The organism is Pediococcus claussenii ATCC BAA-344 (assembly GCF_000237995.1).
GTDB classification, from domain to species: domain Bacteria; phylum Bacillota; class Bacilli; order Lactobacillales; family Lactobacillaceae; genus Pediococcus; species Pediococcus claussenii.
On sequence record NC_016605.1, the window covers coordinates 865,071 to 980,413 of the forward strand.

The 115,343-nt window shown below is 35.8% G+C and carries 110 protein-coding genes, 1 tRNA gene and 5 pseudogenes (2 of these 116 cut by a window edge); 66 read left to right on the forward strand and 50 right to left on the reverse strand.

The genetic code is table 11. The annotated features are described in order from the left end of the window. From rnz to PECL_RS10140, 6 genes and pseudogenes are all read left to right on the forward strand, one after another. A protein-coding gene (rnz, locus tag PECL_RS04120) for a ribonuclease Z (protein WP_014215333.1) crosses the window boundary here: on the forward strand, window positions 1-15 show its final stretch. Its footprint begins 915 nt before the window's first position; the window shows 15 of its 930 coding nt (coding positions 916-930); its start codon lies off the left edge, out of view; it ends in the stop codon at window positions 13-15. A 2-nt stretch (window positions 16-17) separates the two neighbouring features. Next, the gene (locus tag PECL_RS04125) at window positions 18-791 is read left to right on the forward strand and encodes an SDR family NAD(P)-dependent oxidoreductase (protein WP_014215334.1); all 774 of its coding nucleotides are present in this window, start codon (window positions 18-20) and stop codon (window positions 789-791) included. Window positions 792-800: 9 nt separating this feature from the next. After that, entirely contained in the window at window positions 801-3,119 is a 2,319-nt protein-coding gene (gene recJ, locus PECL_RS04130) for a single-stranded-DNA-specific exonuclease RecJ (protein WP_014215335.1), read from the forward strand. Window positions 3,120-3,134: 15 nt separating this feature from the next. Continuing rightward, window positions 3,135-3,653 carry an adenine phosphoribosyltransferase gene (locus PECL_RS04135; RefSeq protein ID WP_014215336.1) on the forward strand — a complete coding sequence of 173 codons (519 nt, stop codon included), beginning with the start codon at window positions 3,135-3,137 and terminating at the stop codon, window positions 3,651-3,653. A 485-nt stretch (window positions 3,654-4,138) separates the two neighbouring features. Next, window positions 4,139-5,698 (forward strand): annotated as a pseudogene (locus tag PECL_RS10280) (N-acetylmuramoyl-L-alanine amidase); the annotation flags it as partial. A 435-nt stretch (window positions 5,699-6,133) separates the two neighbouring features. Further along, a pseudogene (locus PECL_RS10140) lies at window positions 6,134-6,700 on the forward strand (C39 family peptidase); the annotation flags it as partial. Between the two features lie 425 nt (window positions 6,701-7,125). Here PECL_RS10140 and PECL_RS10435 read toward each other — a convergent pair. The 9 genes and pseudogenes from PECL_RS10435 to PECL_RS04195 form a co-directional block, all read right to left on the reverse strand. Then, window positions 7,126-8,163: pseudogene (locus tag PECL_RS10435) on the reverse strand (tyrosine-type recombinase/integrase). Window positions 8,164-9,512: 1,349 nt separating this feature from the next. After that, window positions 9,513-10,238: a hypothetical protein gene (locus tag PECL_RS04160; RefSeq protein ID WP_014215340.1), complete on the reverse strand. Its 726-nt coding sequence runs from the start codon at window positions 10,236-10,238 to the stop codon at window positions 9,513-9,515. Between the two features lie 82 nt (window positions 10,239-10,320). Next, a complete protein-coding gene (locus tag PECL_RS04165) occupies window positions 10,321-10,662 on the reverse strand; it encodes a hypothetical protein (RefSeq protein ID WP_014215341.1) in 342 nt (113 codons plus the stop codon). A 94-nt stretch (window positions 10,663-10,756) separates the two neighbouring features. After that, window positions 10,757-11,401 carry an O-antigen ligase family protein gene (locus PECL_RS04170; protein WP_014215342.1) on the reverse strand — a complete coding sequence of 215 codons (645 nt, stop codon included), beginning with the start codon at window positions 11,399-11,401 and terminating at the stop codon, window positions 10,757-10,759. Window positions 11,402-11,537: 136 nt separating this feature from the next. Next, entirely contained in the window at window positions 11,538-11,999 is a 462-nt protein-coding gene (locus PECL_RS04175; protein ID WP_014215343.1) for a hypothetical protein, read from the reverse strand. An 89-nt stretch (window positions 12,000-12,088) separates the two neighbouring features. Beyond that, window positions 12,089-13,363: a DNA/RNA non-specific endonuclease gene (locus tag PECL_RS04180; protein WP_014215344.1), complete on the reverse strand. Its 1,275-nt coding sequence runs from the start codon at window positions 13,361-13,363 to the stop codon at window positions 12,089-12,091. A 105-nt stretch (window positions 13,364-13,468) separates the two neighbouring features. Continuing rightward, window positions 13,469-13,816: a hypothetical protein gene (locus tag PECL_RS04185; protein WP_014215345.1), complete on the reverse strand. Its 348-nt coding sequence runs from the start codon at window positions 13,814-13,816 to the stop codon at window positions 13,469-13,471. Between the two features lie 70 nt (window positions 13,817-13,886). After that, complete coding sequence (locus PECL_RS04190) at window positions 13,887-14,327, reverse strand: Ltp family lipoprotein (RefSeq protein ID WP_014215346.1); 441 nt, start codon at window positions 14,325-14,327, stop codon at window positions 13,887-13,889. A gap of 525 nt (window positions 14,328-14,852) precedes the next feature. After that, window positions 14,853-15,212 (reverse strand): helix-turn-helix domain-containing protein, encoded by a 360-nt coding sequence (locus PECL_RS04195; protein ID WP_014215347.1) that lies wholly within the window; start codon window positions 15,210-15,212, stop codon window positions 14,853-14,855. 351 nt (window positions 15,213-15,563) lie between these two features. Here PECL_RS04195 and PECL_RS10350 point away from each other — a divergent pair, with 351 nt between their 5' ends. From PECL_RS10350 to PECL_RS04225, 7 genes and pseudogenes are all read left to right on the forward strand, one after another. Next, the gene (locus PECL_RS10350) at window positions 15,564-15,692 is read left to right on the forward strand and encodes a hypothetical protein (protein WP_014215348.1); all 129 of its coding nucleotides are present in this window, start codon (window positions 15,564-15,566) and stop codon (window positions 15,690-15,692) included. A gap of 15 nt (window positions 15,693-15,707) precedes the next feature. After that, window positions 15,708-15,901, forward strand: a pseudogene (locus PECL_RS09855) (BRO-N domain-containing protein); the annotation flags it as partial. A gap of 378 nt (window positions 15,902-16,279) precedes the next feature. Then, a pseudogene (locus PECL_RS10385) lies at window positions 16,280-16,480 on the forward strand (phage holin family protein); the annotation flags it as partial. After that, window positions 16,464-17,366, forward strand: a complete 903-nt coding sequence (locus tag PECL_RS04210) for an N-acetylmuramoyl-L-alanine amidase (RefSeq protein ID WP_041534603.1) — start codon at window positions 16,464-16,466, stop codon at window positions 17,364-17,366. The pseudogene PECL_RS10385 and the gene PECL_RS04210, both read left to right, overlap by 17 nt. 94 nt (window positions 17,367-17,460) lie before the next feature. Beyond that, window positions 17,461-18,117, forward strand: a complete 657-nt coding sequence (locus PECL_RS04215; protein WP_041534604.1) for a hypothetical protein — start codon at window positions 17,461-17,463, stop codon at window positions 18,115-18,117. Then, entirely contained in the window at window positions 18,114-19,223 is a 1,110-nt protein-coding gene (locus tag PECL_RS04220) for a hypothetical protein (protein ID WP_014215351.1), read from the forward strand. Before PECL_RS04215 ends, PECL_RS04220 begins: the two co-directional genes overlap by 4 nt. A 410-nt stretch (window positions 19,224-19,633) precedes the next feature. Continuing rightward, on the forward strand, window positions 19,634-19,861 hold the full coding sequence (locus PECL_RS04225) for a hypothetical protein (RefSeq protein ID WP_014215352.1): 228 nt from the start codon (window positions 19,634-19,636) through the stop codon (window positions 19,859-19,861). Window positions 19,862-20,070: 209 nt separating this feature from the next. Here the strand turns inward: PECL_RS04225 and PECL_RS04230 are convergent. Next, window positions 20,071-20,158, reverse strand: a tRNA-Ser gene (locus tag PECL_RS04230). A 243-nt stretch (window positions 20,159-20,401) separates the two neighbouring features. On the opposite strand from PECL_RS04230, the gene dnaG reads away from it, so the two are divergent. The 4 genes from dnaG (at window position 20,402) to PECL_RS04250 (ending at window position 24,976) form a co-directional block, all read left to right on the forward strand. Next, entirely contained in the window at window positions 20,402-22,258 is a 1,857-nt protein-coding gene (dnaG, locus tag PECL_RS04235; RefSeq protein WP_014215353.1) for a DNA primase, read from the forward strand. Between the two features lies 1 nt (window position 22,259). After that, the gene (gene rpoD / locus PECL_RS04240) at window positions 22,260-23,402 is read left to right on the forward strand and encodes an RNA polymerase sigma factor RpoD (RefSeq protein WP_014215354.1); all 1,143 of its coding nucleotides are present in this window, start codon (window positions 22,260-22,262) and stop codon (window positions 23,400-23,402) included. Window positions 23,403-23,501: 99 nt separating this feature from the next. Then, window positions 23,502-24,194: a tRNA (adenine(22)-N(1))-methyltransferase gene (locus PECL_RS04245; protein WP_014215355.1), complete on the forward strand. Its 693-nt coding sequence runs from the start codon at window positions 23,502-23,504 to the stop codon at window positions 24,192-24,194. Further along, the gene (locus PECL_RS04250; RefSeq protein ID WP_014215356.1) at window positions 24,191-24,976 is read left to right on the forward strand and encodes a Nif3-like dinuclear metal center hexameric protein; all 786 of its coding nucleotides are present in this window, start codon (window positions 24,191-24,193) and stop codon (window positions 24,974-24,976) included. The genes PECL_RS04245 and PECL_RS04250 overlap by 4 nt, the downstream gene beginning before the upstream one ends. A gap of 61 nt (window positions 24,977-25,037) precedes the next feature. Here PECL_RS04250 and PECL_RS09860 read toward each other — a convergent pair whose 3' ends face one another. Next, window positions 25,038-25,214, reverse strand: a complete 177-nt coding sequence (locus tag PECL_RS09860) for a YjzD family protein (RefSeq protein ID WP_041534606.1) — start codon at window positions 25,212-25,214, stop codon at window positions 25,038-25,040. 132 nt (window positions 25,215-25,346) lie between these two features. Here PECL_RS09860 and dnaE point away from each other — a divergent pair, with 132 nt between their 5' ends. The 20 genes from dnaE to PECL_RS04355 all read left to right on the forward strand — a co-directional run bounded on the left by dnaE (window position 25,347) and on the right by PECL_RS04355 (window position 45,578). Next, a complete protein-coding gene (dnaE, locus tag PECL_RS04260; protein ID WP_014215358.1) occupies window positions 25,347-28,676 on the forward strand; it encodes a DNA polymerase III subunit alpha in 3,330 nt (1,109 codons plus the stop codon). Between the two features lie 129 nt (window positions 28,677-28,805). Continuing rightward, window positions 28,806-29,777 (forward strand): 6-phosphofructokinase, encoded by a 972-nt coding sequence (gene pfkA / locus PECL_RS04265; protein ID WP_014215359.1) that lies wholly within the window; start codon window positions 28,806-28,808, stop codon window positions 29,775-29,777. Between the two features lie 71 nt (window positions 29,778-29,848). Further along, complete coding sequence (gene pyk, locus PECL_RS04270; RefSeq protein WP_014215360.1) at window positions 29,849-31,612, forward strand: pyruvate kinase; 1,764 nt, start codon at window positions 29,849-29,851, stop codon at window positions 31,610-31,612. Between the two features lie 119 nt (window positions 31,613-31,731). Continuing rightward, complete coding sequence (locus tag PECL_RS04275) at window positions 31,732-32,190, forward strand: DUF441 domain-containing protein (RefSeq protein WP_014215361.1); 459 nt, start codon at window positions 31,732-31,734, stop codon at window positions 32,188-32,190. Window positions 32,191-32,198: 8 nt separating this feature from the next. Further along, window positions 32,199-33,065 carry a CvfB family protein gene (locus tag PECL_RS04280; RefSeq protein WP_014215362.1) on the forward strand — a complete coding sequence of 289 codons (867 nt, stop codon included), beginning with the start codon at window positions 32,199-32,201 and terminating at the stop codon, window positions 33,063-33,065. Between the two features lie 4 nt (window positions 33,066-33,069). Beyond that, the gene (xerD, locus tag PECL_RS04285) at window positions 33,070-33,957 is read left to right on the forward strand and encodes a site-specific tyrosine recombinase XerD (protein WP_014215363.1); all 888 of its coding nucleotides are present in this window, start codon (window positions 33,070-33,072) and stop codon (window positions 33,955-33,957) included. A gap of 16 nt (window positions 33,958-33,973) precedes the next feature. Next, the gene (locus PECL_RS04290; RefSeq protein WP_014215364.1) at window positions 33,974-34,336 is read left to right on the forward strand and encodes a hypothetical protein; all 363 of its coding nucleotides are present in this window, start codon (window positions 33,974-33,976) and stop codon (window positions 34,334-34,336) included. Then, on the forward strand, window positions 34,326-35,081 hold the full coding sequence (locus tag PECL_RS04295; RefSeq protein ID WP_014215365.1) for a segregation and condensation protein A: 756 nt from the start codon (window positions 34,326-34,328) through the stop codon (window positions 35,079-35,081). Before PECL_RS04290 ends, PECL_RS04295 begins: the two co-directional genes overlap by 11 nt. After that, the gene (gene scpB, locus PECL_RS04300; RefSeq protein ID WP_014215366.1) at window positions 35,074-35,655 is read left to right on the forward strand and encodes an SMC-Scp complex subunit ScpB; all 582 of its coding nucleotides are present in this window, start codon (window positions 35,074-35,076) and stop codon (window positions 35,653-35,655) included. The genes PECL_RS04295 and scpB overlap by 8 nt, the downstream gene beginning before the upstream one ends. 1 nt (window position 35,656) lies before the next feature. Beyond that, the gene (locus tag PECL_RS04305; RefSeq protein WP_014215367.1) at window positions 35,657-36,391 is read left to right on the forward strand and encodes a pseudouridine synthase; all 735 of its coding nucleotides are present in this window, start codon (window positions 35,657-35,659) and stop codon (window positions 36,389-36,391) included. Beyond that, entirely contained in the window at window positions 36,381-37,424 is a 1,044-nt protein-coding gene (locus tag PECL_RS04310) for a YpbB family protein (protein WP_014215368.1), read from the forward strand. Before PECL_RS04305 ends, PECL_RS04310 begins: the two co-directional genes overlap by 11 nt. Further along, a complete protein-coding gene (locus PECL_RS04315) occupies window positions 37,405-38,823 on the forward strand; it encodes a RecQ family ATP-dependent DNA helicase (RefSeq protein ID WP_014215369.1) in 1,419 nt (472 codons plus the stop codon). Before PECL_RS04310 ends, PECL_RS04315 begins: the two co-directional genes overlap by 20 nt. Window positions 38,824-38,891: 68 nt before the next feature. Further along, window positions 38,892-39,542 (forward strand): LysM peptidoglycan-binding domain-containing protein, encoded by a 651-nt coding sequence (locus PECL_RS04320; protein ID WP_014215370.1) that lies wholly within the window; start codon window positions 38,892-38,894, stop codon window positions 39,540-39,542. 11 nt (window positions 39,543-39,553) lie between these two features. Next, window positions 39,554-40,225 (forward strand): (d)CMP kinase, encoded by a 672-nt coding sequence (cmk, locus tag PECL_RS04325; RefSeq protein WP_014215371.1) that lies wholly within the window; start codon window positions 39,554-39,556, stop codon window positions 40,223-40,225. Between the two features lie 76 nt (window positions 40,226-40,301). Further along, window positions 40,302-41,519 carry a 30S ribosomal protein S1 gene (rpsA, locus tag PECL_RS04330; protein WP_014215372.1) on the forward strand — a complete coding sequence of 406 codons (1,218 nt, stop codon included), beginning with the start codon at window positions 40,302-40,304 and terminating at the stop codon, window positions 41,517-41,519. A gap of 97 nt (window positions 41,520-41,616) precedes the next feature. Next, window positions 41,617-42,924 carry a ribosome biogenesis GTPase Der gene (gene der / locus PECL_RS04335; protein ID WP_014215373.1) on the forward strand — a complete coding sequence of 436 codons (1,308 nt, stop codon included), beginning with the start codon at window positions 41,617-41,619 and terminating at the stop codon, window positions 42,922-42,924. A gap of 191 nt (window positions 42,925-43,115) precedes the next feature. Next, complete coding sequence (locus PECL_RS04340) at window positions 43,116-43,391, forward strand: HU family DNA-binding protein (RefSeq protein ID WP_014215374.1); 276 nt, start codon at window positions 43,116-43,118, stop codon at window positions 43,389-43,391. Window positions 43,392-43,460: 69 nt separating this feature from the next. After that, window positions 43,461-44,729 carry a tetratricopeptide repeat protein gene (locus PECL_RS04345; protein WP_014215375.1) on the forward strand — a complete coding sequence of 423 codons (1,269 nt, stop codon included), beginning with the start codon at window positions 43,461-43,463 and terminating at the stop codon, window positions 44,727-44,729. A gap of 3 nt (window positions 44,730-44,732) precedes the next feature. Continuing rightward, the gene (locus tag PECL_RS04350) at window positions 44,733-45,050 is read left to right on the forward strand and encodes a hypothetical protein (RefSeq protein ID WP_014215376.1); all 318 of its coding nucleotides are present in this window, start codon (window positions 44,733-44,735) and stop codon (window positions 45,048-45,050) included. Between the two features lie 51 nt (window positions 45,051-45,101). Further along, window positions 45,102-45,578 (forward strand): nucleoside 2-deoxyribosyltransferase, encoded by a 477-nt coding sequence (locus PECL_RS04355; protein WP_014215377.1) that lies wholly within the window; start codon window positions 45,102-45,104, stop codon window positions 45,576-45,578. An 80-nt stretch (window positions 45,579-45,658) separates the two neighbouring features. On the opposite strand, the gene PECL_RS04360 is transcribed toward PECL_RS04355, so the two are convergent. After that, window positions 45,659-46,537 (reverse strand): YitT family protein, encoded by an 879-nt coding sequence (locus tag PECL_RS04360; protein ID WP_014215378.1) that lies wholly within the window; start codon window positions 46,535-46,537, stop codon window positions 45,659-45,661. A 111-nt stretch (window positions 46,538-46,648) separates the two neighbouring features. On the opposite strand from PECL_RS04360, the gene PECL_RS04365 reads away from it, so the two are divergent. The 17 genes from PECL_RS04365 (at window position 46,649) to PECL_RS04445 (ending at window position 64,047) form a co-directional block, all read left to right on the forward strand. Beyond that, window positions 46,649-47,851 (forward strand): CCA tRNA nucleotidyltransferase, encoded by a 1,203-nt coding sequence (locus tag PECL_RS04365; RefSeq protein ID WP_041534608.1) that lies wholly within the window; start codon window positions 46,649-46,651, stop codon window positions 47,849-47,851. 1 nt (window position 47,852) lies between these two features. Continuing rightward, window positions 47,853-49,727: an ABC-F family ATP-binding cassette domain-containing protein gene (locus PECL_RS04370; protein ID WP_014215380.1), complete on the forward strand. Its 1,875-nt coding sequence runs from the start codon at window positions 47,853-47,855 to the stop codon at window positions 49,725-49,727. A gap of 12 nt (window positions 49,728-49,739) precedes the next feature. Further along, on the forward strand, window positions 49,740-50,690 hold the full coding sequence (locus PECL_RS04375) for a thymidylate synthase (protein WP_014215381.1): 951 nt from the start codon (window positions 49,740-49,742) through the stop codon (window positions 50,688-50,690). 12 nt (window positions 50,691-50,702) lie between these two features. Beyond that, the gene (locus PECL_RS04380; RefSeq protein ID WP_014215382.1) at window positions 50,703-51,185 is read left to right on the forward strand and encodes a dihydrofolate reductase; all 483 of its coding nucleotides are present in this window, start codon (window positions 50,703-50,705) and stop codon (window positions 51,183-51,185) included. A 72-nt stretch (window positions 51,186-51,257) separates the two neighbouring features. Continuing rightward, on the forward strand, window positions 51,258-52,103 hold the full coding sequence (locus PECL_RS04385; RefSeq protein ID WP_014215383.1) for a DegV family protein: 846 nt from the start codon (window positions 51,258-51,260) through the stop codon (window positions 52,101-52,103). Between the two features lie 68 nt (window positions 52,104-52,171). Beyond that, entirely contained in the window at window positions 52,172-52,393 is a 222-nt protein-coding gene (locus PECL_RS04390) for a YozE family protein (RefSeq protein WP_014215384.1), read from the forward strand. 5 nt (window positions 52,394-52,398) lie between these two features. Beyond that, entirely contained in the window at window positions 52,399-53,811 is a 1,413-nt protein-coding gene (locus tag PECL_RS04395) for a S41 family peptidase (RefSeq protein WP_014215385.1), read from the forward strand. A 170-nt stretch (window positions 53,812-53,981) separates the two neighbouring features. Beyond that, window positions 53,982-54,884, forward strand: coding sequence for a GDSL-type esterase/lipase family protein (locus PECL_RS04400; RefSeq protein ID WP_014215386.1), 903 nt, complete (start codon window positions 53,982-53,984; stop codon window positions 54,882-54,884). Window positions 54,885-54,886: 2 nt separating this feature from the next. Then, window positions 54,887-55,498 (forward strand): YpmS family protein, encoded by a 612-nt coding sequence (locus PECL_RS04405; protein WP_014215387.1) that lies wholly within the window; start codon window positions 54,887-54,889, stop codon window positions 55,496-55,498. A gap of 42 nt (window positions 55,499-55,540) precedes the next feature. Continuing rightward, on the forward strand, window positions 55,541-56,407 hold the full coding sequence (ylqF, locus tag PECL_RS04410) for a ribosome biogenesis GTPase YlqF (RefSeq protein WP_014215388.1): 867 nt from the start codon (window positions 55,541-55,543) through the stop codon (window positions 56,405-56,407). Further along, window positions 56,388-57,146, forward strand: coding sequence for a ribonuclease HII (locus PECL_RS04415; protein ID WP_014215389.1), 759 nt, complete (start codon window positions 56,388-56,390; stop codon window positions 57,144-57,146). Before ylqF ends, PECL_RS04415 begins: the two co-directional genes overlap by 20 nt. Before the next feature lie 36 nt (window positions 57,147-57,182). Beyond that, complete coding sequence (gene dprA / locus PECL_RS04420) at window positions 57,183-58,034, forward strand: DNA-processing protein DprA (RefSeq protein WP_014215390.1); 852 nt, start codon at window positions 57,183-57,185, stop codon at window positions 58,032-58,034. A gap of 61 nt (window positions 58,035-58,095) precedes the next feature. After that, window positions 58,096-60,168 (forward strand): type I DNA topoisomerase, encoded by a 2,073-nt coding sequence (topA, locus tag PECL_RS04425; protein WP_014215391.1) that lies wholly within the window; start codon window positions 58,096-58,098, stop codon window positions 60,166-60,168. A gap of 87 nt (window positions 60,169-60,255) precedes the next feature. Continuing rightward, window positions 60,256-61,173, forward strand: coding sequence for a tyrosine recombinase XerC (gene xerC, locus PECL_RS04430; protein ID WP_014215392.1), 918 nt, complete (start codon window positions 60,256-60,258; stop codon window positions 61,171-61,173). Between the two features lie 5 nt (window positions 61,174-61,178). Beyond that, complete coding sequence (gene hslV, locus PECL_RS04435; RefSeq protein ID WP_014215393.1) at window positions 61,179-61,733, forward strand: ATP-dependent protease subunit HslV; 555 nt, start codon at window positions 61,179-61,181, stop codon at window positions 61,731-61,733. 4 nt (window positions 61,734-61,737) lie between these two features. Next, a complete protein-coding gene (gene hslU / locus PECL_RS04440; protein ID WP_014215394.1) occupies window positions 61,738-63,150 on the forward strand; it encodes an ATP-dependent protease ATPase subunit HslU in 1,413 nt (470 codons plus the stop codon). Window positions 63,151-63,171: 21 nt separating this feature from the next. Continuing rightward, on the forward strand, window positions 63,172-64,047 hold the full coding sequence (locus PECL_RS04445; protein ID WP_014215395.1) for an aldose 1-epimerase family protein: 876 nt from the start codon (window positions 63,172-63,174) through the stop codon (window positions 64,045-64,047). 71 nt (window positions 64,048-64,118) lie between these two features. Here PECL_RS04445 and plsY read toward each other — a convergent pair whose 3' ends face one another. Next, window positions 64,119-64,721, reverse strand: a complete 603-nt coding sequence (gene plsY / locus PECL_RS04450; protein ID WP_014215396.1) for a glycerol-3-phosphate 1-O-acyltransferase PlsY — start codon at window positions 64,719-64,721, stop codon at window positions 64,119-64,121. Window positions 64,722-64,892: 171 nt separating this feature from the next. Between plsY and parE the strand changes: the two genes are divergently transcribed. The 6 genes from parE (at window position 64,893) to msrA (ending at window position 72,553) form a co-directional block, all read left to right on the forward strand. Further along, a complete protein-coding gene (parE, locus tag PECL_RS04455) occupies window positions 64,893-66,920 on the forward strand; it encodes a DNA topoisomerase IV subunit B (RefSeq protein WP_014215397.1) in 2,028 nt (675 codons plus the stop codon). Between the two features lie 24 nt (window positions 66,921-66,944). After that, complete coding sequence (gene parC / locus PECL_RS04460) at window positions 66,945-69,404, forward strand: DNA topoisomerase IV subunit A (RefSeq protein ID WP_014215398.1); 2,460 nt, start codon at window positions 66,945-66,947, stop codon at window positions 69,402-69,404. An 89-nt stretch (window positions 69,405-69,493) separates the two neighbouring features. Continuing rightward, on the forward strand, window positions 69,494-70,459 hold the full coding sequence (locus PECL_RS04465; protein WP_014215399.1) for a LysR family transcriptional regulator: 966 nt from the start codon (window positions 69,494-69,496) through the stop codon (window positions 70,457-70,459). A 17-nt stretch (window positions 70,460-70,476) separates the two neighbouring features. Beyond that, window positions 70,477-71,412, forward strand: coding sequence for a manganese-dependent inorganic pyrophosphatase (locus PECL_RS04470; protein WP_014215400.1), 936 nt, complete (start codon window positions 70,477-70,479; stop codon window positions 71,410-71,412). Window positions 71,413-71,537: 125 nt separating this feature from the next. Then, window positions 71,538-71,975, forward strand: a complete 438-nt coding sequence (gene msrB, locus PECL_RS04475) for a peptide-methionine (R)-S-oxide reductase MsrB (RefSeq protein ID WP_014215401.1) — start codon at window positions 71,538-71,540, stop codon at window positions 71,973-71,975. A gap of 56 nt (window positions 71,976-72,031) precedes the next feature. Beyond that, a complete protein-coding gene (gene msrA / locus PECL_RS04480) occupies window positions 72,032-72,553 on the forward strand; it encodes a peptide-methionine (S)-S-oxide reductase MsrA (RefSeq protein ID WP_014215402.1) in 522 nt (173 codons plus the stop codon). A gap of 451 nt (window positions 72,554-73,004) precedes the next feature. Here the strand turns inward: msrA and yjeM are convergent, their stop codons facing one another. The 4 genes from yjeM to PECL_RS04500 all read right to left on the reverse strand — a co-directional run bounded on the left by yjeM (window position 73,005) and on the right by PECL_RS04500 (window position 77,552). Beyond that, window positions 73,005-74,510 (reverse strand): glutamate/gamma-aminobutyrate family transporter YjeM, encoded by a 1,506-nt coding sequence (yjeM, locus tag PECL_RS04485; protein WP_014215403.1) that lies wholly within the window; start codon window positions 74,508-74,510, stop codon window positions 73,005-73,007. 449 nt (window positions 74,511-74,959) lie between these two features. Beyond that, window positions 74,960-75,316: a YisL family protein gene (locus PECL_RS04490; protein ID WP_041534609.1), complete on the reverse strand. Its 357-nt coding sequence runs from the start codon at window positions 75,314-75,316 to the stop codon at window positions 74,960-74,962. A 213-nt stretch (window positions 75,317-75,529) separates the two neighbouring features. Next, window positions 75,530-76,267 (reverse strand): gamma-glutamyl-gamma-aminobutyrate hydrolase family protein, encoded by a 738-nt coding sequence (locus PECL_RS04495; protein WP_014215405.1) that lies wholly within the window; start codon window positions 76,265-76,267, stop codon window positions 75,530-75,532. Then, complete coding sequence (locus PECL_RS04500) at window positions 76,257-77,552, reverse strand: APC family permease (protein WP_014215406.1); 1,296 nt, start codon at window positions 77,550-77,552, stop codon at window positions 76,257-76,259. The genes PECL_RS04495 and PECL_RS04500 overlap by 11 nt, the downstream gene beginning before the upstream one ends. Before the next feature lie 178 nt (window positions 77,553-77,730). On the opposite strand from PECL_RS04500, the gene PECL_RS04505 reads away from it, so the two are divergent. Further along, entirely contained in the window at window positions 77,731-78,129 is a 399-nt protein-coding gene (locus tag PECL_RS04505) for a fluoride efflux transporter FluC (protein WP_014215407.1), read from the forward strand. 6 nt (window positions 78,130-78,135) lie between these two features. Beyond that, window positions 78,136-78,477 (forward strand): fluoride efflux transporter FluC, encoded by a 342-nt coding sequence (locus PECL_RS04510; protein ID WP_014215408.1) that lies wholly within the window; start codon window positions 78,136-78,138, stop codon window positions 78,475-78,477. Between the two features lie 61 nt (window positions 78,478-78,538). Here PECL_RS04510 and PECL_RS04515 read toward each other — a convergent pair whose 3' ends face one another. Then, entirely contained in the window at window positions 78,539-79,402 is an 864-nt protein-coding gene (locus PECL_RS04515) for a DegV family protein (protein ID WP_014215409.1), read from the reverse strand. 84 nt (window positions 79,403-79,486) lie between these two features. Continuing rightward, entirely contained in the window at window positions 79,487-79,906 is a 420-nt protein-coding gene (locus tag PECL_RS04520; protein WP_148265542.1) for a MarR family winged helix-turn-helix transcriptional regulator, read from the reverse strand. 126 nt (window positions 79,907-80,032) lie between these two features. Between PECL_RS04520 and PECL_RS04525 the strand changes: the two genes are divergently transcribed. After that, window positions 80,033-81,748 (forward strand): Rqc2 family fibronectin-binding protein, encoded by a 1,716-nt coding sequence (locus PECL_RS04525; protein ID WP_014215411.1) that lies wholly within the window; start codon window positions 80,033-80,035, stop codon window positions 81,746-81,748. A 62-nt stretch (window positions 81,749-81,810) separates the two neighbouring features. On the opposite strand, the gene glyS is transcribed toward PECL_RS04525, so the two are convergent. From glyS to rpsU, 9 genes are all read right to left on the reverse strand, one after another. Beyond that, window positions 81,811-83,883, reverse strand: a complete 2,073-nt coding sequence (glyS, locus tag PECL_RS04530; protein WP_014215412.1) for a glycine--tRNA ligase subunit beta — start codon at window positions 83,881-83,883, stop codon at window positions 81,811-81,813. Beyond that, window positions 83,883-84,779, reverse strand: a complete 897-nt coding sequence (glyQ, locus tag PECL_RS04535; RefSeq protein WP_014215413.1) for a glycine--tRNA ligase subunit alpha — start codon at window positions 84,777-84,779, stop codon at window positions 83,883-83,885. Before glyQ ends, glyS begins: the two co-directional genes overlap by 1 nt. Window positions 84,780-85,045: 266 nt before the next feature. Next, entirely contained in the window at window positions 85,046-85,801 is a 756-nt protein-coding gene (gene recO / locus PECL_RS04540) for a DNA repair protein RecO (RefSeq protein ID WP_014215414.1), read from the reverse strand. A 2-nt stretch (window positions 85,802-85,803) separates the two neighbouring features. Further along, window positions 85,804-86,712, reverse strand: coding sequence for a GTPase Era (gene era, locus PECL_RS04545; RefSeq protein ID WP_014215415.1), 909 nt, complete (start codon window positions 86,710-86,712; stop codon window positions 85,804-85,806). 12 nt (window positions 86,713-86,724) lie between these two features. After that, window positions 86,725-87,108 (reverse strand): diacylglycerol kinase family protein, encoded by a 384-nt coding sequence (locus PECL_RS04550; RefSeq protein WP_014215416.1) that lies wholly within the window; start codon window positions 87,106-87,108, stop codon window positions 86,725-86,727. Continuing rightward, window positions 87,092-87,562 (reverse strand): rRNA maturation RNase YbeY, encoded by a 471-nt coding sequence (gene ybeY / locus PECL_RS04555; RefSeq protein ID WP_014215417.1) that lies wholly within the window; start codon window positions 87,560-87,562, stop codon window positions 87,092-87,094. Before ybeY ends, PECL_RS04550 begins: the two co-directional genes overlap by 17 nt. Next, on the reverse strand, window positions 87,563-88,534 hold the full coding sequence (locus PECL_RS04560; protein WP_014215418.1) for a PhoH family protein: 972 nt from the start codon (window positions 88,532-88,534) through the stop codon (window positions 87,563-87,565). Between the two features lie 12 nt (window positions 88,535-88,546). Next, window positions 88,547-88,990, reverse strand: a complete 444-nt coding sequence (locus PECL_RS04565; RefSeq protein ID WP_014215419.1) for a GatB/YqeY domain-containing protein — start codon at window positions 88,988-88,990, stop codon at window positions 88,547-88,549. Between the two features lie 62 nt (window positions 88,991-89,052). Next, window positions 89,053-89,238: a 30S ribosomal protein S21 gene (gene rpsU / locus PECL_RS04570; RefSeq protein ID WP_014215420.1), complete on the reverse strand. Its 186-nt coding sequence runs from the start codon at window positions 89,236-89,238 to the stop codon at window positions 89,053-89,055. 447 nt (window positions 89,239-89,685) lie between these two features. Here rpsU and PECL_RS04575 point away from each other — a divergent pair, with 447 nt between their 5' ends. Next, complete coding sequence (locus PECL_RS04575; protein WP_014215421.1) at window positions 89,686-90,498, forward strand: pyruvate, water dikinase regulatory protein; 813 nt, start codon at window positions 89,686-89,688, stop codon at window positions 90,496-90,498. A gap of 98 nt (window positions 90,499-90,596) precedes the next feature. Here PECL_RS04575 and PECL_RS04580 read toward each other — a convergent pair whose 3' ends face one another. The 5 genes from PECL_RS04580 to hisS all read right to left on the reverse strand — a co-directional run bounded on the left by PECL_RS04580 (window position 90,597) and on the right by hisS (window position 96,666). Further along, window positions 90,597-91,463: a deoxyribonuclease IV gene (locus PECL_RS04580; protein WP_014215422.1), complete on the reverse strand. Its 867-nt coding sequence runs from the start codon at window positions 91,461-91,463 to the stop codon at window positions 90,597-90,599. 20 nt (window positions 91,464-91,483) lie between these two features. Next, the gene (locus PECL_RS04585) at window positions 91,484-92,614 is read right to left on the reverse strand and encodes a CDP-glycerol--poly(glycerophosphate) glycerophosphotransferase (protein ID WP_014215423.1); all 1,131 of its coding nucleotides are present in this window, start codon (window positions 92,612-92,614) and stop codon (window positions 91,484-91,486) included. A 10-nt stretch (window positions 92,615-92,624) separates the two neighbouring features. Then, complete coding sequence (locus PECL_RS04590; protein WP_014215424.1) at window positions 92,625-93,482, reverse strand: YitT family protein; 858 nt, start codon at window positions 93,480-93,482, stop codon at window positions 92,625-92,627. A 106-nt stretch (window positions 93,483-93,588) separates the two neighbouring features. Then, window positions 93,589-95,382, reverse strand: coding sequence for an aspartate--tRNA ligase (gene aspS, locus PECL_RS04595; RefSeq protein WP_014215425.1), 1,794 nt, complete (start codon window positions 95,380-95,382; stop codon window positions 93,589-93,591). A 6-nt stretch (window positions 95,383-95,388) separates the two neighbouring features. Beyond that, complete coding sequence (gene hisS, locus PECL_RS04600; protein ID WP_014215426.1) at window positions 95,389-96,666, reverse strand: histidine--tRNA ligase; 1,278 nt, start codon at window positions 96,664-96,666, stop codon at window positions 95,389-95,391. Between the two features lie 332 nt (window positions 96,667-96,998). Between hisS and PECL_RS04605 the strand changes: the two genes are divergently transcribed. Beyond that, complete coding sequence (locus tag PECL_RS04605) at window positions 96,999-97,871, forward strand: N-acetylmuramoyl-L-alanine amidase (RefSeq protein ID WP_014215427.1); 873 nt, start codon at window positions 96,999-97,001, stop codon at window positions 97,869-97,871. Here PECL_RS04605 and PECL_RS04610 read toward each other — a convergent pair. From PECL_RS04610 to PECL_RS04645, 8 genes are all read right to left on the reverse strand, one after another. After that, window positions 97,851-98,480, reverse strand: a complete 630-nt coding sequence (locus tag PECL_RS04610) for an HAD hydrolase-like protein (protein ID WP_014215428.1) — start codon at window positions 98,478-98,480, stop codon at window positions 97,851-97,853. The two genes, PECL_RS04605 and PECL_RS04610, sit on opposite strands and share 21 nt — an antisense overlap. Before the next feature lie 78 nt (window positions 98,481-98,558). Continuing rightward, window positions 98,559-99,005: a D-aminoacyl-tRNA deacylase gene (gene dtd, locus PECL_RS04615; protein WP_014215429.1), complete on the reverse strand. Its 447-nt coding sequence runs from the start codon at window positions 99,003-99,005 to the stop codon at window positions 98,559-98,561. Between the two features lie 10 nt (window positions 99,006-99,015). Continuing rightward, a complete protein-coding gene (locus tag PECL_RS04620; protein ID WP_014215430.1) occupies window positions 99,016-101,244 on the reverse strand; it encodes a RelA/SpoT family protein in 2,229 nt (742 codons plus the stop codon). A gap of 103 nt (window positions 101,245-101,347) precedes the next feature. Further along, window positions 101,348-101,677 (reverse strand): hypothetical protein, encoded by a 330-nt coding sequence (locus tag PECL_RS04625; RefSeq protein WP_041534611.1) that lies wholly within the window; start codon window positions 101,675-101,677, stop codon window positions 101,348-101,350. 2 nt (window positions 101,678-101,679) lie between these two features. Beyond that, window positions 101,680-102,429, reverse strand: coding sequence for a 16S rRNA (uracil(1498)-N(3))-methyltransferase (locus PECL_RS04630; RefSeq protein ID WP_014215431.1), 750 nt, complete (start codon window positions 102,427-102,429; stop codon window positions 101,680-101,682). A gap of 11 nt (window positions 102,430-102,440) precedes the next feature. Further along, a complete protein-coding gene (gene prmA, locus PECL_RS04635) occupies window positions 102,441-103,388 on the reverse strand; it encodes a 50S ribosomal protein L11 methyltransferase (protein WP_041534612.1) in 948 nt (315 codons plus the stop codon). A gap of 66 nt (window positions 103,389-103,454) precedes the next feature. Further along, window positions 103,455-104,747, reverse strand: a complete 1,293-nt coding sequence (locus tag PECL_RS04640; protein WP_014215433.1) for a solute carrier family 23 protein — start codon at window positions 104,745-104,747, stop codon at window positions 103,455-103,457. A 203-nt stretch (window positions 104,748-104,950) separates the two neighbouring features. Further along, the gene (locus tag PECL_RS04645; protein ID WP_041534613.1) at window positions 104,951-105,298 is read right to left on the reverse strand and encodes a hypothetical protein; all 348 of its coding nucleotides are present in this window, start codon (window positions 105,296-105,298) and stop codon (window positions 104,951-104,953) included. 258 nt (window positions 105,299-105,556) lie between these two features. On the opposite strand from PECL_RS04645, the gene PECL_RS04650 reads away from it, so the two are divergent. Further along, window positions 105,557-105,862 (forward strand): hypothetical protein, encoded by a 306-nt coding sequence (locus PECL_RS04650; protein ID WP_014215436.1) that lies wholly within the window; start codon window positions 105,557-105,559, stop codon window positions 105,860-105,862. A 214-nt stretch (window positions 105,863-106,076) separates the two neighbouring features. Here PECL_RS04650 and lepA read toward each other — a convergent pair whose 3' ends face one another. From lepA to infB, 9 genes are all read right to left on the reverse strand, one after another. Further along, window positions 106,077-107,918 carry a translation elongation factor 4 gene (gene lepA, locus PECL_RS04655; protein ID WP_014215437.1) on the reverse strand — a complete coding sequence of 614 codons (1,842 nt, stop codon included), beginning with the start codon at window positions 107,916-107,918 and terminating at the stop codon, window positions 106,077-106,079. 97 nt (window positions 107,919-108,015) lie between these two features. Next, a complete protein-coding gene (gene dnaJ / locus PECL_RS04660; protein ID WP_014215438.1) occupies window positions 108,016-109,152 on the reverse strand; it encodes a molecular chaperone DnaJ in 1,137 nt (378 codons plus the stop codon). Between the two features lie 78 nt (window positions 109,153-109,230). Beyond that, window positions 109,231-111,102 (reverse strand): molecular chaperone DnaK, encoded by a 1,872-nt coding sequence (gene dnaK, locus PECL_RS04665; protein WP_014215439.1) that lies wholly within the window; start codon window positions 111,100-111,102, stop codon window positions 109,231-109,233. Window positions 111,103-111,125: 23 nt separating this feature from the next. Further along, a complete protein-coding gene (gene grpE / locus PECL_RS04670; protein WP_014215440.1) occupies window positions 111,126-111,725 on the reverse strand; it encodes a nucleotide exchange factor GrpE in 600 nt (199 codons plus the stop codon). Further along, window positions 111,715-112,758, reverse strand: a complete 1,044-nt coding sequence (hrcA, locus tag PECL_RS04675; RefSeq protein WP_324608739.1) for a heat-inducible transcriptional repressor HrcA — start codon at window positions 112,756-112,758, stop codon at window positions 111,715-111,717. Before hrcA ends, grpE begins: the two co-directional genes overlap by 11 nt. Before the next feature lie 97 nt (window positions 112,759-112,855). After that, the gene (gene ribF, locus PECL_RS04680; protein ID WP_014215442.1) at window positions 112,856-113,806 is read right to left on the reverse strand and encodes a riboflavin biosynthesis protein RibF; all 951 of its coding nucleotides are present in this window, start codon (window positions 113,804-113,806) and stop codon (window positions 112,856-112,858) included. Window position 113,807: 1 nt separating this feature from the next. Then, window positions 113,808-114,707 (reverse strand): tRNA pseudouridine(55) synthase TruB, encoded by a 900-nt coding sequence (gene truB / locus PECL_RS04685; RefSeq protein ID WP_014215443.1) that lies wholly within the window; start codon window positions 114,705-114,707, stop codon window positions 113,808-113,810. 102 nt (window positions 114,708-114,809) lie between these two features. Next, complete coding sequence (rbfA, locus tag PECL_RS04690) at window positions 114,810-115,160, reverse strand: 30S ribosome-binding factor RbfA (protein ID WP_014215444.1); 351 nt, start codon at window positions 115,158-115,160, stop codon at window positions 114,810-114,812. A 21-nt stretch (window positions 115,161-115,181) separates the two neighbouring features. Then, window positions 115,182-115,343: the final stretch of a translation initiation factor IF-2 gene (infB, locus tag PECL_RS04695; protein ID WP_014215445.1), read on the reverse strand. Its footprint extends 2,631 nt past the window's final position; only the last 162 of its 2,793 coding nucleotides appear in the window; its start codon lies beyond the right edge, outside the window; it ends in the stop codon at window positions 115,182-115,184.

Genomic DNA, 115,343 nt, shown 5'->3' on the forward strand with positions numbered 1-115,343 from the left:
CCAATGGGAAAGTAATAATGAAAACATATGTGATAACAGGTGCTAGCAGTGGATTAGGAAAATCATTTCTAAATGTATTGAAGGATCAACCTATTAATTTAGTTTTGACTGCAAGAAATACAGAAACGCTGAGGCAATACTTAGAATCTTTAGGTAGCTTACGAGCGAAGATTTGGATCGAGCAAGTTGAGCTGACTGACGACCAATCAATCATTAAGTTTGTTTCTAAAGTGAGTCAGCGTTTTGGCAGTTTAAATGTTTTAATTAACAATGCCGGGGTTGGAATGTTTCAAAGCCTATTAGAAATAAATATGAATGAAATTGATAGTATTTTTGAGACCAATGTAATTGGCTTGATAAAGCTGACTAAACAGTTACTTCCCCTGTTGGAGCAAAACGGTGGTGATATTATTAACATTGGATCAATGGCCGGTAAACTGGCTACTTCTAAAACGAGCGTTTATGCTGCTTCGAAATTTGCAGTGCAAGGATTTAGTAATGCATTACGGCTTGAAGAAGCTCATACAGGGGTTAGGGTTCACGTTATTAATCCTGGGCCTATGAAAACCAATTTTTTTGAGCACGCCGACCCAAGTAAACAGTATTTGAAAAATGTTGGGAAGATACTGTTGGATCCAAATCAAGTTGCAATTAAATCTTTAAAAATGATAGGGACCAAGCGACGAGAAATAAATTTACCTTGGTATATGGGCGTGGGATCTAAGTTATATAGTTTTTTTCCAAGGCTTGGAGATAGATTGCTTAATAGTAAACTAATTAATAGAAAATGAGATGATATTTTGCAAGATAATAAATATTCTTGGAATAAAGTTAAAGAAAAAATGCCAACTGATTTATTAAAAAAGGTTATTGATGAAACAGATTTAAATGAAATTACAGCAAGAATTCTTTATAACCGGGGGTTACATGATGTAGAGGCTTTTAAGTCCTTTTTAAAAGATGATCCAGAATTGATCCATGATCCATACCTAATGCATGACATGGATAAAGCGGTCAATAGAATTCAAACTGCCGTTGAGAAGGGTGAACAAATTCTGGTGTATGGTGACTATGATGCAGATGGTGTGACCAGTACATCAATTATGTATGAGGCTTTGGATCAGGTTGGTGCTAATGTTGAATACTTTGTCCCAGACCGTTTTAAAGATGGGTATGGACCTAATCTTGAGGAATATAGGTCCTTTATTTCGTATGGAGTTCAGTTAATTATTACAGTTGATAATGGTGTCGCGGGCGAAGAGGCTATTAATTACGCACAGGAAAATGATGTTGATGTTATAGTTACTGATCATCATGAACTTCCAGAAAAACTTCCGAACGCTTATGCGATTGTTCATCCACGTTACCCCGGAAGTGAATATCCATTTGGGGGGCTATCAGGTGTTGGTGTGGCATTTAAAGTTGCAACGGCTCTCTTAGAAGAGATTCCAGAAGATTATCTGGATTTGTATGCTATCGGAACCGTCGCAGATTTGGTTTCAATGACTGATGAAAATCGAATGTTAGTAAAACTTGGTATCCAACAGCTCAAAGTGACCCAACGTCCAGGCTTAAGCGCCTTGATCAAGGTGGCCGGTATCAAACTTGAAGGATTAGATGAGCAAGATATTGGATTTGGTATTGCTCCCCGTTTAAACGCTCTTGGAAGATTAAGTAATGCGAATGAGGCAGTAGAATTACTAACTACGCTTGATGAAGAGCGCGCAACACAGTTAGCCGAGGATATTGATAAAATTAACCAAAAACGTCAAGGAATTGTGCAAGAAATTTACGCAGATGCTAAGGTATTAGCATTGACAGAGGAAAATCAAAATAAGCAAACATTGGTAATAGCTGGTCATGATTGGCATAAAGGTGTTCTGGGAATAGTTGCAAGTAGAATTGTTGAACTAACGAATAAACCAACGATTGTTTTGAGTGACGAAAATGGAGATGGAATCTATAAAGGATCCGGGCGTAGTATTGAAAGCTTTAATTTATTTAAGGCACTTAATACGAAAAGAGCAGATTATGAGTCATTTGGTGGTCACCATATGGCCGTAGGGATTTCCGTTAAGGCAGATAAGCTAGAAATATTAGATACTACCCTTGAGGATGCGGCGATAGATGAACAACTTGATTATCACGTGAAGCCAATTTTGAAAATAGACGAAACTTTAGGTAATGATGAAGTAAGTGAACAATTAATTAACCAAATAAAGCAACTTGGGCCATTCGGGACGGATAATCCTATACCAGTTTTTGAGTTTGAAAGAGTTATTCTTGAAAACATTAAGGAAATTGGAAAAAATGGTGGACATTTGAAGTTTAAGTTCTCACAAGACGGGCAGAAAAAAAGTATTGACGGCATAGCATTTGGAAGAGGAGAACTTGCCGAATCACTTCCTTATATATCTAATGATATTAATATAGTGGGAAAGTTGAGTCTAAATGAATGGCAGGGAAATGTTTCTGTTCAAGTCCTGATCGATGATTTAAACGTGTCTGGGCTGCAAGTTATCGATAGAAGAACTTCTAATTTAAATCCAGACATGTTTAAGGAATCTGCAGAATACATTTTCTTTAATGAAAAACTACTGAAGTTGCTTCAAAATAAAATTCCGAATAGAACAATGAATTTGTACAATGACGTAACTAATCTTTCAAAAGATGCAACAATGGTATTAGTCGATTGTCCCACAGAAGTGGCACAGTTAAAAGAAGTTATAAGTAATAATCAACCGGAGAAGATAGTCACCTACTTTTTTAGACAAGTGGATTACTTTGCAGAAGGAATGCCAAGCAGGGAGAATTTTAAACAGGTTTTTGGACTGTTAAATTCTGGTGATATCGCTAAAGATAGTGTTTCAAAGATAAGTAATAGTTTAAGAATTGAACAAAATAACGTTCGATTTATTATTAATGTGTTTTTTGAACTGGATTTTGTTAAAATAGAAAACGGACTTCTTTCCATTAACAGGAGTGCTTCACAACATTCATTGGAAGAAGCTCCACTGTATAAACAAAGAGAACAAATGATCCAAACTCAGGGGGATTTATTATATAGCTCAAGTGCGGATCTAACAAAGTTAATTAATAATTTTTTGATTAGCGAGTAAAAGGGGTTCATATTAATGGAAATTGATTTACATGATTATATTGCAAGCATTCCAGATTATCCTGAAAAAGGAGTTATTTTTAGGGACATTTCACCATTGATGGCTGATGGGGATGCCTATAAGTATGCAACTGACAAGATTGTTGATTACGCAAAGGATCGCAATGTTGACATGATTGTAGGGCCAGAGGCACGTGGTTTTATAGTTGGCTGTCCAGTTGCATACAAGTTAGGCGTTGGATTTGCACCTGCCAGAAAGAAAGGCAAGCTTCCAAGGGAAACCGTCAGTGCCTCATATGACTTAGAATACGGTACAGCCGTATTACAGCTTCAAAGAGATGCCATTAAGCCAGGACAGCGAGTGTTAGTTACTGATGACTTATTGGCAACTGGTGGAACAATTGATGCAACAATTCGAATGGTCGAAGAATTGGGTGGCATTGTTGTTGGAACTGCATTCATTATTGAACTAAAAGATTTACATGGTCGTGAAAAAATTAAAGATTATGATATTCTGACTCTGATTGAGTATTAGATATTATTAAATATACTAGTTTATAGTAGAAATGTGTTAAATGATTTTACTTCTGAAAAAGAAATCGAGCGACACATCATTAAACCATCATTCATTTGAAAACTTGACTTGGTGCGTTTAATTGGCCACTCCTTTATAGGGATCTGTAGCTTGTTATTAAATACAAAGCTGTTTAAGGTAATTTACTTGTCTGTTGGTTTTGTAGTATTTGAGGATTTGGAATATGATTGGAAAACCTGATTGAGAAAAGCGATTTTTCTCAATCTTTTTTTATATAAATATTAAAATTGGACATATGAATGCTAGTTTTAACTAATTTAAGGAGGTAAATAAGCATTAGTTTGACTTCGCATTTTTAACATTAAATTGGAAAAGGTCCAGTGCTCTAATTTATGCCACATGTTGGGTTTTAATTATAGATAATTAATGTTAAGGTAATTATGTACTTACAAGGGTAGAGTAGGATTGTTTTAACGGAGGAAGTTATGCGAGAAAGAAAAGTTCATTTTAAAATGTATAAAGTCGGATGTGGTTGGACAATTGCCGCAATTGCAACGTTTGGGGTAGGCATAGGCGCATTACAAGGGAATGCTCACGCTGACAACGTCAGTGATAAAATTGATCCAAGTATTACGACTAATCAGGTAAGTAGTAGTGCAGCCACAAATTCACAAGCAAAAATTGCTGTTCAAAGTAGCAGTACAAGCATATCAAGCGCAAGTGTTTCTGAGAAATCGAATAGTGTTGCGTCTCAGGCGCCGAACTCAAGTAATGGTGCTGTCAAAACGAGTTCAGTTGCAACGTCTAGTGTGGCTACGAAAACTCTTGGCTCTTCAACTTCAGTGGCTACAGCTACATCTAAAACTAATTCAAACGCAGTGACGAGTGTGGTTGCCAGCGGTGCAGCCATGGCTCAAGCAAGCACTCAAAACAAACAACAGGTGGTAGTAAAACAAAATAAAGTGACCCCTGTGAACGCAGTAAATACCGCTTCTACAACAACAAACAACCATCAAAAAAAGGTGGATGGATTCACAATCGATACTACTTATCAATTAAGCGATAAGCAAGGTAGTGACGAGAAAACAAAAAATAATATTATTGTAGCTCATGCAGCCGGTGAATATTTGTCTGCCAAGCAGTTTGCATTATCCGAAAAAAATAACTGGAATGTAAATGATGCTTATGTTCAATATTTTATTGGTGATGGTGGGAAAATTTATTCAATTGGTGAAGAAGGCTACGTTGCCTGGGGTGCTGGTGAATGGGCTAACGAAAATGCACCGGTTCAAATTGAATTAGCACAAACCTATTCACAATCACAATTTAACCAAGATTATAAAGTCTATGTTAACTTTTTACGAGATCGTGCTAAAGCGTGGAATATTCCGCTAACTTTAGATGATTCAACTTATCGTGGAATTAAGACTCATGTTTGGATTACTGATCATGTTTGGGGCACCCATGTTGATCCTTATGGTTATCTCGCAAGCCATGGTATTAGCGCAAACCAATTTAAATATGATATTGAGAATGGTTTTGTGACAAAACCAGTTGTACCAACTACACCAGCTACATCAGTACTAACTGGATTCACTAAAGAAAATGGTGTTTTCGTAAATGGAACGGTAGCAATTTCGATGCATGAAGCGCCTAGCACAGGTTCTAAGACCGTTGCTGTATTAAATCCTTCAAAATCGGTTACTTATGATGCTTATAAAGATGTTAATGGCTACGTTTGGGTTCACTATAAGAGTGGAGATAAAGACATATTTATTCCTACGCATCCAACAGGCACAGCTAATAATGTTTGGGGAACATTTAAAGATATTTCAGCGACGAATTCTAGTAAAACGTCTTCGGACAGCTATGTACAAAAAAAGATCGGTAACAATTGGTATCTGGTTAACCAAGCTGGCAAACATGCCACTGGTTTTCAGGTAATCGCTGATCAACATAAGACGGTTTACTATAATTTTCAGGGCCAAATGCAATATGGTCAACAGCATCTTAATAATAATTGGTATTTCTTTAAACCTGGTTCTGGTGCAATGCAAACAGGTTTTGTGAAGTTAAACACTAACCAAACTAACGATGGTCCTAAGACTGTGTATTACGCTGCAAATGGGCAAATGCAATATGGTCAACAACACCTTAATAATCACTGGTATTTCTTTAAGCCTGGTTCTGGTGCAATGCAAACAGGTTTTGTGAAGTTAAACACTAACCAAACTAACGATGGTCCTAAGACTGTGTATTACGCTGCAAATGGGCAAATGCAATATGGTCAACAACACCTTAATAATCACTGGTATTTCTTTAAGCCTGGTTCTGGTGCAATGCAAACAGGTTTTGTGAAGTTAAACACTAACCAAACTAACGATGGTCCTAAGACTGTGTACTACGCTTCAAACGGTCAAATGATTTATGGCAATCAAATTATCAATAATAAGTCCTACAGTTTTAATACAACTTCAGGTGCCATGGAGAACGAAAGCAATACAGTGTCTAAAGTTTTAGGTGTTCAATATATTAGTCAGGAAGAAGCCGGGGCACCAATGGGGTGTGAAGCAGCTAGTGCTTTAGAAGCTCTGCACTATAGTGGACATGTAACAAATTATAATCTTAGTCAGTTTATAAAGACAATGCCAATTGCAAAAAATGGTAATCCTTATGATGGCTTTGGGGGTACTCCCTTTAAAGTGACTTATGGTATCTACCAGTCGATTTTTCCTTCGGCATTAACGCCGTGGGTGAACAAGTTCGCTTCTGCAAAAAATATTAGTGGAACTAATATTGACGGGATTATTTCGGAAATAAAAGCCGGTCACCCAGTTATTTCTTGGATTACTTTAAATTACCAACCAGCTGTCTGGGATAAATATTCATGGGGGTGGGGGGTTGACAATGCCCATGTAGTAACTGTTGATGGTTATAACGGTAACTCTCTGCATATTGTTGATCCTGAAAATGGAGTTTATTGGATTAGCAAGGCTGCCTTTGAACGGTCTTATAACTATATGAAATTTGCTGTTTCAGTTCACTGAATAAAGTTAATTAATAAAAGGGCTGTTAGATACGGTCTATAATAATAGTTACCAAATTATGCATTAGTCTTTGTCAACTTGACGAGGCTAATGCATTTTGATTGATGCTTATTCGGTTTTGTTCAGTACTTATGCAAAGTTTCCTTCATATTTTCTGTTTTCCAATGTGGGACATTTTAAAATCATTGCTGTGCAAAATAGCTTTACTTCCTAGTGCAAACTTTTAAAAATAAAAAACGCGAATGCCCGTATATAGGCATTCATGTTGGTAAAAATAGCTTCTGATGTAAACTATAAAGTAGAGCATAGGCTAACATAATAGTGCGATAAAGCTTGATATATCAACGTTTCATAAAAGTCATAGTACCATGACAGCACTACAATTCCAGTTCTTCTTCTTTCAATTCATTATGGATTATGCTTGCTCATGTTTTATCTAATGATTTTTCTATATACAAATCTGACTTCTGTTGATACTCATCAATAAGGTATGAGTAAACTCTACTAGTGGTTGAAATGCCTGAATGACCAAGTCGTTTTGAAATTACATATAGATCTACACCTTCGGAAAGTAAATAAGCCACGTGAGTGTGCCGTAGAGAATGAAAATGAAAACTAGGCTTATCTATATCACATTCTGCCAAAGCTTCTCTCACCGTTTTATTAACGGCACTGGAAGAAGAAACAGTATCATGCTAGTTGGTGAAAATTTGTTCAGCTTTATTATTAGGTCGTAATTTTTTTAATACTTCGGTCAGAAAATTATTTATTTAATAATTCTGACAGATGAATCATTTTTTGTTGACTGAAATTTATGTCCTTCTTCATTCCAAGAACGCCGTATGGATATGGTGTTAAATTAAAATTAAAATTTTTCCAAGTTAGAGCCTGAATTTCGCCCAATCTTGTATCAGTATAGATTGCTGTTAGAATCATAAATTTACTAGTAAAGTTTATGGTTAACGTTTCGTATAATTTAGATGTTAAAGAAGTCATTTCATTGATATTTAGGTAGTCAATCCTGCGTGTTTTAGATTTATTGAATACCATAGATACGCCATAAACAAAAGCTTTTTCGATAGCATTGTCATATAAAGTGTCTTTTACACAGGCATGAATTAATGAATTAAATTTGGTTACTGTTGATTTAGCATGATTTTTACCAAAATCATTAATAAAGCGTTGATAGTCTTTTCTTGTGATTAATCCGACTGGTTTTTTGACAGTGTCGAAGTTTTTAAAACATTAATTAATTGCATGTACGTTGATTTAGTTCGATTTGTAATAGAAGGCGCTTTATAAGTTATATACCAATCATTGAAGTATTCTGGAAAATAAGTATTACCGTCTATTTCCTTTTTATTTAATTGGAAATCTGCGGACCAGAGTTCAGCTTCTGATTTAGTTTTGAAATTATATTTACTTTTGTAATGTCGCTTCTCATCATCATCGTACCAGGTTATCCTTGCGCTCCAACCTTTACTCTATTTTTTTATACTTGACATAATTAGAACCTCCGTTCGATTGTGTGAGGACTCTAAAATGCTAAAATAATAGTATTAAAGAGCCTACTTTTTAAGTGGGGTTACAGGCTTTGCACCCTCAAAATTTTCGACGAGGATGCGATTTTTCATTTAGTTAATTTATTCTAAACGATTGCCTGAATTGGTTATTATAGGTGCACGTTAAGGGCTGATTGGTTTGCAACCCCTTTACAATCATCGTCGTCTAGCTCAGTCACTTGTGTGGCCTTGAGTCTTTTTATTGCAAAAAAACACCGTGAATTAATAGGTCGTATCCGACAAATAATTTCCTATATGTATTTTTTTATGTGGTTTTTAAATTATATGTTATGACTGAAATAAGTCTCATTGATTTGAATGAGTTTGCTCGGATATCAGCAAAACTATTAAATTTTAGTTTGGCGTATTCTCCAATTGAATCAATGGTCGAATCCAAAGTTTGTTAACAATTTATTTTATCTTTGAGTTTTATTAAATCATCTTATGGCAGCTTGAGTGTATCTAAATTTATGTTATTCCAATATTTTGCAAATGGTATTTTTGTTTTTTTATTGTTGTTGTATGCCGTGAATGAAAGAGCCACTGCTGGAAGATAATTATTGGTATCTAATAAATAACCTTTAATATAGCTTAATAAGTCAGGATATACATAAATATATCTTGAATCACCAAGTGCAACAACGATGTGACGACCCTGATTTATTTGAACATCAATTTTATTCGGTTTTTCGGCTGATACAAGAACAGATTCTAGTTCGACTTTTTTACCAGTGTCTTCAACCAATTTTTTATAAATGAATTGTATTTTCGAACTTCCAAATGGTTTTCGCCTTGATCAATTTCATTTAGTTGCATAAACAAGTTATTATAATTATCTGTTTGAATGGAAGTACATGTGAAATTAAGTGAATAATCATTGATGATGTTTTCCTTTAGAGTGAATGTTTCATTTTTATACTCTATAACTAGTATTTTATTTGCTGATTTACGTGTACATTCTTGTGGAAGCTTTGAATATTTTTTAGAAATACCATGAAGTTTAGAATAAAACTACATATCCGAATTCAAACGTTCCCAATATGATTGTAATAGTTCTTTCCAAAATTTAAAGCTTTTGAAATAACGTTTTGACATTCCTGAACCAACAAAAACAATTGGATAACTATTATTTTCAATGATTTATTCTAAACCCATATGGATTAACCCTTCTTGGTTAATTGTGTTTTATTTAGTTTTCGCACTCCGAATTGCACGGGGTCTTGTTGGCTATGAGTGGGATTATACGGTAATTAATTTATAAAAAAGAAAATAGGTACGCCTATTGTCAAAATCCAAAATAAAAAGTGAATAAAAATATTTTTTATATTATTCACATTATACATAGTACCAGCAAGTACCATTTCACCAAATATTTTAGTTCCCAAAATGGTTATTAAGAACATTAGTAATAATATAAATATATTTGCTTTTAATGCATGGGAGAAGACAATAAAGCTGAGTATAAATGAAAAGCCAATGGATATTGGCCAAATTATTCTGGAAATAGAATGAATAAAATTTGTGATACCAGAATCTTGAACGTTTCTAAAGTGGAAAACATGCAATTTAAAGAAAAGAAATAAATTACCGGCATTTAATATTGAAAGAAGAAGAAAAGAAATTGGAATTGTTTTGGAAAGTATTAATAACATTGATGGAATAGGACTATGACTCCAAGTTACTAAGATGAAGAATGGAAACAATGTTATAACAATGATTTCTAGTGATATTACCATTTTGTACTGTTCGGATCTTTTTTTCCAAGTTTCTTCATTGTAATTTTGGGATTCACTTCTAGAGTTTGATTGGGAAATATTTATATTTCCAATAATATTATTTTTACTGATTGTTGCTGAATTAGATTGCTGCAGGATATTAATGTCTTTTTGTTTTTGTTTTATTGCTGTCATAGTGTTAGCCAGTGTGATTAATGCTGTTAAGAAACTCATGCTAGCAGTAATAAGTGATATGTTCATGTTGATATGTTCCTTTCAAAAGTTGGTTTTACTCCCACCAGCGGAATTGAACCGCTGCGAGTCACCAGAGTGGGGGATAGAACTATTTAAAATTCTTTAATTTAGTAAGGAAAAGTGAGCCACCAATAATAGCCAAAATTCGACCAATCCATCCTAAAAATGGAATTAGTGCAATAGCACCTCCAACGATAAGCAAAACATCAGGAGCGGTACCAATTCTTAAATCACCTTTATAATAAACAACGCCAATAATACCTAAAGTCAAAATAGCAATTTTTAAAATTGCTAAAAATATAATTGCAATACCAATACCTGAATCATCACCGATAGCGCAACCAGCTATAAACCAAACGCCGAATAATAAAATGATTCCGCCAACAAGTCCAACGATTCCGTTAGTTAAAGCGATAGGCTTAGTTTTCATGATTACTCCTCCAAGCAGCTTTTAACGGGGATCATGCTTACTCGTATATTACATTCCAAATTTTGGTTGAGTGGGGATGTGATCTTTTATTTATCTAATTAGATAAATCTTTATAGCTATCTGATGCATTATCATCATGTGTGTTGAAAGTATCCACAAAATCAGAATAACTTCCTGTTGGAGAAGTTACAAAATTTGTTAAATCGGTTATGTTATCGTTCGCTTTTTTGAATTTATGGTAACCATATTTGCTTGTATTGTTCTTTTTAAGCTTTGTTAAGTCAGAATCTAATGTGGACTGGTCATCATTAATTTGACTAATTTTATCTGAATTCTTTTCTTCTATGTCATCGATAGTTTTATCAACATCATAGTCATCACCGCTATTGTCAATAGCATTTCCCCATTCGCTATTTACTTTTTTAGCAAGATCTTCAGAAGTAGAAATTAGTTCAATATATTTAAGTGAATATTCTGATGCAATACTCTTAAACTTCTTATCCTTTTGTTTCTTTATTTGGGCTATTTTAGCTTGCTTTTCTTCGGCAACCTTTTGATTATGATGCTCAATTGCTCCGAAACCAGATATAGATATGATTGAGATTAAAAATCCAACTGCAATTATTATTAATGATTTCCTCTTGTTACGTTTTTGAGCATAGTCAATGAAAAACAAGATTGCCCCAATCAATATAACTATTAAGCTTCCCAAAAATAAAAATGCTAACAAAGTGTTCATGTATTTCCTCCAAAGCATGTACAGAGTTTTATGTCTTCAGTATTTGGACAAGAGCGGGAAAAATGACTTTTTGTTTATCCAATACTTCTTTCATCCATTTTTTTCTTCTTCCGATGCTTGTTGCGCTGTTTTCTAGTCATTCATTGTTATTCTTCCAATCTATTTGTAGGTTATTTAAAGTTTCTTTTTTCAGTTGAATAGATGATTCTAGAATTCCATCTAAACCTACTATATGCATAATGTCCTCATATACCTCTGGATTTTTGAATAAGTTTTTAATAGTATTGTTATCTAATACAGTTGGAAGGTTAATACCATATTCTGAATCGTAGGATAAAGTAACTATATTTTGATTTTGGGAATCTATATATACTGGAACATCGTCAATTTTGCAAGCAAATATGTATAAAGAATTCTCAACCTGAAGCATTTCCTTAGCTCTGGAAACAAAATTAAAATCTCGTTCAATAAGTAACGCGGAAAGTTGGTCAGCATTTTTTGAAAACAATGTTGAATAAGTGTTAAACATTTCGCTAGTAATGCTATTTATATTAGTATCCAACACCTTCGCTTGCGCTCTATATCCAATAATATTCATGTAAAATTTCCCCTAAGTGTTCAGCGTTTATAGTCTTCGGTGTTTGGACAATTTCATCAACATAATTTAATCATTGCTAGTAAGCATTTTTAAGGTTGTGCGTATTGGTTACCGCGAATTGCTCGAATAGCACCTTCTGCTTCAGCACTGGCTTGTGTCGTTAATTCATAGTTATCAGGCTTTTTAACTCGAGTGTAATATTTTTCACTATCAGAAACGAATACTTTACCTGTTGGGGCGGTAGTCCAACCTCCGGCGTTGGCTGTTGGGGCCGTTGTAGTAGAGGTAACTGCGTCACTTTGGGTCTCAGAAGACTTTTTATAGGTCTTCGATTCAGCTTTTACCGATTCACGAGCAGTACTTTCAGCCTTATCGTTTGCTTGTGCAGTTGCTATAGAAGTACTTTTTTCTCTAGCAGATTCAGAGCGAGCTTTAGATTGGCTAGCTTGTTCGTTTTTAGTAGCAGTAGATACCGAAGTAACAATTCCGGTATTGTAATTAATTTTTGTATCTTCAACGGAGTTAATGACCACAATTTCTTTGTTTAAGTTATCATCAGAAGATTTGAGATCTACTACGGAACCGCGTGGAATACTTTCGTCACCCTTGTAAAGTGGGGTAGTTTCATAAGAAATAGTATTCTTTGTATTAGGATGATCGCTCCAATAATCTTCAGCCGTTTCTTCAGCATAACGCATACCACCATTTTGGTCTGCACCAACGTTTTGAGGACGGGTACCAGTTGTGAAGTTATATTCAGAACTATACGAACCTTTACCTAGTAAGCTATCCGCAATGGAATGACTGCGATTATATAAGTAGCCATGATAGATTTGACCAGTCAAACTATATTGAATGGCAACTTTATCATTGGTGCTTGGCCATGCCGGAGGATCTAATGGTTCACCTTGTCGACTGCCTTTAGAATTTTCGTATTCAGAATATGTAAGAACAGCTTTAGCAACAGAAGAACGGCCCTGGTCATCAGCTGAAAAATGATAGCCACCAGCCTTCATACCATCAAATCCAGTAATTTTGGCTTTCCCGTTATCCCAATAATAATTGCGAGTAGGGCCAGCTGATTTGTTATCGGTGTATCTGACCAACTTAGCTAAAACGGCCGAGTTATCAGCCTTAGCTGAATCCGAACTTTTCTTTTCTGAATGGGATGCAGAAGTCACTTTACTGCTACTAGTTTTATCTTCCGAAGAAGAGGGCTGCTTTTTAGCAGTGGCAACTTTCTTGACGACTTTAGACGATGAAGTTGCAGACAAACTGTCACTCTTATCGTTTGAAGTTGATCCGCATGCTACCAGATTTAAAGCAGATAGCATGGTTATCCCCAAAGTTAATACTTTGTTCATGTTATTTTCTCCTAAGCGTTAGTTTTTATGGCAAGCATTTTTGGATGCAACCCCATATATGGAGTTGAACCATAATCTAACCACCGGGATGGGAGAATGTTGTGCTCAGTCCTTAAAATTCTTTAATTTTGATAAGAATAATGAACCACCAATGATAGCTAAAATGCCTCCAACCCATCCTAAAAGTGGAATTAAAGATATAGCACCTCCAACGATAAGTAAAACATCAGGGGCGGTACCAACTCTTAAATCACCTTTATAGTAAACAACACCAATAATACCTAAGGCTAAAATAGCAATTTTTAATATTTCTAAAAATAAAATCATACCGCCAGTTCCATTATCGCCACCTGTAGCGGCTCCACCAGCCATAAACCAGATACCAAAGAGAAGTACAATTCCGCCGGCAAGACCGACGACACCATTTGTTAACGCAATTGATTTAGTTTTCACAAAAATCCCTCCAAAGTAGCTTTTAACGAGGATCACGCTTGCTCGTATAGTCATTCATCTTATTTAAAGATTATTTTGGTAAGTGTGTTACTGCGTAATCTGCTTCTGATGCAGTAAATTGTTCTCCTGCAGTTGCAGTTAATTGATCACGAATTGCTTCAGGAGACATGTCTTGATCTTTTTGGTATGACTTTGCTTTATTTAAAGCGTTTTTATTCCAATCAACGCCAGTTAGATGGGACATTGCGTAATCAGCGGCCTTTGAAGAAAATTGTTCTCCAGCTTCTGAGGTTAATTGATCATGAACTGCTTGTTTAGACATATCCATGGTTGTAGCATAATCTCGAGCCTTATTTAAAGCAGAAGTGTATGCCGTCGGAACACTTAGCTTTTTTTCCTCCGTTTTAGATGTAGACGATGAATCTGTAGACGAAGTACTTAAATCAGAACTACAAGCAGCAAGAGATAGAGAACTCAAAAGTGTTAATCCTAATGCGATAGTTTTTTTCATGATGTTGCCTCCTAAGTGTCAGCTTTTAAAGTCTTCAGCTTTTGGACAAAGTAGATTAATTCATGTATTTAAATTTCAGAATTAACTTTTAAAATAAACACTGAATTTTATTCTGGTAATCTATATGCAGTTACTAATTCTTGAATTGTGCACGGCATTCGCTTGTTTTTTTCTATACACAGTATTCCTATTAATGTAATAGCGAAATTGTCAGCTTCCGTTTCCAATTTAGAATGTACGTTTGGAATACCCGTATAGTACTTGAAAGTACATCATGTAGGAGTATATAACCGATTTCATGAGCCATAACGAAGTAGAGAGGGGAGATATCTAATGTTAGTGTTGAACGTCACGATAGAGATATTGCTATCGTATGTTGTTTTTGCTAAGGATCTTTCCAAAAATTTATTTGTCCATTCAACATCAATGTTTAATTTTTCAGCAATAACGAAAGAGTCCGCTGTTTTGTGCCTGTCAGTAACCGTTTCGACGGCCTCACTAATTGTTCATTCATACATAAGACCCCTAATCTTGTTTGTGGCGATTCCAAAATATTGTAGCCATGGCCACTTTAACTTGTTGCTTTTCTTCTTCGGTAAGACCTTCGCCGCCGTAGGTCATTCCACCATCTAAATTTCTATTCAAAAATTCTTCTAAATCCTGTGTATCTTTTTCATTAGCCCATTCAGGTGTTTCGCTCTTACCTAATAGGTAGTCGACTGTTACACCTAAAACGTTGGCAACTGCTTCAAGTTTTGATGAATCAGGCGTTCTCTTTTTCCAACCATAAATGGTGGTTTCACCTAAATTAGATTTCCTTGCCAATTCTCTTAATCCGAACCCTTTTCTTTTTGCAAGTGTGTTAATGCGTTCAAATGTTGTCATATAGGCCTTTCTTAAAACATCTAAAAAGCAATGTTCTCAACTGAATAAAATAGTTGGCTATGTATATTTAGTGACACATAATTATTTTTGTTAAGAAATATTTTTAATAAATACAGCAATTAAAAATACCTGTCAATCAACTTGGTGGGAGATATAAAGCTCTTTAACGCTTATTATTTATGCATTTATTGTACGATATTGAATACAAATGTGCAATTGTTTTCTCAATAAAGTTTAAGAACAAATACAGAAGGGAGAAAGCATATGTTTTTAAAAATGGAAACTAATGGGAAAGCCGATGCAATTAAAACATGAACGGCTACTCATAAAAAACTAGAAACGTAAGGAACTTTGAGTAGAGAAATTGAAAAATCAATTACTTCTATTAATTTAGCGGTTAATAAAATGATGGTTACCGATGCGGCAGAGAAGTTAGTAAATGAAATTTATGAGTATTTGTCTGAAAAGGGTCGAATCTAGAAGGGAGTGAAATAAATGAACGAACTACAAGACTTTAATTTTGGAGGAAATAAAGTAAGAACATAGTAATAGATAGTGAACCATATTTTGTTGGTAAGGATGTAGCAAAAGTATTGGGTTATAAAAATACTAAGAATGCCTTGACCCGGCACATAGATGACGAAGATAAGCTTGGGTCGCGTGTCACGATCTTAGGTCAATATAGAGAAGGAAACGTATCTACTGGGATGGAAGAATATGATAAGATGATGAACCCAGGTGGGGCAAGGTGTTTACGATCAAGATTATGCGTTGTAAAAACAACCATATAAAAAGGATCTTTCAACAGAATTTTTTACGGACGGATTAACCCAAAAACAATCTACTTTTTTAAAGGATTTTTTATTGAATAATTTGGAATATCCACGTAAAAGTGCGTTTTATTTGCCTGAAAGGAGGGCTTAAATGATTGTCTTCGCATGGGCAGTGATTTAGATATTGGAAGGGGAATGGCTAAGGGATTACTCAACAAACAAACTGGTGAGTTAAACTCAACGAAAGGACTAAGAAGATGACTGTCATATGTTTGATCAGTCGTCTTCTTAGTCCTTTTAATTTATCTATTTATGAATGCAATTGGTTTTACAGCACCAGCCAATGCATTGTTAATGTTTTACGTAATTACTTACGCCATTTCAATCATTGAAAATCTGGGACAAATGGGAGTCCCGTTTCCAGAATTTATTAAAAAGTATTTTGTAAAACTACAAGATGGATACGATGGAGGAATACATGAAATTAAAAAGTAAATTAGCAATGGGGGTCGCTATTATTGTAGCGGCTCTTTCTTTTGCCCAAAATAATAGTAAAGTACATGCTAGTTCTTATTCTATTAACAACACATACGCATTGTCGGGAGGTGAGGGGTCACCATATAAGACCAATTCTAATATGGTGATTGCACATGCAACCGGCGTATATGCTCCTGTTGTTAATAATGCCAGCTTTGAAAAACGAACATGGTACTCAAATGGCGCCTATGTTCAATATATCGTTGGTGACGGTGGGAAAGTTTACTCTGTAGGTGCAGAGGGATATCAGTCTTGGGGCGCTGGCACATACGCCAACGAAAATAGTCCCGTTCAAGTAGAGCTTGCTCAAACTTACGATCAAACGGAATTTAACAAGGATTATGTAACTTATGTTAACTTGCCTCGTGATCGTGCCAAGGCTTGGGGTATTCCAACTACGGTTGATGATTCAACTTATCGGGGAATTAAATCTCATTTGTGGGTCACGAATAATATTTGGGGTGATCATACAGACCCATACGGATATTTGGCAACACACGGTATTAGTAAAGCGCAATTTGCCCATGATATTGCCAACGGGTTTAGTTCCTCTGGTAATAATACAAATGCTATACCTAAGCCAAGTAAGCCTACTGTTCAAAAGGGGCGCATGGTAAAGGAAGATGCAACCTTTAAGAATGGTGATGAACCAATTCAAGTACGCTATGGGAGTACTTTAAGCAGTCGTAAGGCAGGTATGTTAACAGCAGGAGCCAGCATCCATTATTATGGCTATGTTGTAGATAGTGGCTATGTTTGGATTGTGTACACAAGTAACAGTAATGACAAACTATATTGTCCAGTCCGTCCAGTTGGTAAAACTGCTTGGGGAACATTTAAATAGTATTACAAAAGCCTACTAGTCTGATGACTGGTAGGCTTATTTGGATTTAGGGTTGCGACAATAGGTTATAATTAATTACGGAGGTAAATATAGAATGTTTAGATCATCGAGAAAGGATTTTAGGTATAGTTATTACATTTCTTCATTAATGATTTCATATTTTCTTTTAGTTGTTTACATGTTTTTAAGTAAGCTTGAGGACGTTAAATATCAATTTTCAGATTTGACTGTTAATGTTTTTTCTCCAAATAAGATAGTTTTTTGTTTACTATTGTTATTGTTAGGATTTAGCTTTCATTCTCTAAAAAAAATTCAAAATATAATTAAAGATAATAAGAAGTCTTCTAATACATTGGGAATTGTTCAACTTGAAGTGAAAGCGAAATATAATCAAGGATTTAGAGATTTTATAATGAGTGTGCTAGTTCCAATTATTTCATCTTTTTCTATAACGGATCATGCAATTGCAACATTTGTAGTGCTTTTAATCGTGCAGTTTGTTACATATAAATTTTATGTTAACTCCTCTGACATTTTTCCCAATGTATCATTGGCTATTTGGGGATATTCAATCTTTATTGGAACAGAAACAAAAAATGGACATTGTAACGGGGATAGTGGTAAAGTATGGTATGTACTAGGCAAAACAGATGAAATTGAGTCAATAATTCTGAGTGAGCAAAAAATGGTTCCCTTTGGCGAGCCTGAGTACAGAAATAATAATATTGGTGTGATTTTGGAGGATAAATGATGCAAATCAGTTCAGTATATGTTTTAAAATATTCCAGTAGCGAAGAAGATAGCATTGCTAAATTACCGTTTGAAAATGATCAACTTAGTAATTTATCAGCATTAGTGGAGGAACCTAAGAGTAAACTATTGCATGATATTAGTAGTGTGGAAGACGACTCCTTCAATTTTACTCAACGATACTCAGTTACCCTTAAAGAAAGTACTACATCTGATACGGATGATACGGAAAAATCTGATAATAGCATTAAAGAGAAAGATCCACATATCATCATACTGGAAGAAATATTTTTAGAACTAAAAAAAAATATTCCTCTTCTTGATAAACCTAGGGCAATTTTGTCACAAGACAATAAAGTCTTATTCCCCTCTGTAATTTATATGGTGGAGGATGTTAAGGAAGATGTGAGCGCTAAACATCTATATGTGTATCCTCTAAAAGACTCTATGTCGGTTAGAAATTGTGTTGGCCTTTTTTCTCGTCCTAAAAAATTAGGTTCAACGGACGCGGAGAAATTAGAGGTCCATGAAGTAGACAATGGATTTTATTTACCAGAAAAAGACTGTATATGTAGTTTTCATGTGAAAACTGTAGGGACACAGCAAAAAATAATCAAAACTACTAAAGTGTACAAAGCTTTTGCATTTAGTGAATTATTCGAATTAAAAAAGATAAATGAACGTTATGCTGAGCATACAATCGACAAATTCATTGCAAAAGATGACCCACTGAAACTAACACAAGATAAATATGGTGTTAGTTTTGCAGGGAATTCTGATGTGGAGGTCAAAAAAGTTAAAGACAAAGTCACTAGCGATGAGCTTTTGAGTAAGAGTTTTGCTAGATTTAGAGGAACACAAAATAGTACCATTCAAAAAGTAGGGATAGTAAGATTTAAAAAGGCGATAAAGAGATTAAATGAATACGTTGATTCTGATGCATCTGCAAATTTTAATAAATTTAATATTCCCACAATCGATGAAGAGAACAAAAAAATTATTGTTAATGAAGAACAAGTGGCCGTTTTCGCTGAATTAATTCAAAATAACGTGGTCGAACGCATATTGAATAATTCTATACAGATACCTTATTTTAATAGGTCTTAGGGTAAAGCCTCTCACATAATTGTGGTAGGCTTATTTTTTTGTAAAAAAATTTGAAATTATATGTAAATCTAGTTGTATATATGTAAATCTAGTTGTATATATGTAAATCTAGTTGTATAATAAATATATAAAGTTAAGGGAGGTGGTTAAGTTGAAAGGTAGGCATCAAAAAGAGCCAGATAAAGATTCAATCATGTTACTACTGACGATAGTCAACACGATAATAGCAATCCTTACATGGCTCGGAATAAAAAGATAAGGTCGAGGGGCATAGCCCCTTTTTCCTGTATTCATTTTATCACAAGGAGGATACTGAAATGAAGAAAGAAACTAAGCAAAACTTAGCAATTATGTTTTTGGTTGTAGCATTGGTATTTTGGATAATGTCCTTTTTGAAAGTGTGGTTCTAAATGAAGATATTAAAAAAATACTTTGAAGAAAATAACTTAACAGCCTATAGAGTTGGCAAGGATAATGAAATGCCAAATCAAACAATTCGTAAACAATTAGAAAACAATGGACTAGATAGGTTATCGTGGAAAGTTTTAAAAGCAATCGCTAACTCATTAAATAAATCTGTTGGCGAAGTTGCTGATGAATTAATCAAATTAGAAAACAAAAACACTACTTCAAAATAGAGGTAGTATTTTTTAACTATTATTTAGATTAAAGAGTCAAAGGGTAAAATAGACGTATAAACTCTATAGCACCATCGTAGCACCATTCGTTTTATTTCATATAATATTCTCAATATATTCTATAAAAACAAAAGTGGCTTAACATCAACGTTCATAAGATGTTAGCCACTTTTATAGTTTTCTCGTAATGTTCTTAGAACCTTCTATAAAGGAGAGTACAGGATTTGAACCTGCGCGCCGGTATTAGCCGGTTCGCCGGATTTCGAGTCCGGTGCATTACCACTCTGCCAACTCTCCATAACAAATTAAAGTATACAAAAAAAGAAAATATATTGCAAGATGTTCCGTGTAGTAGAGATGAAATAGCACATTATTTATGGAATTTGAAAACCAAATGAGCACAATAAAAAAGTAAAATCTTTTTAAAAAATTGAACATACTTGACAGATGTGTATATTTATAAGCTTATTTGATTGTAAATTTTACTCTTACATAGTAGTATATTATAGTGCTAGATTGGCTCGAAGGCGGGTGATAATAATGGCAAGATCAATTCCCGAAGAGGTTGTGGAACAGGTTCGTAATTCCGTGGACATTGTCGATGTAGTGAGTAGACACGTGCAACTTAAAAAAATGGGAAAGAACCTTTTTGGTATTTGCCCTTTTCACGAAGAACGAACTCCTTCCTTTTCGGTTTCGGAAGATAAACAAATTTTTCACTGTTTTAGTTGTGGGAGAGGAGGAAATGTTTTTCGATTTTTGATGGATTTGGAAAATCTGAGTTTTCCAGAATCTGTTCAGAAGGTTGCGGAGTTTACTAACATGCAACTTGATCAGTCGTATTTTAGTAAATCTCAAGTTGAGCAGTATTCTAGCCAACAAAGTGAACAGATCACTCTATATAAGGAAGCTGCGAATTTATATACACATATTTTAAAAAATACTAGGCTTGGAGAAGATGCTCTTAACTATTTAAATGAGCGTGGAATCACGGAAGATGATATTAACGTTTTTCAAATGGGGTTCGCTCCGTCAGATAATCTTTTAGTGGAATATTGCAAAGAACATAATATTGATTATGAACAGATGCGAAAGTCTGGACTATTTGTGGAAAGTGATGCCGGGGAACTACATGATCGTTTTTTTAATCGTATTATGTTTCCAATTAAAAATCAGTTAGGAAATGTTGTAGCTTTTTCGGGCCGAGTTTTAGAAAAAAAAGAAAATCAGCCTAAATATTTAAACAGTCCTGAATCTGAAATTTTTAATAAAGGGCGCACTTTGTATAACTTCGATAGAGTTCGATCGCTAATTTCTCAAAAGCGTTCTATTATTTTGTTTGAAGGCTTTATGGATGTTATTGCTGCTAATCGAGCAGGTACAACAAATGGAATTGCTTCAATGGGTACGAGTTTGACATCAGATCAAGTTACAATGATGGCTCGAGTAGCAAAGGAAGTGGTTATTTGTTATGATGGCGATGATGCTGGTCAGAATGCCATTGCGCGTGCAATTCAATTAATTGAGCAGGAAAGTTCTTTAAAAATCAAGATTGTGTTTTTGCCAGATGGGCAAGATCCGGATGAATATGTTAAAAATAATGGTTCAAAAAACTTTGAACAGTTGATGTCAAGCAGTGGTGAAAGCAGTACGGCCTTCTATCTTAAGTATGACCGTCACGGCTTAAATTTAACTAATGAAAATGACCAGGTCGCATATATCAGACAATCAATTGAGCGTATTTCACGATTAAACGACTCAATTGAACAGGATATTTATTTAAAGCAGTTATCTGATGAATTTAGCATTGATATTGGTGATTTAAAGCAACAAATGAATCATGTCTATGCTGACCAAACAATTCGTCAGAACAATAGGGATCAAAGGAGTACGTTTGTTTCCGAGGGTGAGACAAGACTTACAAATGCAGTATCGACGCCCACAAAACCACTTAGTAAAGTGGAACGGGCAGAGAGGCTGCTGCTATATCGAGCTTTAAACGAACATGATGTTTGGATTAAATTGCAAGGTACCCCGGGTTTTTTCTTTCCGGACACAAACTTTCAAACGGTTTATGTTTTGGCGGGTGATTATTTAAACGCACATGCTGAATATGATGCAGCAAGTTTTATTGATTATTTGAAAAAGCCAGAATTTCAAAGGGTGATTGCAGACTTAGAGACAATTAATGTAAGTGATCTATCAAGCGGGACCGAAGTGGATGATTATATAAAAGTAATTAAAGATGATGCTCCACTTTCTAGTCAGATTGAGGCTACAACCAATGATTTGAATGAAGCGGTCCGATTAGGTAATCAAAAACTACAAGAAGAGTTAACGATTAGACTAGTAACGTTATTCCAGCAACAAAAGGTTCAAAATAGGGGAGGAAACTAGTATGGCTACCAAGAAAACTACAACTAAGAGTAAAAAAAAGAGTGAAGAAATTATCAATACACCAAAATTTAAGAAGGCTGTTGATAGTTTAATTAAAGTCCATAAAGCTGAGAAAACTATTCAATATGATGATCTCTCTGACGAAATTGTCAAACCATTCAGTTTATCTGATGAAGAAACTGATGATTTGATCCAAAAGGTTGAAGATGCCGGAATTAGTGTTGTTGACGAAAATGGTGATCCAAGTGAAAAAGCGTTAAAAACACAGGAAGTTACCAAAGAAGAGCTAGATGATACAAAAGCACCTGCAGGAGTTAAAATCAATGATCCGGTTCGTATGTATCTGAAAGAAATTGGACGAGTATCACTTTTAACTGCTGATGAAGAAGTAGAATTAGCCCTTCGAATTGAAAATGGTGATGAACGAGCAAAACAAGAGTTAGCCGAAGCAAACTTACGATTGGTTGTATCAATTGCTAAACGTTATGTTGGACGTGGAATGCAATTCCTTGACCTTATTCAGGAAGGTAATATGGGCTTAATGAAGGCTGTTGAAAAGTTTGATTATCGCAAGGGATTTAAGTTTTCAACGTACGCAACTTGGTGGATTAGACAAGCGATTACTCGCGCAATTGCGGATCAAGCTCGTACTATTCGAATCCCAGTTCATATGGTAGAAACCATTAACAAACTTATTCGAATTCAACGTCAGTTACTGCAAGATCTAGGCCGTGAACCAATGCCTGAAGAAATTGGGGCTGAAATGGATATGCAGACTGAAAAAGTTCGGGAGATTCTAAAGATTGCTCAAGAACCAGTCTCATTGGAAACGCCTATTGGTGAAGAGGACGATTCACATCTTGGTGATTTCATCGAAGATCAAGATGCGACTAGTCCTGCCGATCATGCTGCATATGAACTTCTTAAGGAACAATTGGAAGGTGTTTTAGAGACACTAACTGATCGTGAAGAAAATGTGCTCAGACTGAGATTCGGGTTGGATGATGGTCGTACAAGAACTCTTGAAGAAGTCGGCAAGGTGTTTGGCGTTACTCGCGAACGCATTCGTCAAATTGAGGCAAAAGCACTTCGTAAATTGCGCCATCCGTCTCGTTCAAAACAGTTAAAGGATTTCTTAGAGTAATTATTGATTAAGTCTCGAATTAAGTCACTAGACTAGAATCGAGGCTTTTTACATATGGCTTATAATTTAAAATACACATAATTTTGAGGAAATATTTTTATGAATGGAAAAAATTTATCACCACGACTAAAAAAAGTTTCAAGTCTTGTCCCCAGTGGTGTTCGTTTGGCTGACATCGGGTCAGACCATGCTTATTTACCTATTAATTTAGTTTTGAATAAAAGAGTTAATTTTGCGGTGGCGGGAGAAGTTGCTGAAGGACCATTTCTAAATTCAAAAAGTGAAATTCAAAAGAGTGGATTAAGCGAATTCATTATTGCTAGGTTAGGAAATGGATTAGAGGTTATTCAGAATAAAGATCACTTAGATGCTGTCTCAATTGCTGGAATGGGAGGAATCTTAATCAGCAATATTCTTGAAGCAGGAATTGAAAAATTGTCTGGCATTAATTATTTGGTTTTACAACCTAATGTGGGTGAACTGGAGTTGAGAAACTGGCTTCAAAGGAACCATTTTAAGATAGTAGAAGAACATATTGTTGCTGAAGACTTTCATGTTTATGAGATGCTATTAGCGGTTCCTGGAGAAATGGCATTAACTCCCTCTGAACTAAAGTTTGGTCCAATTCTAATGAGGAAGAAGTCCGATTTATTTATAAAAAAATGGAACCAAGAATTATCGCGACTATCTAAAATCAAGGAAAAATTATCTGGAAATGCCGATTTAAAAATGCAGACAAAATTGAAAAATATAGAGACAGAAATGCAATTAATTCAGGAGGTGCTCTCGTGAAAGTTCAAGATATAACAAATCGATTTGAAGAATTCGCTCCTAAAAAGTTAGCTTTCCCAGGAGATCCGATAGGGTTACAAATTGGAAATTTGAATCAAGAAATATCGAAAATTTTAGTTACCCTAGATGTACGACCTAATGTAGTTGAAGAAGCAATTAAAAATGGATGTAATATGATTTTTTCACATCATCCTGTCATGTTTAGGCCGGTTAAAAATTTGGATTTAACGATCGCGCAAAATAAAATGTACGCAGACATTATAAAGAATAATATTACAGTTTATTCTGCTCACACAAATTTAGATGTGGTCGAAGGAGGAATGAATGACTGGTTAGCTGATGAGATAGGATTAATTCAAAAAACAAATCTTGAAACATCAAGTGGAAGTATTGGGAAATTTGGAATCTTAAGATCAAAAGTTAGTATAGTGAACTTTTCAAAGTTTTTGAAAAAGCAATTTAACTTGGATGGGATTAGAGTGATTTCAGACAGCTATGATAGAGACATACAAAAAGTTGCGGTGATAGGTGGAGATGGCGGAAAATTCTACCCAGAGGTTGTTGCACAGAACTGTGATGCATTTATTACTGGAGATGTTTACTATCATACTGGGCACGACATGGAATCTGAAGGGCTATCAGTTTTTGATGTTGGACATAATGTTGAAAAAATTTGTATTCCAAAATTAAGCCAACTTTTTAAGCAATGGAAAAACGAAGAACAATGGAATATTGAAATTGTTGAATCAAAAGTAAATACTAATCCATATCGCTTTTTTTAATGATATTGGACTGCTTAAACAATGTTTTAGATAAATAAAAATAGTCGAGGATTTCTCTCGACTATTTTTTACTACCAGAAATAACTGGAACAAGATTTGCGGTGAGTAAGGCAACAAGTGCTGCAACCACACCAATAATTATTGGATTATCAGGAAGTTTATCAAGTGCTCCACCAATATATCCAACAACTTCGCCAAATAAAATGGACCAAAAAATAATTGTAAGCTGCTTAGCCATGATTTTGCCCCTTTCTAAAACACTCAACATTCTAGCACAATAAGTAAAAAAAACAAACTGCGGAATTCTTTTCTTTATAGATGTTCTTAGTTACAATTATCATAGATAATCCAATAGCAAAGAGGGAAAACTGTGAATTTTACACCATTACAAATTACAAGCTCGTATAGTTTATTACAAAGCTCTATACAGATTAAGAAGTTAGTAGCAAAGGCAAAAGAACGTGGTTTCAAAGCGATTTCTTTAGCGGATACTAATGTTCTTTATGGCACGATTGAATTCTACCAAGAATGTATTAAAAATAACATCAAACCACTAGTGGGTCTTCAGATTGGGCTGAATGAATTGCAGATGGTTGATCATGATTTTCCACTATTGCTGTTTGCAGAAAATAAAATTGGCTATCAAAATCTTGTTAAAATTAGTAGCTTAAAAATGACTAACCAAAATTCAAATTTAACAATCACAGATATTGCAGGATTGGAGAATGGATTAAAGGTAATTATTCCGGCCACACATTCGGAATTAATTGACTTGATTGAACGTGGTGAAAGAGAAAGAGCAGAATCTTTACTACAAACGTATTTGAATGTTTTTTCTAAAGATAACGTTGTACTAGGTGTCAATTTAAAACAAAGTAACATTTTACGGAGGACGGTTCATGACCTAGGAAATGATTTTAATTTAAAATGTGTTCCGTTGCCAGAGGTGAACTACCTTGATTCTGATGAGTATTTTGCTACTCAAGTTTTAAAAGATATTGATTCTGGTGAAACAATTCGAGATGTGCAGAATTTAGTTGCAATCAGAGGTGATGATTTTTTAAAAAATCATCAAGAGTTTTTAGATGATTTTTCAAATGATGATTTTAAAGATGATCTGAAAAATCTTGAGGAACTCGTAGATGGAATTGATTTAAAGCTTGAATTTTCCAAGCCACAGTTGCCTGATTTTACGGTTAATCAAGAAGAAAGCTCAATAAACATGCTAAAGAGATTGTGTCAGGAAAGTTTAGCAATTTTTTTTCAAACAAATTCTGTATCTGATGAAAAAATATACACCAATAGGTTAAAATCTGAATTAAAAGTTATTGAATCAATGGGATTTGCAGATTATTTTTTAATTATTCATGACGTGATTGATTATGCACACAGTGACAATATTATCACTGGGCCGGGACGCGGTTCAGCTGCTGGATCATTAGTTGCTTATCTTTTGAGTATAACTAGTGTTGATCCTATAAAATTTGGATTATTATTTGAGAGATTTTTGAATCCAGAGCGACACCAAATGCCTGATATTGATTTAGATATTCCTGATAATAAAAGAGATAAAGTTCTAGAATACGTTCATCAAAAATATGGGCATCAACGTGTTGCACAAATTATTACCTTTGGAACATTAGCAGCTAAACAAGCTATTCGGGACGTGGCACGTGTTTTTGGAATGTTGCCAAATCAAATCAATCAAATTAGTAAATTGATTCCAAATCAGTTAAATATCACATTAGAACGGTCTATTAAAGAGTCAGTTCCTCTACAAAATTTTGTAAATGATTCCGAAAAAAATCGGGCAATTTTTGAAACGGCTCGTAAAATAGAGGGATTACCTCGTCATTATTCCACACATGCTGCGGGAATTGTTTTGAGTGAGCGTGATATTGTGGAGTTTGCCCCAATTCAAAGCGGTAATGATGGAATGCTGATGGTTCAGTATTCTAAGAACTACGTTGAGCAAGTTGGTTTGCTTAAAATGGATTTCTTAGGTTTACGCAACTTATCCTTGTTAGCCGAAATTATTGATGACGTGAAAAAAGTTAATTCTAATTTTGAAATTGAAAAAATTTCTCTTGAGGATTCAGACACACTCGCCCTTTTTCAAAGAGCCGACACTTCGGGAGTGTTCCAATTTGAATCAGCTGGTATTAGAAATTTCCTCAGAAAAATGCGACCTGATAGCTTCAGTCTAATAGTGGCAGTTAATGCTTTATATCGGCCAGGACCAATGCAAAATATTGATAGCTTTATTAAAAGGAAAGATGGACTTGAAAAATTTAATATACAAGATAAGATTCTTGAAAATATTCTAGGTGAGACATTTGGTATATTAGTTTATCAAGAACAAGTTATGCAGGTTGCTTCCGAAATGGGGGGCTTTACGCTGGGAGAAGCCGACTTATTGAGAAGGGCTATGAGTAAGAAAAAAAGTGATGTAATTAAAACGATGGAAAATAAGTTTATAGAAGGCTCTAAAAAAAATGGCTTTAGCGTTCCGGCAGCTGAACGTGTCTATGCATACATTGAAAGCTTTGCTAACTATGGTTTTAATAAATCACATGCTGTTGCGTACAGTAAACTTGCGTTTCAATTAGCTTACCTTAAGACTCACTTTAGCGGACAATTTTATAAAGCACTATTAAATTCTGTAATGGGCGGAAATAGTAAGACCAGAGAGTATATTCAAGAAGTGAAGCGATTAGGAATTTCGGTTGAAGCACCTGATATAAATAAGAGCTTGTTTCAATACAGCTTTAATGAAAATAAAATTATCATGGGATTACAGAGCATAAAGGGTCTCAGGAAAGATTTTATAAAAGAAGTATTAAGTGAACGTGAAAAAAATGGTAAATTTACGACAGTTGACTCACTATTAAGACGAGTTGGGACGGAACATTTTAATCAAGATACAATTGAAAGACTTATATACTCTGGGGCCCTGGACCATTTTGGGTATAATCGTGCTGAATTATTAGAATATTTGCCAGAACTTTTAGAAAGTCTCAGTCTAAGCAAAGGGAGTATGGATTTATTTGAGCGATTAACTCCCAAAGTTATTCATCAAAAAGAAATCAATTTGCAAAGTAAACTTGAATGGGAAGAGGATCTCTTAGGCACTTATGTTTCTGCGCATCCTGTAGAAAGATATAAAAAGACATCAGAGTTAATCCATTCCACTAAAATTAGTGAGGTAACGCAAGGCCAGACAGTAAAGATTATTGCTTTAATTAGAAATGTACGTTTAATTAGAACAAAAAAAGGTGAACAAATGGCGTTCATTACAATTTCAGATGAAACAGGTTCATTAGATGGTGTTATATTTCCCAATGCTATGAAGACAATGATTGATATTAGTAGTACTCAAGTTGTTGTTTTATCAGGGAAAGTTTCAAACAGAAATGAACAACTGCAATTAGTAGTAAATACCATTCAAACACCTGAAATATTTGAAAATACTAACAAGAGATGGAATTTAATTGTTCCATCAAGGCAGAATACGGCTTTATTTCAATCCGAATTAATGACTATTTTCAAGAAACATCATGGACAAATACCGGTAACACTGACATACGAGGATACTGGAGAAAAAAACAATTTAGGATCAAATTTTAATTTAGATGATTCAAGGGAAACAAAAGAAAGCTTAGGGAAATTACTAGGTATTGAGAAGATATTTTTGAAATAATTTAACTTCTGGCTGAGTAAGCACTTTCATTAAACTAATTCCCAAAATGGTACAGACAACCCTTGTCAAAAGTGATAGAATCAACAATGAAGTTTTAAAATAATCACTAATTTAGTTTGAGGTGAAGAAATGAAACGTATTGGTATTTTAACTAGCGGTGGCGATGCTCCAGCTATGAATGCTGCAATTCGTGCCGTTGCTCGTAAGGCCATCAGTTCTGGTCTTGAGGCTTATGGTATTAACTATGGTTTCGCTGGCTTAGTTGCTGGTGACATCCATAAATTTGAAGCAACAGATCTTGATAATTCAATTGATACGGGTGGTACATTGCTTTATTCTGCCCGTTACCCTGAGTTTGCGCAAGAAGAGGGTCAATTGAAAGGAATTGAACAACTTAAGAAATTCGGAATTGATGCTCTTGTTGTTATTGGTGGCGATGGTTCATATCACGGGGCACTTCGCTTAACCGAACATGGATATAACACAATTGGGTTACCCGGTACAATTGATAACGATATTCCATATACAGATTTTACAATTGGTTTTGATACTGCTCTTAATACGGCTGTAGATGCAATTGATAAGATTCGTGACACGGCCAAAAGTCATCAGCGTGTTTTTGCCATTCAGGTGATGGGGCGTTTTGCTGCTGATATTGCTCTTTGGGCAGGTGTTGCTTCTGGTGCTGATGCAGTTATTGCACCAGGATTTGATTATAGCGTTGAAAAAATTGCTAACAAGCTTAAGAAAAATCGTGCAAACGGTAAAGATTATGGTTTGATTGTAATTGCTGAAGGCGATGCTAATTCGGATGCTGCACCTGAATTTATTGATCAACTCAAGCAATATGGTGATTTTGATGCCCGAGCTACAGTTATTGGACACGTACAACGTGGTGGAGTTCCATCAGCTCGTGACCGTGTGCTAGCTAGCAAGATGGGGGCATATGCAGTTGAGCTTCTACTTGAAGGTAGAGGTGGCCTTGCTGTTGGGATCCTTGATAACAAGGTTCAAGCTCATGATATTACAGATCTTTTTGATGCAAAACATCAAGCAGATCTTTCATTACATCAATTAGCTGAAGATCTTTCATTTAAATAAAGGCTAATTCTAAAATTTGGTAAAACGACTTAAATGTCATTTTAAATTAAAATCAAGGGAGAGATTTCATAATGAAAAAAACCAAGATTGTTTCAACACTTGGTCCTGCAAGTACTTCAGTCGACACAATTGTTAAATTGATCGAAGCCGGAGCTAATGTTTTCCGCTTTAACTTTTCACATGGTGACCATGAAGAACATTTAGATCGCTATAACAAGGTTAAAGAAGCTGAAAAGATTACAGGAAAAACTGTTGGTATTCTTTTAGATACAAAAGGTGCTGAGATCCGTACTACTGCACAAAAAGACGGTAACCAAGAATATCGCACTGGTGATAAGGCTCGTATTTCAATGGACGACTCATTAGAAACAACCAAAGAAACGATCGCTGTTACATATCCTGGACTTTTCGACGATGTTAACGTCGGTGGTCATGTGCTTTTTGATGATGGATTACTTGATTTTAAAGTTGACGAAAAAGACGTTGAAAATAAGGAACTTGTTGTTCATGCAACAAACAATGGTACTTTAGGTTCACGTAAGGGTACTAACGCTCCCGGTGTATCAATTAATTTACCAGGTATTACTGAAAAAGATGCTGATGACATTCGTTTTGGTGTTGACTCAATGAACATCAACTTCATTGCGGCAAGCTTTGTTCGTAAGCCACAAGATGTTCTTGAAATTCGTCAATTGCTTGAAGAAAAAGATGTAAATGATGTTCAAATCTTCCCTAAGATTGAATCTCAAGAAGGTATTGATAACATTGATGAGATTTTAAAGGTTTCAGATGGTTTAATGATTGCTCGTGGAGACATGGGTGTTGAAATTCCTGCTGAAAATGTTCCTTTGGTTCAAAAATCATTGATTAAGAAGTGTAATGCTTTGGGTATGCCAGTTATTACTGCTACACAAATGTTAGACTCAATGATTGAAAATCCTCGTCCAACTCGTGCTGAGGCTTCTGATGTTGCTAATGCTGTTTGGGATGGAACAGACGCTACTATGCTTTCTGGCGAAAGTGCTAATGGTGATTACCCAGTTGAAGCTGTTGCAACAATGGCTAAAATTGATGAAAAAGCCGAAAATGCTATGTCAGAAGATGGTAACCTTCAAATTAATAAGTTTGACCAAAGTGATGTCACTGAAACAATCGGTGCTGCTGTGGCTCGTGCTGCACGTAACCTTGGCGTTAAAACAATTGTTGCGGCTACACAGTCAGGCTATACTGCTAAGATGATTTCAAAATATCGTCCTAACGCTGACATTTTGGCTGTTACTTTCTCAGATCGAGTTCGTCGTGGATTAACAGTTAACTGGGGTGTACATCCTATTGTTACTGAAAAGCCAGCAACAACAGATGAGATGTTTGACTTAGCAGCTAACAAGGCTGTTGATCTTGGATTTGCTAAGGAAGGTGATTTAATTTTGATCACTGCTGGTGTCCCTGTTGGGGAAACTGGTACAACAAATATGATGAAACTTCAATTAATTGGGTCCAAGTTGGCAACCGGCCAAGGTGTCGGTGATGAGACCGTAATCGGAAAAGTTATTACTGCAACTTCTGCTAAAGAAGCTAACAGTAAAGCTGTTGAAGGTGGAATCCTTGTTACAAAGACAACTGACAAAGATTATTTGCCAGCAATTGAAAAATCAAGTGCCTTAGTTGTTGAAAACGGCGGATTGACTTCACATGCTGCAGTTGTTGGAATTTCAATGGGAATTCCTGTTATTGTTGGTGTCCAGAATGCAACGTCAATTCTTTCTGATGATGAATTAATTACGGTTGATTCTCGTCGTGGCGTGATTTATCACGGTGCTTCAAATTCAATCTAAGTTTAATTTACTAAAAAGTCGGAGTTTTTATGCTTCGGCTTTTTTATTATGTCCAAAACAGTGAAACTCTGTGCCTTTTCTAGTAAAATGGTTTATGTAAACAAAAAGGGGTGCATTTTGTGGAAAGCTGGTTGTTTCTTTTAGGAATTTTTATTATTGCGTTAATGGGGAAGAATCAATCGTTAATTATTGCGACGTGTGTTGTTTTAGTTATTAAAATAATTCCAGCGAGTTCAAAACTTTTTCAATTGATTGGTAAACAAGGAATTAATTGGGGCGTTACAATAATATCTATTGCCATTTTAGTACCGATTGCAACTGGAGAAATAACTTTTAATGATTTATTAAATTCGTTTAAATCACCTGTGGGTTGGATTGCTGTAAGTTGTGGAGTGCTAGTTTCGCTGCTTTCTGCGCGAGGTGTTGGTTTATTGGCTGTGTCTCCTGAGCTAACCGTGGCTATGGTTTTAGGTACAATTATTGGTGTTTCTTTTTTCAAAGGGGTTGCTGCCGGTCCAATTATTGCATCCGGGATCGCCTTTGTTATTATGCAGGTTTTACAAATTCAAAGTAAGTAGGTAGAAATATGAATTCATTGATGGGTCAAGTTGCAACTGGTCAGGTAACTGATGAAAATGAGCAAAACTATTTTGTTCAGTTAGAGGATGGAAATACTTATCGACTAGATAAGGCTGAAATTAAAAAGCCACTTAAGTTAAAGAGTGTCTTCAAAGGTTTTGCTTATGAAAATAACAGTCACAACAAACAAATTACAAGGACCGCGCCAAATGTTAGAATTGGACGGTATGGATGGTCCAAAGTAGTTTCAAGTAGGCGTGATCTAGGTGTTTTTGTTGATATTGGATTATCTAATAAAGATATCGTTGTGTCTCTAGATAATTTACCAACAGAAAAAAAACTTTGGCCAAAAACAGGTGACAAATTACTAGTTCGCTTAGATGTTGATGATAAAGATAGAATGTGGGCAATTCCAGCAGACTCAAATGTTTTTCAAAAAATTTCATTGTCAGCCAAGCCTGAAATGAAAAATAAAAATATTACTGCTACATCATATCGACTCAAGATGTCCGAGACACTGATTATTACAGATCATAATAATCTTGGATTCATTCATCCCAGTGAAAGAGATGTGGAACCTCGATTAGGTCAGAGCCTAAGGGGACGTGTTATTTCAGTTGGTACAGATGGCGTACTAAACGTTTCTCTTAAGCCACGTAGTTATGAAGCTATTGGTGATGATGCATCTATGCTAATTGCACTGCTCGAACATGATCCAAACCATCATTTAAAACTTAATGATCACAGTTCACCTGAAGATATAAAGAACGTAGTTGGACTTAGTAAGTCGCAATTTAAGCGTGCATTAGGACATATTTTAAAAACGGGAAGTATTATACAAGATGAAACTGGAATTTCATTAAAGGAGCAGTAGCATCTTGAACGATCTAATTAACGACTATCTTCATTCTCTTCGTGTTGAAAAGGGGCTATCTGAAAATACTATTATTAGCTATCGTCAAGAATTAGTTCGGTTTAGGGACTATTTAGCCCAAAAAGAAATCACAGATTTGACATCAATTGATCGATATCTTATTTTAGATTATCTTAACGAATTGGATCAGCGAGGCCGCGCCAAGAATTCAATTATTCATACAGTATCGAGCTTGCGTAAGTTTTTTAAGTATTTATTGATAGAGGAGAAAATCAACGATGACCCCATGGCCAATGTGGCACCGCCTAAAAAGTCGAAACATTTACCATCTGTTTTAACTTCTGATGAGGTTGAAAAGCTTCTGCGCGTACCAAATATACAAACCAATTTAGGGGTGCGAGATAGATCCCTATTGGAGGTAATGTATGCCACTGGAATGCGGGTTAGTGAGGTTATTAATCTAACCCTATCAGAGTTGCATCTTGAGATGGGATTAATAGAGACGATTGGAAAAGGTGATAAAAAAAGAATAATTCCAATCGGTGATATTGCAATTAAGTGGCTCACTGAATACTTGACGATAGCTAGACCGCAATTATTAAAAACACAACACTTTGACCAAGTATTTCTAAATCAACGGGGAAAGCCCTTGACTCGTCAAGGAGTTTGGAAAAATTTAAAAAAGATGGTACAAAGTGCTGGGATTAATAAGAATATTACGCCCCACACTTTACGTCACTCGTTTGCTACTCATTTGTTAGAGAATGGTGCAGATTTAAGAATTGTACAGGAATTGTTAGGTCATTCAGACATTTCTACAACGCAAATTTACACACATGTCACACAGCAAAGATTAGCAAATGTATACGACAAATATCATCCTAGGGCTTAAGTAATTAGGAGCATATATGTTAATAAGATATTCAGAATCGAATCGCAAGGTTACGATGGGAATTCTCTCTTTTATGGATGGACTCTCAAATATGGAACTTATAAATAAAACCATTGATATTTTTTCTGAAAATGACAATAAATTGATCTATTTGCAAAAGAATAATGATCAATTTATTGGAGTTGCACTTGTGATTATTGATAATAACTGTGTTATTTTGGATCGAATGGCATTTATTCCAAACGAAAATACCGTGTATAATCAGAATGACATATTGAGATCTTTACAATCCATTTATCCGCATAAAAGACTGATGGGGTCACTTAAAACTGCATCAGTTTTGGAAAGATTTGAAATGAGTCAGAATCATGAAGAATGAAAATAACAAAGTAACTTTACCAAATGTAAAAATTGCTGAATTTGAAGGACCGTTGGATCTATTGTTGCATCTTATTCGCATTGCAGAAATGGATATTTATGATATTCAAATTTCATTAATTACAGAACAGTATTTGGACTATCTTCATTCACAAAAAGAGCTCCATTTAGACATCGCTGGTGAATATTTATTGATGGCCGCAAAACTAACTGAAATAAAAGGAAGAATGCTACTTCCGATCGAAGCTGAAGATGTGGAAGAAGAACCCGATGATCCGCGTGATGAGTTAGTCGATCAGTTAGTAGAGTACCAGCAGTATCAAGAAGCTTCTGCTGCATTAAAGGAATTTGAACTAGAACGTCAGGAACTTTTTTCGCGACCAGCGGCTGATATTCCAGAGGGTTTGCCGATTTCCAGATTAGCACCAGGTGTAAAGGTTAGTGATTTGGAGAAAGCCTTCAAAAAAATTGTAGCTCGTCAATTAACCTCCGTTCCGGTGATACAAACCATCCAGGAAGATGATGTTTCCGTTGCTGATCGTATGGAAATGGTTGTAAAGCAGATTCACGATGTATCGCATCCACTTCTATTTACGACCTTATTTAAAAATTCATATTCCAAAAGTGAGTTAGTCACCACGTTTTTGGCTATTCTTGAGCTAGCTAAGGATGAGATTATTACAATTTTTCAAACAGAAGACACCAATGAAATTTATATAAATAACAGGAATGATAAAAATGAATAATTTACAGCAAATTGAGGCACTACTTTTTATTAGTGGTGATAGTGGGATTAATGAATCCCAACTTTCTGACATTACGGGCTTTTCGCGTCCTGCAATTAGAGAAATAATCACTAGTTTAAACAAAAAATATGCCTCTGATGAATCAACTGCATTAGAAATTTTATATGCAGGGGATTCCTATAAATTAGTTACAAAAAAAGAATTATCGGGTCTTTTAACTAAGTATTTTGAAGCGCCATTGCAATCTAGACTTTCGGCGGCGGCACTTGAAATCCTTACAATTATCGCCTATCGTCAACCAATTACTAGGGTAGAAATTGATCAAATTAGAGGGGTACAAAGTGGAGGATCTATTCAAAATCTAGTGGTAAGAGATCTAATTGAAGTTACTGGGAGATTAGAAGAGCCTGGACGCCCCAAGCTGTATGGAACAACATCTGAATTCCTCGATTATTTTGGCTTATCTAAGATTAGTGACTTACCAAAATTACCAGATGTAAAAAATAGTGAAGAAAAAATTAATAGTGGAGATTTATTTTTAAAGGAATTTAATAATCAGGAGGATGATAATTAGTATGAATGAAATTCGATTACAAAAGGCAATGGCAGATGCTGGTGTTACCTCAAGAAGAAAATCAGAAGAGTTAATTTTGGCAGGACATGTAAAGGTTAACGGAAAAAAAGTTAGTCAACTTGGAACAAAGGTTTCGCCACATGATGAAATAATGGTTGATGGTATACCGGTTGAGCGTGAAAAGTTAGTTTATTACCTACTTTATAAGCCAAGAAGTGTTATAACATCAGTAAAAGATGAAAAGAATAGGGTAACTGTTATGACCTTTTTTCCAGATGTAGATGAACGTATTTATCCAGTAGGTCGTCTAGACTACGATACGTCAGGTGCTGTTTTGATGACAAATGACGGTGAGTTAGCTAATCAATTAATGCATCCTAAATTTAAAATGGAAAAAACATATCAGGCGAAGGTTCGTGGTATTGTAACTCCTGACGATTTAAAGCGATTAGAAGCAGGAGTAGTAATTGATAGACGTAAAACAGCAAAGGCAAAAGCAAGTTTGATCAGCACTGATAACGTCAAAAAAACTTCATTGGTTTCTTTAACGATTCATGAGGGGCGCAATCATCAAGTAAAAAAAATGTTTCAAGTTATAAATAAACCAGTTATGAAATTAAAACGTGAAAGCTATGGCTTTTTGAATCTTGATGGGATTCAACCAGGAAAATGGCGCGCTTTAAAATTAAATGAAGTAAATCGGCTAAAACAGCAGGTTATGAGAAATGCTAAGTAGAGAAGTTCTACTCTTTTTTTTCGATGAGCAACAACCCCGTCGGCAAAAAAATATTTATAATGTCTTGCGAGGGGTAAGCACTGTTTCAAACTTATTTTGGGCACAGCAGTATAATTTACTAGACTTCTGGCGTTATTATCCCCATTTAGAACTGAATGAGTACTCACAAATAATTCGTGAGGCTATTGAAACTGGTAATTTATTGAAGGTAGGGGATAATAAGTTAATCAGAGGTGCAAACCTTGAGATAGTTTCCTCAAATGTTGAGCATGGTCTACAGTCGTATTTCGACTTTGATAAATTAATTCAGTTAATTGAGTTAGCAGTTCAAGTGGTTTCGGAATTAAGTTTCCAAAATAAATTTTACTCTCCATCGATTGATGATATGGAGTTATTGTGGCAAATTAAGATTTGGTTGAATCATGTAAAAACTAAAGACAACATAAGCGAATTTGTGGCAAAATTTCAATCTGAATTAACAGTGATAGGGACAAATTTACCTGAAGAAAACTCTGTACTACTTTTCAACCAATTCGTAGGACATAAGCACGTTGGATTAACAACTGAACAATTAAGCAGGGCTCTTAATATTGCAGCATTTGAAATTGATTTTCGAATTCGAGAGACATTTTTAGAGGTTATTAATATCGTCGAAAATAAAAAACTCCCCCTTTTTTCAGCGTTGATTACTCCTGTTCAAAGTAGTAGTAAGTTGACACATAGTGCGCTAATTTCGTGGAATCTTTTTAAGAACGGTACTGAAATTCCTAAAATTGCAAGTTTGCGGCGAATAAAAGAGAATACGGTACGTGAGCACTTAATGATGGCTGCCATTCTTGAAGCAGATTTCCCCTTTGAAAAATTTATAGATTTAGATTTATTTTTAGATGAGTTTGATTTGAACTCTAAGAAACCAGATGAGTGGACATATCAAATGGTATTGCAAAAAGATGCTTCGGTTTCTTTTTTTTCTTTCAGACTAGCTCAAATAAAGCAAGGACAACTTAATTATCTTGACAAAAAAAGAACTTGAAAAATTTTTACAAAAAAAATTTAATTTTAATCATTTTAGAGAGGGACAATTTGATGTAATTAACTCACTTCTAAATAAGAGAAATACTCTGGCAATTTTACCGACTGGCGCCGGGAAAACCTTAATTTATCAATTTTATGGCGAATTACTAAAGGTACCAGTGCTTATTGTTTCTCCATTACTTTCTTTAATTGGCGATCAAGTTGCTCGAATACGACTTAGTGGTGAGTCACGTGTTGCTGATTTATCATCTCGACAAACTTATCAGGTGCAACAGGAAACGCTAAATCATCTTTCTAACTACCGTTTTTTATTTATTTCACCTGAACAGGCGGCAAAGCCAGAAGTCCAAGAAAAATTACGCTCGGTTCGATGGGGGTTGCTTGTAATTGATGAAGCACATTGCATTCCAAAATGGGGACCGTCGTTTAGACCGGATTATTTACGCCTTGGTGAACTAAGGAAAAAGCTAAAAAATCCGCTAACCCTCATGCTAACAGCCACTGCAAGTGAAGAGACTCGTAGTTTGATTATTCAATATTTAAATTTATCATTTGTAGATGTGAACACTATTATTCGGTCGGTAAATCGTCCGAATATTTATATGAATTTTGATAATTTGTCAACGAATGACAACAAAAATAAAGAACTATTACGTCTCCTACGTGAATTACCCAGAGGAGGAATAATTTATTTTTCTAGTCGGAAGATAGCCAATCAAGTTTCCGAATTAATTGATGAGAACACAGATTTTTCTTCTTCTGCGTATCATGCTGGGATGGATACTTATCAACGGTTCAAAATACAAAACCAGTTTATAAATGATAATATTGACGTAATTTGTGCTACCAGTGCTTTTGGTATGGGGATTGATAAGGATAATATTCATTTTGTAATTCATTACCATATGCCCGGCAACATTGAAAGCTTTGTGCAAGAAATTGGGAGAGCAGGTCGAAATGGAGAGCAGGCTATTTCCATATTGTTGTATCAAACTGGCGACGAGAATATACCGCAAAATTTGTCTAGTTTCTCAATTCCTGGACAGGAAGTTATCGAAAGCTATTTTGAAGGTAAAAATTCAAATGAGCTACTAAGATACTATTCTGAGCAAGGATTAAAAAAAGAGGACGTGCTTAAAGTGTTTGAACAGCAACAAGAGCAGCAACGACGAGAAATTCGCAAAATGTTAGAGTTTATTCATACAAATGGTTGTCATCGGGAGTATTTATTGCATGCATTTGATGAATCTGGTTATCAACATAATCAAATTAAATTATGCTGTTCAAATGAAGTAAACGTTAGTGCAATCCGCTTTATTGAAAGACATGAAAAGAAGCAATTGTCATCTGTTTTATCATGGAAACGCGCATTATTAAAATTATTTAACAGTCGTTAAGTTACGATAGTTATTTTATTAAAAATACTGTAAAATACATACTCGAATGAATTGAAGGAGGAAGAGTTTTGAGTAAAAAAAATGATCAGCTATGGAATAATTCTTTTGATGATTCAAAGGAGGCGGCTTCACAGACTGACGATGCATCATCAAGATCTCAATACCAGAAAAAGCGGCGAAGATCTTCTCTACTAGTATGGATACTGTCAGGAGTTGTGGCTATTCTGGCAATCGGTTCGATTGCGACATACATGGCACAACGAGGTAGTTTTAATACTGCATCAAAATCGTCAAGTTCTGTTGCTATTTCTTCCAAGAAAGCGGCATCCTCTAAAGAGAGTGAGAAAAAAGAATCCGATAAAAGTAAGGATGATAAATCAAAAGCCGATAAAACTAAAGACACAGACAAAAAAAGCAGTTCAAACAGTTCGGCAAGTGAAAGCAGTGTAAGTTCAAGTAGTAATCAATCTTCCTCGCAAACCAATACCACTGATAACACAAAAGAACAATCTACAAATTCACAAAGTAGTAATGAACCAACAAGTAGTAATAATACTCAATCAAACAATGGTAATAATCAATATGCCACAGTTCAGGCAGGTCAAGGCTTATACCGCGTAGCTGTAAACAATGGCATTTCAGTACAAGAATTACTTCAACTAAACGGATTATCTTCTGGATCAGATATTCAACCTGGTCAACAATTAAGGGTGAGATAGGAGCTAGATAAATGAGTAAAGATTTACAAATTGCAATTGATGGTCCCGCTTCGGCTGGAAAAAGTACGGTAGCCAAAATTATAGCAGCAAAACTAGGATATATATATTGTGATACCGGGGCTATGTATCGTGCAGTCACTTACAAGGCACTTCAAGATAGAATTGATTTGACAGATGAGCAAGCAGTTATGCAAATGCTTAGTGACACTAAAATAACTTTTATTCCTGGAGAGCCTGTTCAAAAAGTATTCGTTAATAACCAAGAGATTACTAAAGAAATTCGACAACCTGAGGTTACAAATTCAGTATCAACAATTGCGGCGCTCCAAGGTGTTCGAAAGCGACTCACTGTTGACCAACGAAAGCTTGCTGAAAATGGTGGAATTGTAATGGATGGACGTGACATCGGTAGTACTGTTTTACCCAATGCACAGGTAAAAATATTTTTGATTGCAAGTGTGGATGAGCGAGCAGAACGCCGTTATAAAGAAAATATTCAAAAGGGAATCACTACTGATCTTGAGACTTTAAAACAAGAAATTGCAGTTAGAGATCAAAAAGATTCAACTAGAAAAGTTTCACCACTAACTAAAGCTGATGACGCAATTGAAGTTGATACAACATCAATGAATATTGAACAGGTTGTAGCTAAAATTCTGGAAATTGTTGCGAAAAAGAGTTAATTTACTGTTGAACTAGCTTTTCTGGACAAATTTAGATATTATATAAGGGTAGTGTTCTAAAGGGGGACGATTTAAGATGGTCGAAAATAATGTTAATCAAAATAATGATCTATTAAACGCAATTAATAGCGTTGGTGATGTTCAAATTGGTGATGTCGTTACTGGTGAAGTTTTAGACATTGATGATTCTCGTCAATTAATTGTTGGAATTCAAGGTGCTGGTGTCGAAGGGGTCGTACCACTTCGCGAGTTATCAAATAAGCATATTGATGATATTAATGAAGTTGCTAAGATTGGTGATGAATTAGAATTAGTAGTCATTTCTAAGATTGGAAACGATAAAGAGGGTGGAAGTTATTTACTCTCAAAGAAACGTCTTGAAGCTCAAGCAATCTGGAAAGATATTCAGGCTAAAGAAGACAACAATGAAACACTTGAAGTGCCAGTTACCCAAGTTGTTAAGGGTGGTCTAGTAGTTGATGCTGGTGTTCGAGGCTTTATTCCTGCTTCAATGATTGAAAATCGTTTTGTCAATAATCTTTCAGCATATGAAGGTAAAACCTTAAAGGTTAAAATCATTGAAATTGATGCCACAAAAAACCGTTTGATTTTATCTCATAAAGACGTATTAAATGAGGAACGCGCTGCTAAGCGTGAGGAAGTACTTAACTCAATTCACGAGGGTGATATTGTAGAAGGTAAAGTTGCCCGCTTAACTAACTTTGGTGCATTTATCGACCTTGGTGGTATGGACGGTTTAGTCCATATCTCTGAAATTTCATATGAACGAGTTAACAAACCTGAAGATGTCCTCAAAGTTGGCGAGGATGTTAAAGTTAAGGTGTTGTCTGTAGATCCAGAAAGGAATCGTATTTCACTTTCAATTAAACAAACACTAGCTGGACCATGGGATGACATTGAAACAAAGGCTCCTGTTGGTGCTGTGTTGGACGGAAAAGTTAAACGTTTAACTGATTTTGGTGCTTTTGTTGAAGTATTTCCAGGAGTTGAAGGTCTAGTTCATATTTCTCAGATCTCACATAAACATATTGCTACGCCTGGAGATGTTTTGAAGTCTGGCGAAGATGTTAAGGTTAAGGTTTTGGATGTTCGTCCAGAAGAACACCGTCTAGCATTGTCAATTAAGGCACTTGAAGAGGCTCCTAAGGGTGATAACACTAGTTCATCCAATAATGAATCAGTTAATATCGCTAATGATGCTCCTGAAGAAGAATCAGGGTTCACACTAGGTGATTTGATTGGTAACGAATTAAAAGGCTCTGATAAAGAATAATTGATTTAAATCAAGAGGCTGGGAAAAAACATTTGTTTTTTCCGGCCTTTTAAATTTTAAGTGAAAAATATTTATAAATGAACTTGGAGGAAGAATTATGGCAAATCCAACGGTTGCAATTGTTGGTAGACCTAACGTGGGAAAATCGACGATTTTTAATCGTATTGCGGGTGAACGAATTTCTATCGTTGAAGATACACCCGGTGTGACGCGAGATCGAATTTATGCACATTCAGAATGGTTAGGACATCCTTTCAATTTGATTGATACAGGTGGAATTGATTTGGGAGATGAACCATTTCTAGAAGAAATTAGAAGTCAAGCAGAGATTGCGATTGATGAAGCAGATGTAATTGTATTTATTGTTAGTGTAAAAGAAGGAGTGAGTGACGCTGATGAGGCCGTTGCAAAAATTCTATATACAGCAAAAAAGCCAGTTATATTAGCTGTTAATAAGGTTGATAATCCTGAATTGAGACAAGAAATTTATGATTTTTATAGTCTAGGATTAGGTGATCCGTATCCTATTTCTGGTAGTCATGGACTGGGTACTGGAGATTTATTAGATGCAGTAATTGCTGAATTTCCTGACAATGAAGAGGTTGTTGATGATCCTGCGATTCGTTTTAGTTTAATTGGACGTCCTAATGTTGGTAAATCATCAATGGTTAATGCAATTTTAGGAGAAAATAGGGTGATTGTTTCTGACATTGCGGGTACGACCAGAGATGCAATTGACTCAAGATTTCAAGTTGACGATGATGAATTCGTAATGGTAGATACAGCCGGAATTCGAAAAAAAGGCAAGGTTTACGAGAATACAGAGAAATATAGTGTTATTAGAGCATTGAAAGCAATTGATAACAGTGATGTAGTCCTAGTAGTCTTGAATGCCGAGGAGGGTATTAGAGAGCAGGATAAGCGGGTTGCAGGCTATGCGCATGAAGCAGGTCGTGGGATCATAATTGTTGTAAATAAATGGGATACATTAAAAAAAGACAATCATACATTAAAAGACTTTGAAAATACAATCCGATCTGAGTTTGCTTATTTAAGTTATGCCCCCATTGTCTTTGTATCCGCTAAAACAAAGCAACGGCTCGAACAGTTACCAGCGCTAATCAAAAGGGTTAATACTAACCATTCAAGGCGAGTGCAATCATCAGCATTGAACGATGTTGTTATGGATGCAATTGCAATTAACCCAACTCCAAGTGAGAATGGCAAGCGACTTCGTGTTTATTACGCAACGCAAGTTAGCACGGAACCGCCTACATTTGTTATTTTTGTTAACGATCCGGATTTAATGCATTTTTCATATGCACGTTTTCTTGAGAACCAAATTCGGGCTGCTTTTGATTTTGAGGGTACACCAGTTCACTTAATTGAAAGGCGTCGTAAATAAATTTATTTGACATAAAATGCGTACAAATTTGGTGTTAATCGCTCTAAAAGGCTTGTTTTATAGTGTTTTCTATGATATATTTCAATTTGAAATAATAGTGACGCGCTTATTGTTTCAGCATTTTTGGACCACTCAAAAATGATTTTTCAAGACTTTAGTGTTTTGATATTCTAAATCGGGAGGTGAAACACATGGCAAACAAAGCAGAGTTAGTTGATAATGTTGCTAAGAAAACAGGTTTAACTAAAAAAGATGCAACAGCTGCTGTTGAAGCAGTATTTGGCTCAGTTCAAGATAACTTGAAGAAGGGCGAAAAAGTTCAATTGATCGGTTTTGGTACTTTTGAAGTACGTGAACGTGCAGCTCGCAAGGGCCGTAACCCTCAAACTGGTAAAGAGATCGAAATTCCTGCAAGTAAGGTTCCTGCCTTCAAACCAGGTAAAGCATTGAAAGATGCTGTTAAATAGTGATTTCTGAACTTTTTAGTCAGCATAGCTTCGGTTGTGCTGGCTTTTTGTTTGCCATGATAATTTAAAATGAATAATACAACATATTCTGAACAAACTTTAAATGCTATTGAATCTGGTGATATTGAAGAGGATAATCGATTATTTAGTTGGGCACTGCGTAAAGATGATGATGAAACCATCTACAATTTAGCTGGAGAATTATTTGCAATTGGCTATGATACTAAAGCATTAAGGATATATCAAAAATTAATGAAAAAATATCCTGCTGATTCTGAGTTTAAAATTGATTCAGCGGAAATTTTAATTGATCAAGGAAAAAACGATGAGGCAATTGAACTACTAGATAGTGTAGATCCAGATTCGGAAAATTATCTTCAGGCGCTGCTGGTTGCAGCTGATTTATATCAAACTGAGGAATTGTTTGAGGTCTCAGAAAGTAAGCTATTAGAAGCATATTCAATAGCCCCTGATGAACCAGCGATTGTTTTTGCTTTAGCTGAATTGTACAACAATATGCAAGATTATGAGCAGGCTACAAAATATTATCTAGATTTAATTCAACGTGGAATTCCTAAATTTGCTCAAACAAATTTGGTTGAAAGATTGGCTAATTCATATGCAGCAGCAGGTAAATTTGAAACTGCTATCGCTTATTTTGACCAAATTCACGAGAAGGATTTAACGCCAAATATCCTTTTTCAAACTGGATTAACGTACTTACAGTTAAAAGAAAACGAACGTGCTCGTGAAGCTTTTGAACGAGTTATAGAAATGGATGCAACTTTTGCTTCTGTATATCCCTATCTTGTTCAAACTTATGCGGAAGATGAGGATTGGAAGAATGCCCTGAAGGCTGCGCAGGAAGGGCTTGGGGTTGACAGTTACAACATTGATTTGTATCTGCAGGCCGCTACAATGGCTGAACATTTACAACAGGTGGACGAAGTCGAAGAATTTTTGAGAAAGGGATATCAAACTGATCCCGAAAATGTGGAAATTTTAATTAGATTAACTGATTTTTTGAATCGACAGGATAACTATCAAAATACATTAAAGATCCTAGAAAATGTCGAGTTTACGGATCCACAACTTGAATGGAATTACGCGATCGCATCATGGCATCAAGACGATATTCACCAAGCAAGCGAGTCATTTGAAGCTGTTGGTGATGCCTTGGATGACAACGCAGTCTTCCTGAAAGATTACTTTACTTTTTTGATTGAACAGGGTGAAGTTGAAAAGGCAGTTTCGAAACTACGAAAATATGTATTGTTGGAACCCGAAGATATTGAGATGCAGGACCAGTTAATGCAGTATGAGGAGCAAGGATATTAAGGTATGATTAATTCAAACAAGTATAAAGTAAAAGATTGGTCACCAAAGTTCAATAAAAAAGCAGCGGAAGTTATGCGAACCTCCAAAATTTGGGATGAGACAGGATTGTTTTCCAAATTTGACGATCAATCTTTTGTTGACCAACAAAATTATTTAAAACAGACCATAGCAAAGGAACTTAAAATAAAGCTAGTTACAAGTTTCAATGAAAGAACAATTTTCGCTGTGTGTGGAATTAATGATGAGCATCAAATTTTTTACTGTGCTGAGAAGGAAAAACAATTAGAGTTTAACGCTACTGATTTCAAAGAGTTATTTTAATTGTGTTATATTGGTAATGTACTAAAATTTAAAAAGGACGGTATTTTATCTATGACTTCGACGAAATCAATTTATTTGGCTGGTCCATTTTTTGATGATAACCAAATCAATCGAATTAATCAGGTACTAGAACTGCTTCAAAAAAATGACACTGTCAATTCTGATAGGATTTTTGTTCCAATGCAACATCAAATGGAAAGTGAAAAATTTGGATCATTTCGTTGGCAAGTTGGTGTTTTTGAAAGTGATATTCGACAGGTTCGGACAGCTGATGTTGTGGTAGCCGTTCTTGATTATTCAAAAGACGGGGATGAGGTCATATCTGATCCAGGAACCGTCTTTGAAATTGGAATGGCCTTTGAACACGGAGTCCCAGTCGTTTTGGTCCAGTTTGATGAATCTAAAAAAATGAATCTAATGTTAGCGCGTAGTTATGCTACATTCTTCCGTGGGGATGGGATTCAAAACTTAGCTTCTTACAACTTTAACGAACTACCTTCTAATATTTTGGATGTCGATGTTTTTTAATTAATAGAGCAGAAAATAAAGTAATACCCCCAAAGTTAGTTTATAGCTTTGGGGGTATTACTTTGTTTTATTCCACGTTATTATTTTCGAGCAGGTTTTCCGGTAGGGGAATCATAGGTAAATCCTTCGCCAAGTGCTTCGTTTACATCAATAATAGACGTAAATGCTTGTGGATCAATTCGATTGATTATTCTTTTAGCAACTTGCAGTTCATTTGAAGCAACAACACAGTAAACCATTTCCCGTTCATCTTTAGAATAGGCACCCTGTATATGAATAAAAGAAGCACCCCTTAAAAGTTCGTCCATTAAAGCCTGAGCAACTGATTCGGGGTTACTACTGATAATTAAGAGACCACGGTCTGAATATGAACCTACTTGTGTAAAGTTAACAATTCTAGAGAAAACATAGGCTGCGAGGAGAGTATACATCATGTGAACTACGTCTATATAGCAAAGGGATGCTGTTAGAACCAAAGCATCTAGCGCGAATAGAGTCTGTCCCATTGGAATCCCACGTTCTTTTTCAAATATCTTCGCAACTACGTCCGTTCCGCCGGTCGTTCCGCCAAAACGATATACAAGCCCACTACCAAAACCGCCTGCTAAACCAGCTAAAATACCGGCAATAAACATATCATGATGAATATTTAACGATATGGGAACACGTTGCCATATATATAATGAAAACGAAAGGGCAAAGGTTCCATAAATTGTATAAATCAGAGAACGTTTACCTAAAAAACGATATCCAATAAAAATTAACGGAATATTAATTGCCAGCGTGGAGAACGCTGGATCAATGTGAAGAAGCGCCCTTAAAATAAGGGTAATACCTGTAACTCCACCTTCTGAAAGATCATTAGGAATGTTAATAACTGCTAAACCAAGACCGTAGAGACAACAACCAAGTGTAATCATAACAAAATCAATCAGACGAAGTGATTCATCTTTTTGCATATTTTTACCTCCAACAATTAATCATGCTAATAATCATAACATAGGGTTGTGATTTAAAATAACTGCCGATTTTGTTAATATTGAAGAGGTGTAAAAAAAGGAGTGGTTTTTTTGAAGTTAACTGAAATTCCCGAAGAGTTTCGTAAAGCACGACCAATTTTAAAAAAAATCAATGATGCTGGATTTAAAGCATATTTTGTTGGGGGAAGCGTTCGGGATTCAATCTTAAACAAGCCTCTGCATGATATTGACATTGCAACGAGTGCTTATCCAACTGAGATTAAACAAATTTTCCCAAAAACTGTTGATACTGGAATTAAACACGGAACAGTTATGGTAATCGACGATGGAACTGGATATGAGATCACAACCTTTCGAACTGAAGGAGCCTATCAAGATTTTCGTCGGCCTGATAATGTAACCTTTGTCAGATCGCTTGAAGAGGACTTGAAGAGGCGAGACTTTACGATTAATGCATTGGCATTAAGTGAAGATGGCAATATAATCGACTTGTTTGGTGGGATCAAAGATCTTAATAATCATATGATCAGAGCAGTAGGAGATCCGGAAGAACGGTTTCACGAAGATGCGTTACGAATGATGCGGGCTGTTCGTTTTGCGAGTCAACTTGATTTTTCAATTGAAAAAAATACCATTGACGCAATTACTAAAAATAGTCATTTGTTGAAAAAAATTGCAGTTGAACGAATCCTAGTTGAATTCGAAAAAATGATGCTGGGAAAAGATCCTAGTATTGGGATTTCTGAAATGCTAGAATCACATATGACGGAATTTATACCAGAATCTAAGGTTATTACAGAGGCCCTCAATGACTTGTCAGATAAAAAGTTCCTTAATATTGAAAATACCGTGCAACTTTGGTCAATAATATTATTTACTACGAAACAGAAAGCTAGTGAAATTCATAGCTTTTTAAAAAAATGGAAAACCTCCAACGAATTAATTCAAAATGTTCAAGACACGGTCTTCTTCCTAGAGGGAATGCGCAGTAATCGAATCAATAATCAATTATTATTTAATACCGGGGAAAAGAATCTTGAAAATGCACTGCACATCAGTGGCTTGTTTGAAATGGATGTAAAAAATTATAAGAAGGACTATGAAAAACTAACTATTAAAAGCAATAAAGAATTGGCGATTACTGGTAATGATTTGATTTTAAATGATTTGGCCGAACCTGGTCCTCAAATGGGAGTGATCCTTAAACGACTTAAAGAGCAAGTGATTGATGGAATGGTTGCCAATGAAAAGAACAAACTACTTGAAATCGCAAAGACAATAAAGGAATTATAGAATGCAAACTTTAAAAGCTGAAAAGCTAACAAAAACTTATGGTGAAAAAACACTTTTTAACAAAATTAATTTTATTATTAATGAACAAGACCGCATTGGATTAATTGGTATGAATGGAACAGGTAAAACTAATCTGTTAAATGCAATTGCTAACGTTGATCCAGCAGATTCTGGAGAGATAATCGTTCCAAACGATTACTCAATATCCTATTTGCGTCAAACTCCAGATTTCAACACAGATATGACTGTTCGTAATGCCATTTATAATGGTGATCAACCCGTTTTTGCTGCCATAAATAACTATGAGAACGCTGTTAATGCATATGCAGCAAATTCGTTATCAGATGATGTTATTAAGCGATTTAATAATGCTGAAGCTGAGATGAATCGTTTGGACGCGTGGAATACAGAAAGTGACATTAAAACGATTCTAACGCAGTTGCACATTGGAAACCTTGACAGTCCTATTGACAGTTTATCTGGTGGACAGGTGAAACGAGTAGCTTTGGCACAGGCATTATTAGAAAAATCTGACTTACTAATTTTGGACGAGCCAACTAATCATTTGGATTTTGATTCAATTACGTGGTTGGAGACATATTTAAAAAACTATCCCGGAGCTATTTTATTGGTCACACATGACCGTTATTTCTTAGATCGTGTTACAAATCATATTTGGGAATTATCATTTGGTGACCTGATTGAATACCAGGGAAATTATCAAAAGTATTTGGAACAAAAGGCAATTCGGGATGAGCAATTATCTAGTAGTCAAACTAAGGCGAAAAAGCTCTATAAATCCGAATTAGAATGGATGAAACGCGGGCCGCAAGGACGTGGAACAAAGCAACAGGCAAGAATTAACCGATTTAATGAGTTAAGCGATAATGTGAATGCCTCGATTCAAAACCAAGATAACGTTGAAATTGATTTTGCACAACGCAGACTGGGTAAAAAGGTAATTAATATTAAAAATGCTTCATTGACTATTGATAATAAAACAATTCTATCTGATTTTTCTGAGCTGATTCAGGCGGGTGAACGAATTGGTATTACAGGTGAAAATGGAGCCGGAAAATCAAGCTTTTTAAATAGTATCGCTGGTAAACTTTCTCTCGATAAGGGAACAATTGAGCTGGGGGAAACTGTTCACTTAGGATATTACACACAACAAACAGAACCGATTCCGGGTAACGAGCGAATTATTAGCTACTTATCAAAGGTTGGACAGGAGGTTGTTAATTCTGAAGGCGAACGAATTAGTGTTGCGAGTTTATTGGAACGTTTTCTTTTTCCAAGCAACATGCATGGAAGCTTAATTCGTAAGTTGTCAGGTGGAGAAAAAAGGCGACTCTATTTAATTAAAATATTGATGGAGCAACCAAACGTTTTATTGTTAGATGAACCAACTAATGATTTGGATATTCCAACTTTAACCGTTTTAGAAGATTATTTGGCTAAGTTTAATGGGACTGTTTTAACAGTTTCGCATGACCGTTATTTCTTGGATAAAACCAGTGATCGTCTTTTGATTTTTGAAGGAAATGGAAGAATACTCAATTATCAAAAGTCAATTTCAGATTATCTGGCTAAACAAAGCGATCTTTCTCAAAGTCATGTTAGTGAAAAAAAGGAAAATAGCAAAGTTAAGACGTTAGTGAAAAAACGAACATACATGGAACAAAAAGAATGGGAGTTAATTGAAGGTGACATTGCTAAGCTAGAAAAAACACAATCAAGAATTGAAAATCAGATGGGTGAAACCGGTGTTGACTATGGTAAACTTTCTGAGTTGCAAAATGAGTTAAATGAGATTAACTTAGAACTATCTGAAAAAATGGATCGATGGGAGTATCTGGCAGATTTTGAACAATAAGAGGGGTGCGGAATGCTAGAAGATCAATATTTGAATTTAGAAAAATATGTTTTAGAACATGGTAATCAAAAAGGGGATAGGACAAATACTGGAACTTTAAGCACATTTGGATACCAAATGCGTTTTGATTTAAGTGAGGGATTCCCACTCTTAACAACCAAAAAAGTACCCTTTGGATTAATTAAAAGTGAACTGCTGTGGTTTCTTAAGGGTGATACCAATATTAAATACCTGTTAGAACATAAGAATCATATTTGGGATGAGTGGGCATTTAAAAATTGGATTGAGAGCGAAGACTACGTAGGACCGGATATGACCGATTTTGGTCATCGATCACAGACGGATTCTGCGTTCAGAGACGAATATCGCGCCCAGATGAAAATCTTTAATGATAACATTTTGAATGACGATGATTTCGCTAATAAGTTTGGAGATTTAGGTGATGTTTATGGTAGTCAATGGAGGGCTTGGAAAACGCGACGCGGGGATACAATTGATCAGATTGCCAATGTAATTAATATGATCAAGGAAACACCAAATTCAAGGCGAATGATCGTATCTGCCTGGAATCCAGAAGATGTGCCAACAGTAGCACTTCCTCCGTGTCATACCATGTTCCAATTCTATGTTGCAAATGGGAAACTTAGTTGTCAATTGTACCAAAGAAGTGGTGATATTTTTTTAGGAATACCATTTAATATTGCAAGCTATGCTCTTTTAACAGAGATGATTGCAAAAGCAACTGGCCTTGAAGTGGGCGAGTTTATTCATACAATTGGGGACGCACATATCTATTTGAACCATATTGAACAAGTTAAAGAACAACTGATGCGTACTCCTAAAAAAGCACCAAAGCTCATTTTTAAAAATACCCATGAAAATATTTTTGATTACAAGGTTGATGACATCGTTGTTGAAAATTACGACCCATATCCTGTTATTAAAGCGCCAGTAGCAGTATAAGGAGGATTTATCATGATTGCATTAATTGTTGCAATGGATAACAAGCGTGGTATTGGAAAAAATAATACTATTCCTTGGCATTTACCAGATGATGTTAAATTTTTTAAAGATACAACTACAGGTCACAGCGTCATCATGGGAAGAAAAACCTTTGAATCAATCGGAAAACCGTTAAGGAATAGGCAAAATATTGTAATAACGAGAGCTTTTGAACAATATGTTGATAAGGAAAATCTTCAATTCGTTCACTCAATGGATGAAGTGGAAGAATATATTGATACACACGCTGAACAAGATTTTTTTGTGATTGGTGGTTCAAAAGTTTATCAAGAATTTAGTAACTTAGCCGATAGAATATATTTGACTCAAATTAAGGCGGATTTTGAATGTGATACTTTTGCTCCCGAATTCAATCTTAGTGAATATAAATTGATTGAACAAAAAGAAGTTGATACACCGATTGCCCATGAGTTTCAAACTTGGCAGCGGAAGTAAATTAGAGTGTGAACGCTTACTAGATTTTGGTATAATTAAAATAGTATGAATATTTAGAAAGAGTGGCAGACGATGGCAAAAATTAAGATTGTAACTGATTCATCTTGTGGAATTACGGAGGAAGAGAAAGTTAAATATGACGTCTCAATTGTGCCTCTATCAGTGATGATTGATGACACAGTTTACGTTGAGGGCGAAACAATCTCGAACGAGGAATTTATTAAAAAGATGGATAAGTCAGCCTCTCTTCCTAAAACTAGTCAACCGCCCCTTGGTCGGTTTGTAGACCTTTTTGACAAATTGGGTGAAGATGGTAGTAGTGTTATTTGTTTTAACATGCTAGAGGCAATCAGTGGAACGGTTCATGCTGCTGAACAAGCTGCTACCCTGAGTAAAACGGATGTTACCGTAGTTGATAGTCAGTACACGGATCGTGCCCTTGCATTTCAAGTAATTGAGGCAGCAAAATTAGCGCAGGCTGGGGCAGGTAAAGAGGAAATTCTCAAACGTGCTCGTTTCGTTCGGGACCATACAAAACTATATATGGGTGTTGTCAATCTTGAAAACCTTGTTAAAGGTGGGAGATTAGGACGATTGAGTGGAATGATTGGTGGATTATTAAACATCAAAATTGTTCTACAAGTTGAAAACGGTGAATTAAAAGTTTTAAATCGAGGACGGGGTATGAAATCCTTGAAAAAATTTTACGATGGTGTATATACCAAGATGAAAGATGCTTCAAAGATTGCTTCAGTTGGTATATCACATGTAGAAGCTTTTGATATGGTTCATGATATCAAATCTCATGTTGGTCAATTTTTTCCAGAAGATCAAATTTGTGTTAGGGAAACGGTTCCAATTATTGCTACTCATGCTGGAATGGGTGCATTTTGCTTAATGTATTTTACCGAAGAATAGTTAATTTTTCAGAGTCATGGTGTTCAGCCGGTTGACTCTGATTTTTATATTTAAGGAGTTTAGAATTTATGAGACGGAGTTTTTATCAATATCTAATGACTCAAAGAAATCCCGAGTCAACGGAAGAGGTTGCAACATTTGCCAATAACGCGTTTTTTGACCAGAGTTTTCCAAAACAGGCACAATCATTTGATGAACTAAGTAAATACTTAGAATTGAATGGAAATTATCTGTTAAGCATGTCTATTTTTGATGATGCGTGGCAAATGTATTTAGAAAGTGAGAATTGAATTTAATGCGTAATTTAATTAGAAAACGGCCAATTTTAAATATGATTATTTCACTAATCATAGGGGGTGTTTTGACATTAGGGTTAATTTTTTTGCTGTTCTGGCAATCAATCAAGAGCAACCAGGAAAGTAATGAAAATATTCAACAGATTTCTAGCGTTTATCAGCAAATTGAAAGTGGATATTATAAAAAAGTTGACGGGAACAAATTAAAAAAAGGGGCAATTAATGGCATGTTATCAGAGTTAAACGACCCTTTCTCGGATTATCTAACGAATTCTGATGCAACTCAATTAAACGATACAGTTTCAGGTTCCTTTGGTGGAGTTGGAATTCAAGTTTCAAGTGAGAATGGAAAGATTACAGTAATGTCTGCCATTGATGGAACACCTGCAAAAAGAGCTGGCTTAAGGGCTGGAGATATTATAATTAGTATTGATGGTAAAAACGTAAAGGACAAGAACATATCGGATGTTACTGATCTAATGCGTGGTAAAATTAAAACAAAAGTTGTTGTTGGAATTGATCGCGATGGACATAAATTTGAAAAAACACTGGTCAGAGCTAAAATTCCAGTTAAAACTGTTAATTATAGAGTTATTAAGAATTCTAAAATTGGCTACATTAGTATTTCCACAGTTTCGCAGAATACAGCAAGTGAACTTAAAACTGCTTTAAAATCGCTGAATCACGAGGGCGTAAATTCATATATTTTAGATGTGCGAAATAATCCTGGCGGATTAATGGATCAGGCTCTAAAAATGTCCTCTATGTTTCTAAAAAATGGTAAAACTATTATGCAGGTTGAAGATCGGTCTGGTAATAAGGAAGTCTATAAGGCATCCTCAAAATTAGATAATGGATATAAAGTTACCAAACCGGCAGTTGTCCTAATCAATGGTGAGAGCGCTAGCGCTGCGGAGATATTTGCTGCAGCTTTAAACCAGTCTGCTGGTATAAAGTTAATCGGATCACAAAGCTATGGAAAAGGGACCGTGCAAACGGTATCTAATTTGACAGACAATAGTGAGTTGAAATTAACAATTGCTAGGTGGTTAACACCTGATGGAACTTGGATAAATAAAAAAGGGCTGACTCCCACAATTAAATCAGATTATCCGAAAATGGCATATTTACCACCTTTTTCAAAGAATAATGATTTAAAAGAGGGTGAGAAGTCCACAGAAATCAAGAATCTCTCGATTGCTTTGAAAGGATTGGGTGATTACTCAGGAGATATCACGGATCAATTTTCTAGTAAATTGCAACAAGGCGTGATTAAATTCCAGAAAGATAATTCCATTGAGGCAGACGGAATTGTGAATAATAAGACAAAACAAAAGATTGAAAACAAAATTATCGATAAGCTTTCGGGAACTGATCCAGTACTTACTAAGGCTGAAGAAACACTTAAATAGTAAAAATATAGTTTTACCTCAATAATTGATATGGTATTTTAAAATTGTTTCAAACAAATATTTTGCATGTTGTTTTAGGATTTACTGGTATATAGGAGAATTTATTTTATTTTTTGGTAAATTAAGTAAAAGTTTAAAGCTTATTTATTGCATTGAAGGGTTTAATTAGAATGAAAAAAAGGATTTGGTTAGTTATAGGTTGCCTTGTTATTGGATTAATTGCCGTTTCGAGTTATTACTTCTACCGAAACATGGGAAATAAAACCCAAACCTCACTAGTAGTTAAAAAGAGGACAGCAAATATTGTTGCAATTGGTGATTCTCTGACATACGGAGTTGGTGACGAGTCTGAACATGGATACGTTGGACAGATAAAAGACAAGCTTTCAAAGCAAAAAAATTTAAAGATTGTTACGCATAATTACGGTATCTCTGGGGAACGGTCAGACCAAATTAATAAGCGAATAGGCAATGAGGCAAAACTTCAAACTAATTTGAAAAAAGCTAATATTATTGTTTTGACGGTTGGAGGAAATGATTTGTTTCAAAATTTCCAAAAAGTATTGTTTACTAGCTCTACTAATGGTGCCGAGCAACGTCTATCTGTTGCACAAACTGCGTATAAACAAAAGTTATTAACTTTAATGAGTTCTATTCGAAAGTATAATCTTACTGCTCCAATTTTTGTGTTTAGTATCTATAATCCGTTCTACGTTTACTTTTCAAATGTTAGCCTAATTAATCAAACTGTTTCAAATTGGAATGGGACAACTAAAAATGTGGTTAATGGAACAGCAGGCGCGCACTTTATTGACATTAATAAAACGCTATCAGACGGGCAATATGATACGCCAGCTAAACGTGCGGCGTTATTAACCAAAAATCAATCAGCTAATGATGGAGAGTTATCGTTGCAGCAAATTGAAAATATTGAATCAAATAAATCGGAAGCAAATAAATATATCTCAGATGTGGATAATTTTCATCCAAATAAAAGGGGTTACCAACAAATGACGACTGCATTGTATAAAAGTTTGCGCAAAAATATTTCTTGGATTGGAGCGGATAACTAGTTATGAATCGTAAGTCACGAGTGGAAACCGAAGAAAAAAGAGAAGAACGAAATTGGTGGCGTTGGGCTTTTATTGGGTTACTTGTTGTAATTGTTTTACTGGGTGGATACGGTTATTCACAACTTACAGCGCAGCCACCGGTAAATCAAGAACAAGGCTCTTTTAAACCTAGCGAAGCACAATTTGAAATTAATTTAGATAAGGGTCAGATTAATGCACTGGCAGCAAACTATCTTGGTCGTCTACAAAAAGGCAAAGCACAAAAATACATGTTTAAGATTGGTAAATTTGCTTCTATCAGTGGAAAGCAAAAAATTTTAGGACAAAATATTAATTTTGCAATTAATTTCATCCCCAAAAAAACTAAGGAGGGTAATGTGTTATTAAAAGCAAAGGGGTTAAACATTGGTAGACTTAATTTGCCGATTCCCTTTGCGATGACTTATGTGAGGGAACACTATAAAATTCCAAAATGGGTTAGTATTAACAGTCATAAAAAGACAATTTTACTAGACCTGAATAAGTATAGTCGAAACAAAACATTGAGATACAGTGTCAAAAAAATTAATATGGAATCTGATCAATTTACTATTAAAGTAAGCGTACCAAAATAATGCTACTTTCAAATTAAACATTAATGAAAGGAAACAACTGATATGGCAATAATCCAATGGTATCCGGGGCATATGGCAAAGGCAATTCGGCAAGTACAAGAAAAACTTAAACTAGTTGACATTGTTTTTGAACTTGTCGACGCTCGTATTCCTGAATCTTCTAGAAATCCAATGATTCAGGAAGTAATTGAAAATAAGCCACATTTACTATTACTTACGAAGGCAGATCTCGCTGACCCCGTTGAAACGAAAGAATGGCTAAAATATTATAGGCAACATGGCGAGAATGCCATTGCAATTGATTCTAGAGAAACAAAGATTGAACAAGTTATCATTCGTGAGACAAATAAAATTTTAAAAGAAAAAATACAAAATAAGGCAGATAAAGGTATCATTTCACATGAAATTCGTGCAATGTGTATTGGAATTCCCAATGTTGGTAAATCAACGCTTTTAAATCATCTGTTGAATAAAAAAGTTGCTATTACCGGTGATAAACCCGGTGTTACAAAAAAACAGCAGTGGCTAAAGTCACCCCACGGTTTAAGTTTGCTCGATACGCCTGGAATTCTGTGGCCTAAGTTTGATGACCAATCAATTGGCACTAAGCTAGCATTTACAGGAGCAATCAAAGAAAATCTATACGCAAATGATGATGTTGCCCTCTATGGATTGAATATTTTTCGTAATAAATATCCTGCTGAATTACTTAGCCGCTATAAGCTAAATGAAGAAGAATTAGATCAGAATTTACCGGAACTATTATTAAGTATTACAAAGAAATTGGGTATGAAAGATGATTATGATCGTGCAAGTTTGCGTATCATGCTTGATGCTCGAAAAGGGAAACTAGGAAGATTCTGTTTGGATTTTGTTGGAGAAGTTGTGGATGAAGATAGCAGAAATTAAAAAACAATTAGCGACGGTTACTGATTCTTCGAGTGCGGTTTTGGTCGAGTTTGCGGATGATCCTCGGTTGGGCGTTCAAAAGCTCATTCTTCAAACTAAAAAAAGACTGAGACATGAATACGAGCAAGAAATCGCGTTTCAAAAACGTTTCAAATTAGAACGTGCTTTGTGGTCAGATGGTAAAGAGATAGTTGCAGGAATTGATGAAGTTGGCCGTGGATGTCTTGCAGGACCGGTAGTCACTGCTGCGGTAATCCTTAATCATCAATTCAATTTAAAACAGGTTAACGATTCAAAACAAGTGACTGCTAAAGTACGTGAAAGCTTGTATCCCGAAATTATTAGTAATGCCGTTAGTGTGGGAATTGGAATTGTTTCAAGCGAAGTAATTGATAAAATTGGAATTCTAAACGCAACCAAACAGGCAATGTTAATGGCCATTGAAAATTTGGAGATTGAACCTGAGGAACTCTTGATTGACGCCGTTCAGGTTCCAACTGATATTCCAAAGCAAGTGATGTTTAAAGGTGATTCAACTAGTAATAGTATTGCAGCTGCGTCAATTGTTGCAAAGGAATACCGTGATCACTTAATGCGTTCCTATAATCAGACGTACCCGGGTTATGGATTTGACAAGAATGTTGGATACGGAACGAAAGCTCATCTAGCTGGGTTGGAACGATTAGGTATAACACCAATTCACCGAAAAACTTTTGAGCCCGTTCCAAAATTCATTTAATATTATTTGCGAATATTATTTTTGAGGTGGAAAAAAATGGATATTCGCAATTTTTTGGTTGCATTAAAAATAGTTTCAAGGCTAAACATAAAAAAGCAATGGGAAGTTTTTAATGAAAATAGAACAATTAAGATGGCATCTTTTAAGGAAAGAATCAACTGTTGTAATTGTTTAACTCCAAAACAAAAGTTGGAAACCAACAACTTATATGATCAACAGAATAAATTTATTAAGATAAATAAAGAATTCGGTGGTATCCTAACTATTGTGGATTCTAAATTTCCTAAACAATTAAGAGAAATTTACTGTCCTCCAATTGTCTTGTTTTATAGGGGAGACATATCAATTTTGAATACTTATTTAGCATCAATTGTTGGTGCTCGTGACTGTTCAAATTATGGAAAACGGGTTTTACTGGCGCTAATACCACAAATTACGCCATATCTTACCATCGTTAGTGGACTAGCTAAAGGTGTTGATTGTATGGCGCATGAATATACCATCAATAATGGAGGCAAAACGGTTGCTGTTATTGGTACAGGATTAAATCAAATTTATCCTAAAAGTAATTCAAAGCTCCAAGACATTATTGCTCAAAAGCACTTATTGATAACAGAATATCCCTTATATGCGAAGCCACTACGACATCATTTCGTTGAGCGCAATAGAATTATTGCGGGCATTAGTGCTTCTACAACAGTGGTTGAAGCTCGTAAACAGTCAGGTAGTTTAATTACCGCTAATTTTGCACTAAGTGAAAACCGCAATGTATTGGCAGTTCCTGGTGAAATTTTTAGTGAAACATCACAAGGCACTAATGATTTAATACAGGCTGGAGCACGTCCGCTAATATCACTTGAAGATATATTGGAAGAATCCATTATTTGACAAAGTTAAAACATATGCAATATGATAACGATTATGAAATCAAAAAGGCAAGGAGTAACAAATGCCAACTGCAAAAAAAAACTTGGTGATTGTTGAATCACCATCCAAAGCAAAAACAATTGAAAAATATTTAGGACGATCGTACAAGGTTATTGCCAGTTTGGGACATATTAGAGACCTGCCTAAGAGCAAAATGGGTGTGGACATTGACAATAATTATGACCCACATTATATTTCGATTCGTGGCAAAGGGGATACGATTAAAAAACTCCGTACGGAAGCTAAAAAAGCAAAAAAGGTTTATTTAGCTTCTGATCCTGATCGTGAAGGAGAAGCAATTGCGTGGCATCTTTCATATTTGTTAGGATTAGACCCGAAAGATAAAAACCGAGTCGTATTCAACGAAATCACAAAAGATGCGGTTAAAAACGCTTTTAAGACCCCCCGTTCAATCGACACATCCCTAGTGGATGCGCAACAAGCGCGTCGCATTTTAGATCGCTTAGTTGGATATTCAATTTCACCTTTACTTTGGCAAAAAGTTAAAAAAGGATTAAGCGCAGGAAGAGTGCAATCAATTGCGCTGAGCTTAATTATTAAACGGGAACAAGAAATTCGCGACTTTAAGCCTGAAGAGTATTGGTCAATTGATTCTGAATTCAAAAAAGGACGCTCGAAGTTTAATGCTTCATTTTATGGAACGGGCGGCAAGAAAAAGGCTTTGAAGAATGAAAAGGCCGTCCAAAAGATTTTAAAGCTTATTAATCCAAAGGACGATTTCGATGTTACTTCCGTCAAGAGGAAAGAACGAAAAAGGTTTCCGTCGCCAGCATTTACAACAAGTTCGTTGCAGCAGGAAGCCAATAAAACGCTTAACTTTAGAACTCGTAAAACGATGATGGCTGCACAACAATTATACGAAGGTATCAACATTGGAAAAGAAGGAACAGTCGGATTAATTACTTATATGCGAACCGATTCAACACGTATTTCGGACATCGCAAAACATGAAGCATCAGTTTTAATTCATGAAAAATATGGTGCTGAATATGCTGCTATTAAACCTCGAAAGGGTAAAATGCCTGAAGGTGCGCAAGATGCACATGAAGCGATTCGACCTTCTTCGGTAAATCGAACGCCAGAAGATCTCAAGGAATATCTATCTAAGGACCAATATCGGTTGTACAACTTGATTTGGTCCCGATTTATGGCAAGTCAAATGACTCCTGAGGTTTCTGATACAATGGCAGTTACGATTGAACAAAACGATGTTCAATACAGGGCTAATGGCTCCAAAACAAAATTTGAAGGGTTTACCAAAGTTTATAAAACCAACAAAGAGAAGGATAATTCACTTCCAGCAATGGAAGAGGGCGATAAAGTTAAGTTGGTTTCTAATAATCCTAATCAACATTTTACTCAGCCACCTGCTCGTTATAGTGAAGCTAATTTAGTTAAGGCACTTGAAGAAAATGGGGTGGGGCGTCCTTCAACATATGCGCCTACCTTGGACACGATCCAAAAACGCTACTATGTAAAACTTGAATCTAGACGTTTTGAACCTACGGAGTTGGGAGAGATCGTGAATGATATTATTTATGAATTTTTCCCAGACATTGTAAATATTGATTTTACAGCACATCTAGAAACCGAATTAGATGAGATCGAAGAAGGTAAAGAAGACTGGGTGAAAGTAGTCGATGGCTACTATAAACCCTTCTCAAAGGAAGTTGATACGGCTCAAGAACAGATTGAAAAGGTTCAAATTAAGGATGAGCTTGCCGGATTTGACTGTGAAGTTTGTGGATCACCAATGGTCGTTAAGATGGGTAAATATGGTAAGTTCTTTGCTTGTAGTCGATTCCCAGATTGTCGTAACACGCAAGCAATCGTTAAAGAGATTGGTGTGACATGTCCTAAATGCGGAATTGGACAAATTATCGAAAGAAAATCTAAGCGCGGTCGTCTATTTTACGGTTGTTCACGTTATCCAGATTGTGATTTTGTTTCGTGGGATAAACCAGTTGGACGTAAATGCCCAGTTTGTCATTCATTCTTAGTTGAAAAGAAAATTAAGGGCGGAAAACAAGTTGTTTGTCCAAACGGCGATTATGAGGAGACTCCTCAGAAGTAATAATTGTTAACAGATAATTAATTAAGCTCGTTTTTATTGAGTTTTCCTCCACATTTTGCTATTGTTGCTGGTGTCGGAGGTTTTTTTATGGATTATTTAGAGCTCTTTGTACGTTATTTAAAAGTTGAACATCAATATTCGGATCAAACTATTAAGGCTTACTCGGAAGATATACAAGAGTTCACCCGATTTATACAGGATACCAATCCTAAAAGTGATTTGCTTTCGATTGATCGTTTTGATGCTAGTGTCTTTATGAGTTTTTTATTTGATCAGCATTTAGAACGGACGACTATCGCGCGTAAAACATCAGCGCTTAAATCGTTTTATAACTTTTTATTGCAAAATAACTTAGTAACTAAAAATCCGTTTGAATTGATCCAATTAAAAAAGCATTCTGATAAACTACCACATTTCTTTTATGATAAAGAAATTAACATTTTATTTAAATCGTTGTATGACGCTAAAGGCAGTTTTAGGTTGCGAAACATTGCAATTTTAGAAGTATTGTTTGGAACTGGGATTCGTGTTAGTGAGTGTTCTAATTTAACGTGGACAGACATTAACTTTGATATGAAAACCATGTTAATTCGCGGGAAAGGTGATAAAGAACGATATGTTCCGTTTGGAAACTATGCGAAGCAAGCACTTATTAAATATCGTAGTGACGAACGATCAGTTCTAATGCAAAAGTATCAACAAGACCATGATTTTGTTTTTATAAATAATAGAGGAAAACAATTAACATCAGCTGGAATTGAATACGTTTTAAAACGGGTTTATGAGTCCAGTGGATTAACTGGAAAGATTTATCCCCATATGTTGCGGCATACTTTTGCAACAACTATGCTAAACAATGGAGCGGATTTAAGAACGGTTCAAGAACTGTTAGGTCATTCTAGTTTATCAACTACACAAATATATACACATGTAACGCGTGAAAATTTGCAAGCTAGCTATCGAAAATTTTTTCCACGTGCTACCGATAATGAAGGGAAGAAGTAAATATTATGCCAGTTCAATTTGAAGCAACAACAATTATTGCCATTAATCATAATGGAGAAAACGCTATGGCCGGTGATGGCCAGGTAACGATGGGTGAAAAGTTTATCATGAAAGGAACTGCCCGCAAGGTTCGTCGCATTTATGAAGGCAAAGTTCTAGTTGGCTTCGCAGGAAGTGTTGCTGATGCCTTTAACTTAGAAGAGAAGTTCGAAAAAAAATTATCAGAGTACAGTGGCAACTTACAACGGGCATCAGTTGAACTTGCTAAAATTTGGCGAGGTGACCAGCAACTACAGAAACTCGAAGCAATGTTAATTGTTATGGATAAACATGAAATGTACTTAGTTTCTGGTAGTGGTGAAGTCATTGCCCCCGATGATGGCATTTTAGCAATTGGTTCGGGTGGTAATTTTGCACTTTCAGCTGCCAAAGCAATGAAAGCACACGCAAAGAATATGACCGCTAAAGAAATGGCTACTGCAGCAATTAATGTTGCTGGCGATATTGATATATTTACAAATCATAATGTTATTGCAATGGACTTTAATGAGGAGGATTAATCAAATGAATGAAAACAATTTAACACCACAAGCTATTGTTTCTCAGTTGGACCAATTTGTAATTGGACAAAGTAGTGCAAAACGTGCGGTCGCGGTTGCCTTACGTAACCGATATCGTCGGATGCAACTGTCTGAGGATTTACAGGAAGACGTTACTCCTAAAAACCTACTGATGATTGGCCCTACAGGTGTTGGTAAAACTGAGATTGCTCGCCGTCTTGCTAAAATTGTAAACGCACCTTTTGTTAAAGTGGAAGCAACCAAGTTTACTGAGGTTGGTTATGTCGGACGTGACGTCGAATCAATGGTACGTGATCTTGTTGAAAGTTCTGTTCGGATTGAACAAGAAAATGAATTCAAAAATGTTCGAGTTGACGCTACAAAAAATGCTAATCAACGCTTGGTAAAATTACTTGCGCCAGTCCCACAAAAGAACAATGAGAATGGCATGGATTTTCAAAATCTTATGAAGATGATGAACCAAATCCAACGTGGTGAACAGCCTAATGAATCATTTAGCAACGAGGAAGCAAACATACCTGATGACGTTAAAGAAAAACGAATGACAATTGCTGATCAATTGAATAAAGGTCTCCTAGAAAATGAAACTGTTTCAATTCAGACAGACGATCCTAAACAAAATAATTCAGGTAACATGATGGGACAGATGGGAATTGATTTGAGTGAAACATTGGGTGATATGATGCCAAAGAAAAAGGTCACTCGAACATTGACAGTTGCCGAAGCTCGCGAAGTGCTAATCAAGGAAGAATCGGAAAAATTAGTTAATAGCGGTGATTTATACCATGATGCAATTCAAAGAGCAGAAGATATGGGGATTATCTTCATTGATGAAATTGATAAAATAACTAGTTCTGGTAGTCAATCAAGCGGTGATGTATCTCGCCAAGGTGTGCAACGTGATATTTTGCCGATCGTTGAAGGCTCACAAGTATCAACGAAGTATGGGACAGTAGATACTAGTCACGTTTTATTTATTGCTTCTGGTGCTTTCCATGAGAGTAAGCCAAGTGACTTGATTGCCGAATTACAGGGACGTTTCCCAATTCGAGTTGAACTAGATGATTTAACTAAGGACGATTTTGTTAGGATTTTGACTGAACCTAAGAATGCATTAGTTAAGCAATATATTGCTTTAATTGGTACAGATAATGTCAAGATTACTTTCACAATCGAAGCAATTGACCGAATTGCAGAAATTGCAGAGGCCGTGAACCACGATACTGAAAACATCGGAGCTCGTCGCCTTCATACGATTTTAGAACGATTGCTTGAAGATATTTTGTTTGAAGGACCAACTATGGCAATGGGTGAAGTTACAATTACCGAAAAATATGTTGATGACAAAATTGGTAACATTGCGAAGAACCGTGATCTAAGTGAATTTATTCTATAAAAAGTAGGAGTAGTCAAACTAATGATAAGCTTACAAAATGAATATCTTGCGATTCAAATTAATGAAGATGGTGCTGAATTAGTTAGTGTAAAATCTGCAGACGGAATTGAATATGTTTGGCAGGCTGATTCCAATATTTGGGGAAGACATGCACCCGTTCTTTTCCCAATTGTAGGACGTCTGAAAGATGATCAATATCGTACTGCTGGTAAAACTTTTTCGATGGGGCAACATGGCTTTGCACGTGATATGACTTTCAGCGTTATTTCACAGGATGACACACGGGTAGTGTTAGAGTTACGAAGTTCAGCTGAGACATTGTTAAAGTATCCTTTTGAATTTATTTTTAGAGTTGGATATTCTTTAGTAGAACATGAAATTCATGAAACTTACGAGGTTATCAATCCCTCAAATACTGAGGAATTATTGTTCTCAGTGGGTGGACATCCTGGGTTTAACTTGAATTTAGGAGCAAATATTCCATTTAGGGAGTATCAGTTACGTGTAGCGCCTGCCCGTAACTTTGATAGAGTATCACTTGAAGCACCATTGATTAATCTAAATGATTTACAAAGTCTTAACTTAAGTAAACCGTTACCACTAACTCACGAATTATTTTCTGATGATGCATTAATTTTAGAACTTAAGAATAAACAAACAACATTTATGCTTGAAAACTCTGTCAATGATCATGGAGTCGCTTTGACTGTTGATAATGCTCCCTATTTAGGCGTTTGGTCACCATATCCTGTTGAAGGTCCATTTGTTTGCTTGGAACCATGGTGGGGAATTGCAGATACAAACGATGCCACTGGTGAATTAAAACACAAATTAGCAATTAATAAGGTAGCAAGTACTGATAATTTTAAACGCGAATTTGAAATCACTTTCTTTTAACAGATTTCTTAATATAAAAGGGCTATGTCAATTTTAAATGACACAGCCCTTTCAATTTCTAAATTTATTTATTACTTAGATGATTTTTTCTTTCGCCAATATATTAGCCCAAATGGAATTAAATTTTCATCGCCATGTAAAATACGACTAATGTTTGTTCGATGCCGATAGATGATGAATAAGGTTAAACCAACTGCTACTATTGTTAACAAAATATCGTGATAGAAGAATGAAATAATTACAAGTAAAATAGCTGCCCCCATACTTGCAACACTTACCATACTACTCAGAAACATTAAAGTAATAAAGATAATACATGCAACCGTAAAGAAACTTGGATTATAAGCTAGTAGTAGTCCGGCACTCGTTGCCACTGCTTTTCCACCGCGGAAACGATCAAAGATTGAGAAGGTATGACCGATAATTGCACCTAATCCAATTAAAAGTGGGTTGATTGTGGTAACGTGGAATATGAGTGGCTGCAACGTTGCTAATGTTCCCTTTAATAAATCCAGTATCAAGACAACGATACCGGCTTTTGTACCTAACACTCGAAAAGTGTTTGTGGTTCCAGTGTTACCACTACCTTCTTTGTGTAGATCTTGGTGGTAAAAATATTTTGATATTAATGACCCTGAGGGAATGGATCCTAGAAGGTACGCTATAATAAACATTAAAAATATCGATTGCCAAAGTAGTTCCTCATTTCACTAATTAATATGCTAACAAATTGTATCATTTTAACCAAAAACATCAACTATGAATTAGGTTTGTAGCGCGATTTTCCTATTTTAAATCCATTAAAACTAAGTTATGATAATAATACTGAACTAAAGGAGAAAGAAATGCCAAAACGAAACACAAATCAATATGATGACTCGTCAATTCAAGTTTTACATGGGCTTGAAGCAGTTCGTAAACGTCCAGGTATGTATATTGGATCAACTGATGGTCGCGGGTTGCACCACCTTGTTTACGAAATTGTAGATAATGCAGTTGATGAAGCTCTTGCCGGCTTTGGAAGTGAAATAAATGTTATTATTCGTGCCGATAACAGCTTAACCGTTGTTGATCATGGGCGCGGAATGCCGGTCGGAATGCACGAATCGGGAATACCAACTGCAGAAGTTATTTTTACTGTCTTACATGCAGGCGGTAAGTTTGGACAGGGTGGATATAAAACATCAGGTGGGCTGCATGGAGTTGGCGCAAGTGTTGTTAATGCGCTATCAGAAAAATTGTCCGTACGCATTGTTCGTGATAAGAAAGAATATCGTGAAGATTTTGTAAACGGTGGACACCCAGTTGGAACTTTAAAAAAAATTGGCAAAACAAATGACAATAATGGAACAACCGTAACATTTAAGCCGGACAGCTCTATTTTCACTACCACGGTTTTTAATTTTAATACGTTGTCGGTGCGATTGAGAGAATCTGCCTTTTTATTACGGGGTGTGAAGATAACACTTACTGATGAACGTGCTGGACAAGAAAAGGAAGAAGAATATCTCTATCAAGAAGGTATTAAGCAATTTGTTGAGTATTTAAATGAAGATAAAGATACCCTTGGAAACGTTCTATACTTTGATGGAAACAAAGATGGGGTTGAAGTGGAAGTAGCTGGTCAATATAACGACGGATATACTGAAACAATCCTCTCATTTGTTAACAACGTTCGTACTAGGGATGGTGGTACGCACGAAGTAGGAATGCGTTCAGCTTGGACTAAGGCATTTAATGAATTTGCAAGAAAAGTAGGACTTCTTAAAGAACGAGATAAAAATTTAGAAGGATCTGATGTTCGTGAAGGTTTATCGGCAGTTATATCTCTTAGAATTCCTGAAGAGTTGCTTGAATTTGAGGGACAAACCAAAGAAAAACTGGGAACGCCAGAGGCTCGCAACATTGTAGATAGTGTAGTTTCTGAGCAATTAGTTTTCTATTTAATGGAAAATGGTGAATTTGCTCAACAACTAGTTCGAAAGGCAATTAACGCTCGGGAGGCACGTGTTGCAGCAAGAAAGGCACGTGATGAGTCAAGAAATGGTAAAAAACGTAAAAAGCAAGATCGCGTTTTATCTGGTAAGCTAACACCAGCTCAATCTAAAAATGCGAAGAAAAATGAACTTTTCTTAGTTGAGGGTGATTCTGCTGGTGGTAGTGCTAAACAAGGACGTGATCGAAAATTTCAAGCTATTTTGCCATTAAGAGGAAAAGTATTAAATACAGAAAAAGCAAAGTTGCAAGATATTTTAAAAAATGAAGAAATCAGTACAATGATTTACACAATCGGAGCTGGTGTTGGTAGCGAGTTTGATATTGATGATAGCAATTATGACAAAATCATTATTATGACCGATGCAGATACTGATGGAGCCCATATTCAAACTTTATTATTAACTTTTTTCTATAAGTACATGTGCCCCTTAATTGACAATGGTCGAGTTTATATTGCTCTGCCACCTTTATATAAGTTGCAAAAAGGTAGCGGAAAGAAAATTAAAATCAACTATGCTTGGACTGATGAGGAACTTGAAAAGGTTAGCAAACAAATTGGCAGAGGCTTTTCTTTACAACGTTTCAAAGGTCTTGGAGAGATGAATGCTGATCAGTTATGGGAAACAACTATGAATCCTGATACGAGAACCTTAATCCGAGTCCGAATTGATGACGCGACCTTGGCTGAACGTCGAGTTACAACTTTAATGGGAGATAAAGTTGAACCACGGAGAAAGTGGATTGAAAATAATGTCGCTTTTACTCTAGAAGAAGATGGAAGTATTTTAGATAATGCAGCAATCAAAGCTGAGCATGAAGATCTAGAAACCGATCAAGAAGATACCCAGACCGGGGAAATAGGGTTAGATCTATAAAATGAGGAAAGGAGAAAATTAAATATGAGTGATAATCAATCAAAAATTGAAGAGTTAACTTTGGAAGACATTATGGGCGACCGATTCGGACGTTATTCTAAATACATTATTCAAGAGCGCGCATTGCCTGATGTTCGAGATGGATTAAAGCCCGTTCAACGACGTATTTTATTTGCTATGAATCAGGATGGCAATACCTATGACAAGGCTTTTCGAAAATCGGCCAAGTCAGTTGGAAACGTCATGGGTAATTTTCATCCACACGGTGATAGCTCGATATACGAAGCTTTAGTTCGTATGAGTCAAAATTGGAAGCTACGAGCTCCCTTAATTGAAATGCATGGAAACAATGGTTCGATTGATAACGATCCTCCGGCAGCAATGCGGTATACAGAGGCAAGGTTAAGTAAAATATCTCAAGAAATGTTACGTGATATTGACAAAGAAACTGTTGATATGGTTTTAAATTTTGATGATACCGAGTATGAACCGACAGTATTACCAGCTCGATTTCCCAATTTATTAGTTAACGGAGCTACGGGTATTTCTGCTGGATATGCTACCGATATTCCGCCTCACAACCTAAATGAGGTGATCGATGCAGTCTTACATTTGGTTAAGCATCCCAATGCTACTACTGATGAACTCATGCAATTTGTGAAGGGCCCCGATTTCCCGACCGGTGGAATTGTCCAAGGAATTGATGGATTGAAACAAGCCTACCAAAAAGGTCGAGGTAGAGTGATTGTCCGTTCCAAAACAAGCACTGAAGAACTGCGGGGAAATAAACAATTAATTCGCGTTTCAGAAATTCCTTATGAAGTTAATAAAGCAAGCTTAGTTAAAAAAATTGACGAAATTCGCGTGATGAAAAAAATTGATGGAATATCTGAAGTTCGTGATGAGTCTGATCGTGATGGTTTATCAATTGCAATTGAGCTAAAAAAGGATGTTAATTCAAAAGGTATTTTAAATTACCTCTATAAAAATACTGATTTGCAAATTTCATATAATTTCAACATGGTTGCAATCAATAAGCGACGTCCGGAAAGATTAGGCCTGGGGGCTTTATTAACTTCATATGTTGAATATCAAAGAGAAGTTATCACTAAGCGTACTAACTATAACTTAGCTAAGTCCAAAGAACGATTACATATCGTTGAAGGGTTAATTAAGGCTTTATCTATTTTAGATCAAGTAATTTCGGTGATAAGAGCAAGTTCCGATAAAAAAGACGCTAAATCAAATTTAATTAAAAAATTTGAATTTACAGAAAAGCAGTCTGAAGCAATTGTTTCTTTGCAACTTTACCGTCTAACAAATACTGATATAACAGCTCTTCAGAACGAGTCTAAGGATTTAAATGCTGATATAACAAGATATCAGGCTATCCTAGATGATTCTGGCGCTTTGAATAAAGTTCTTGTGAAAGAATTAACTGCTATTAAAAAGACTTATGGGTCACCAAGAAAAACAGTTATTCAGGAAAAAATCGAAGAAATTGTGGTTGATCGCACGGTTACAGTTGCTGATGAACAGGTAATGGTGCTTGTTAGTCATTCAGGTTATCTGAAACGTAGCAGTTTACGTTCCTATGCGGCCTCGGGTGATGACAATGGGCTAAAAGAAGGCGATTATCCTGTTTACCAGCGCGAGTTAAATACGCTAGACCACTTGTTAATGTTTACTAACAAAGGAAATCTTATCTATAGACCGGTCCATGAGATTACTGATATGAAGTGGAAAGATACAGGTGAACATGTTTCTCAGACAATTGGCTTGCAAGACGATGAGGTCATACTAAAGGCGTATTCTTTCAAAAACTTTACCGATCCTAGCTATTTCCTCATTGCAACAAATGATGGATTTATCAAAAAGACCAAACTTGCTGATTTTGCGCCAGGTCGAACATGGCGTAAGAGGGCAACCACGTATATTAAACTCAAAACAGATAATGCTAAAGTTGTAAATGTTAAGTTTATAAATAAAGGTCAGTTTAGTGGAACAGTTATGTTACTATCACATAATGGATATGGTTTACGTTATGATATTGCTGAAATCCCAGAAAATGGCGCTCGTGCGGCGGGTGTCAAATCAATGGATCTTCGGGAGGATACAATAGTAGATATTGCACTTGTAAAAGAAAACGATATTGTTGGTATAGTAACCAATCGAGGTGCATTCAAGCGAATGTTAGTCTCTGAAGTTGCTCCAACTAGTAGAGCCCGACGTGGTGTCCTGATCATAAGGGAATTAAAGAAAGATCCACATCGGATTGCAGGTTTTGTTGTAATTAGCAGTACTTCTGCACTAGAGGTGTTGACATCACGTGGCCAGACGCACGATATCATTCCGGACGAGCATCCGTTGGGAGGACGATATTCAAACGGAACATTCCTAATTGACGTTGATAGTGAAGGGGAGCCGATCAATATTAAAAATAAACTTATTATTGATTCTGTAAACGGTGAAATTTCAAAGTAGATAATATTACTTGCTCTTTTTCGTCAGTAATATTAGAATTATTTTATAGGTTGAATTAGGGTGCTAATTTTGGCGAGGAGACATATAATATGAAATCAAAACAAGAACAGATTTTTTCATCAAAGACCTTAACTTATTTTTTACAGCTAGTGGATACAATGAATTATACTCAGGCAGCTCAAATTTTAGGTATTACGCAACCAGCTTTAACCCAACAAATTAAAAAGTTGGAAAGAGCAGTTGGAGCACCACTATTTTACTCGGTTGGTAAAAAGTTACGTCTTTCGGACGCTGGGTATACGATGATCAAGGCAACACATGACATTAACCTCGTTTTAAATACAGCAGCTGACGAAATTCAACAATCAACGAGCGCAACACATGGAGAAATTAATATCGGTATTTTAGCCTCGATTGAGACTCGTGTGTTTGAAGATTTCATTGCCAAGTATTTTGCGATGGAACCCGATATTCGAATAACAGTTCATGTGTTAACCAGAAAAGAAATTTGGGAAAGATTAGAAACTAATCAAATTGATCTAGCAATCATGTACTTGCCTGACGATAGCATTAAGAATTGGAAACCGTATGAATCACGTAAGATTATCTCTGAAAACTTACTATTTATTCATCATGATGAAAAGCTTGCTAAGCAAAAACGGATCAAACTCAAAAAGACTACCAAAGACAGTTGGGTTACCTATCCTGAAAGTTTTTATTTGAACGGTATTATTTCCGAAGCCTTCAAAAATAATCTTGAGGATGCACCGGTTAGTGTTGCACGTTTCACTTCACCTGATCAAATTCGTCGTTTTTCAGATGCAGCTGGGGTATCGACTGCATTACCTGAATCATACGTGTATGCACACCAATCCAGAAAAGGAAGTTATTTCGCTAAGTTTGACCCTGCCATTAAGTTTGATTTGAGTTTTATTTTCAGAAAAGATAAAGATACAATTCCGCGCATCAGTAATTTCTTGGAGCAGTTTTATATTTACTTGGATGAAACTGATTACATGGAACGTTTACGTACTACAATTGATAATGATAATTAAAAGGAGATTTATTTAACATGACAAAGACACTTGTTTTTGGGCACAGTAATCCTGATACTGATGCCATTGTTGCTGCCAAGGCATATACTTATTTTAAAACTCAAACTAGTGAAGGAGATTTTGAAGCTGTTGCTTTAGGTAATCCCAATCCTGAAACTAATTATGTCCTTAATCACTTTGCAGAACCCGCACCACGTGTTATTAAAACCGCTGCAAATGAAACTGATTCCGTTATTTTAGTTGACCATAATGAAAGACAACAAAGTATATCGGATATTGCTAAGGTTACCGTGACTGACGTGATTGATCATCATCGCATTGCTAACTTTGAAACTACTCTGCCACTCTTCTATCGTGCTGAGCCAGTTGGATGTACTAGTACAATTATTACAGAAATGTTCAATGAAGAAAAAATTGAAATACCCGCTCAATTAGCTGGGTTAATGCTTTCAGCAATCATTTCGGATACTTTGTTATTAAAATCACCAACTACAACTGATAAGGATCGCGAAGCTTTACGTGAATTAGCTGAAATTGCTGATATTGATGTTGATTCTTATGGAATTGAAATGTTAAAAGCTGGTACTGATTTAGATAGTAAGTCTGATCAAGACATTATTAATGGTGATGCAAAATCATTTGAAATGGGTGGAAAAACCGTTCGAATTGGTCAAGTAAATACAGTCGATGTTAACGACGTTTTTGCTCGTCAAGCTGACTTAGAAGCAGCTATGACTAAAGAAAATGCAGATAATGGATACGACATGTTCTTGCTAGTTGCAACAAATATTCTTGATAGTGATTCGGAGTTACTAGTTGTTGGGGATCCTAAGGAAATAGTTGAAAAGGCATTTAATGTGACCCTTAGTGATAAAAATCGTGCGGCACTACCAGGTGTTGTTTCTCGTAAGAAGCAAGTAGTTCCTCCATTGACTGCAGCTTTTGAGGCTTAATTTATATGATTCTGAAAAGAGCTTTCTTGATAGGAAGTTCTTTTTTAGTTGGTTTAATTTAATTTTGAGCAGATACATTGTTATATATTTGATTTTTAACTAGAATGTCTTGGAGGTGATGAGAGATGGATGAAAAAAGAAAAGAAAACGCTTTAAAGCATCTAACAACTGAGCAACTTAACGTAACGCAGCATGCTGCCACGGAACGACCTTTTTCAGGGAAATACGATGATTTTTACGAGAAAGGTGTATATGTTGATATTGTGAGTGGAAAACCTTTGTTCAGCTCATTAGACAAATATGATGCACACTGTGGTTGGCCATCATTTACAAAACCGCTAGATACGAAAGAAGTTAGTGAAAAACGTGATTCGAGTTTCGGAATGGAGCGTATTGAAGTAAGAAGTCATGATGCAAACTCTCATTTGGGTCATGTTTTTAATGATGGACCTCAACAAGCAGGCGGATTAAGGTACTGCATTAACTCAGCAGCACTCAAGTTTATTCCGTATGATAAGTTGGACGAAAATGGACTAAGTGAATATAAAAAAATATTTGACTAATTACATTTAGTAAGTGGATAATTACAAGTATCATAAATGTATTGGAGGAAATGATTATGGCTCAAGAAACTGCAATATTTGCTGGCGGTTGTTTCTGGTGTATGGTTGAACCATTTGAAGAACAACCAGGGATTAAACAGGTGCTGTCTGGATATACTGGTGGACACACCAGTAACCCAACTTATGAGGAAGTTGCTAGTCATACTACAGGTCATACAGAGGCTGTTCAGATCACATTTGATCCAGAAGTTATTTCGTATGACAAATTAGTTGAGATTTATTGGCAGCAAACAGATCCAACTGATGCAATGGGACAGTTCCAAGATCGTGGTGATAACTATCGTCCTGTAATCTTTGTTAATAACGATTCACAGCGAAAGATTGCTGAAAAATCAAAGGAAAGTTTAAAAAAATCTGGCCGTTTTGATGAACCAATCGTTACAACCATTGAAGAAGCCAGTACCTTTTATCCAGCCGAAGAAGAGCACCAAGAGTTCTATAAAAAGAATCCGCGACGCTATCAAATGGAAGAATCTGGTGGAAGAACAGACTTTATTGAAAAGCACTGGAACAAGTAAAAAATTAAGGTGTTTCATTAACTATCGTTGGTAAAACAATTCAGGCTTTAATCATTGGATGATTAAAGCCTTTTTTAGTCGTTTTATTTAGTTAGAAAAATTTCATTATCTACATTATTATCTACATTAAGGGTGGATCTGAATAATGGCAAGAGAGTGAATAGGCCGATTGCCAATTGATGGATAAATTTTAAATGGCGTATTTGCGAATAAAAAATACTAAACCCGATCTGAATTGGATAGTGCCGGGTCAAAAGCTTTAAATTATTATCACTTTTATAAACAGTGGCAATAATTTCATCAGCTAAATTTGCTAAATGATATTTTGTATTTACAACGTTAATTCTTTAATTGGCATGATCAAGCTCTGACTTAATATTAGCATTTTAAAGAAAAATCAGGACACAAAAAAACAGGTTGAGTATTCTCAGCCTGTTCAGAATGTAATAAATTAAAGGTTTTGCTTGTTACGCTCTTTTCTCGCAAAGAAGATCCAGGCAATTGCCCCAAAGAAGATTGGTCCAGCAATTGTCCAAAGTGCTGTAAACATGTCGCCAGTAATAAATGGTACAAGAATTGTAAATACGATACCAACTCCAACTGTTAACATAACAACAGTGGTAACAGTAATTATCCAAGTGTGATTATGGTAAGCCTCAAATGGATGGTCCAATTCCTTCTTTGCTCTAAAGAACGGAAATGCACCTACCAAGAATAGGTAGGGAAGGGTCGTTGAAACATTACTCATGTTAGTAAGAACATTATAGAAGAATGTTGCATCTTTATGTGTAATTGCCGCAAGAATTGAAATACCACCAACGAAAACAATTACAATGATAGCTTGTAACCACATCGAATTGGCTGGCATACCATTTTTATTTAATTCAGTCATCTTCTTTGGCCATAATTCCTTTGGTGATCCAAGAATAAATGACTTAAGCGGGGAATAACTAAGGACGAAGAATGAACCAATATAAGCTAGTAACATACCAACACCAGCAAAACGAGAAAAAATTGTTCCCATGAGTGCTGAAGTACCTGAACTCATGCCGAGTGAATTACCTAATTGATAACCTAGGTTACGCATTAAAACATATGTGATATTCCCAAGGTTAGCTTTTTGACCAATAATAACTGAATGCCAGTTGGCTGAAACACCCCATAAAAAGATTGCAAGTGAATATCCAATTGCAATAACGGCGCCACCAATTAAGATTCCTTTAGGAAATGTCTTTTCTGGCTTATCCAAACTATCTGTAATACCACCAAGCGATTCCAAACCACCATAAGCAAAGATTGCATAGATAACAAAAGAGATCATAGCGATTGGTGACTGGAACTGAGCGCTTGGAGATGTTGCAAAATCAGAAAGATGGTGAATTGGTTGAGCTAGTTGACCATGATTTGCAATCAAAATAATTACACTAGCAAGTAATAAAATGACGTTCAATGCCATGATTGCAATACCGCCTAAGGATGAAACCTTAGCAAGAGTATCAATACCACGTGACGCTGCCCAAGTAACAAAGAGAACCCATGCGATAGCTAAAAGACCAATTGTCATTGTCGAATTTAGACCTAATATTGACCAAGTACCTGTCGTATCATGACCCGAAATAATGGTTGCTAAGGTGATCCAGATTTTTTGAGAAATCATAACCATCCAGATTAACCATGAAGCGAGCCACATAAATGTCGCAATAAAAGCCCATTTCTCTCCAATAGAAGCTTCCAGCCAAGAATAAATACCGCCTTTAGCTTCTTTGAATGTCGATCCATATTCAGCAAACATTAAACCAGCTGGAATGAAGAATAGAACAGCACCTAAAATGTACCAAAAAATTGCTCCATATCCCATTTGTTCAAAGGCAGCTGGTGTGTTACCAAACCCAAAAATGGTAGTAAAAATCATTAAAACTAACGCACTAAGCGAAAGTTTCTTACCTTGTTTACCCATAAATACCTCTCCTTAATTAAGTAGAATAAAACCATATGAGAATTAGTTTAGCAGATTTAAGGAATGTAAACCCGCATTATTAATAAATCTAATTGAGATTAAATCATTATTTTATGTAATTGTAATCATTTTATAGATTTAACTTAATAAACTCATATAAGATTTATTTAAAATTATTGAATGGCTGTTTTAAATAAATTACAGTTGAAATACTGACTTAAAAAACCTAAAAAGATTGTGAGGATAGCAAGCATATTTTAAAAATGCAAAGTACCGAATTAAATGACAAAACATTTTAATTCAATTAACGAAAATACGTTGAATTTAGAAATTTCATTAATATCAGCAAGAAACAGTTATTTAATTTATTTTGTCTACTTTGGATAATATATATTATGTAAACCTAGAAGAGAAAAAACAAAAAACACTACATTTGTAGTGCTCCCTTCTCATCCGACAGTCAAATCAATAACTAACCCAACCAGCATTGTTAAAGCCGCCAAAACTGAAAGCAATTGAATTTGATTAATCTTAATTGATCCGGCTCTTTGCTTACGTGCAAACAATAATTCAATCACGCCTAATGTTGCAAGCCCCAATAAGAACTTTAAAATAACTAACACAGGCGACATGGCGACTGTATGTACCATTAACAAAAGATTTGATCCAACCATTACTATGTATAAAGCTCGGTCTGTGTATAGCGAGATTATAACCTGTTGAATTTGGTTTGTTGTTAATCCCATCACCGTAACCAATAGTATTAAAATCCATGAAAAATTATGTATAAACTCAGGAATCGACATTCCAAAAAAACCTCCAAAATACCTTATTAATTCCATTCTATCATATCGCACATTTAGTAAGTAGTTAAAATTCATTTTAAAGACCTTGGTCTAAAAGATCCGTCATAAAAATAAGTTCTAAAATCTAATTAGTTCAATTTATAATTATAAAAGGCCCCCTAAACAACAATTTATTATTTAGGAGGTCATCTTACCAGATATTTGTGTTTTTAATTATTCTAAAAAATCAGATATGAACTTGGTAAATATTTTTAACATGGCTTTATCACTTCGGAACATCATTTCTGGATGCCATTGATATGCTGCTATATGATGCTTTGAATCATTAAACCCTTCGATTACACCATCCTTGGCTTTTGCAGTTATGGTCAATCCCTTACCTAATTTCTTAATTGCTTGATGATGGAGTGAGTTAACTTGAATTTCACTACTCTCAAACATTTGTATCAATGTTGGATCTTTCAGTTGAACAAGATGGCTTGGCTGATCGTTTTGAACAGGAATTTTAGTTTGGTCATGTTCAATATTAACTGATCTTTTAATCATAGATTCGTCTTGGTATAAGCTACCACCAAAATAGACATTAACGAGCTGGGCACCACGACAAATCGCCAAAATTGGAATATCGCGACTAATCGCTCCCTGAATTAAAGCATTTTCAAAAGTATCCCTTTTAGTGGAAGTGGCACCTAATAAATCAGAAGGAGCTTCCCCATATAAATCTGGAGAAACATCTTGTCCCCCTGGTAGTAGCAATGCATCAATTTTTGATAAATATTGATTAACATCTGCAGGAATTCCGATGGGTATAAGCAAGGGTAGCGCACCTGCAGCAACAACTGAGTCAATGTTTCCCTGCATAGTATATGTTAAATTTTCCTTTGCAAAAAGCTCCGAAGAATTTTGAAAAAAGTTAGCGACTACACCAAAAATTTTTTTACTATTTGTCATTTGTGATACCTCCCCTTTTTTGGATAGCCTTACCAACAAAGTAAAATGGCACGGCAATAACTAACCCACCTAATCCGAAAATTAGTTGGTATACAGTTGCATGTGATAATAACCAGACACTAACGATAATTGCAAAAATTGGAATAACTGGTCCAAAAGGTATTTTGAAGGTTCTTGGTTGATTTGGCATTTTCTTTCTAAATACCAACACTGCCAAAATCGTTGGTACATACTGTGCGAACCTCGATACGACAGAAATTGCAGCTAAAGTAGTAAATGTTCCTGTTAAAGAAAGCGGTAATGCAATTACTAAAGAAATTATCATAGCGACGTATGGAATGCCTCGCCTATTACGACGTCCAACTACCTTTGGCATAACACCATTTTGTGCCATTGACGCGCCAATTCTAGGTAAGAAGAATGATTGCGCAGTAGCAATTCCCAAAATCGAAATGATTGTTCCTACGGCAATTGCGTATTTTCCAATTGGGCCAATAATCTGGTTCATTGCATCCTGCATTGGAGCCTGCGAAGAAGCAAGATGTGGCCCTAAAACGCCAATCGATACAATTTGGATTAGGATGTATAGTGCAGCAACAATACCAAGAGCAAAAATAATCGCTTTTGGTAAATTTTTTTGTGGATGTTCCATATCTTGGGCATCAATTACCAATGCTTCAAAGCCAGTAAAAGCATAAAACATCAAAATTGCAGCAGCACCAAAGGAACCAGCTACATATGATCCATGCGGAAATACTGGTGTGAAATTAGAACCTTTCATGAAGAAGATACCTATTGCAATAAACAAAATTAAAGGTATTAATTTTGCAACTGTAACAATATTATTTAACCATTTAGTAACCTGAATTCCCATTAAATTAACGGCTGTTAGTCCGACTAATAAAACAGTAATTGTAATTCCGCGCCATAAAGGCTGGTTGAAAATTGGAAATAACGCGCCCAGGGCAGTTGTTAACCCTGCAGCCATGGTAGCCCATGCAATGATACTAATAGCCCACACAATAAATCCAACTTCATAGCCAACAAAATCACCAAACGCCTTCTGAGCATATAAGTACGGACCGCCATCTTCTTTAAATAAACTACTATCTTCTGCATAACAAAGAGCGATTGAGATAACTAGTAACATATCAAAAACGAATATACCGATACTAGCAGGGCCCATGATTTTCATTGCCTGGTTGGGCAAAAGAAATATTCCGGAACCAATAATGGCATTAACTCCTAATATAACAATACTGAATAAACTAAATTTATTTTTCAAAATCTTTTCACCTACTCCTAATAATTGGTATTGCTAACCGTATAAAACGTTACATTATTCACTTACTTTATGTCAATTAAAAGCGGCTCATTTTTTGAGTTAACAATAATTAGCTGGAAACCACTAAATTATTTTTGTAGAATGGAATGGTTATTAAATATTTTAAGAGGGTTTTAGGATGCGATTAAAACAAAGTATTAGTGTAGCGATATTTGCCTTTATTGGTGGTGATTTACGCTGGATTCTTCAAAGTATAATAACACCTAAAGCGTTGTTTCCATGGAGTACCTTATTAATTAATTTAAGTGGTACGTTTATTCTTGGAATTTTGACCGGTGGTTTATTAGTTCGAATAAGTAGCTCGCCGATTTTAAATATTGGTTTGACTTCGGGTCTCCTTGGCGGGTTTACGACTTTTTCCAGTTTTGAATTTACTAATTTAAAACTGCTCGCAACACCTTCACATATTTTCATTGGAATAAGTTATATGTTGATATCGGTGTTTTTTGGTATTCTACTCGCAAATTTAGGGCAGCACCTGGGCGAGTTTGTCCTAAAAGATGAATCGGGGTGGTAAGATAATATGGTCTTTTTAGTTGTTGGAGTTGGGACTGCAATTGGTGCTGTAATTAGGTTTTTATTTATGGATATCACAAAAAATGTAGAAACAATCTTTCCCTGGTCAACATTTTGTATCAATATAACAGCTTGTTTCATAGTAGGCGTTCTAAGTGCACATTTACTTACTAGTTTAGTATCAAGTTTTTTGATTCTCGGAGTTACTGGTGGACTTTCAACCTTTTCGACCTTTGCAAATGAGAGTAGTATTTTGTGGAAAAGTGAGAAAAGAAGCATTGCTCTGCTCTACATTTTTGGAAGCATCATTACTGGAATCTTAGCAGCTTCAATTGGCTTTTATTTGTAAAATAGAATATAAAAAATAAAACCAGCTATGTTTTGAAATACTTCAACATAACTGGTTTTATTTACGCCTTTTTATAATCCAAAATCCAAGCCAGAGCTAGTGCCTTTTCGCCAAGATGAGCTCCTACGACTGGACCAAAGTATGAAATATCAATTGGCAAATCAGGATATTCCTCTTTTAATTTTTCTCTCCATTTTAGTGCTGCTGGTTCATCGTTGGCATGAATGATCATCGCCCTTAACGGATAAGACGCTTTCGCACGGTCTTCTTCAAACAATTGCTCAACACGGGCCAAAGCCTTTTTACTTGAACGTACTTTTTCAAATGCAACGATTTCGTGAGAATCGTTAAATGTAAGAATTGGTTTTATTTTTAATAAACTACCAACAAAGTCAGATGCATTAGATAAACGTCCACCTCTTACTAAATTTTGAAGATCATCCACGACGAAATATTCTCCAGATGTTTCCCTTAAATAATCTAAACGCTTGAGAATTGTGGACGGCTCCGCGCCCTCCTTTGCCATTCTAGCAGCTTCAAGGGCCATAACTCCCATTAGTCGAACTGTAATTTGAGAATCATAAACAATTAAGTTTAACCCTTCGATAGTCCCTTCTAAGCCTTTCAAGCTTTGGACAAATCCTGAAATCGTGCTTGCTAGGTGGATACTAATAACTGTATCGTAGCCCTGCTTCTGCAATTCCTCATACAGCTCAACCATCTGCCCCAAAGGCGGTTGCGATGTACTTGGAAATGACTGAGACGTTCGTAAACGCTCGTAAAATTCTTCAGTGGTGATGTCAATCCCTTCATCATAACTTTTACCGTCGATAATAACCGGAATCGGTACAACTGTTATGCCACTTTCCTGAATCTCTTCCTTGGTTAAGTAGCACGTACTATCAGTAACTACAGCGATCTTCATTACAAAACTCCATTCGTTCAATCAATAATATTCTAACAAATAACTATACCACAAAATATCTTAGTTCACTTACAAAAATTGAACTTAACCTGTTATATTCAAGTTACGCAAAATTCGATTTGCTAGGATATTGAACATACTAATCTCTTCATCTGTCCAATGAGAGAACATTTTTTTGTTAATTTCATCAACAAGTTTATTTACTCTCTTAAGAACTATTGCACCATCTTCAGTTAGATAGTATTCAATTTTTCGATGGTCAACATCTATTGCACATGTTCTAACTAATTTTTTTTCAAAACATTTCTTGATTTGTCTGCTTATAGTGGACGCTGCTAAATCGGTGGCTTTTACTAATTGTTCTTGTGTCGAAATACCTTTTTCAATTAAATCAAGAAGTTTCCACTCGGCAGAAGTAATAGAATTACTACGAGTGGCGTCTCGAATTAATTGTAATCGTTTTCCCACAACACTATTAAGCACTGTTATGCTATCTATCATCACCTTTTCACCTCACTTGTATTATACAACAAATTTAATTGTATGATACAAGTTATTATTTTTTGATTGTTACATCACTTAAATGTATACTTATATAACTAAGAACCTAAGGATTGGAGATGTCATACCATGCCATTTGATGGAATGTTTACACACGCTATAACCCAAGAATTAAATCAAGAATTGGCGGCTGGTAGAGTTGCTAAGATTAATCAACCATTTGATAATGAACTTATTTTAACGATTCGCAGTAACCGTAAAAATAAGGCTTTATTGTTATCTGCACACCCAAACTATTCACGAATTCATCTTACTACTGAAAAAATTTCAAATCCTGCAACCCCAAGTAATTTTACGATGAGCCTTAGAAAACATTTAGATGGCGCAATTTTAAATCAAATTTCACAAGTTGAAAATGATCGAATTGTTAATTTGTTTTTTAACCATCGAAATGATCTTGGTGATAGTGAAGACCTAGTTTTGTCTATTGAAATTATGGGTAGACGCAGCAATATAATTTTATATGAAAGCGGATCAGGCCGGATTATTGACCTTGTTCGCCATATTTCCGCTGACCAAAACCGCTATCGACTGTTAATGCCAGGAGCACAGTATCTTGCACCACCTCTTCAAGAAACTATTAATCAATTCGAGGATGTGAACAAAACTTTAGCAATTGTAAATGAGTTGATGACTAAGTACCCTAATTACGAAACTCTTGCTGGTGAAATTCGCCATGAATTTCAAGGCTTTAGTCGGGATACTTCTTTAGAATTTGCTTATGAACTAGTTTCAAGAAAAGAATCTAGGGAACAGATCATTAAGGACTTTTTAACTAACTTTGATAATCCTGTTCCTACTCTTTCAATGAATGATCAGCAGAAGTATTATTTCAGTCCTTATGAGCCAACACAATTGGATAATATAATTACAAGTGAAGGTTTTGACAGTCTTTCAAAACTGCTGGATCGTTATTATTTACAATTAGCTAATCAGGATCGGGTTAAACAACGAGGAAAAACTCTCATACGAGTCGTTCATAACGATCTAAAGCGAAATAAGGGCAAATTAAAAAAGCTTCAGCAAACCCTTGAAAATACTAAGCGTGCCGATGAATTTAGAATCAAAGGTGAAGTTTTAACAACCTATTTGTCTCAAGTAGAACGCGGGATGACCTCAATTGAACTACCTAATTTTTATGACAACGATAGTCCTTTGAAGATTGAGTTATCTAATCAGCTCTCCCCTTCAAAGAATGCTCAAAAATATTTCACCAAGTATCAAAAAGAAAAGAACGCTGTTACCTTTGTTACAAAACAAATTAAGTTAACTAAACAAGAAATTGATTTTTTGGAAAATATTGAAAGTCAGGTCGAGCTTGCCAATCCTGACGACCTAGATGAAATAAAAATTGAACTAGAAAATCAGGGTTATATCAAGCAAAAGACTACTAAGAAAAAACGAGTAACAATTAAGAGCAAGCCTGAGAAGTTCATTTCTTCAACTGGAACATCAATTTTAGTGGGAAAAAATGACTCACAAAATGACCGACTAACTCTGCACACAGCCGATAAACAATTCTACTGGCTGCACGCCAAAGATATACCAGGCTCACATGTTATTATTGAATCAAAAAATCCAGATGAGACCACTGTTGACGAAGCTGCTTTAATTGCCGCCTATTATTCAAAAGCTCAAAATTCGGCTAATGTTCCTGTCGATTTCGTTCAGGTTAAGAATATTAGAAAACCTAATGGCTCTAAACCCGGATTTGTGATCTATGAAGGGCAAAAAACTTTTAGAACTACCCCAGACTTAAAGCAAGTCTTAGCATTAAAACAGTAGAAACAACAAAAGTGTCGGATAAAACCATTAATTGATTTTATCCGACACTTTTTGATTCAAAATTATTTAACATTAACCTTTGTAAAATCAGCAACACTCGTAATTAAATTATTTAAAACCGTCATTTGATTTAAACGGTTATTTTTAATCTTTTCGTTTTTATCCATGACCATGGTTTGTTCAAAATAGTCCGTAATAACGTTCTTCAAACTAAATAAATTTTGAACAAACTGGGTAGGATCTTCTAAGTTAAACCTCAATGATGAAATAACTTTAAATAGTTTTACTTCACTATCATTTTCGAATAAACTCTCGTCAATAATACTGTTAACATTTTTACTCTTAGAGGCAATCCTTTGAACTCGAGTTAACGCTTCAATTGTATCTTTAAAAGAAGAATTCTTGCTTTCACTAACTAGTAATTCAGCATAACGAAGTTTACCAATTAATTCAGGATTATTACCTGATAAAACCGCATCAGCAATATCGTAACGAATTTTAGCATTATCCATTAATTGATGTAGACGATCATCAAAAAAATGATGCAATTCCGAATTGTTGTGTTTAACATCAACTCCAAATGCAGTACCATCTTCAACTAGTTTCTCTTGTACATGTTGTGTAAAGTCCTTTAAGTTCAAATCCCACTGTCTATTTTCTAAAATCCTAACAATTCCAATGGCATGGCGGCGTAAAGCGTACGGATCGTTTGAACCAGTTGGAATCATGTCGGCACTGAAAAAACTAAATAAATTATCAAACTTATCAGCAAGGGCTAAAACAGCTCCATATAATGTTTCAGGCAAAGCCCCATCGGAACTAATTGGCATATAGTGTTCCCTAATTGCAGTTGACACATTTTTATTTTCGCCCTGTAACAGTGCGTATTTTTCTCCCATGACACCTTGTAATTCTGGAAATTCTCCAACCATGCCGGTGACCAGATCAAATTTGTAAATTGAAGCTGCCCTTGTCAAATCAGCTTCGTTAACATCAGAGGCATTGAGATCTAGCTCATTAAATAAAGTTGATGCAATACTTCTCACACGTAACATCTTTTCATACATCGTTCCGATTTTGTCGTGGAAACTAACTTTTTTAAGCTTTTCGACATAAGATTCTATTGTCATTTTTTGATCTTCAGTAAAAAAGAAATTAGCGTCTTCCAAGCGGGCCGTCAACACTTTTTCGTTACCACGAGCAACATTATCAATGTGTTCCTCGTTCCCATTTCTTACTGAAATGAAGTTAGGTAACAATTTCCCTTCATGATCTCGAACAAAGAAAAATCTTTGATGATCACGCATGGAGGTAATCAATACTTCCTCAGGAATGTTTAAATATTTTGGATCAAATTGTCCACTAAAAGCAGTTGGCCATTCAACTAAGTTATTAACTTCCTCAAGTAACTCAGTATTTGGCTGTACTACCCAGCCCTTTTCACCTGCAATTGCAGCAATTTGTTGCCGTATTAAATCTTTTCGTTCATCAGCTTTGACTAATACAAATTCTTCACGTAATTTAGCTTCATATTGATTTGCATTGTCGATAGTTGTCGGGTTTCCCAAAAAACGATGTCCTTGTGTCATTCTACCAGCTTTAACATCTAAGATATTAAATGGAAGTATCTCATCATCCAGTAGGGAAACAATCCACCTGATAGGCCGAACAAACTTAAAATCAAAATCAGCCCATTTCATCATCGTTGGGAAATTCATGCTCTCAATAACTTTTTTAATACCAGGTAAAATGTCTTTAATATTTTTACCGATTACTTCTTTGTGAATAAAAACATACTCTGTGCCTTTTACTTCTTTGAAAGAGATATCTTCAACACTTGCACCTTGTCCACGTGCAAATCCCATAGCGGCCTTTGTCCAAGCACCGTTCTCATCGAGAGCAATTTTCTTGGCAGGTCCTTTAGCGTCAATTTCACTATTGGGCTGCGTATCGCTTAAACCACTGACCTTAATTGCTAGTCGCCGAGGAGTTGAAAATTTTTCGATTTTTTCAAAAGTTAACTGTTGATCTTCCAAAAATTGAGAAACCCTCTCAACTAATTGATTAATACTTGGTGTTACGATATGTGCAGGTATTTCTTCCAGACCTAATTCTAGTAAATAGTCATGCATCATTAGTGTTCCTCCTTAGCATTTTTTAAGAGTGGGAATCCCAATTTTTCACGTTCTTCAACAAAGCGTTTGGCAACTTTGCGAGCCATGTTACGAATTCTTGATAAGTAACCAGCTCGTTCTGTAACAGAAACGGTCCCCCTCGCATCAAGTAAGTTGAAAGTATGACTACACTTCAAAATATAATCATACGCAGGATGAACCAGTCCATTTTCTATTTCCCGATTAGCTTCTTTTTCAAAGCTATCAAACATTTGTTCTAACATTTCTTGGTTAGATTCTTCAAAAGAATATTTAGAATGTTCATATTCAGGTTCGCTGAAAATATCCCCATATGTGACACCATTTCCCCACTCAAGGTCAAACACTGTTTCCACGTCTTGAATATACGATGACAAACGTTCTAATCCATAAGTCACTTCGCTGGTTACTGGACTTACTTCTAATCCACCGACTTGTTGGAAATAAGTAAATTGAGTGATTTCCATGCCATCAAGCCATACTTCCCAACCAACACCGGCACAACCCATTGAAGGATTTTCCCAGTTATCTTCTACAAATCGAATGTCATGTTCAAGCGGATCAATACCCAGAGCCTTTAGACTACCTAAGTATAATTCTTGGATATTTTCAGGCGATGGTTTCATGACAACCTGAAATTGGTGATGTTGATATAAGCGGTTGGGATTTTCGCCATATCTTCCGTCTGCTGGACGGCGTGAAGGTTCAACGTATGCAGCATTCCATGGCTCCGGACCAATGGCTCTTAAGAATGTATACGGACTCATTGTACCAGCCCCTTTCTCAGTATCATAAGCCTCCATAAGCATACAACCCTGATCGGACCAATATTTTTGAAGCGTTAAAATGATTTCTTGAACAGAAAGCTTTTTAGTCATAGTAAATAATTCCTCCTAAAAATAAAAAATCCCTATACAACAAAAAATGTTGTATAGGGACGATTAATCGCGGTTCCACCCTACTTCTAACTTAAATAAAAGTTAGCAGCTCTTCTACAATAGGCTCCAAACGCCACTTAAGCACCTTAATGACAGTTTCCACTAACCTGCCTCACTGAAAAAAATAAGATAACCTAATTAATTTCTTCATAGCCTTATTAAACTGTATAAATCATAGGAGAATAATCGTGCTTTGTCAACCTTGATTAAACATTCCACTTTTTCATTTGATCAATAAAGCTTTTACTTTTTAACTTAATACCAACTTGATTCTGATAAATACTATCTAAAAGTTCCCAGATCTGATCTTTAGTTTCCTGGGATACAGATACATTATTTAAATTAAAAATACTTGTTTGATTTAACAAAGCTAGAATTTGGCTTGTTTTAGCTGAGAGATGCCAACGATGTGGATCTAACTTCCAATGATTGGAGCAAAGCATACCACCAAATTTTTCAGAAAAATCCAATGGTAAATCGTTGCGTCCACATTCAACACAATTTAACCAATTAAATTGTACACCAAAAACTGAGATAAGTTGAATCTGTACTAGATTAGTAACAATATCAAAATCAATTCCATTATCAATCAAGGTTAATGCGCGATCGACAACGTCAAACCACTTTGGCTGAGCATCATTATCTTCAAATGCAGCATCAACTAGATTAAGAATATAGGTTGCATATGCATTCAATTCAATGTCTTGAAAAATATTTTCATATTGTTTAACATTTTTTTCAGCATTAATGTAAGACAAGCCAGTCTCTCTAATAAAACCGGAATATACTCCATGACTGAATGGTAATACAGATGCAGCTAAACGATAACCGGCTTTTTTTGCGTCCTTCAAGAAAAACATCTTTTTCCCATATTCTCGCGTAAAGAGTTTTACCAGTTGGTCGTTATCGCGATGATCACGTGAAAACATGTATATTGCAGTAAAATCAGCATTTCCTGCCATTACTAATACTCATCCTTACGATATCCATATGTTTGCAAAAGACTTTGTTTATCACGCCAACCTTCAGAGACCTTAACCCAAAGTTCGAGATAAACACGATTTCCTAATAGATTTTCAATATCTAAACGTGCTCGACTACCAATTTCTTTAAGCATTTTACCGCCCTTACCAATGATAATACCCTTTTGAGTTGGACGATCCACAATAATTGTGGCCTGGATATTAACCATGTCACGATCATCACGTTTCATCGAATCAATCAAAACTGCAACTGAATGTGGAACTTCCTGCCGCGTCAATTGTAAAACCTTTTCACGAATCAACTCAGAAACGATAAATCGTTCTGGATGATCGGTAACTTGATCATCTGGATAATACTGAGGGCCCTCTGGGAGTTCTTGCCCCAGAGAATTAATAAGTTCATTGATATTATTACCCTGTAATGCTGAGATTGGAAAAATCTCTTTCCAACTAAGAGCATCTTTATATGATTCAACAATTTCAAATAAATCATCAGGATGGACGAGATCAATTTTGTTGATCACCAAATAAATTGGCTTATCTGTAATTTTTTTTAGCCTTTCAATAATGAAATTGTCGCCGGCCCCTCTTCGCTGATCCGCGTTTACCATAAACATAACAGCATCAACTTCATTTAAGGACGACATGGCCGACTGCACCATAAAATCGCCTAACTTATTGTGTGCTTTATGAATACCGGGTGTATCAATAAAAATAATTTGTTCCTGATCGTTGGTATACACACCTTGAATTTTATTACGTGTTGTTTGCGGAACGTCACTCATAATGGCAACTTTTTGCCCAACTACGTAATTTAAGAAAGTTGACTTCCCTACATTTGGTCGTCCAACTATTGCAACAAATCCCGAGCGAAAACCTTTATTATCCATTATTCAATTCTCCTACCAAATCTTATTTGCAAATATAACAATACCAATAACAGCTGCAAATAGTGCTGACAGTAGTACCCCACCTGCCGCTAAATCTTTAATTTTCTTAGCTCGAATGTCATATTTACCTTTAGTATACATGTCTACTAAATTCTCTGTAAGAGTATTAACTATTTCAGCAACTAATACGAGAACCACACATAGCAAGATTATGCTCAATTCAAGGAAAGTTAATCTTAAAAACAAGCCGGCCACAATCACAAAAAAAGCAGTTATGAGATGTATTTTAAAATTACGTTCTTCTTTCCAAGTAAGTTTTAATCCAGCCACGGCGTGCTCTAAAGATGTTTTAAAATTATGATTTTTCCCAGTCTGTTCTTTATCTTCCAAGGCCATAAGCATTCATAATTTCCTTTTGCATTGGGAACATTTTCTCTTGATCAGCCTTTTCCATATGATCAAATCCGTTTAGATGTAAAAATCCGTGAACACAAAGAAAACCTAACTCTCTAGCGTATGAATGGCCTAAAAAATCAGCCTGTTCAGCAACTTTATCAACTGAAATCATTAAATCACCTATATTGTCTGGAATCGCGGCTGCCATCTCAGGATCCATAATAATGTCTTCATCTTCGTCATTGATAGCAAAACTAATAACATCAGTTGGACGATCTACGTTTCGATACTTCTTATTAATTGATTGAATCTCATCATTGTGCATTAAAGTAACAGACATTTCAGTATTTTTTTCAAGCTCGATGTAATTGCTTGAAAAATTAAGAATATCTGTAATTAAATTTAGGTCTTCTTTACTTGCTTCTTTAGTGTGATCAAAAATTTGAATGTCCATTTATTTTTTGCTCCCTGTTTGTTCATCGTATGCTCTAACAATTTTTGCAACAACGGGGTGCCGTACAACATCATCTGAAGTGAAATTAACAAATTCAATTTTGTTAATGTTCTTTAAAATATTACGTGCCTCAGCTAGTCCACTGCGAGAGCCTTTTGGTAAATCAATCTGAGTGATATCACCATTGACGATCATTTTAGAACCAAATCCTAATCGTGTAAGGAACATCTTCATTTGTTGGCTAGTTGTATTTTGTGCTTCATCTAAAATAACAAAAGCGTTATCCAAGGTACGCCCACGCATATAAGCCAGTGGAGCAATTTCAATAACTTCACGATCAAGCAATCTTGCAGTGTGCTCGGCCCCAATTATTTGATACAAAGCATCGTAAACTGGACGCAAATATGGATCTACTTTTTCCTTTAGATCGCCAGGTAAAAAGCCAAGGCTTTCACCAGCTTCAACTGCAGGCCGAGTTAAAATAATTCTCTCAACATCACCGCTTTTTAAAGCAGCAATTGCAAGAACAACAGCCAAATACGTTTTACCTGTTCCAGCTGGCCCGATCCCAAAGGTAATATCATTTTTCTGAACAGACTGTACATATTGACGCTGTCCAAAGTTCTTAACACGGACTGGTTTGCCTTTATTATCCCTAATTAGAACCTCAGAATATAAATCGGGAAGATACTGAAGTGTTCCATTATCAGCCATTTTCATGGCACTAACAAAATCAGTACTATTTAACTGAACGCCTTGATTAAGAATTTTGATTAACGCTTTCATAATCTGTTCAGTTTTAAGTACCTGTTCTTTTGAGCCCTTAATTGAAATTTTTTCACCAAAGGGATGGATATCAACGCCCATTCCCTCTTCAATTATCGGGACAAACCGTTCTTGGTTTCCAAGTAAAGATACCTCAAGAGATGGATCTGACAAGATAATTTGTTTTTCAAAAACATCTTCAGTCAATTAGTTCACTCCTTATTGTAATAGTTCACGTGCAATACTATTGATTTGCCCACCGGATGCTTGTCCTTTAGTTTGGGGAATTACAATTCCCATAACTTTGCCAATCTCAGCTACTGATTTTGCGCCAGTTTGGTCAATGGCTTTTTGAACAATAGGGCGAAGTTCATCTTCCGAAAGTTGGCTTGGCAAATATTTTTCAACTATTACGATTTCTTTTTTTGTTTCATCTACTAAATCATCGCGATTGCCCTTTTTGAATTCAGTAATCGAATCGTTTCTCTGTTTTTTAGCTCTACTTAAAACAGTTAAAACTTCTTCTTCTGTTAAATCATGACCCAATTTTAATTTTTCATTAGTTAAATCCGTTTTTAACATACGGATGACATTTAAACTAGTTTTATCGTGAGCTTTCATAGCTACTTTTAAATCATTTTGAAGTTGTTCATTAATGTTCATTATATAATTACCTCCATATTAGTCTACAAAAAAAGCTCCTGAAATCAGGAGCTTCAATCGAATTAGAAGCGACGCTTGTTCTTGCGCTTACGTGCTGCTTCGGACTTCAACTTGCGTTTTACACTTGGTTTTTCGTAAAATTCACGCTTACGATATTCTTGCAAAGTACCTGACTTTGAAACCGTACGTTTAAAGCGACGAAGAGCGTCATCAAGTGACTCGTTTTTACGAACGACTGTTTTTGACATATAAAATCCCTCCCTCCGTGCCTGAAAATATGCAGTGCTCTCGCACATGTCTTAAACAGTATAACTGAACTTTTTTAAATTAGCAAGCAAATTATTGAACTTATGTTACTAAAAATTTGCGTATTAAAAACAGTACAGCTTCTGTTAAAACAATTTAAATTATTTCTCTAAGTAGCATACCATTTTTCATTCACTTTGTAGGAATTTATAACGATAGAAATAGTATTAATAATTTATTTATACATAAAAATTTCGGTATTTTAGTGATCTATGGAAGAGCATTAAAAAGTGAAAAAGGAGAAGTACAGACATTCTAAAATTATGCTTAAAGTTATGTGCTTACTATTAAAAGTAGTACTTATCGCTTAACACGGCATTTAGGAAGCGCTTTCTAACTTCGTACGTGTGTGATAAAATGAAATTAAAGAGTAAGATAGGAGAATTGTCATGGATCAAATTCTAGTGTATATAATTTCAGATTCAGTTGGTGATACCGCGGATCAGGTTGCAAAGGCCGCTGCTGCTCAATTTCCAGATACAGATATAAAATTTACTAAGTACCCCTTTACGCAAACTGAATCGCTCCTTGAAGGAATTCTACGCAAAGCACATAAAGAAAGTGCAATCGTTTTTTCAACATTTGTTAATAGCAAATTAAATGTTTTTGCTAAATCAATTTGTGAAGAAAATGATTTAAAATATTACGATATTTTGACCCCAGCAATTAAGTTATTTTCTGAGCAGACGGGTTTAGAGCCAGCAAATAAGCCTGGTCGACGCCACTCACTAAATGACAATTATTTTGATAAAATTGCAGCTATGGAATTTGCAGTAACATATGATGATGGTAAGGACCCAACAGGTTTCTTAAAAGCTGACATAGTACTACTTGGTGTCTCTCGTACATCCAAAACACCACTTTCATTGTATCTTGCAAATAAAGGATACAAAGTGGCCAATTTACCGCTTGTACCACAAGCTTCCATTCCTGACGAGATTTGGAAAGTAGATAAGAGTAAAATTTTTGGACTAACTACCACCCCAGAAGTATTAAATGGAATTCGCCGTCAACGAATGATTTCATATGGGCTTAATCCAGATTCAACTTATTCTAATTCTGACAGTATAAAAAAAGAATTGCAGTTTGCAAATGATTTATTCAAGAAAATTGGCTGCTTTGTTATCAATACTTCACATAAATCAATTGAGGAAACTGCGACAATTATTATGGAAAATATTGATAATGGCAATGAAAAATAAGTGTAACCATGTTTTGCCAACTTTATAAATATCAAAAAGCATCTTAAACGACAATTAGCTTTTACCGTTTAAGATGCTTTTTGATACTTAGTCAGAACTCACTTCCAATCAACAAATGTTCGTTGTTTTAACATTGAAATTTCTGTTTTGTATGGTGAAACTTTTTCTCCAGACAATTGAACCCATGGAGTTTCTAAAATGATGGGAATTTCTTTTAAGAATTCTTGATGAGCCATTCTATCTAGTGCTTTAAAACCAAGTGTTCCGTAACCAATATTCTCATGACGGTCTTTATGACTGCCTAAAACATTTTTAGAGTCGTTCAAGTGGACAACGCCAATTCTTTCTTTACCAATAATATGGTTAAATTCCCCCATAACATTATTAAGATTGTTTTTTATATCATATCCAGCGTCGTTAACGTGACAAGTGTCAAAACAAACCGAAACTAAATTTGAATATTTAATACCTGAAATAATGGTGGCAATTTCTTCAAAAGAACGAGCAACTTCAGTACCCTTCCCTGACATTGTCTCAAGCGCAATTTGAACATTTTGTTTGCTACTTAGAATTTGATTTAACGCATAGATAATATTATCTATTCCTTTTTTACTTCCTAGTCCAACATGCGATCCCGGATGAAGTACAAGTTGTTTTGCACCAAGTGCATCTGCACGTTCAATTTCCTGCGCCATAAATTCAATTGCAAATCGATAATTTTCTGCTTTTTGATTATTAGCCAAATTCACGATATATGGAGCATGAACAACTACATCTTGAATATTATTATCCAGCATTAGTTTTTTGGCTTCCAAAATTCTAAGCTGTTCAATTGGCTTCCTGCGAGCATTCTGTGGTGCTCCAGTATAAACCATTAAAGCATTGGCACCATTATTAATGGTTGTCTGAATAGAGCCTTCAAACATTGATTTTCCGCTCATACTGACGTGTGATCCGATAATCATTCTAAAAACCTCCTCTATGACTAAGACATAGTATTTATTCGGTCAATTAAATTTAATAAACGCTCGGTTGCATGTCCATCATTAAAAGTATTCCATTTATCATTGACAGATTTCAAAAAGTTTGTGGAATCATTTTTCAGAATTAACTGGGCCAGGTCAGCACTTTTTTTAGTTAATATATTACTATATTGGTTAAAAAAGATTGATTGAACACCAACGTTTTCCTTGTAACTATCTAAATCATATGTGAATAAATAAGCTGCTTTATTTGAAGCGTTAATAGCAAAATCAAAAAGAACTGAAGAATAATCTGTTATCAAGACTTTTGAAATAAATAACAGTTCATCCGTTGAAATTCGTGAATCAACATTAATCGTACCTAAAGTTTTGTTGATAATATCTTTTTCCATTGATTTTAAATGTGGGTGTAAGCGAATTGCCAAATTCATATCTGGCGGGACAACAAAAGAATCCCAATCAGTTGGTAAAACAAAGTTCAGATCTTTTCTATAGGTGGGGGCATAAAAAATCAACGGCTTTTCGAGTAAAGTAGGTTGAATTCGTTGAATTTTCTTAATAACACTTTCTTGCCAATCCGAGTTGTAAAAGCGATCAGAACGAGGATATCCTATTTTAACTATTTTCTGATTCGGTATATGCCAGCTATTTTTAAAAACACTTGCCATTGCATTGGATCCTACCAAAATATAATCAAAACTATCATAAACACGTTGGAACCTTCTTTTGTCCAAACTAGACCTGCGGAAAGTGTTTGGATCCTCCCAGCCGAACGATTTTACGGCACCATTAGCGTGCCAAATTTGAATGAACTTTTGCGATTTCTTTTTTCCTACACTTTCCAGAAAGGGAAAATAATTGTCAAAAATTACAACCTTTCCGCTGTGTATTGCAGAAATGATCTTTATAATATTAAAGTTATTAAAACGTTCTTTTCTGGAAATTAAACTAAGATCCGTAACCTCATTTGTAAATAACACTTGTACGTTTTCCATACCAAAGCGTTTTATTGCCCGTTGAACGAGATCAAAGTTACCTGAAAATGAAAGAAAAAAAGTCACCTTATACCTATTGTTATGTTTAATTGGAAACAAACTAATAATGCGAAATAAAACCGAGTATAAGAATTTCATAAGTGCTCCCTTACAGTTTTGGCTCGTAAAAATGCCCCAAAATCTTAATTGTATCCGTAATGCTTACAAAAGCATTTGGATCAGCAACTTTCATGGCATTTTCAAGTTCAGACATTTCATAACGAGAAATAACCGTGAAAAGAATAGTCTTCTCGTTATGATTATATGCCCCCTCGGCACCATGCAAAATTGTAATACCACGTCTTATATTATTTTGTACACTGTCAATTACACTTTTGGGACGATCTGTAATAATAAGAACCTGCATTTTTTGTTGTCTCGTATATGTCATATCCATAACACGAGCATTCACAATTAATCCAATTGTTGAATAAAATGCATATGGCCAACCATATAGAAATCCGGCAGCTACTACAATGAATACATTAAAAGCAATATTGATTGAACCTATGCTACGCCCCGTTTTACGCAAAATTGTAATACCCAAAATGTCGAGTCCACCAGTTGAAATTCCATTTTTTAAAGCGAACCCAGTTCCATAGCCATTGACTGCACCACCAAAAATAGCACAAATAATTGGATCCGTAGTTAATGTGATTGGATGAAGAACCTTAATCATTATACTAGCTAAGCCGACTGACAGAATTGTAAAAACGGTAAAGCGATGTCCGATTCCCTTCCAAGCAAGTAAAAATAGTGGAATATTTAAGACAAACAACATAACGGCTACGGATAAACTAATATGTACATATCTTCCAAAAACAGTTGTGACAACTTGGGCAAGACCCGTTATTCCTGATGCATAGATTTTCCCAGGTGTCCAAAAAAAGTTCATGGCGATGGAAACTAAAATGGCGTACATAAAAGCACTCGAAGCTCTTGCCGCATATTGATGCCTCTTGGCCATTTTTTTAAATTGTCGATCCAATTTCTTTACCTCTTTTCAATATTTACCCAATAAATATACCATTTACTATGGTAACAAAAAACACCGCCGAAGCGATGTTTTAATTTTATTTATTGTCTTCATCATTGAAAGAAGTTTTTGTAACCTTTAAGGAAAGTTCATCTAACTGTTGATCAGAAACAATTGATGGTGCATCAGTCATTGGCTCTGCTGCCTTTGAATTCTTTGGAAAGGCGATCACGTCCCTAATATTATCACGTTTTGCTAATAATCTAGCAAAACGATCCAAACCAATTGCTAAGCCGCCATGAGGTGGAAAGCCAAAGTCTAAAGCATCAAGTAGGAAGCCAAATTGTTCTTTTGCACTTTCTGGAGTAAAATCTAGCGCCTTTAGCATTTTTTCCTGCAATTCTCGAGTATGAATACGGATTGATCCTCCACCCAATTCAAGTCCATTTAAAATAATATCGTAACTTTGAGCATGAGCTTTATGTGGATCTTCTCCTTCATCTAAATAGTGCACATCCTCTTCATTTGGCATAGTGAATGGATGATGTGCAGCCACCCATTTTTGATCACCTTCATCATAATCAAAAAGTGGCCAATCAACGACCCATAAGAAAGCAAATTTGTCTTCATCAATTAGATTTAACTGTTTTGCCAATTCGACACGTAAATAACTTAAAGTATCAGCAACTATCTTTTTACGATCAGCTGCAAACAGCAATAAATCTCCGACATTTGCATTGGTTGCCGCAATCACAGCTTTAGTACGGTTTACATCAAAAAATTTAGCAATTGGACCACTAAAACCGTCATCAGTTACTTTGACCCAAGCTAACCCCTTGGCACCAAAGCGTTCTACGTATTTGCCCAACTTATCAATATCTTTTCTAGAAAATGCATCAGCACCGCCAGGAACAGCAATTGCCTTCACTTGGCCACCCCGTTCAACCGCACCACTGAATACTTTAAATTCAGAATCACGCACCGTTTCAGTCAGATCTTTTAATTCCATGCTAAATCTAACATCGGGTTGATCGGTTCCAAAACGAGACATTGATTCATTCCACGAAATTCGATCAAATGGTAACTTAACATCAATATCAAGTGTGTCTTTCATGACTCGCGCAATAAGTCCTTCAGTAATATCCTGAATCTCTTCAGCGCTCAAAAAACTAGTTTCTAAGTCTATCTGTGTAAATTCTGGTTGACGATCGCCGCGCAAGTCCTCGTCACGGAAACAGCGTGCAATTTGATAATAACGATCAATTCCAGCACCCATTAACAATTGCTTAAATAACTGTGGCGATTGAGGGAGGGCATAAAAATGCCCTGGATATACGCGTGAAGGTACCAAATAGTCACGAGCTCCTTCGGGGGTGGATTTTGTTAGATTAGGTGTTTCGACATCTAAAAAGCCGTTTTCGTCTAAATAACTATGAACCGCCTGCGTAATTCGGTTACGCACTTTTAAACCACGAAGCATTTCAGGACGACGTAAATCAAGATAGCGATATTTCATTCTTAACTCATCCGAAGCATTTACATTGTCTTCAATATCAAATGGTGGTGTCTTAGCCGTATTTAAAATGCGAGCCTCGTGGACTTCAACCTCAACAGTACCAGTCTTCATGTTGGGATTAATATCTTTATCTTGTCTCTTCTTCACATCACCAGTAATTTCAATCACAAATTCGTTTCGAAGCTGATCTGCAATTTTGAGCGCATCTTCAGAAAATTCTTTACTAAAGACTAATTGAACTAGCCCTTCACGATCACGTAAATCAATAAAAATTAATTGACCAAGGTCACGTCGTTTCTGAACCCAGCCCTTTAATGAAACGTTTTGACCGACGAATTGATCATCAACTAATCCAGCATATGTTGTTCTTTTCATAGACTCTTACCCCAAAATTTCTTTTATTTTTGATTCAAAATCACTATTATTGATGTCTTCTTCAACCCCAGTAAGCATGTTCTTTAATTTAAAGCTATTATTGGATATTTCTTCATCACCAATGGTTGCTACAAATTTTGCTTTGAGTTTGTCGGCACTCTTGAATTGTCCCTTGGGTTTGCGTTCAAGATAATCTTGATCAGCTTTTACACCATTTTCGCGGAATAGTTGAACTAGTTTTTGTGTATAAGAACGGGCGTCGTCACCAATTCCTACCACGTAGACATCTAAGTCTGATTTTTGAATCTCTTGCTTTGCGTCTTCACCAAGTAGTAATAATAGACGCTCAACGCCAAGTCCAAAACCAACACCCGGACATTCAGGGCCACCAAGTTCCTCGACAAGTCCATTGTATCTACCACCAGCGCAAATAGTGACATCTCCATGACCTAATGAAGAATTATTTACCATTATTTCAAAAATAGTGTGGTTATAGTAATCAAGGCCTCTTACCATATTAGAATCGATCACATAATCAATGCCAAGGTCACCCAAGGCTGATTTAACAGTTGCAAAATGTTGCTGTGCATCCTCAGTAAGATATTCTAAAATTGATGGCGCATTTTTAACAATTTCTTGATCATTTTTATCTTTACTATCGAGTACACGTAATGGATTCTTGTGCAACCGTTCTTGAGAGTCTCTGCTTAACTCTCCGAAATGTGGTTCCAGATAGTTAATCAGTGCTTCCCTGTAATCCGAACGAGATTGAGCATCTCCTAATGAATTAATAACAACTTTGACCTTAGTGACGTCAACTTTCTTTAAAAGGTCAATTGCCATTGCAATAGTTTCAACATCCATACGGGGGCTTGCACTACCAAACGCCTCAACACCAATCTGATGAAATTCCCGCAAACGACCAGACTGTGGTCGCTCGTAACGGAACATTGGGCCCATATAATATACTTTTACTGGCTTTTGATGTTCTGGACCATAAAGCTTGTTTTCAACGAATGCTCGTACAACCCCTGCTGTTCCTTCCGGCCTAAGGGCAATGTGGCGACCACCCTTATCCTCAAAATCATACATCTCTTTTGTCACGATATCAGAGGTATCTCCTGCACTTCGTGAGAAAATGTCAAAGCTTTCAAAAATTGGAGTGCGAATTTCTGAATAATTGTATAGATTAAAAGTATCTCTAGCTGCTTGTTCAACAAACTGCCATTCTTTACTAAACGGAGGTATTATATCCGCCGTTCCCTTTGGTTTTTGATATTTCATGTCTAATCCCCTCAAATCTTAAACTAAATAAAAAACGCCCTTGAAATTATCAAGGGCGCAATTGCGCGGTACCACCTTAGTGCTTAACTCGAGCATGATAAAGGTATGCTAACCAACCATCTCAAAGGTGTCTTCATTATACTAATGGTTGTACCCATTCTCACCAAACAGGGTTCTCTGACCAACTAGGCATAATTACTATTCCTTCTCTTCAACTAACAGTATTCAATATTTAAAATACTAGAGAAAAAACACAAAGTCAAGTAGATGTAAGCTGGAACCTTGTTCTAAATTTGTTATAATGTTTTAAGATTATAGCAAAGGTAAGTAATATGGATTATAAAAAAATATTAGCATATGCACAACGTAATGTATTACAAATTTTAATTGGATTAGTTGCAGTCGCGTTTTTCATCATTCTTATTCCGTCATTTTTTAGAGCAAGCCAAGTTACGGTTGGGCTTAATGATGTAATAATTCGAGACTCCCCATCCAGAAAATCAGCCAAAATAGGAACCCTAAAACAAGGGCAACGCGTTTCCCTTGTTCGGAAGGATGATGTTACTGACTGGGACAAAATTCGTTTTAGTGATACTAAAACTGGCTGGATTCCCTCCTGGTTAACTAATACACAGTTTAAAAAAGGGCAACAAGCGATACCTCTTTCAGAAGCAACAATTGTGATTGATCCGGGTCATGGTGGTACTGATTCAGGTGCACTTGGTATTAATCCTAAGCATGAGGAAAAGAAATATACACTACGAACTTCAAAAGAAATTTATAAAAAATTATCTGCAACAGGTGCCAGAGTCGTCTTAACTAGGACAACTGACACGTTCGTAAGCTTAGCTGCCCGACCAAAGTTGGCAAATAAATTGGATGCTGACGCATTTATCAGCATTCATTATGATTCGTCAGGGGACGATAATATGGGAACGGGTGATACTACATATTATTACCACCAAGGGCCATCCGTCCAACTTGGTAAAGACATTAACTCAGAATTAACTACAAAGATCCCTCTCTACAATCGAGGAGTACGGTATGCTAATTACCAAGTTTTACGTGATAATAAACGACCAGCTATTCTTGTGGAAGGTGGCTACATTAATAGCCGAAATGATTTCAAAGAAATATCAAGCAGTGATTACCCCAGTCGAGTTGCATCGGCCGTTACAGCTGGTTTAGCGAAGTTCATTAAATAAATCGATGATTTCTGAAAAAGTATCGACCCTGTATTCTGGATTACTTGTAGGATCAATAATATTATCATAATCAAATAGTATACCCTTTATTTCAGCATTATGGGCGGCATCTATGTCGAGATTTCGGTCTCCAATCATCCATGCTGCTTTTTTATTTACCTTAAACTTATTGATTAAGAAGTTTAAGGAAGCCGGATCAGGCTTCCTGGGAAAGGTCATTGATCCATTCACAAATCCAGTGAACAAACTTAGCATCCCCTCTTTTTCGAGTAACTGATTTACCTCTTCATTTCTGTGAGTTAGTAGAAAATTTTCTCCACCCTTTGCAATATTTTGTTTTAATAAATCAACTACATTCGGAAAAGGTTTTGCTGATTGTAATTCTGTTCGCTCGTATTCGCGAAATTTTTTTTCAGCCAAATTCGCATCTAAATCATTTTCTTGCGCAAACTCATTTAAAGTAAAACCAAAAGAATGACGACGCATCTTTAAGTAAACCTCACGTGAATCGACCGTTTTCCCATAAAACTTTCCTAGTGAGTTAAATGCCCTAACCATTGCTGGATAAGTATCAAATAATGTTCCATCAAAATCGTAAAAAATTTCCATTCTCTATTCTCTCTTTTATTTTTTCATACAAAAAGGCTACCAGTAATTGAACTGTTGCAGCCCTAGTTTGTATTTTTATTATTTGTTCTGTGTATCTAAGATAATTGTAACTGGTCCATCGTTTATCAACTGAACTTGCATATCAGCACCAAATTCTCCCGTTTGAACAATAATTTCACGCTCTCTCAACATGTCATTAAATGTATCGTACCATTGTTTTGCAGTTTGTGGATTACCAGCTTCTGTAAAACTAGGTCGGTTGCCTTTTTTAGTTGATGCATACAAGGTAAACTGCGAAATTGATAAGATTTGACCCCTGATGTCTATCAAGGATCGATTCATTCGGTCATTCTGATCTGCAAAAATACGCATATTAATAATTTTATTGACAGCATATTTTAAATCTTCCTCAGTGTCATCATCGTTAAAGGCGACTAACAGTACTAATCCTTCATGTATCGTACCAATAGTTCTATTTTCAATAGAGACACTGGCACTTTTGGTCCTTTGAATAATAATCTTCATGATTTATCCCTTAATGTGTTGGTCGTTTGACAACATATACATCTTTCACATTTTTTAATCCATCAATAATATGTTGTAAATGTTCTAAATTACGAACACCAACCGTTAAGCTAATAATTACCATTCGATTTCGGTCCAATTTTCCATTAATTGATGATAAATTCTTAGTACTATTATTTACAGACTTAAGCACATCGTTTAACATACCGTTCCGATTGTATCCCTGAACTTCTAAATCAGCTGAATAATTGCCAGTTTGATCATTGGGACTTTCCCATTGAACATCTATCAAACGTTCACCTTGTTGCTCCGCATGTTTAACATTGGGACAGTCTTCACGATGTACTGATACACCACGCCCTTTAGTTATATACCCCACAATTGGGTCTCCAGGAACAGGACTGCAACAATGACTTAACCTTACAAGCAAATTGTCCACGCCTTCAATTACTACACCTTCTGACGATGATTTCTTTTTCGCCTGAACCGCTTTTTCGTTCGAAACGGTCTGGTGATCTTCTAAGATATCTTTCTCTGCTTGCCTTTGTCGGTCAACTTCTTTTTTGGCACGAACTTCATCTGTTAAACGATTCGACACTCCCACCGGAGCAAGATCACCGAAGCCCACAGCTGCAAGCAAATCATCTACTGAAGAATAATTAAGCTTTGTCGAAATTTCGTTGAGTTTAGCATCAGTCATTATCTCACTCGGATTAAAACCCAATTGAGTAAGTTGATGACTGATGATCTCACGTCCCTTAACAACATTATCTGCATGATCCTGTTGCCTAAAGAACTGTTTAATCTTATTTCGGGCACGTCTTGTAGAAACAAGTTTTAGCCAATCCCGACTTGGCCCCACAGAATTACTGGAAGTCATAATATCAACAATATCACCATTCTTAATGGAATAATCTAATGGTACTATTTTCCCATTAACTTTAGCACCAGTGGTCCGATTTCCAACTTCTGTATGAATAATATACGCCATATCCAATGGACCTGATCCTTTAGGTAGCTCAAAGACGTCTCCCTTGGGAGTGAAGGCATATACTCGATCCCCAAAAAGATCCCCTTTCACTCCTTCCATGAAATCAGCAGCATCGCGGCTATCATCCTGTAGCTCAACAATTTCCTTAAACCAATTTAACTTATCTCCAGCAGAATCCTCTTCAACTTTGTCAGTCTTACCTTCTTTATAAGCCCAATGAGCTGCCACACCATACTCAGCAACACGATGCATTTCTTCAGTTCTAATCTGAACCTCCAAAGGTCTACCCTCAGGTCCAACAACGGTTGTATGCAGTGATTGATACATATTTGCTTTTGGCATTGCTATATAGTCCTTAAAACGACCAGGCATCGGTTTCCACTTAGTATGGATTGCTCCTAAAATAGCATAACAATCACGAATAGAATCCGTAATTACCCGAATCGCAAGCAAATCGTAAATTTGACTAAATTGTTTATGTTGATCAACCATCTTACGATAAACCGAATAAATGTGTTTAGGTCTACCGTAAATTTCAGTATATTCTAGTCCAAGATCATCAACTGCGACTTTAATATCATCAATAGCCTTATTGATATATTCCTCCCGCTGTGTTCTCCTAGAATTCATCAAATGGACAATTCGATAGTATTGTTGTGGGTTCAGATAGCGTAACGATGTATCTTCGAGTTCCCATTTAATTGTACTAATACCAAGTCTCTCAGCTAAAGGAGCATATATCTCAAGTGTTTCATTAGAAATACGTCTTTGCTTTTCAGGTCTAAGATGTTCTAAAGTGCGCATATTATGCAGACGGTCAGCTAGTTTTACAATGATTACCCTAATGTCCTTTGACATCGCTAATAGTAACTTACGATGATTCTCAGCCAGTTGTTCTTGGTTTGATTTATATTTGATTTTACTGATTTTTGAAACACCATCAACAATTACCGCAACATCTTTACCAAACAACTCCTGAATGTCACCTAAGGTAATCAAAGTGTCTTCAACAGTGTCATGTAGGAACCCCGAAGCAACTGTTTCTGGATACATCTTTAGGTTTGCCAATATTCCGGCAACTTGGATGGGGTGCATAATGTAAGCTTCACCCGATTGGCGACGTTGCTCTCGGTGCACATATGAAGCAAAATCACATGCCTTTTGGACAAATGCAACGTGATCCTTATTCATATACTCGCGACACATATTCATAACTTCAGTATCAGTTAATACTCTTTCTTTCGACATTTTCTCACCGTCCATTAATACAATAAAAGCACGAAATCAACTGACTACGTGCTTTCAACATTTAAAATTAGTATACGTGGCTTATTCTTAAAAAGCAATAATATTATTCTCGTGTGAGATTATACGATAAAAATTCAATACACAAGTAAATTATTGCAAAATAATAGCTATAATGTGGCAAAATAATCCAAGCGCCCACTAGAAATGCAAGCGGAAAAACGAATAAAAGATACCAAGGCAGTTTATTAGATTTAATCAAATTTCCAAACGCGAAACTTGTTAAACTATTTAAAACAATCATATACCATAAATCTACCATTGCCGACGGTGTGTGGCATAACTCCAAAATAATTGGTAAACATAGTCCAATTAACAAGGCAACTAACCAGTAGCGCCAATGTGAATCGTTCATTACGACGCGCAATCTTTGCATAATCAATTCATCCCTTTTATCAATTCTAATTGGTACGAAATTGCTGATAAAATGTACAATGGTGCAGTTTCAGCTCTTAAAATTCTAGGGCCAAGACCAACCATACTAAAATCATTATTATCAAACAATTCAATTTCGGCAGGTGAAATCCCACCTTCTGGCCCGAAGACCACCAATAAATTCGATTCAGCTACAACATGTTGAAGAGCACTTACAAGTTTGCTTCTTTCTCCATTTTTTGCAGATTCCTCATATGCTACTAGTTTAACAGATGAGGTGCTAGTACGCACTAATTCGTGCGCATTCTTAACATATCGAATAGTTGGAATTCGCAAACGATGTGATTGTTCAGAAGCACCTTTAGCAATTTTAGTGAGTCTTTGCAGTTTTTTTTCGATCTTTTGACTATTCCAACGCGCAATTGAATAATCGGCTGAAAAGAAAATAAACTCTGTAGCCCCTAGTTCTGTTCCCTTTTGCACAATCCAATCTATTTTCTCACCTTTAGAAATTCCACATGCAATAGTTACCTTAACTGGTAATTCAACAACTTGATCGATTGATTTTAAAATATGAATTAATTGGCCATCATCAACAACCTCTCCCAGCCATAGCGACTTCTCACTCGAGACAATTTCCACTTGATCACCACTTTTTGCACGCATAACGTTAAAAAGATGTTTTTGATCATTAATTTCTAACTTAATATTTTGTTTAGCAGTAACTAAACTATCAATGAAATATCTTTGCATCCGCTCAATACCTAAAGTTCAACTTTCTTCTTTGCTATAACTGCACGCCATTCACCAAAGCTAAGAATTTCTGTAATTACGAAATTATATTTTTTTAGTTCCTCTAGAACTATGTCTAACTTATCTGCAATAATTCCAGAAGTGAGAAAATAACCATTGGAGTTCAAATTACGATACGCTTGGGGAACGAGTGGAACAATAATGTCGGCCAAAATATTAGCGACTATTAAGTCAGCTCTCTCATCAACACCATTTAAAAGATTATTAGCAGCAACTCTCACATCTTTGGAAATTGGATTCAAATCTAGATTTTCCTTAGCGGCCCGAACCGCAACTTCGTCGAGATCATATGCTAATACCGTGTTTGCTCCGAAATATTTAGTAGCAATGCTCAAAACACCGGACCCAGTACCCACGTCAAGAACTTTTTCTCCACCGCGAATTGTCATTTCTAAAGCCTGAATACATAGTTGTGTCGTTGGATGTGTACCCGTTCCAAAAGCCATTCCAGGGTCTAAACGAATTACATGTTCATTTTGCTGAACTGGCTTGTATGATTCCCAACTTGGAACAACAGTAATATAGCGAGTAACTCGAACTGGATGATAATATTTTTTCCATGCTGTTGCCCAGTCATCATCTTTAACCTTAATCATTGATACTTCACCGGCTCCAATGTCCAAATCAAAAGTTTTGAGCTCTTGGATTTTTCGTTTGAGGGTTGCAAGAATTGGTTGTAAGTCTGTTGTTTCAGGATAGTAAGCAGAGACAACTGCTCCCTCCTTAATATGGGGAATATCTTTTAATTCATAAAGTTCACCGTGATTTTGACCTTGCCAATTTTGATAATCCAATGCGTTATCAATTTTTACACCCACAGCACCTAGGTCTTCAAAAATGCTGTTAACCGCTTCTATCGCTTCATTTGTAGTTTTTACGTTAACTTCTGTCCAGTCCAAATGATTCACCTCAAAATTGTTTTTATGATATGAATATCATACTATAAAAGCAATGCTTCAAAAAAATTATTTTTCACTAGCAGCTTTATCAGGCAAAATAAGATTTAATGTAACCCCTAAAACAGTTGCCACCGCTAGCCCTGAAAATTGTAAACTTCCAATTTGTAAAGTAGCATTCCCGATTCCAATTACTAATATAGCAGCGGAAATAACTAAATTTCTTTTTTTATTAAAATCAATCTGATTATCAACTAAAATTCTTAATCCGTTGGCAGCAATTGTACCAAAAAGCAAAAAACTAATTCCTCCAATTACAGGGCCAGGAATACTTTGAATTAGCGCGCTAAGTTTGCCCACAAAACTAAAAATAATTGCACTAACAGCTGCTCCAGCAAGCACATAAACACTATGCACTTTTGTGACAGCCATAACGCCAATGTTTTCTCCATAACTTGTAACGGGTGGTCCTCCAATAAATCCTGCAACCATCGACGCCAATCCATCTCCAGAAAGAGTGCGATGTAAGCCAGGATCCTTAAAAAAATTACGTTTCGTTAATGTATTTAAAACCATGATATGACCAGTATGTTCAGTCATGGTTACAAGGGCGAGCGGCGCCATACTTAAAACTGCACCTAAATTGAATTTTAAATTATAGGTTAAAAACGGTATTTGAAACTTTGGTAATGCCAACCAGTGTGCATTTTGAACACCGCTTAAGTCAACGACACCAAGTGCCAACGCGATTACATAACCAACAATTAATCCAAGTAAGATTGGTATTAAACTCGCAAAACCCTTTAAGTACATATTAAAACCAATTGTCGCCAATAACGTTACTAAGGCTATTAAAAAGAATTTAATATCGTAAACGCTACTTGTAGTACTTATTTGTCTCATTGTTGCATCCTTCGCAGCAGTACCAGCTAATGACAATCCAATTACCATTACAATTGGACCAACAACAATCGGTGGCAAGATGGTATCCAACCAATCCGATCCCACTCTACTAATAATAAGCGCCACAATTAGATAAACAGTACCAACAGCAATTGTTCCCTGCGCAATACCAGCGTACCCAGTTGTTTTCATTAATGCCATCATAGGAACGATAAATGTAAAACTTGATCCCATGTAAGCTGGAATCTTGGCTTTTGTGACTAATATGTATAGCAGTGTTCCAACACCTGAACTGAACAATGCAATTCCTGGGTTCAACCCCACTAATATTGGGACTAAAACTGTTGATCCAAACATAGCAAACATATGCTGAATGGATAAACCAAATAACTCAGGCAAATTTGGTTTATCATGAATATCTAAAACAGCTTCATCGTTTCTAAACTCTTTTTCCTGCATCTTGTTCACTCTCCATCTCAAAATAAAAAGTCCTTCTAGAATTCAATGATTCCAGAAGGACTGTTGCAGTCAAATGTTAGTCTTCTAACGCAGATACCCTTAAAAGATAAGCACCTTCTGGTTTCACGGAACCAAATTAAGGTAAAGCTTTTCTCTAATAATACGCAAAACATTAATTATTTGCAACAAAAAACTGAGAAATTTTATTTCTCAGTCTCTTTATCCCGCGACTTATGTGCTCGGTGTTTTCGTTTACGACGGATACGAACAACCCCGTTTTCTGTCGACATGTGCTTCTTTAGGTAGTTTAACAGATCACTTTCTCTTCTGAAAATACGGGGATGTTTCTGTTTATGCAAACGCAAGTCAATTTCGTTAATCTTAATTCGTCCCGTCCATGTATGCGTGTATTTAATGATAACACGATTATTAAGTTCTTCTCTTCCAAACTTAAAAACATAAACATTTTCAGGAGTCATTAATGGACGAATATATTTCTTTTGATATTGCAAATGGTTACTTCTTAAAAACTGCTTTGTTCGGTTTAAAATGGTTTTCTCACCTCACTGATTATTACTCACCACTAATACTTGTATCTAAACATTTTAACCCATCTGTACCTAAAAGTAAAACAAAGTAGTTTCAAATACTGTTTCTTATTTTCAAAATTTGTGTACAAGTATAATTGTTGGTTTCCAATCATTATTGATATTAAAATATCAACGTAATTTACCAATCCCACTTGCTTTATTTTGCTATACTGATACTTGGAAATAAAACTGCAGTCACTCGTTTATGGAGGCTTTACTTTGAATAAAGAAGAATTTTCAGAATATATGGACAAGAACTCAAACGTACGTAATATATTTGCTGAACGTGCTCTGTCATATCAACAAGAAAAAAATCAGGCTAGGCAACCTGCAAAACGCTGGCGAGATGGAAGAGTAGAACGCGAAGCCGAGAAAATGTATGACAATGTGTTAAACAATATTTATGAACAAATTAAAAGGACTGTTCAAAACAGTACTGAACGTAATAATTGGATTCAATTTATCGATGAAAATGACCTATTTGACGACCTTGAACAATCAATGAATGAAATGTCCTTTGAATAATTAATATAAAAATCTATTGGATAGCATACCTTATTACGTATGCTATTTTTGGTTAACAATAAACAATTAGAAATGCACATTATGATTAGAGTAGCGAAAGGATATCTAATTTAATATAAAAAAGAGATTCAAAAAACTCGAATCTCTTTTTTGCTAACCAATAAATTTAAGGGCCAAAAGTTGGCAAATTAATATTTTAAAATTTCAAGAATCCCTATTTATCGCTCTTTGACTCCGTATCGGTCTTCAAAACCGCCATGAACGCTTCCTGAGGGACCTCTACACGTCCAACAGCCTTCATGCGTTTCTTTCCACGTTTCTGCTTATCCAGTAGCTTAGCACGACGATCAGGATCACCTGTGTGAATCTTAGAGGTAACATCTTTCCGATATGCTTTAATATTGGTTCTCGCAATAATCTTGTTTCCTATGGCAGCCTGAACTGGAATTTCAAAATTCCTTCTAGGGATGATCTTTTTTAAGCTAGCAGTTATCTCATTACCACGCTGCTGAGCAAAATCACGATGAGCAATGAAACTTAGCGCGTCAACCTGATCACCATTTAGAAGAATATCAATCTTAACAAGGTTACTTACTTTATATTCGCCCAACTCATAATCAAGAGAAGCATAACCGCGCGTACTGGACTTTAGCTTGTCAAAGAAATCAAAAATTATTTCCGAAAGCGGTAGTTCATATTTTACGTTTACACGATTATCATCAATATAATCCATCGTGTCAAAAATACCACGTCGATATTGTGCCAACTCCATTACAGCGCCAACATACTCACTAGGAACCATGATATTAGCATTAACATAAGGTTCTCTAACAGATTTTATTTGGGATGCATCTGGCATATCTGACGGATTTTCTACTTCAATTTCAGTGTCATCAGTTAAATCAACCTTATAGGTGACAGACGGAGCAGTTGTGATTAAATCCAAGTTAAATTCGCGTTCCAAACGTTCTTGCACAACATCCATATGCAGTAACCCTAAGAATCCACAACGAAATCCAAATCCAAGCGCTTGAGATGATTCTGGTTCAAATTCTAAAGCTGCATCATTCAATTGCAGTTTTTCCAATGCCTCACGTAAATCGTTAAATTTAGCATTGTCAGTTGGATAGAGGCCGGAATATACCATTGGATTCATTTCTCGATAGCCTTCTAAGGGAATGACATCTGTGTTGTTTGCACTTGTAACTGTATCACCGACACGTGCATCCTTAATAGTTTTGATGCTTGCAGCAAGGTAACCAACATCCCCCGCCATTAAATAATCTTTTTTAATCGGATCTGGCGAATTAACTCCTACCTCTGTCACTTCATATACCGCATTGCTATTTACTAGGCGAATCTTATCGCCTCGTTTGACCATTCCTTCCATAAGTCGAATACTCAAAACAACGCCACGATAATCGTCGTATTTTGAATCAAAAATTAATGCTTTTAATGGAGCATCAATTTTTCCATCAGGTGCAGGAATCTTGTCAACAATTTGCTCTAATAACTCTGAAACGCCAATTCCTGCTTTTGCACTGGTCAAAACTGCATCAGAAGCATCTAATCCAACAACATCTTCAATTTCTTTTCGAACACGTTCCGGATCGGCCGCTGGTAGATCAATTTTATTTATCACAGGTACGATTTCTAAATTATCATCAATTGCCAAATAAACATTTGCTAAAGTTTGAGCTTCAACACCTTGCGCTGCATCTACGACAAGGACAGCGCCTTCACAAGCCGCTAAACTTCTGGAAACTTCATAACTGAAATCCACATGTCCAGGTGTGTCAATCAAATGAAAAATATAATTTTCACCGTTTTTTGCCTTATAGTGCAATTCAACCGCGTTTAATTTAATAGTAATACCACGCTCTCGCTCTAAATCCATTGAATCCAGCAATTGATCTTGCATATCACGCTTTGCAACCGTATCAGTTAGTTCCAAGATTCGATCTGCTAAGGTAGATTTGCCATGATCAATATGGGCAACAATGGAAAAATTTCTAATATGTTCCTGTCGTTCTTTTAATTCTGAAAAATCTGACATTTTATTCTCATTTCATTAGTTAATAATATTTCAATTATATCAACAGCTTTTCCTCATTACAATTAGATAGAAAAAAAGGTTGGGTTTTCCCAACCTTTTAGTTCATAAATTTATCGAAAAAGTTATTCTTACCATTTCCTGATGGTTTCTCACCACTCGCCTTAGCGAACTCTTTTAAGGCGTCTTTTTGCTTTTGATTTAACTTTTTAGGAACGGTCACGGTCACTTTTACATGCTCATCGCCGTTTCCATTACCACGAAGATGTGGTGCTCCTTTGCCCTTTAATCGGAAATTGGTGCCAGTTTGAGTACCCGCAGGTACCTTTAGCTTAACATCTCCGTGAACAGTTGGAACCTCAATTTCATCCCCCATTGTTGCTTGTACGAAAGAAATAGATTGGTCTAAATAGATTTCAGATCCATCACGTTGATATAATTCACTTGGTTTCACTCTAAAAACAATATAAAGGTCTCCGTAAGGTCCGCGATTGAATCCTGCTTCTCCTTGTCCTTGAAGACGCATTTGCTGTCCATCTTCCACACCAGCTGGAACAGTTACCTTAACTTCGTGTTGTTGAGCTGTGTGACCAGTGCCACCACAGGTAGGGCACTTTTCCTTAATCTCTTTACCAGTTCCATTGCAGACGTCACAAACTTGTTGACGAACCATACGACCTAGCGGAGTATTTTGCGTTACTTGAATAGTCCCAGTGCCATGACATTTTGAGCAAGTTACAGGACTAGTTCCTGGTTTAGCGCCAGAACCGTCACACGTCTTACAAATAGCTTCACGAGAATACTTAATAGTTGTCTTTTTCCCAAAAATAGCCTCTTCAAACTTAAGTTCCATACTATATTGTAGATCCTCACCCTGTCGTGGTTGACTAGCACTTTGTTGTCTTTGACCACCGCCAAAAAATGAACTGAAAATATCCTCAAAACCGCCGCCGTTGCCACCGAATCCACCAAAATCACCTTGGCTAAATCCACCGCCACCGAATCCCGCGTTAGGGTCTGCTGATCCGAATTGATCATATTGAGCTCGTTTTTGATCGTCACTTAGTACTTCAAAAGCTTCATTTACATCTTTAAATTTTTGCTCTGCGCCCGGCTCTTTATTAATATCAGGATGATATTTCTTAGATAATTTTCGGTACGCTTTTTTTATTTCATCCGCTGAGGCATCTTTGCTGACACCTAAAACATCATAGTAATCTTTATTCCCGTCGGCCATACTTTTCCTCCACAGTAAATTTCACACTTCCTGAAGTTTAACATAAAAAAGTCAAAGCCAGCGACTTTGACTCCTCTATTATTTGTTATTGTCTTTATCTGGATCAACTTCCTCAAAATCACCATTTACGGTATTGCCATCAGTATCTTTTCCGGTATTACCAGTTGCATCTGCGCTAGCATTTGGATCAGCCTGAGCTTGTTGTGCATCCTGTGCTTGCTGGTAAAGCTTTACAGAAAGATCTTGAACAATCTTATTCAAATCGTCTTTCTTAGCCTTCATTTCTTCAAGGTTATTGTCAGCTTGGGCCTTCTTAAGTGCTTCTTCAGCATCCTTGGCCTTCTTGATTTCATCCTCAGAAACTTTACCTTCAAGTTCCTTAAGAGTCTTATCAGTTGTAAAGATTAATTGATCAACTTCATTACGTAAATCTACTTCTTCTTTACGCTTCTTATCAGCCTCTTCATTTTCCTTGGCTTCTTTCATCATTCGATCAATTTCTTCATCTGATAAACCAGTGGAGCTTTGAATAGTAATCTTTTGTGCTTTACCTGTTCCCTTGTCAGTTGCAGATACGTTTACAATACCGTTCTTATCAATATCAAATTTAACTTCAATTTGAGGAATTCCACGTGGTGCAGGTGGAATATCCGTAAGTTGGAATCTTCCAAGTGTTTTATTATCAGCAGCCATTGGACGTTCACCTTGTAAAACATGAATATCAACAGCAGGCTGGTTGTCGGCAGCGGTAGAAAATACCTGTGACTTACTTGTTGGAATGGTTGTGTTACGTTCAATTAATTGTGTAAACACACCGCCCATTGTTTCAATCCCCAATGAAAGAGGAGTTACATCAAGTAAAACAACATCTTTAACGTCGCCAGTTAAAACCCCACCTTGAATTGCAGCACCAATTGCAACGGCTTCATCAGGGTTAATTGAATGGTTTGGTTCTTTACCCGTCCAATTTTTAACAGCTTCCTGAACGGCTGGAATACGTGTTGAACCACCGTTTAAAATAACTTCATCAATATCAGAAGCTGACAATCCGGCATCCTTCAAAGCATTGTCGACTGGTGTCTTTGTACGGGCAACTAAGTCTGAAGTCATTTGATCAAACTGCGCACGGCTTAGTGTTTTTTCCAAATGAAGTGGTCCGTTTTCACCAGCCGAAATAAATGGCAAGCTAATTTGAGCCTCAGTAACACCCGAGAGATCCTTCTTAGCTTTTTCAGCGGCATCCTTCAAGCGTTGAAGTGCCATCTTGTCTTTGCCTAAATCAATTCCATTTTCTTTCTTAAACTCATCTACTAACCAATCAATAATCTTTTGATCAAAATCATCACCACCAAGATTGGTGTCACCATTAGTTGAAAGTACTTGGAATACGCCATCGCCTAATTCAAGGACAGAAACATCAAAAGTACCACCACCGAGGTCATAAACCAAGATTTTTTCATCCTTATCAGTTTGGTCCAGCCCGTACGCAAGTGAAGCTGCAGTAGGTTCGTTAATAATTCGCTTTACATCTAAACCGGCAATCTTACCAGCATCTTTAGTAGCCTGACGCTGAGCATCATTGAAATACGCAGGAACAGTAATAACTGCCTGATCAACCTCTTCGCCTAAATAGTCTTCTGCAAATCCTCGAATATATCCTAAAATCATTGCAGAAACTTCTTGTGGTGTATAAGACTTACCATCAACAGTTACTTTGTATCCTTCTTCACCCATGTGACGTTTAATCGATGCAATTGTATCTGGATTTGTTATTGCTTGTCGTTTTGCCACCTCCCCAACTTGTGTTTCTCCATTTTTAAATGAAACAACTGAAGGAGTTGTACGGGCACCTTCTGGATTAGTAATAATCTTTGGCTTATCACCCTCCATAACTGCAACAGCAGAATTTGTAGTACCTAAATCAATACCAATAATCTTGTTACTTGCCATTTCAAAATTACCTCATTTTTTTATTATTGAGCGACGACAACCATCGCAGGTCTTAAAACACGATCTTTTAGCTTGTACCCTTTTTGAAGAACCTGCACAACCGTATCTGTTGCATATTCTTTTGACTTTTCAACAGTTTGCACTGCCTGCTCTTCATTAGGATCAAAAATAGAGCCAACTGTACCAATTTCTTTAATACCATTTTCAGTTAAAGCATTAGCCAGATGGTTTTGGACCATTTCGATTCCCTTTTTCAATTGAGTACCATTTTCATCAGTTACCTCAATTAATAATGCCCTTTCCAAATTATCCATCACTGGCAAAATGGATTTAGCTAATTTTTGACCATCATACTTAACTAAATTCGCTTGCTCTTTCTCGTTTCGACGTTGCATATTAACAATCTCAGCCTGAGCACGCATGTATTTGTCATTTATCTCATCAAGTTGCGACTGTAATTCTGAATCAGCCTCATTATTTTTTTTAGCTTCATCGGAGTCGTCTTGCACAACTTTATCGGTATCTGATGATTCATCACGGTCAGCCACCACTGTTTTTTCTTCTGATACTTCTGAATCTTTTATATCATCCTTATCAGCCACAAAATCACTCCTAACTTCCATCTAAGTTTTTATAATACTCTAACATTTTGCTAGATAGTTGTGCTCTAAAAACATCAACGATTCCGAGCATCTTAGAATATTGCATACTAGTTGGTCCAAGTATGGCAATTAACCCTTGCCCATATGTCCCAATATCATACGAAGCAGTAATTAAACTATAATCCTGTAAAACAGAGTCACTAATCTCATTACCAATTCTAACATTAACTCCGTGCTCATCATTTGACAGTAAATCAGACAACGCATCTTGTGTATTAAGAATACCAAATACTTTACGTACTGATTCTAAATTCTTGGGGTCAGAAAAGTTCAAAATATTCAACTTTCCCCCCACAAAGAACTGATCTTCAGCATTGCGACTAATCATATCTGAAAAAACATCAACAACTCCGAGCTTATTATGCAAATATTTACTGAGTATTACAGGTAAATCCGAATGAATTAATTGATAGGCCTGAGCTAAGCTTTTGCCAACCAATCTATCGTTCATAAGATGAACAACCTTTTCAAGCTCCTCACCTTGTAATTCTGGAGGTATTGAAAACTGCTGAGTTGAGGCTTCACCATTGCTGGTTGCTAAGATTAACATCACGCGACTTGAGCCTAAGGGAACAAGTCTAAATCCATCAATCGTCGTTGCAACCTGATTAGGTTTTAAAGATAATGCCGTATAATTAGTCATTTGTGATAACATATCTGCGGAGATTTTTACGATATCATCGATACGTCTAAAACTCTGGTCAAACGAACTCTTTATTGTTGCAAGTTCACTCTGATCGGCCGATACCGGTCTCATTAAATGATCAACATAGTATCGATATCCCTCTCTGGATGGAACCCTCCCAGACGAAGAATGCGTTTTTTCAATTAACCCAGCTTCTTCAAGCTTAACCATATCGTTTCTAATCGTGGCTGAACTTACATGAATCGGAAGAGTATCCACTAATGCCTTCGATCCAACTGGTTGGCCATTCTCCGTATATTTACGAACAATCAACTCTAAAATCATCAATTCACGTTTAGTTAGCGTAATTCAATCACCTCTTTTAGCACTTCAATATATTGAGTGCTAAATTACAATGATTAATATACAAAATTTTTCATCAAATGTCAAACTTGGTCAAATTACTTTAGATCTTTTTAAAAAATGACCTAGTTGCCACCTCATCTTTTTGCAATTGATTCACTAACTCCTCTGCACTGGTAAACATTTCTTCTCCACGAATTCGGTTATACCATTTGATATCAACCTCTTCACCATAAATTTCGCGTTTAAAATCTAAAATATTTATTTCGGTTGTAACTTTTCGATTTTTTCCAAAAGTTACATTTTTCCCAACCGAAGCCATACCTTGATACCACTCAGATCCAATTTTTATTTCTACAACATATATTCCAATTCCTAATACGACTTGATTTTCGCTTGAAATAATATTGGCGGTTGGATAACCTAATGTTCTTCCTCTTGCCTCACCATGTACCACAATACCGTGTGTTTCAAAAGGGTAGCCCAATAATACATTTGCTTCATCAATATTTCCAATTGCAATTAAGGATCTAATCCGACTCGAACTAGCTTTTTCTCCATCAACTTTTAATTTTTTAACTTTCACAACATCAAAACGACCTCGGGAAAGTGTTGGCAAAATATCCATATTTGCCTTATCAATTGGTCCAAACGTATAATCGAATCCAGCAACTACAATTTCAGCATTAAGTCCTACAATGTAATTATCAATAAATTGATTGGCCGATTGGTTTGCAAAAGATGAAGTAAAATCCGCTACATATAAGATATTTACACCAAGATCTTCCATCAACTTGGCCTTCCTAACAACAGAGGTAATATATGATAAACTATTCTCCGGTGAATTCGTTCTTTGATCGAAAACCACTGAAGGGTGATGGTTAAAGGTCATAGCTGCTAATTTTATTTGCTTTTGGTTGGCAATATCCTTTGCTGTTCGGATTACACTCTGGTGTCCTCTGTGAACACCATCAAAAAATCCTAATGCCAAAACAACCTTATCTTCTGGAATTATGGTTTTATCATATGGGTAATGTAAGTATATTGTTTTCATATTAGTCCTCTAAAAGAAACATTTTTTCTGGTCTATATAGATTTGTTTCTGAGTCTCGTTTATAAACGGCTTGTAATCTATCATTATATTTTAAAAGCAATTGATCATCATTCATATTAAGTCTGAGCCAAGCTCCGTTTTGAACTTTTTCTAATTCATCCGACGATAGATTATATGTTATAAGGTTTTTAAAAACTGTTTCAATTGGATGTAAAAAGCTGTAATCTTGGTTTTTAACTTTTTCGGATAAGTCATTCAATGTGATAGTATGTGATAGATCAAATCCACCGCTGGACATTCTTGTAAGATCTGACATTACAGCCGGAACACCTAATTTCTTACCAAAGTCAACCGCCAAAGTTCGTACATAAGTCCCTTTGCTACACTTAACTTCAAATTTAATAGTTTGCGTTCCACGTTTTTCATCAAATTCACTTTTTCCAATTTGATGAAATTCAGTTATTGAGACCATTCTTTGCGGTCTTTCTACCTCTTCACCAGATCTTGCATACTCATACAACTTCCGTCCATTAACCTTAACGGCCGAATACATAGGGGGAATTTGAATGATTTCGCCTGTCAAACTATTAAAAGTCTTTGCTAATTCTTCATCCGTAAAAGGAATTTTAAGTACCTTTGAAGCAATAACTTCACCGTCTAAATCTTCAGTAATTGTTGAAAAGCCCAGCGTGATTTTGCCCCGATAAATTTTACCTGAGTTCATCAAGTAATCTGATACTTTGGTTGCCTTACCAACACAAACAATTAGGACACCATCCACATTGGGATCTAGTGTGCCACTATGTCCAACTCTTTTAGTATGCAAAATTCGTCTAATTTTTGCAACTACATCATGACTAGTCATTTTACGTTCTTTATTAATTGGAATAATTCCGTCCATAATTAAACTACCTCTCCTATAGATTATAAGTATAGCATACGGAAAACCCGAACCGGCGCATACAAAAAACCTAATATGAATAATTCATATTAGGTTTTTTTGTTATTTTTTATTTAGTTTATTTAATAATTGATCAATATGATCACCATATTGAACTGATTCATCTCTCAAAAAACTAATCTCAGGTGTTTTGTAGATTGATAACCTACTACCTAATTCACTTCGGATTAAACCAGTTGCCTTTTTTAACCCGTCTTTTGTTTTTTGATCATCAGAAGCCTGATCAGACAAAATACTATAGAAAATTTTAGCTTGTTGTAAATCACCAGTAACTTCAACGCCAGTTATAGTTATACCTTCTAAACGCGGATCACGAACTTTTCTACGTAAAATGTCGCTAACTTCTTTTTCGATTTCCTGGGAAAGACGATCAGATCGATATTGTCGTGCCATAACGAACACCTCCAAGAATTATTATTCTACAGGTACTTCCTTCATACGGTATGCTTCAATAACATCACCAATCTTGATGTCATTATAGTTTTCAACTGTTAAACCAAGTTCAAAACCACGTTTAACTTCTTTAACGTCATCCTTAAAACGACGTAAACTACCAAGTTGTCCTTCATAGATAAC

Bases quoted from the DNA above. Each gene is read 5' to 3' on its own strand.
- PECL_RS04125 (WP_014215334.1), top strand. From the start codon at position 18: ATGAAAACATATGTGATAACAGGTGCTAGCAGTGGATTAGGAAAATCA.
- PECL_RS04135 (WP_014215336.1), top strand. From the start codon at position 3,135: ATGGAAATTGATTTACATGATTATATTGCAAGCATTCCAGATTATCCT.
- PECL_RS04160 (WP_014215340.1), bottom strand. From the start codon at position 10,238: ATGAACATATCACTTATTACTGCTAGCATGAGTTTCTTAACAGCATTA.
- PECL_RS04165 (WP_014215341.1), bottom strand. From the start codon at position 10,662: ATGAAAACTAAGCCTATCGCTTTAACTAACGGAATCGTTGGACTTGTT.
- PECL_RS04170 (WP_014215342.1), bottom strand. From the start codon at position 11,401: ATGAACACTTTGTTAGCATTTTTATTTTTGGGAAGCTTAATAGTTATA.
- PECL_RS04175 (WP_014215343.1), bottom strand. From the start codon at position 11,999: ATGAATATTATTGGATATAGAGCGCAAGCGAAGGTGTTGGATACTAAT.
- PECL_RS04180 (WP_014215344.1), bottom strand. From the start codon at position 13,363: ATGAACAAAGTATTAACTTTGGGGATAACCATGCTATCTGCTTTAAAT.
- PECL_RS04190 (WP_014215346.1), bottom strand. From the start codon at position 14,327: ATGAAAAAAACTATCGCATTAGGATTAACACTTTTGAGTTCTCTATCT.
- PECL_RS04195 (WP_014215347.1), bottom strand. From the start codon at position 15,212: ATGACAACATTTGAACGCATTAACACACTTGCAAAAAGAAAAGGGTTC.
- PECL_RS04210 (WP_041534603.1), top strand. From the start codon at position 16,464: ATGAAATTAAAAAGTAAATTAGCAATGGGGGTCGCTATTATTGTAGCG.
- PECL_RS04215 (WP_041534604.1), top strand. From the start codon at position 17,461: ATGTTTAGATCATCGAGAAAGGATTTTAGGTATAGTTATTACATTTCT.
- PECL_RS04220 (WP_014215351.1), top strand. From the start codon at position 18,114: ATGATGCAAATCAGTTCAGTATATGTTTTAAAATATTCCAGTAGCGAA.
- PECL_RS04225 (WP_014215352.1), top strand. From the start codon at position 19,634: ATGAAGATATTAAAAAAATACTTTGAAGAAAATAACTTAACAGCCTAT.
- dnaG (WP_014215353.1), top strand. From the start codon at position 20,402: ATGGCAAGATCAATTCCCGAAGAGGTTGTGGAACAGGTTCGTAATTCC.
- rpoD (WP_014215354.1), top strand. From the start codon at position 22,260: ATGGCTACCAAGAAAACTACAACTAAGAGTAAAAAAAAGAGTGAAGAA.
- PECL_RS04245 (WP_014215355.1), top strand. From the start codon at position 23,502: ATGAATGGAAAAAATTTATCACCACGACTAAAAAAAGTTTCAAGTCTT.
- PECL_RS09860 (WP_041534606.1), bottom strand. From the start codon at position 25,214: ATGGCTAAGCAGCTTACAATTATTTTTTGGTCCATTTTATTTGGCGAA.
- pfkA (WP_014215359.1), top strand. From the start codon at position 28,806: ATGAAACGTATTGGTATTTTAACTAGCGGTGGCGATGCTCCAGCTATG.
- pyk (WP_014215360.1), top strand. From the start codon at position 29,849: ATGAAAAAAACCAAGATTGTTTCAACACTTGGTCCTGCAAGTACTTCA.
- PECL_RS04280 (WP_014215362.1), top strand. From the start codon at position 32,199: ATGAATTCATTGATGGGTCAAGTTGCAACTGGTCAGGTAACTGATGAA.
- PECL_RS04290 (WP_014215364.1), top strand. From the start codon at position 33,974: ATGTTAATAAGATATTCAGAATCGAATCGCAAGGTTACGATGGGAATT.
- PECL_RS04295 (WP_014215365.1), top strand. From the start codon at position 34,326: ATGAAGAATGAAAATAACAAAGTAACTTTACCAAATGTAAAAATTGCT.
- scpB (WP_014215366.1), top strand. From the start codon at position 35,074: ATGAATAATTTACAGCAAATTGAGGCACTACTTTTTATTAGTGGTGAT.
- PECL_RS04305 (WP_014215367.1), top strand. From the start codon at position 35,657: ATGAATGAAATTCGATTACAAAAGGCAATGGCAGATGCTGGTGTTACC.
- PECL_RS04310 (WP_014215368.1), top strand. From the start codon at position 36,381: ATGCTAAGTAGAGAAGTTCTACTCTTTTTTTTCGATGAGCAACAACCC.
- cmk (WP_014215371.1), top strand. From the start codon at position 39,554: ATGAGTAAAGATTTACAAATTGCAATTGATGGTCCCGCTTCGGCTGGA.
- rpsA (WP_014215372.1), top strand. From the start codon at position 40,302: ATGGTCGAAAATAATGTTAATCAAAATAATGATCTATTAAACGCAATT.
- der (WP_014215373.1), top strand. From the start codon at position 41,617: ATGGCAAATCCAACGGTTGCAATTGTTGGTAGACCTAACGTGGGAAAA.
- PECL_RS04340 (WP_014215374.1), top strand. From the start codon at position 43,116: ATGGCAAACAAAGCAGAGTTAGTTGATAATGTTGCTAAGAAAACAGGT.
- PECL_RS04345 (WP_014215375.1), top strand. From the start codon at position 43,461: ATGAATAATACAACATATTCTGAACAAACTTTAAATGCTATTGAATCT.
- PECL_RS04350 (WP_014215376.1), top strand. From the start codon at position 44,733: ATGATTAATTCAAACAAGTATAAAGTAAAAGATTGGTCACCAAAGTTC.
- PECL_RS04355 (WP_014215377.1), top strand. From the start codon at position 45,102: ATGACTTCGACGAAATCAATTTATTTGGCTGGTCCATTTTTTGATGAT.
- PECL_RS04360 (WP_014215378.1), bottom strand. From the start codon at position 46,537: ATGCAAAAAGATGAATCACTTCGTCTGATTGATTTTGTTATGATTACA.
- PECL_RS04370 (WP_014215380.1), top strand. From the start codon at position 47,853: ATGCAAACTTTAAAAGCTGAAAAGCTAACAAAAACTTATGGTGAAAAA.
- PECL_RS04375 (WP_014215381.1), top strand. From the start codon at position 49,740: ATGCTAGAAGATCAATATTTGAATTTAGAAAAATATGTTTTAGAACAT.
- PECL_RS04380 (WP_014215382.1), top strand. From the start codon at position 50,703: ATGATTGCATTAATTGTTGCAATGGATAACAAGCGTGGTATTGGAAAA.
- PECL_RS04385 (WP_014215383.1), top strand. From the start codon at position 51,258: ATGGCAAAAATTAAGATTGTAACTGATTCATCTTGTGGAATTACGGAG.
- PECL_RS04390 (WP_014215384.1), top strand. From the start codon at position 52,172: ATGAGACGGAGTTTTTATCAATATCTAATGACTCAAAGAAATCCCGAG.
- PECL_RS04395 (WP_014215385.1), top strand. From the start codon at position 52,399: ATGCGTAATTTAATTAGAAAACGGCCAATTTTAAATATGATTATTTCA.
- PECL_RS04400 (WP_014215386.1), top strand. From the start codon at position 53,982: ATGAAAAAAAGGATTTGGTTAGTTATAGGTTGCCTTGTTATTGGATTA.
- PECL_RS04405 (WP_014215387.1), top strand. From the start codon at position 54,887: ATGAATCGTAAGTCACGAGTGGAAACCGAAGAAAAAAGAGAAGAACGA.
- ylqF (WP_014215388.1), top strand. From the start codon at position 55,541: ATGGCAATAATCCAATGGTATCCGGGGCATATGGCAAAGGCAATTCGG.
- PECL_RS04415 (WP_014215389.1), top strand. From the start codon at position 56,388: ATGAAGATAGCAGAAATTAAAAAACAATTAGCGACGGTTACTGATTCT.
- dprA (WP_014215390.1), top strand. From the start codon at position 57,183: ATGGATATTCGCAATTTTTTGGTTGCATTAAAAATAGTTTCAAGGCTA.
- topA (WP_014215391.1), top strand. From the start codon at position 58,096: ATGCCAACTGCAAAAAAAAACTTGGTGATTGTTGAATCACCATCCAAA.
- xerC (WP_014215392.1), top strand. From the start codon at position 60,256: ATGGATTATTTAGAGCTCTTTGTACGTTATTTAAAAGTTGAACATCAA.
- hslV (WP_014215393.1), top strand. From the start codon at position 61,179: ATGCCAGTTCAATTTGAAGCAACAACAATTATTGCCATTAATCATAAT.
- hslU (WP_014215394.1), top strand. From the start codon at position 61,738: ATGAATGAAAACAATTTAACACCACAAGCTATTGTTTCTCAGTTGGAC.
- PECL_RS04445 (WP_014215395.1), top strand. From the start codon at position 63,172: ATGATAAGCTTACAAAATGAATATCTTGCGATTCAAATTAATGAAGAT.
- plsY (WP_014215396.1), bottom strand. From the start codon at position 64,721: ATGTTTATTATAGCGTACCTTCTAGGATCCATTCCCTCAGGGTCATTA.
- parE (WP_014215397.1), top strand. From the start codon at position 64,893: ATGCCAAAACGAAACACAAATCAATATGATGACTCGTCAATTCAAGTT.
- parC (WP_014215398.1), top strand. From the start codon at position 66,945: ATGAGTGATAATCAATCAAAAATTGAAGAGTTAACTTTGGAAGACATT.
- PECL_RS04465 (WP_014215399.1), top strand. From the start codon at position 69,494: ATGAAATCAAAACAAGAACAGATTTTTTCATCAAAGACCTTAACTTAT.
- PECL_RS04470 (WP_014215400.1), top strand. From the start codon at position 70,477: ATGACAAAGACACTTGTTTTTGGGCACAGTAATCCTGATACTGATGCC.
- msrB (WP_014215401.1), top strand. From the start codon at position 71,538: ATGGATGAAAAAAGAAAAGAAAACGCTTTAAAGCATCTAACAACTGAG.
- msrA (WP_014215402.1), top strand. From the start codon at position 72,032: ATGGCTCAAGAAACTGCAATATTTGCTGGCGGTTGTTTCTGGTGTATG.
- yjeM (WP_014215403.1), bottom strand. From the start codon at position 74,510: ATGGGTAAACAAGGTAAGAAACTTTCGCTTAGTGCGTTAGTTTTAATG.
- PECL_RS04490 (WP_041534609.1), bottom strand. From the start codon at position 75,316: ATGTCGATTCCTGAGTTTATACATAATTTTTCATGGATTTTAATACTA.
- PECL_RS04495 (WP_014215405.1), bottom strand. From the start codon at position 76,267: ATGACAAATAGTAAAAAAATTTTTGGTGTAGTCGCTAACTTTTTTCAA.
- PECL_RS04505 (WP_014215407.1), top strand. From the start codon at position 77,731: ATGCGATTAAAACAAAGTATTAGTGTAGCGATATTTGCCTTTATTGGT.
- PECL_RS04510 (WP_014215408.1), top strand. From the start codon at position 78,136: ATGGTCTTTTTAGTTGTTGGAGTTGGGACTGCAATTGGTGCTGTAATT.
- PECL_RS04515 (WP_014215409.1), bottom strand. From the start codon at position 79,402: ATGAAGATCGCTGTAGTTACTGATAGTACGTGCTACTTAACCAAGGAA.
- PECL_RS04525 (WP_014215411.1), top strand. From the start codon at position 80,033: ATGCCATTTGATGGAATGTTTACACACGCTATAACCCAAGAATTAAAT.
- glyS (WP_014215412.1), bottom strand. From the start codon at position 83,883: ATGATGCATGACTATTTACTAGAATTAGGTCTGGAAGAAATACCTGCA.
- glyQ (WP_014215413.1), bottom strand. From the start codon at position 84,779: ATGACTAAAAAGCTTTCTGTTCAAGAAATCATTTTAACGCTTCAAAAA.
- recO (WP_014215414.1), bottom strand. From the start codon at position 85,801: ATGGCAGGAAATGCTGATTTTACTGCAATATACATGTTTTCACGTGAT.
- era (WP_014215415.1), bottom strand. From the start codon at position 86,712: ATGGATAATAAAGGTTTTCGCTCGGGATTTGTTGCAATAGTTGGACGA.
- PECL_RS04550 (WP_014215416.1), bottom strand. From the start codon at position 87,108: ATGGCCTTGGAAGATAAAGAACAGACTGGGAAAAATCATAATTTTAAA.
- ybeY (WP_014215417.1), bottom strand. From the start codon at position 87,562: ATGGACATTCAAATTTTTGATCACACTAAAGAAGCAAGTAAAGAAGAC.
- PECL_RS04565 (WP_014215419.1), bottom strand. From the start codon at position 88,990: ATGAACATTAATGAACAACTTCAAAATGATTTAAAAGTAGCTATGAAA.
- rpsU (WP_014215420.1), bottom strand. From the start codon at position 89,238: ATGTCAAAAACAGTCGTTCGTAAAAACGAGTCACTTGATGACGCTCTT.
- PECL_RS04575 (WP_014215421.1), top strand. From the start codon at position 89,686: ATGGATCAAATTCTAGTGTATATAATTTCAGATTCAGTTGGTGATACC.
- PECL_RS04580 (WP_014215422.1), bottom strand. From the start codon at position 91,463: ATGATTATCGGATCACACGTCAGTATGAGCGGAAAATCAATGTTTGAA.
- PECL_RS04585 (WP_014215423.1), bottom strand. From the start codon at position 92,614: ATGAAATTCTTATACTCGGTTTTATTTCGCATTATTAGTTTGTTTCCA.
- PECL_RS04590 (WP_014215424.1), bottom strand. From the start codon at position 93,482: ATGGCCAAGAGGCATCAATATGCGGCAAGAGCTTCGAGTGCTTTTATG.
- aspS (WP_014215425.1), bottom strand. From the start codon at position 95,382: ATGAAAAGAACAACATATGCTGGATTAGTTGATGATCAATTCGTCGGT.
- hisS (WP_014215426.1), bottom strand. From the start codon at position 96,666: ATGAAATATCAAAAACCAAAGGGAACGGCGGATATAATACCTCCGTTT.
- PECL_RS04605 (WP_014215427.1), top strand. From the start codon at position 96,999: ATGGATTATAAAAAAATATTAGCATATGCACAACGTAATGTATTACAA.
- PECL_RS04610 (WP_014215428.1), bottom strand. From the start codon at position 98,480: ATGGAAATTTTTTACGATTTTGATGGAACATTATTTGATACTTATCCA.
- dtd (WP_014215429.1), bottom strand. From the start codon at position 99,005: ATGAAGATTATTATTCAAAGGACCAAAAGTGCCAGTGTCTCTATTGAA.
- PECL_RS04620 (WP_014215430.1), bottom strand. From the start codon at position 101,244: ATGTCGAAAGAAAGAGTATTAACTGATACTGAAGTTATGAATATGTGT.
- PECL_RS04625 (WP_041534611.1), bottom strand. From the start codon at position 101,677: ATGCAAAGATTGCGCGTCGTAATGAACGATTCACATTGGCGCTACTGG.
- PECL_RS04630 (WP_014215431.1), bottom strand. From the start codon at position 102,429: ATGCAAAGATATTTCATTGATAGTTTAGTTACTGCTAAACAAAATATT.
- PECL_RS04640 (WP_014215433.1), bottom strand. From the start codon at position 104,747: ATGCAGGAAAAAGAGTTTAGAAACGATGAAGCTGTTTTAGATATTCAT.
- lepA (WP_014215437.1), bottom strand. From the start codon at position 107,918: ATGTCAGATTTTTCAGAATTAAAAGAACGACAGGAACATATTAGAAAT.
- dnaJ (WP_014215438.1), bottom strand. From the start codon at position 109,152: ATGGCCGACGGGAATAAAGATTACTATGATGTTTTAGGTGTCAGCAAA.
- dnaK (WP_014215439.1), bottom strand. From the start codon at position 111,102: ATGGCAAGTAACAAGATTATTGGTATTGATTTAGGTACTACAAATTCT.
- grpE (WP_014215440.1), bottom strand. From the start codon at position 111,725: ATGGAAGTTAGGAGTGATTTTGTGGCTGATAAGGATGATATAAAAGAT.
- ribF (WP_014215442.1), bottom strand. From the start codon at position 113,806: ATGAAAACAATATACTTACATTACCCATATGATAAAACCATAATTCCA.
- truB (WP_014215443.1), bottom strand. From the start codon at position 114,707: ATGGACGGAATTATTCCAATTAATAAAGAACGTAAAATGACTAGTCAT.
- rbfA (WP_014215444.1), bottom strand. From the start codon at position 115,160: ATGGCACGACAATATCGATCTGATCGTCTTTCCCAGGAAATCGAAAAA.